The organism is Actinoplanes utahensis, from assembly GCF_016862455.1.
Lineage (GTDB): Bacteria > Actinomycetota > Actinomycetes > Mycobacteriales > Micromonosporaceae > Actinoplanes > Actinoplanes utahensis.
The window spans coordinates 1-98,727 of record NZ_BOMZ01000072.1 but is presented as its reverse complement, the minus strand read 5'-3'; the positions used below and the strand labels follow the sequence as shown (position 1 = coordinate 98,727).

The following is a 98,727-nucleotide window of genomic DNA, read 5'->3' as shown; positions in this document are numbered from 1 at the left end:
CGGGGGTCAGGGCGGCACGCCGGGGGTCAGGGCGGCACGCCGGGGGTCAGGGCGGCACGCCGGGGGTCAGGGCGGCACGCCGGGGGTCAGGGCGGTGGGCCGGCCAGGGGCAGGCGGACGCGGACGATCGTGCCGGACGGCTTGTTGTCGGCCAGCGTGATCGTGCCGCCGTGCAGCAGCACGATCGCCCGGGCCAGGCTCAGGCCCAGCCCGCTGCCGGGGGTGCCCTGGTGACGGACGTTGCTGCCGCGGAAGAACCGGTCGAAGACGCGGGGCCGTTCGTCCGGAGGGGTGCCGATGCCGCCGTCGGCGATGCACAGGTCGGCCATGGACTCGTCGGCGCGCAGCGTGATGTGCACGGGCGAGCCCGGCGGGCTGTAGCGGACCGCGTTGGACAGCAGGTCGTCGACGACCTGCCGCAGCCGGGCGATGTCGCCGGGCAGGTGCAGCCGGGCCGGCAGCTCGGTGACGAGGGTGAGCCGGCCGCCGCCGTGCCGCAGGCGGGTCACCGCGTCGGCGACCAGCGCGGCCAGGTCGACGTCGGCGACGTCCAGGGCGAGGTGCCCGGCGTCCAGGCCGGCCAGGTCGAGCAGGGTGTCGGCGATCTGCTGCAGCGCGCCGGCGTTGCGGGCGATCACCTGGGCCATCTGCGCGCAGTCCGCGTCGTGGCCGGCGCATTCGTCGGCGAGCAGGGTGGCGTTCGCGGTGATCGCGGTCAGCGGGGTCCGCAACTCGTGCCCGACCAGGTCCACGAAGTCGCCCTGGGCGCGGGCGAGCTGGCGGGACAGCTCCTCGGCGCGGCGTTGCGCCACGAAGATCCCGACCTGCGCGGCCACCCCGTTGAGCAGGACGGTGAGCAGGTCGGGCTCGTACTCCTGGGTGCCGGCGTAGCAGGTCAGCACGCCGAGGAGGGTGCCGCCGTCGCGGACCGGGACGGCCAGCGCGGTGCGCACCCCGCGGCGCAGGCAGATCTCCACCCGCTCCCGCTCGTGGGCGGTCCGCAGGTCGGCGCTGCGTCCCAGGTCGGGCACCCAGATGGGCCGCCCGCTCTCCCACACCCGCCCGGTGATCCCCTGCCCGCGCACCGGGGTGTGACCGAAGAACTCGTCCGGCTCGAGCCCTGAGGAGTCCCAGTGCCCGGCCGGCAGCAGCAGCCCGGAGGCGTGGTCGATCAGGTACAGCTCCGCGGACGGCCAGCCGAGCGTGGCGGTCACCGCGCGCAGCACCTCCGGGGTGGCCTCGGCGATGGAGCCGGACTTCTTCAGCACGTGCTCGACGGCGATGTGGCAGTTGCGGAACCGCTCGACCCGGCGCATCGCGGTGACCTCGTGAGCGACGGAGACCGCGCCGGCCACCGCGCCGCCGGGATCGCGGATCGGCTGGGCCCGGGTGTCGAAGACCCGCAGCCGGTGGCCGGGGCGGCGCAGCAGCACGTCCTCGGAGTCCACGTGCTCGCCGTGCAGGGCGCGCAGCAGCGGGCTCTCGGCGCGGGTCATCGGCCGCAGGTCGGGGGTGGTCAGGTGCCGGAACGCCGCCCGCTCGAAGTCCGCCGGCAGCGGGCCGTCCGGCTCGACCCCGGCGAGCTCGCGCATCGCCCGGTTGGCGAACACCACCCGGCCGTCACCGTCACAGGCGATGACGGCGGCATCCATGCTCTCCAGCAGCGCGCCGAGGAAGGCGCCGTTGTCCAGAGCGGCCGCCGCCTCTCCCAGCACCACCATGACCCGCCCGATTCTCCCGACCGAGGCCCGTGGTCACGGGCTTCCTGGTCGCATACCCAATTTCGTATTATTCATACTGAAACCGGCATGTCGGCGGGGCATCGATTATCCGCCGGATCGTGGTCGTGCGGGCCGATCGTCACCAGTTCGTCCATGGTCGCGAGCAGCTGATCGTTGGGGCACGGCTTGAGCAGGATGGCGCAGACCCGCGCGGATCCGGCCCGGGGATCACCCGGGCGCAGGTGGCCGCTGAGGATCGCCACGGGCAGCCTCCGGATGTCGTCGTCGGGATGGTTCCGGATCGCGTCGATCAGCTCCCAGCCGTCCATGATCGGCATACCCAAGTCGGTGAGGACGACATCCGGCCGGTGCTCGACGACCGCCTCGAACGCCGCCCGGCCGTCCGGGGCGCGCAGCACGGTGATCCCGGCACGCTTGAACACCCGGGCCAGCACCAGCGCGATGTCCTCGTCGTCCTCTGCAATCAGCAAAACGGCCATATCAGCTCCGTCGGAAGGTCCGTCTTCCCAGCATGCGCCAGCGCGGCACGAGCCGGGGCGAATACCGGAACAACCACCCTCGCCGATATGCCGCCGCGGGTGACCCGCATCAGCCGCATCCCGGACGGTTGGCCGCGAGCCGCCCATGACTCTTGCCCAGGAGGAAAATATCGACTACGTTTTCCTCCTGGGCAAGAGTTGCCAAGAAGGAAGGAATGGGCATGGACGCCACCGAGGCCTCGAACGCTCTCACCGAGATCCAGCAGCGCACCCGACAGACCCTGCGCCAGGGCAGCCCTCGCCTTCCCTGGTGGTACACCTTCGGATCCGCGGCCGCCGTGGCGGCCCTGGGCGCCGGCCAGGACCTCACCGGCCGGTTCGGGACCGCGGTGTTCATCGGCGCCGGCCTGGCCCTGGTCGGCCTGGCCTTCGCCCTGGAGCGCTTCACCGGCGTCCGGCTGCGGATGCGGGTGATGCGCTGGAGTCCGCTCATCCTGTTCGGCGCCGCCGTCATGGGCACGGCGATCGCCGTCGGCACTCCGCTGCGGCTCTACGACGTGCCCGCCGACGCGACGATCGCCGGCATCGCGTCCGCCGTGGTCTGGGCCGCCACCATCAACCGCTGCCAGGCCGCCGCCATCCGGGAACGGGCATGACCGACGCCCAGCCGCCCGGCTTCAACGAGCTGCTGCACTCCCCGGTCCGGTTGTCGCTGGCCGCCCTGCTCGCTCCCGCCGTGTTCGTGGAGTTCAGCTTCCTGCGCGAGGCCACCGGGCTCAGCGACTCCGCCCTGAGCAAACAGCTCACCGCCTTGCAGGACGCCGGCTACGTCGAGATCCGCCGCACCGGCCGCCGCGCCAACGCCCGGCTGACCGACACCGGCCGCCACGCGCTCAACCAGCACGCCCAGGCCCTCCGCGCCCTGCTCGGTGACGCCCTCGATCCCGTCCCGGCAGACCGGCCCGAATGACGGATCCGCCCTCGCCGTTCACTCTCGGCTGGCTGTCACGGCTGTCTCAGCGGCGCTGAGACAGCCGTGACAACCAGTTGGGGCTGGACCGGAACCGCGGTGACCGCCGCGTGAAGGCGCTGGTCAGAGGCGGTTCTGGGCCTCGGTGAGGACCGAGCGCAGGATCTGCTCGATCTCGGCGAACTGGGCCTCGGTGGCGGTCAGCGGCGGGGCCAGCTGGATGACCGGGTCGCCGCGGTCGTCGGCACGGCAGTAGAGGCCGGCGTCGAAGAGAGCGTTGGAGAGGAAGCCGCGGAGCAGGCGCTCGGACTCGTCGGCGTCGAAGGTGGCCTTGGTGGCCTTGTCCTTGACCATCTCGATGCCGAAGAAGTAGCCGTCGCCGCGGACGTCGCCGACGATCGGCAGATCGAGCAGCTTCTCCAGGTAGGACCGGAAGAGCGGGCTGTTGTCGCGGACGTGCTGGTTGAGGCCCTCGCGTTCCATGATGTCCAGGTTGGCGAGGGCGACCGCGGAGCCGACGGGATGGCCGCCGTAGGTGATGCCGTGGGCGAACCAGTTGGCGCCGGTGAGGAACGGCTCGGCCAGCCGGTCGGAGGCGATCATCGCGCCGAGCGGGACGTACCCGGAGGTGAGGCCCTTGGCGACGGTGATGATGTCGGGCTGGTATCCGTAGCGGTCGGCGCCGAACCACTCGCCGAGACGGCCGAAGGCGCAGATCACCTCGTCGGAGACGAGCAGCACGTCGTAGCGGTCGCAGATCTCCCGGACCCGCTGGAAGTAGCCGGGCGGCGGCGGGAAGCAGCCACCGGCGTTCTGCACCGGCTCCAGGTAGACGGCGGCGACCGTGTCCGGGCCCTCGAACTCGATCATCTCGGCGATCCGGTCGGCGGCCCAGATCCCGAACCGCTCCGGCGTCATGCTCTCGTCGGGACGACGGTAGTAGTTGGTGTTCGGCACTCGCATCGCCGACGGGACGAGAGGCTCGAAGTCCTGCTTGAACGGCGGGATGCCGGTGATCGACAGAGCGCCCATCGAACTGCCGTGGTACGCGACGGCCCGGGAGACGACCTTGGTCTTGAGCGGTTTGCCGGTGCGCTTGAAGTAGGAGCGGGCCAGCTTCCACGCGCTCTCGACGGCCTCGGAGCCACCGGTGGTGAAGAAGACCCGGTTGAGGTCGCCGGGGGCCATGCTCGCCAGGCGGCCGGCCAGCTCGATCGCCTTCGGGTGGGCGTAGGACCAGATCGGGAAGTACGCCAGCTCGCCCGCCTGCTTGGCGGCGGCCTCGGCCAGCTCCTGACGGCCGTGGCCGGTCTGCACCACGAAAAGCGCGGAGAGGCCGTCGAGGTAGCGGCGGCCGGTGGAGTCCCAGACGTAACAGCCGTCGCCACGGGTGATCACCGGGACGGGGGCGCCCTGATAGGCGGAGAGCCGGGTGAAGTGCATCCAGAGGTGGTCACGGGCGGTGGCGGACAACTCTTCCACGTCGGCCGGGGTTCGGTCGCTCACGGGTATCTCTCCCACTTTCCAGAGGTGGAAATGATCCTGCCCACGGAATCCGTTGCACACAAGACCCTGGGCAACCCTTTCCGCATGAAAAAGGCCCGGCAGCCGATGCCGGGCCTTCCTCGTCGAAAGCGGGTGGGTCACCCCTTCTTCGACCGGGACCGCAGGTTGGCGATCACCGCGAACAGCACGCCCGCCGCGAAGATCATCGTGCCCATCACGTTGACCTGTGGCGGCAGGCCGACCCGGGTGGCGCCCCAGATCCACAGCGGGAACGTCTGCGTGGTGCCCGCGGTGAAGTTGGTGATCACGAAGTCGTCGATGGAGAGCGCGAACGCGAGCATCACCCCGGACATGACGGCCGGCAGGATGATCGGGAAGATCACCTTCCAGAAGGTGGTCCAGCCGCTCGCGCCGAGGTCGGCCGCCGCCTCCTCCAGGGACCGGTCCAGGGTCATCACCCGGGCCCGGACCACGATCGCGACGAACGACACCGAGAACATCACATGGGCGATCGTGATGGTGGTGACGCCGGGGCTGATCCCCACCGACACGAACATGCTCAGCAGCGACGAGCCCATCACCAGCTCGGGCGAGGAGATCGCGGCGAACATCAGCAGGTTGAGGCCGCCGGACCCGCGGAACCGGAAACGGCCCAGGGCGTACCCGATACCGGTGCCCAGCGCCCCGGCGATCAGCGCGGTGAGCACCGCGATCAGCAGCGACACCACCAGGGCGTCGGTGAGTGCGTCCAGGGCGAAGACGTCCCGGTACCACTTGAGCGTGAAGCCCTGCCAGGTCTGGTTGTACCGCCCGCTCGGGTCGTTGAAGCCGAACAGGATCATCACCCCGATCGGGAGGATGAGCCAGGCGATCAGCAGCCAGGTGTAGGCGTGCAGGACGCGCGCCCCGTTGATCCGCAGCGCGCTCATCGGGCGGCCACCTTCATGACGTCCTCCGTGCCCAGCGCGCGGGCATAGGTGAAGACGCCGATCAGCAGCACCGCCATCAGGGTGAAGGACAGCGCCGACGCCGACGGGTAGTCGGAGTTCTGGAGGAACTTCGCCTGGATGACCTGGCCGATCATGGTCGTCTCAGAGCTGCCGAGCAGTTCCGAGTTGACGTAGTCGGAGCTGGCCGGCACGAAGGTCATCAGCACGCCCGCGAACACGCCTGGCAGCGCCAGCGGGAAGACGACCTTGCGGAACGACGTCATCGGGGAGGCGTACAGATCCCGGGCCGCCTCGACGACCCGCGGGTCGATGCGTTCCAGGGCCACGTAGATCGGCAGCACCATGAACGGCAGGAAGCTGTACACCAACCCGGCGACGACCGCGGTCGAGGTGCCGAGCACCTGGAAGTCGTCCGGGAGCAGCCCGGCCTCCTTCAGCGGATGGAACAGCACGCCGTCGTCGGTGAGCAGCATCCGCCAGGAGATGGTGCGCAGGACGAACGACACGAAGAACGGCAGCATGATCAGGAAGAGGTAGGTCGCCTTCCGCTTGCCCCCGTAGAAGGCGATCCAGTAAGCGACCGGAAACGACAGCGCGATCAGGACGATCGACGTGACGGCGCCGTACACCAGCGAGCGGATCAACTGGGTCTGATAGTCGGCGAGCGACTCGGTGTAGTTCTGCCAGTGGCCCGTGAAGACGAACCCGTTGACGATGTCGCCCTCCTGCAGCGACAGCGACAACATGGTGGCCATCGGCACCGCGAAGAACAGCAGCAGCCACAGCCCGCCGGGGAGCACCAGCAGGTAGGGCGCGAGTGTACGTTTCACCCGGTCCATACGTTCTACCCCAGCACGATCGGTTGGAACACCCGCTCGAAGTCGTTCTTCTCCTCGGCGGTGTCGAAGTTGACGTAGTAGTGCAGCCGCTTGTACTCGGCCTCCCCCGGGAAGACCAGCGGGCTGTCCGCCACCGCGTTCAGGAACGCCTGGTCCTCGCCGGTCGCCGTGGCCGCGTGCTTCTTCATCTGGGCCTGCGCGGCGGGCACCGGGCACACGTAGTTGATGTACTCGGCGAGCGTGGTGGCGTTCTCCAGTTCGTACAGGAAGTCCATCATCATGATCGCGTCGACCGGGTTCTCCGCGGTGACCGGGATCGCCATGTTGTCGGTCCAGATCGTGCCGCCGTCCTCCGGGATCACGAACTTGTAGTTCGTGCCGTCGGAGACGTTCTTCTGGAAGACGTCACCGGACCACGCCATGGTGATCCAGACCTCGCCCTTGCCGAGCGCGTCGATGTAGTTCTGCTCGTAGTAGTTGCGGACGATGCCGGCGTCCTTCTGCTCCTTGAGCTTGGCCGCCGCCTGCTTCCACCCCGTCTCGTCCGACTTGGCGGGGTCCAGGCCCGCCGCGAGCAGGCCGAAGTTGCCCAGCTCCTGCAGGTCGCGCATCATGCCGACCCGGCCCTTGTACTTCGGGTTCCACAGGTCGGCGATCTTGGTGATCGGCTCTTTGATCTTGGTCGGGTCGTACGCGATGCCGGTGATGCCGGAGGTGTACGGGATGCTGAACACGTTGCCCGGGTCGTACGCGCTGGTGGCGTACGACTTGGCCGCGTTGGCGGCGTAGTTGGGCAGCTTGGAGTGGTCCAGCGGTGCCAGGAAGCCGGAGTCGCGGAACTGGCCGAACTGGATCGAGTTGGTGACGACCATCAGGTCGTACCCGATCGACTGCCCGGCGGACAGCTGCGGCTGCACCTTCGCGAACCAGGGGCCCATCTCGGCGATGACCTCCTGGTAGTTCACCTGGATGCCGGTCTTCTTGGTGAACGCCTTCAGCTCGGGATGCTTCGGGTCCATGTAGAGCGGCCAGTTGGCGAAGTTCAGCTTGCCGTTCTGCGTCTTGCCGCCCCAGAACTTGGCGACCGCGTCGGGCGCCACGCTGGCCTGCGGCTTGCCCTTGCCCTCGACGCCGCACGCGGCGAGGAACGCGCCCATCGCCGACAACCCGCCGAGGCGCAGCGCCTCGCGGCGCCCGAGCCGCGACTGCGTCATGCCCCGCAGGAGGGAGGGGTTCGGCTTGTTGGTCGGGAACATCAGACTCCGATCGGGTACGAATGCTGTGGGGCCCAAGTGAGGTAGACGCGCTCACCGCGAGTCGCGACGTCCTCTGCATCGTGCGCATTCTGATCGAACACCACGAAATCTGTTCCAGCGGATGTCGCCACTGTGTAATTCGTCGACGTCCCGTGGTAAACGACCTCGGTGACGATTCCGGAGAGCAGGCTGCCGGTGACGTTCGCGGGCATCGCCCGGTGCAGGTCGATCTTCTCCGGACGGACCGAGATCTCCAGGTCACGCCCCACTTCCACACCGGCCGGGACGGGCACCACGACTCGCTCGCCGGGACCCTTCTCGAGCACCGCGTACCCCTGCTCGGACCAGCTGACGTGTCCGTCGACGAGGTTCGAGGTGCCGATGAAGCCGGCCACGAACCGGGTCGCCGGGCGCTCGTAGATGTCCCGCGGCGAGCCGAGCTGCTCGATACGGCCGTTGTTCATCACCGCGATCCGGTCACTCATGGTGAGCGCCTCGCCCTGGTCGTGGGTGACGTAGACGAAGGTGATGCCGACCTCGCGCTGGATCCGCTTGAGCTCGATCTGCATCTGCTGGCGCAGCTTCAGGTCGAGGGCGCCGAGCGGCTCGTCCAGCAGCAGCGCCCGCGGGTGGTTGACCAGGGCCCGGGCCAGCGCGACCCGCTGCTGCTGGCCGCCGGACATCTCCTTGGGCTGCCGCTTCTCCATGCCGGTCAGCGAGACGATCTCGAGCATCTCGCCGACCCGCTTGGTGATCTCGGCCTTGGCGACCTTGCGGCGCTCCAGGCCGAAGGCCACGTTCTGCGCGACGGTCAGGTGCGGGAAGAGGGCGTACGACTGGAAGACCATGTTGACGTCGCGCTTGTTCGGCACGACGCCGGTGACGTCCCGGCCGTCGAGGAACACCTTGCCCTCGGTCGGATCCTCGAAGCCGGCGATCATCCGCATGGTGGTGGTCTTGCCGCAGCCGGACGGTCCGAGCAGCGAGAAGAACTCCCCCTGTCCGATCGCCAGATCCAGACTCCGCACGGCGGGAACCGCCTCACCGTGCGACACGTAGTCCTTGCGCACGCTGACGAACTCGATCGCCGCCTGAGTCGGCGGCGTAGGGGGAGAAGTGGTCATCTATCACCTCGAACGGGGCGTCGCAGCATGTGGGGTGGCGCAAGATCAGCCAGTGAAGCTCATCACGTGCTTGATCCGGGTGTACTCCTCGAATCCGTACATGGAAAGGTCCTTGCCGTAGCCGGAGTGACCGTAACCGCCGTGCGGCATCTCGGAGACGAAGGGTAGGTGCGTGTTGATCCAGACCGCGCCGAAATCGAGACGGCGGGAGACCCGCATCGCCCGGCCGTGGTTCTCGGTCCAGACGCTGGCGCTCAACCCGAACCGGACGTCGTTGGCCCAGCGCACGGCCTGAGCCTCGTCGACGAAGCTCTGCACCGTGACGACCGGCCCGAACACCTCGTCCTGGATCATCTCGTCCTGCTGGCGAAGGCCGGTGACGACGGTCGGCTCGAAGAAGTAACCATGATCACCGACGCGGCGCCCGCCGGCCACCACCTCGGCGTGCGCCGGGGTCCGGTCCAGGAAACCGGTGATCCGGTCCAGCTGGCCGACGTTGTTCACCGGGCCGAGGAACGCCGCGGTGTCCGACGGCGGCCCGACCCGGGTGGCCTTCGCCGCCGCGGCGAGCGCGGCGGTGAAGTCCGCGGCGATCCCCTCGTGCACCAGCACCCGGGTGGCGGCGGTGCAGTCCTGGCCGGCGTTGAAGAACCCGGCGCCGGCGATCGCGGCCGCGGTGGCGGCGATGTCGACGTCGTCGAAGACCACCACCGGGGCCTTGCCGCCGAGCTCCAGGTGGACGCGCTTGAGGTCGGGGGCGGCCGCCTTGGCGACCTCCATGCCGGCCCGGGTCGAACCGGTGATCGAGACGAACTGCGGGACCGGGTGCGCGACCAGGGCGCGGCCGGTGTCCCGGTCGCCGCAGACCACGTTGAGCACGCCGGGCGGCAGGAACTCGGCGGCGATCTCGGCGAGCAGCAGGGTGCTCACCGGAGTGGTGTCCGACGGCTTGAGGACGACCGCGTTGCCGGCCGCGATCGCCGGGGCGAACTTCCACACACCCATCACCATCGGATAGTTCCACGGGGTGATCTGCGCGCAGACGCCGATCGGCTCACGGCGTACGAAGGAGGTGTGGTCGCGCAGGTACTCCCCCGCGGACTTGCCCTCCAGCACCCGGGCCGCCCCGGCGAAGAACCGCAGCTCGTCCAGAATCGGGCCCATCTCCTCGGCCCGGGTGGCCGCGACCGGCTTGCCGGTGTTGCGGACCTCGGCGGCGACGATCTCGTCGGCCCGGGCCTCGATCGCGTCGGCGATGCGCAGCAGTGCCCGCTGCCGCTCGGCCGGGGTGCTGTCCCGCCAGATCTCGAAGCCCCGCTCGGCGGCCTCGACCGCCGACTCGACGTCACGCCCCGAGGAGACCGGCGCGTGCGCGTAGGTCTCTCCGGTGCTGGGGTCGATCACCGGGGACGTGAGGCCGTCCTCGGTGTCGCGGTAGGACCCGGCGACGAAATTGCGCAGCACGGGAAGGGTTGTGCTCACAGGGAATCTGGCCTTCCGGTCAGGGGCTTCTCACCCGGACTGGAGGGACCTTGTCACACCATCGAGTGAGTCAGCAAGGGAATCCGAAGTAATTTCCAAAGCCGAAACGGAATCAGAAGATCCAATCCCGTTTCAGCGACGTAATCCGGGGTTTTAGGCGGTGTAGAAGCCGTCGGCGACGGTGAGGGCCTCGTCCAGGATCGCGAGGCCCTCGCGAAGCTCGGCCTCGGTGATCGTGCACGGGGGCACCACGTGCAGCCGGTTGAAGTGGACGAACGGCCAGAGACCGCGCTCCTTGCAGGCGGCGGCGACCGCGTTCATCGGCGCGGCCGCGGGGCCGGCGGCGTTGAACGGTACCAAAGGTGTCCTCGCCTCCCGATCGGTGACCAGCTCGATCGCCCAGAACACGCCCAGTCCGCGGACCTCGCCGACACTCGGGTGCTTCTCCGCCAGAATGGCCAGCTCCGGGCCGATGACGTCCTCGCCGAGCGCGCGGGCGTGCTCGACGATTCCCTCCTCCTTGAAGATCTGCATGCTGGCCACCGCCGACGCGCACGCCAGCGGATGACCGGAGTAGGTGAGGCCGCCCGGGAACGGGCGCTCCCGGAACGTCTCGGCGATCTCGTCGGCGATGACCACGCCGCCCAGCGGCAGATAGCCCGAGTTCACTCCCTTGGCGAAGGTGATCAGGTCGGGGGTCACACCCCAGTGGTCGATCGCGAACCACTCGCCGCAGCGGCCGAACCCGGCCATCACCTCGTCGGCGATGAACACGATGCCGAACTCGTCGCAGATCTCCCGCACGCCCGCCAGGTAACCGGGCGGCGGGACCAGGATGCCGTTGGTACCGACCACAGTCTCGATCAGGATCGCGGCGATGGTGGCCGGGCCCTCGAAGACGACGGTGTCGCGCAGATGCGCCAGCGCCCGCCGCGTCTCCTGCTCCGGCGAATCGGAGTGGAACGGGGACCGGTACGGGTACGGCCCCCAGAAGTGCACGACGCCGATCGCGACCGGCTCGTTCGGCCAGCGCCGCGGGTCGCCGGTCGCGGTGATCGCGGTGGCGGTCGAGCCGTGATAGCTGCGGTAGGTGGAGAGCACCTTGTGCCGGCCGGTGTGCAGCCGGGCCATCCGGATCGCGTTCTCGTTGGCCTCGGCGCCGCCGTTGGTGAAGAACACCTTGTTCAGGCCGTCCGGGGCGATCTCGGCGATCATCCGGGCCGCCTCGCCGCGCTTGTCGTTGGCGAACGCCGGCTGGATGGTGCAGAGCTTCGCGGCCTGCTCCTGGATGGCGGCGACCAGGCGCGGGTGCTGATGGCCGATGTTGATGTTGACGAGCTGCGAGGAGAAGTCCAGGTACCTGCGCCCCTGGTAGTCCCAGAAGTGGCTGCCCAGCGCCCGCTCGATCGGCAACGGGTCGATCAGCCCCTGCGCCGACCAGGAGTGGAAGACGTGCGCGCGGTCGTCCGCGCGCACCTGCGATTCACTACTCACGATGGTGCTCCTCACCGGGTCTGCGGGAAGCCGAGGTCGATCGACGACGTGCCCGGGTCCGGCCAGCGGGACGTGACGACCTTGCTGCGGGTGAAGAAGTGGATGCCGTCCGGGCCGTACATGTGGGTGTCGCCGAACAGCGACGCCTTCCAGCCACCGAACGAGTAGTAGGCGACCGGGACCGGGATCGGCACGTTCACGCCGACCATGCCGGCGTTCACGTCGAACTGGAACTGCCGGGCCGCGCCGCCGTCCCGGGTGAAGATCGCGGTGCCGTTGCCGTACTCGTTGTCGTTGACCAGCCGCACGGCCTCGGCGTAGGTGCCGACGCGGACGACGCTGAGCACCGGGCCGAAGATCTCGTCGGTGTAGACGGTCATCTCCGGCGTGACGTTGTCGAGCAGCGTCGCGCCGAGGAAGAACCCGGGCTTCTCCGCGATGTCGCGGCCGTCCGTGATCACCGTCGCGCCCGCCTCGGCGCCGGCCTCGATGTAGCCGGCCACCTTGTCCCGGTGCTGGGCGGAGATCAGCGGGCCCATCTCGGACTCCGGATCCGTACCGTCGCCGACCTTGATCTTCGGGATGCGGGCCGCGATCGCCTCGACCAGCGGGTCGGCGATCTCACCGACCGCGACCACCACGGAGATCGCCATGCAGCGCTCGCCGGCCGCGCCGTACCCCGCGCTGATCGCCGCGTCGGCGGCCGCGTCCAGCTCGGCGTCCGGCAGCACGATCATGTGGTTCTTCGCGCCGCCGAGAGCCTGCACCCGCTTGCCGTGCGCGGTGCCGGTCTCGTAGATGTACTTCGCGATCGGGGTCGAGCCGACGAAGCTGACCGCCGCGACGTCCGGGTGCACCAGGAGCGCGTCGACCGCCTCCTTGTCGCCGTTGACCACGGTGAACACGCCGTCCGGCAAGCCCGCCTCACGCCACAGCCGGGCCAGCCAGAGCGCGGCCGACGGGTCCTTCTCGCTGGGCTTGAGCACGAACGCGTTGCCCGCGGCGATCGCGGTGGCGCACATCCACAGCGGCACCATCGCCGGGAAGTTGAACGGGGTGACGCCGGCGACCACGCCGAGCGGCTGGCGGATCGAGTAGACGTCCACACCGGTGGCGGCCTGCTCGGAGAACGAGCCCTTCATCAGGTGCGGGATGCCGGTGGCGAACTCCACGTTCTCGAGGCCGCGGGCGATCTCGCCGGCCGCGTCGGCGAGCACCTTGCCGTGCTCGCGGGTGACGATCGCGGCCAGCTCGCCGCTGCGCGCCGCGAGCAGCTCACGGAACGTGAACAGGACCGCGGAACGCTTGGACAGGCTCGCCGCACGCCACGACCTCGCCGCCTCCCTCGCGGCGGCGACGGCGGTGGCGACCTCGGCGGCCGAGGCCAGATCGACCTCGGCGATCCGCTCGCCGGTGGCGGGGTTGAAGACCGGGGCGGTCCGGCCGGACGTGCCGGCGGTCTCGGCGCCGCCGATCCAGTGCGCGATGTGACTCATACGGCGAGGTTATGTGACAGCACTAGACCGAACAATGCTCCGATTGTACTGTCACATAATGTTCTACCCGGCCGTCATGGACCGCCTCACCGAACCCAGCGCCCGCGGACTCGCCGAGGCGGTGAGCCGTGCGGTCGGCGACGGCGCCCTGCCCGGCGGCACCCGGCTCCCGCCGGTCCGCGCCGTCGCGGCCGAGCTGCACCTCTCCCCCACCACGGTCAACGCGGCGTGGCAGCTGCTGCGCCGGGCCGGCACCATCCGCACGGACGGCCGGCGCGGCACGGTCGTCGCCACCCCCGGCACCGGCGGGCCGGGGCGCTACCGGGCCGCCCTGCGGCAGACCTCCGGGTTCGGGCTGGACCTGTCCACCGGAGTGCCGGACCCGCGGCTCCTCCCGCCGGTCCCGGCACTGCACGGCCTGTCACCGGCGCCCAGCAGCTACCTCGACGAGCCGGTGCTGCCCGCGCTCGGAGCGCTGCTGCGGGAGCGGTGGCCGTACCCCGCGGAGCGCCTCGCGGTCTTCGACGGCGCGATGGACGCGATCGACCACGTGGCGACCGCGCTGCTGCGGCTCGGCGACCTCGCGCTGGTGGAGAACCCGTGCTTCCCGCCGCTGCTCGACCTGCTCGACACGCTCGGCGTACCGGTCATGGGTGTCGGCACCGACGCCGACGGCATGCTGCCGGACCAGCTCTCCGCCGCGCTGTCGCGGCGCCCCGCCGCGGTCTTCCTCCAGCCCCGCGCGCTCAACCCCACCGGCGCGTCGTGGTCACCGCAGCGGGCCGCCGCCCTGTCCGCCGTGCTCGCGCGGCACCCCTCGGTGTACGTGGTGGAGGACGACTCCGCCGGCGACCTCGCCTCCGGGCCACTGCTGTCGATCGGCACCCACCTCCCGCGACAGACCGTGCACGTCCGCAGTTTCTCCAAGTCGCACGGCCCCGACCTGCGGCTGGCCGCGGTGAGCGGCCCCGCGACGGTCCTCGACCCGATCCTCGAGCGGCGGCTGCTCGGCCAGGGCTGGACCAGCCGGCTGCTCCAGCGCCTGCTGCTCACCCTGCTCACCGAGCCGTCGTCGATCGCCGCGGTCGCCGCCGCCCGGGACGAGTACGCCCGCCGCCGCCACCTGATCGTCGCCGGCCTCGCCGCCGCCGGGATCGCGCTGCCGCCCGGCGAAGGGCTCAACCTGTGGCTGCCGGTCGCCGACGAGCAGGCGGCCCTGCTGAGCCTGGCCAGCGCCGGGATCGGGGCGGCGGCCGGGACGGCGTTCGCGGTCGGCCCGGGGATGCCGCCCCACCTGCGGGTGACCGTCGGCCTGGTCGCCGACGACCACACGGCGGTGGCGGAACGGCTGGCCACGGCGGCTCGGGCGGCGGCGCAGGGCATTCCACGTTGACCCTTATCAGGTTGACCAGTGACAGGTGTGCATGAGACAGTGTCCACATGAGTGCTTGTGACACTCGGCCCCTGGCCGAGGTCTCGCTGGACAGTCATCCGGGCCCCTGGAGCGAGGCCGACCTCCTCGCCCTCAGCGGCCCCCTGCATCACATCGAGCTGATCGACGGGAGTCTGTGGGTGACCCCTCGGCCCAACCGGCGCCGCAACGACATCGCGGCCGCCCTCCTCACCGCACTGCGGCCCGGCGCACAGAGCACGGGCGTGCGGGTCCGGCTCGCGGCCGGTCTGCGGCTCAGCCGCGGGCGGATCGTCTGCCCCGACCTGGTGATCGAGCGGGATTCCGGCGATCTCGACTTCGGCGACCCGGCCGGGGTCCTGCTGGCCGGCGAGGTCACCGGGCCGGGCGTCACGGCGTTCGACCGCGGGTTCAAGACGCAGCTGTACGCGGAGGCCGGGATCCCGTGGTTCCTGCTCGCCGAGCCCGACCTGGCCGATTACCGGGCGGTCACGCTGCACCTGTTCCAGCTGCGCGGAAAGCAGTATTCGCCGGTCGCCGCCGCCGCGCCCGGCGAGATCCTGACCTTCGACAGTCCCGTGCCGATGTCGCTCGACACCGGTTTCCTGATCGACTTCTGAGAGGCCACGGCAATGATTGATTCCGTTCTCGACCATTCCCAGCCATGGACGGCGGAGGAATACCTGGCCCTCGGCGAGACCTTGAGCCGGGTCGATCTGATCGACGGGGCGATCTGGTCCGGGCCGCGGGGCGAGCCGGCCCACCAGGCGGTGGTGGGTGCGCTGGTCAGCGCGATCCATCCGGCGGCCAAGGCGGCACATCTGCACGCCCTCCACTACATCAACGTCTCTCTCGGGCCGGAGACCATCCTCGGGCCGGACCTCGTCGTCGCCTCCTACCCGTCCACCTCCTCGGCCGCTTCCGTCTCGCCGGCGCCCTCCGCTTCGCCGGCCGCCGCCTCCACCACCTCCGGCTCTCCGGACGCCTCCAGCACTCTCCGAGCCTCCGGCACGTCCGGCACTCTCCGCACGTCCGGCGTGTCCGGATCCTTCGCCGACTTCGGCTTCGAGGCGGCTGAGGTCGCTCTCGTCGGGGAGGTGGTCTCCGCCAATACGGTGGCCGTCGATCGGGTGCTGCGGATGCATCTCTACGCCGCGGCCGGCATCCCGTGGTACCTGCTGGTCGAGCCGAAACTGCCCGGCTTCGGATCGGTCCGGTTGCGGCTGCTGCGCCGGAAAGGCAGCCGATATGTCGAGGCGGCGGTGGCGGTGCACGGGCAGACACTCACCGCCCGCCAACCCTTCCCGTTCGCGCTCGACACCACCAGCCTGCTTCCGGGAGCACAGCCGTAATGTCGCCGGAGTGAACGTCTACGACCTCGCTGAGCGGCTGCCCTCCATCGACGAACTGCGCAACCGGTGCCGGGCCCTCGCGACCCTGGAATTCATCCAGGGCTCCGACTACCCGTACTACACGTGGTACGACGAGGTGGCCGCGATGGACAACGGCGGCGGCGACGAATACTCGATCGTCTTCAGCGACGCCGGGGCGTTCATCCGGGTCTTCGATCACGAGTCGGCGATGTCGCCCTATGCCGCCGACGATCACGAATTGTGGCCGGGACTGCTCGACGGCCTGCCGCCCGAGTTCCTCCCGTTCACCACCGACCCCGCATTCTGTGATCACGGTGTCCTGTCCGCCACCGCCGTGCTGTGGCGGCGCACCACCGACGACCGCTGGCACGCCGGCACCGGCATCAGCTTCCCGCCGCCCCGCAGCGTCCACGACTTCAGCCCCGACGGCGCGAGCCTCCTCGCCATCCTCTGCGACGACGACCTCGCCGGCAGCTACACGGACTTCGCCGGCGACTACCACGAGGTCACCATCGACCGGGCAGCGGTCGCGCACGTCGTGGCGATGCACCCACTCACCGCCGCCGTGGCGCACGCCCTCAATCCCGACGCCGACCTCGCGGAACTCCGGGCCGCCGGTCACCTGACGGATTGAAAGCGCGACCCCGGACCCTCGCGAGCCTCAGCCCACCCGATCACCTGCCGGGCTGAAAACCGTCCCGCGCCACCTCACTTCCGGCTGACTCTCACTGCCGACCCTGCCGACCCTGCCGACCTTGCCGACCCTGCCGGCCGATTGCTTGCCCGCCGGTTGTCGATCTTGTGAGGTTGTGGTGAATCGGTTCGCCCGAAACTCACTAGATCTCGTGCGTAAGGGCTGAGAACCACCTCGCGACTCCAGGCCGCCCCACTCACCTGACCAGGCCGAGAACCGGGCCCGCGCCACCCACGCGGGGCTCCGGGCCGCCGGCTACTTGGCGGGCTGGAAGCTGTCGAAGATGTATTGGAGGTCGTCCCGGTACTCGCCCCACTCGGCGTCCGGCGTCTCCCAGTAGAAGCCGTACGCCTTGTTGTCGGAGACCACCACGCCACGATTGTTGACGTGCTTGCGGACGCCGTTGCGGTTCCGCAGGAACTCCCAGTCGGCGGCAGTCCGGAAGTAGTCCACCCGCGCGATCTTGACCTCGTCGTAACCGGGGAAGTCACCGCTCGCCTGCCGCGACCGGGACTGCTCCCGCCAGTCCGCCACCGGATCCGGTTTCGGGTCGTCGGTCTGATCGATCCCGAGAATCTTCCCCGCCCTCCGGAAGTAGACGATCGTGCCCTCCTTGGAGCGGGTCCAGCCCTCCGGCACGTACACCGAGAAGCCGGAGGCGTCCCGATAATCCACCCATCCGGGCCGCAGCGCCGGACGGCCACCGGTCGCCGGACTCGTGCTCGGGCTCGCACTAGGCGTCGCGCTCGGGCTGCTGCTGCTCGGGGACGCCGGAGGTGGCGCCACCGCGTCGGCACCCCCCGGGAACACCGGCGACGGCGCAGCGGTCGCCGTCGTGGCCACGGCCGTCGGGCGCGCCACGGGCGTCTCCCCGTCCGGCCGGCTCAGCGCCCACACCGCACCAGCGGCGACGACCACGGCGAGCGATGCGGCCCCGACGAGCGGCAGACGCCGCTTGCGGTCACTCGCGGTCACCGTCGACTGCGGATCCCTCTCCGGTACGCCCGAACGACGCTGCCGCGGAACCGCCCCACGCCCGACCGCAAACGCCCCGGCCATCGGTTCCGTCACCGGATCGTCGACCCGCGTCACGTCCGGGCCCGACCCGTTGCCGGCCTCACCGTTCCCCGCCGGCTCTCGCCCCACCGCGGCCGCCCCGCCAGCAGCTGGCTCAAGCCCAACCGCAGCCGTCCCGGCGGCCCCGCTCGCCGTCGAATCGCGCCTCACCCCGGCGGCATCGCCGGCCGCTGACTCAAGCCCGGCCCCGGCGGCATCGCCAGCCGCCGAGTCACGCCCCACCCCGGCGGCAGTGCCAGACGCCGAGTCACGCCCCACCCCGGATGCACCGCTCGCCGGCTCAAGCCCTACCGCGGGCGCGCCGTCGACCGTCGGTTGCGGCTTGGGGTCGCCCGCCGACGGTTGCTGCTCGATTCCGGCGCCCACCTCGGCGGCCGGGCCGCCGGTCGCGACGGCGTCCGACTCCGTGGCGCGCGCAGAGTCAGTGTCGACACGGTCGCCGTTCTCCCCTGCTCCGGCGGAGGGACCACCGGACGGGCCACCGTCACGCGCCCCTTCGGCACCGTCGGGAACAGCCGGGCCACCGTCACGCGCGTCCTCGTCGCCGTCCGGACCGGACGGCGAACCCGCGACACCGCGGACGCCATCCGATTGCCGAACGGCGGCGCCTGCGGCACCGGCGGCTCCACCGGAAGCACGGCCCGAACCCGCCGTCCCGGCCTGCTCGGGGCCACCGGCTGCCGTATCGGGCGAACCCGCGGCGCCGGGGAACCCATCCGGCTCCCCATCGGTTTCACCCGCGGCCTCGGCTGCCCGGTCCGAGGCACGGCCCGGCTTCGCCGCTCCATCCCGCTCGAGGCCGTCCGCGGAGCCCGGCGAACCCGCGTCGGCAGGCGTCAGCGGGTCCGCGCCGTCCCGTCCGGCCCCGGTGGAACTCTTCGCCGACCCGGCGACGTTGTCCCCCGCCGTGACGCTACTTCCAGCAGCCCTCTTCGCCGGGGCGGCAGAGTGTTCAGCAGCGCCCTTCACCGAGGCGGCAGAACCTTCAGCAGCGTCCCTCTCCGAGGCGGCAGGATCGGCGACGGCACCGCCCTTCGCCGCAGCAGCCGAGACGCTGGCGGCCCCCTTCGCCGAGGCGGCAGGGCCCCCGGCGACACCCTTGGCCGCAGGGGCGGAACCGCTGGCGACACCCTTGGCCGCAGGGGCGGAACCGCTGGCGACACCCTTCGCCGGAGGGGTGGAACCGCCGGGAGCGGGTGTGCCGGTTCCTGGGTGGCTGTCGGTGCGCGGCGGCCGGGCCGGCGATTCCTTGGGGGTGCGGGGACGCGGGATCCGGAGCGCCGCGGCCAGACCGGCCAGACCGGTCGGCGGGGCTTCGGGCGTCGACAGTCCGGTGATGATGGTGCGGGCGAGAGCCTCGGCGTCCTCCAGGTTCATCCGGGCCGTCGGGTCCTTGCGGAGCAGGCCGTCCAGCAACGGCCGCAGCGCGCCGGCATGGGTGGGCGGGTCCGGTTCCTCGGTGGCCAGGGCGGCGAGCGTCGCCATCGTGGAGTTGCGCTCGTACGGCGATCGGCCCTCGACCGCCGAGTACAGCGTGGCGCCGAGCGACCACAGATCCGCCGCGGGGCCGCTGACCCCGTGCTGCGCCCGTTCCGGAGCCATGAACTGCGGCGACCCGACCAGGATGTCCGACCGGCTGATCACCCCGTCGTCGTCGACCGCGGCGATGCCGAAGTCGGTGAGCAGCACCCGCCCGTCGTCGGCGAGCAGCACGTTCGCCGGTTTCACATCGCGGTGTTCCACCCCGAAACGGTGCGCGGCACGCAGGGCGCCGAGAAGATCGAGACCGATCCGGACGACACGGTACGGGTCCAGGCGCCCCTGTTCGGTGATCTCCTCACGGAGCGACCGGCACGGCACGTACTCCATGACGATCCAGGTGCGGTCGGCGAGCTGCAGAACGTCGTACACCTGAACGACGTTGGGGTGATTGATCCGCGCCGCCGCACGCGCCTCACGCAGCGTGCGCCGCGCCGACGCCGCGTCATCGCTGCCGAACGGCCGGTCCAGCTCCTTGATCGCGACGTCTCGTTCCAGGGTCTCGTCGCGGGCCAGTAGAACCTGGCCCATCCCACCACGGCCCAGGCTCTCGCCGAGCCGGTACCGTCCGGCGAGCAACACGGGCGCATCAGGCATGGGCACCGTTATACCCGCCCGTCGCACCTGTAACGCCAGCCCCCGCTTACATCAAGCCGCATAACGGGCATCCACCCGTCCGTCGTCGATCCCGCGTCCTCCCTCTCGTGGTCACCGAGCCGGCCCGGGACCCCCGCTGTCCGGCCGCCGGCCTGCTTATCGACGGGCGGGCGAGCCCGGCGGCGGTTCCTCCGGCCGGCTCTCAGGGCTGCCTCCCACCCGTTGAAGCAGCCCTGACGACCAGCCGGAAAACCCCGGCCGGCTCTCACGGCTGTCTTCCGCGCGTCGAGACAGCCGTGAGAGCCGGCCGGGCAAGATACGCCGCGGCGCGGGCAGTCCCCTCGGGCTTGGGATACCGGCCGGATCCGGCCGGATCCGCCCGCTCAGCGGTTTCGCGCCCCGCCTGGAGTGGCGCCTCCGTGGTGGAGAGGGCCCCGCTGGTTGGGGGTGACCGGGAGGGGAATGCACGAGTTTCACCGGGGGACGGTCGTGAGGGATTGCCTGCCGCAGCCGCGGGGAGTCACGGCGGCTGGGGTGGCCCGTACCACCGAATGGTGTGAGAGAAGAGCCGCAGACCGAAAGTGATCCGGAGGGTCGCGGATCGCCGTGGCGGCCCAGTCCGGGATTCGGGGGTGGTGAGGGCGGGCGATTAGTCAGGATTGGTGGGGGTACGTCTGCTGGAACAACCGTGCAGGACGGAGGGACGATGACCCGCACAGACGCACGAACCGAGGAATCGACCGCGGAACTGGTCACCCGGCTCAGTGAACAGGTGACCACGCTGGTCCGGGACGAGTTGGCGCTCGCCCGCATCGAGATGACCGAAAAGGGGAAGAAGGCCGGCAAGGGCGCGGGACTGCTCGGCGGGGCCGGAGTGATCGCCCTGTACGGGCTCGGCGGCCTCTTCATCACCGCCGGCGCCGCGCTGTCACTGGTCATGCCGATGTGGGCGGCCGCCCTGATCGTCACCGTGATCCTGTTCGCCGCCGCCGGAATCACGGCGATCGCGGGCAAACGTGAGGTGCAACAGGCGGTTCCGCCGACCCCGGAGGCCGCCATCGCCAGCGGCCGCCGTGACGTGGACGAATTCATCAACGCCGCCCGGCGCGGAGGGAAGTCATGAGCGCGCCCAACCGCAGCCGCGCCGAAGCCCGACGCCCGTCACCCAACCGCAACCGCCCGAAACCCGGCCCGCCCGCGTCGAGCCGCGCCCCGGCCGAGGGCCAGCCGCCGCCCACCCCGCCGGGCGACTCCGCCGCTGCCGATACGCCCACGGCCACGCCGCCCGGCACCGCGAAGCCCGGCGCACATCCGGCACCGCCCGGCGCCACGCCGGCCGGCACCGGGAGATCCGGACCGTCGCATGCCGCCCCCGCCGGCACCACGAAACCCGCGCCGTCACATGCCGCCCCCGCCGGCGTCACGAAACCGGCGCCGTCACATGCCGCCCCCGCCGGCGTCACACCGGGCAGCGCGACAAAACCGGTGCCATCGCATGCCGCCGGCACCGCCAAACCCGGTTCGCATCCCACGCCGTCCGCCATCGGGCCGGTCAGTGGCGCGAAGCCCGGCCCCGCGGCCGGTGGCACGAAGCCCGCTGCTCCAGCAGCGGCGAGCACGCCGAACGCTTCGCCGGGCTCCTCGGCCGGTGCCGCGCACACGACCGTGAAACCCGGCGCGTCGCCTACGACGACGGCGGGCCCGGGAAAGGCCGGCACACCACACCGTGCGGCCACGCTGTTCGACGCGCCTCCGCCGGGTTCGGCTCGCCTCGGCGGTGGGCAGGACCACACGGGGCGCAGTGACACCCAGCAGGATCATGAGAACCGCAGTGACAGCAAGCAGGAGCATGAGAGCCGCAGTGACAGCGGGCAGGGTCACGCGGGGCTGACCGGCAGGACGGAACACAGCACGGTGACTCCGGGCCTGGGTTCACGGAGCACGGTGACGACCCGGCCGGCGACGCCGTCGGCGCCCGCGTCCGCGGCGGTTTCACCGTCAGCGGGCTCCCCCAGCTTCTCCGGCCCGGCGGCCGGATCCTCGGCGGGTGCGCACGCGGCCAAGCCCGGCGGCACTTCCGCGAGGACCACTCCGCACGACAGCACCACGTCTGCGGGCGGCATCGGCAATCCGGGGACGCCGAAGCCGACGCCGACGCCGGCGCCCGGCAGGATTCCGGCGAGCCACGCGGAAGCTCCGCACAATCCGGGGACGCCGCAGCCGACGCCGGCGCCGGGCAGGATTCCGGCGAGCCACGCGGAGGCGCCGCACAATCCGGGAACGCCGACGCCGACACCGGCACCCGCCGCCACGCACGGCAGCAGGCCGGCCGCGACAGCGAAGCCCGCGCCACCGGCTGACCCCACATCGGGGAATCTTCCGCGTACGGCTCCCGGTACCGGCAAGCCGACCAGCCCCGGAACCGGGACCCCGCAACACGCGACCGGCGGCAGCGCCCCGGCGAAGAGCACATCACCGGCTGACATCACACCGGGGAATCTTCCGCGTACGGCTCCTGATATCGGCAAGTCGACGAGCCCCGGAGTCGGGAGCCCACAGCACGCGACCGGCGGCACGGGGATGGCGAAGAACGCACCGGCATCGGGCAGCGTTCCGCATGCCGGAGCGTCGAAGAGCAACCTGACGTCCGGAGGTACTTCACCGGCGGCAGGCGGCACCGGAACGGCAAAGAACATGCCGCCCGCGGCAGGCGGCACCGGAACGGCAAAGAACATGCCGCCCGCGGCGGCCGGCACTGCCGCGCACATGGCGGCGACCCCGAAGTCGCCGTCAGGGGTCTCCTCGGGAGGCGATGCGGGAGTCGCGAAGAGCAGTTCGGAGGTCACGGTGACGCCTGGACGGGCTACCGGACGGGCAACCGTGCCCCAACCCGGCGGTCCGCAGCAGCCCACGCCGACGAGCGTCTCCGCTGCGGCGACCGTTCCCTCCAACCTCACCGGAACCCCGGGCCACAGCGATACTCCTGAGGCACGCCATCCGGCGACCGCTACCCGGCACCCCCACGACGAGGCGCAACGTCCGACGCCCGGCATCGGAACCGCTGCCTCTGGTCGCGAAGGTGCCCCGGGCCGGAACGCCTCGGACCGAAACGCGCCGGGCCAGAAGGACGCGGGCCGGAACGACGCGGGCCGGAACGACGCGCCGGATCGCCGCGACGAGAGGGAGCGGCCGCAAGCGGTCCGGGCGGAGACCGGCGGCCCGAAGACGGATCGCAGCGACGAGGTTCACGCTGCGGCCGCGCGGGCTCGCGGGGACCAGCCGGCGGATCCGTCGGACAAGGCGGAGGCGCTCCGGGCCGAGATCGAGCAGACCCGGGCCGAGATGGGCGAGACGGCGGCCGCGCTCGTCGCGAAGCTGGACGTGTCCAGCCGCGTGAAGGACGCGGCCGCCGAGAAGAAGGAGCAACTCGCCGAGGCGGCCACGGAGAAGAAGAACCATCTGGCCGAAGCCGTGGCCGAGAAGAAGGACCAGCTGGCCGAAGTCGTGGCCGAGAAGAAGGACCAGCTGGCCGGAGTGGTGGCCGAACAGAAGGACCGGCTGACCGGGAAGGCGGATCACCGGGCCGGGGGCGACTCGGAGAAGACGGGCCGGCTCACCGAGGTGGCCGCGGAGAAGAAGGGGCAGCTGGCCGAAGCCGCGAGCGTGATCGCCGCCAAGGTCGAGGATGCGGCCGGTTCCCTCGCCGACAAGGCCAGGTCGGTACGGGGTGCGGGATCCGCGGCGGAGACCGGCACCGCGGCCCTGCCGGGGAACGCCGAAGACCGAACCGGACGTTCGGCAGGCGAGGGCGAGGCCGTGCGGGGCGGTACGCGGGAGACGCCGGGCGGCCGGGACGAGCCGGAGTGGCGGCAGACTTCCGCGGAGACTCGCGCGCACTTCGCCGAGGCGGCCGCTGAGGCTGCGGAGCGGGCCACCACCGCGCTCGGAACGCTGCCGGAACGGGCTTCCGGGGCGATGGGCACGATCCGGGAGCGGGCGTCGGCGGCAGCCGGCGGGCTGCCGGACCGGGTCGCCGGGCAGCGGCAACGGTATGCCCTGATCGGCGCCGTCCTGGCGGCGGCCGCAGCCACCGTCGTCGTGATCAGGAAGCGGCGCTGACCGTCAGACACCGAACATGACAGAGCCGCCGCTTCGGGCCCGCCCCGGAGCGGCGGCTCTGTCATGTTCCGGGGGGGGGAACGACCGCGGCTGAAGATCGCGGAGGCAAGCCCCGGCCGCCGAACCGTCCGGCGAAGGAGCCGCAGAGAACCAGGCGAGGCGACTGACCCCACGCGGCGGGCAGAACGCCCGGGCAAGGCGACGGAACCCACGCGACCGGCAAAACGACCGAGCGAGGCGCCAAAACCCACGCGACCGGCAAAACGACCGGGAGGTCCCGGACCCCGCCGGTCACGGTGCAAGTCGGGCGAAAGGTGGGGAAGGTCGGACCGCGTAGCCGAGGCACCTTGAAACGTCTCATATGGTGACGCCTGCCAGCGCACGCAGGCTCTCCAGGATTCGGGCCCAGGTTGAGAATCAACTCTTGACCCTGCCCTAACGGCCTCGTAACGTGAGTCACACCCCAGCTAGAACGTTTCAAGAACTCCTCTCGGGAGGCGTCATGCGTCCTCGGTTCGCTGCCGCCGTCGCCCTCACCACGACGGCCGCCATAGCTCTCACCGGTTGCACCAAGAAGAACGAGACCGACTCCGGCGTCACCGGGGATGCGGGCAGCAAGACCTACAAGGTGGCGTTCGTCCCGAAACTGCAGGGCGTGCCCTACTTCGAGGCGATGAACGCGGGCGGCAAGGAGGCCGCGAAGGCGCTCGGCAACGTCGAGTGGCTCTATCAGGGCCCGACCCAGGCGGACGCGGCGGCGCAGGCGGACATCGTGCGCTCCTACATCCAGCAGAAGGTCGACGCCCTGATCGTCGCCCCGAACGACCCGGACAGCATGGCCCCGCTGCTGCAGCAGGCCAAGGACGCCGGCATCCACGTGGCGACCGCTGACACCGACGCGCCGAACAGTGTGCGGGAGGTGTTCGTCAACCAGGCCACCGCGCAGGGTATCGGCGAGGGCCTGACCGACGCGCTGTTGAAGGAGATGGGCGGCAAGGGCAAGTACGCGATCGTCTCGTGCGGCCAGACGGCGGAGAACCTGAACGCCTGGATCAAGGTGCAGCAGGAGTACACGAAGTCGAAGTACCCGGACGCCCAGATCGTGGACGTGGTCTACGCGGGTGAGGACCAGGCGAAGGCCACCCAGATGGCGACCGACCTGATGAACGCGCACCCGGACCTGACCGGTCTGGTCGGCGAGTGCACCTCGTCCGCGCCCGGTGTGGCGCAGGCGGTCAAGGACGCCGGCAAGATCGGCAAGGTCTTCACCGTCGGCCTGGGCACCCCGCAGTCGATGAAGCCGTACCTGCGGGACAAGTCGTCGTCCGCGGCGATCCTCTGGGATGTGGAGAACCTGGGTTACCTGACCGCGTGGGCCGGCGCCCAGATCGCGCAGGGCAAGACGATCGAGGCGACCAACAACGTCTCCGGTGAGCTGCCCGCGGTCACCTACGACGCGTCGAGCAAGATGCTGCTGCTCGGCCCGGCGCTGGCTATCACCGACCAGAACGTCGACCAGTTCGACTACTGATGACCGACGCGAACGAGGTTCCCCGCCTGCGCCTGACCGCCATCAGCAAGCGGTTCGGCGCGGTCCGGGCCATCCAGCACGCCGATTTCACGGTACGGGCCGCCAAGGTGCACGCCCTGGTCGGTGAGAACGGCGCGGGCAAGTCCACGATGATCAAGATCGTCGCGGGGGCGGAGACCGCCGACACCGGCGAGATCGAGTTCGACGGTGTGCCGGTCGGCATGAAGGACACCGCCGCCGCGATCGCACTGGGGATCGCCACCGTCTATCAGGAGCCGCAGCTCTTCCCGGAGCTCACGGTCGCGGAGAACATCTTCCTGGGCCGCGAGATCACGAAGACCGGACGGGTCGACTGGGCGGCGCAGAACGCGAGGGTCGTCGAGCTGCTGGACCTGCTGGGGCTGCCGGAGCGGTACGCCACCGCCGAGGTCGGCACCCTGTCGGTGGCCGAGCAGCAGCAGGTGTCGATCGCCAAGGCTCTGGCCTCGGACGCGAAGGTGCTGATCCTGGACGAGCCGTCGGCGATCCTGACCGACGCCGAGATCGAGGTCCTGTTCGGCGTGGTCCGGCGGCTGACCGCCGCGGGCGTGGCGGTCGTCTACATCTCGCACCGTCTCGACGAGCTGTTCCGGATCGCCGACGAGGTCACCGTCATGCGGGACGGGCGCACGATCGGGACGTACCCCATCAAGGATCTGACCGTGCGGCAGATCGCCCACCTGATGGTCGGCGAGGAGCTGTCCGACGCCCGGCCGCATCGCGTGGTCCCGGAGGGACCGGCGGTCCTGGAGCTGAGTGGCCTGACCCGGGCCGGGAAGTTCCGTGACGTCGACGTGCGGGTACGGGCCGGCGAGATCGTCGCGCTGTACGGCCTGGTCGGCTCCGGTGTCTCGGAGATCGCCGCGTGTGTCTACGGCATCGATCACGCCACGAGCGGCGACCTCCGGCTGGGCGGCGCATCCGTGCGGATCCGGAATCCGGAACACGCCCAGAGACTGGGTGTCGCCCTGCTGCCGGCGAATCGCAAGGTCGAGGGCATGTTCGGCTTCCAGTCGATCGCGTTCAACATCTCCGCGGGTCATCTCCGGCTGCTGTCGAGGTTCGGCGTCTGGGTGGACCGGGCCCGGGAGCGGAGTGAGGCGCTGCGGCTGATCGAGCGGCTGGCGGTGAGGACGCCGCACGAGCGGCAGCCGATCAGCGCGATGTCCGGCGGCAACGCGCAGAAGGTGGTTCTCGCGCGGCAGCTCGTGGAGCGGCCGAAGGTGCTGGTGCTGGCCGAGCCGACGCAGGGTGTCGACGTCGGCGCCAAGGAGGAGATCCATCGGCTGATCACCGAGCTGGCCGAGGAGGGCACGGCGGTGCTGGTGGTGACCTCGGACCTGCCGGAGGCGCTGCGCATCGCCGATCGTATCCAGGTGGTGCGCGGCGGTACGACCACCGACGAGTTCGGCCCGGACGCCAGCCAGGTGGACCTGCTGGCCGCGGCCGCGGGAGGCGACAGATGACCGCGGTGGCGCAGGCGAGGATCAGGAAGCGGGTGCTGCCGAGCCCGGTCACCGGCCAGGAGGTCGTGCTGGCCGGGGTGATCGCGGCGCTGTGGGCGGCCCTGGCCGTCGGCACCCCGGCGTTCCTGACCGCCGGTTCGGTCCAGCCACTGCTGGTGGCGACCGCCCCGGTGGCGCTGGTCGGCGTCGGGATGACCATCGTGATCATCACCGGCGGCATCGACGTGAGCGTCGGCGGCGCGATCATGGTGTGTTCGGTGCTGACGGCGAAGGCGCTCGTCGGCGCCGATGTCGGCCTCGGCGCCGCGGTGCTGCTGTCGGTCGCCGCCGGCGGGGTGCTGGGCCTGGTCAACGGCGTGCTGATCGCCTACGGCCGGGTGCACGCGATCATCATCACGTTCGGTACGGCCAACCTGTTCATGTTCCTCGGCCTGCGGATCTTCGGTTCCGGCACGGTGAACGGCATCCCGGGCACGCTCGCCTTCTTCGGCCGTGGCCCGGACGGCCGGACCCTCGGCATCCCGCACGCCTTCCTGATCACCCTGCTGATCACCGCGGCGGCCTGGTGGTGGCTGCGGCACACCGCGGGCGGCCGGCACTTCTTCGCGATCGGCGGGGACGCCCAGGCGGCCCGGCTCGCGGGTGTCCGGGTGCAGCGCCGGGTGCTGCTGGCCTATGTGCTGACCGGTCTGCTGGTCGGCTTGGCGTCCTGTTTCGTGATCGCCCAGGGCACGTCGACGCTGGACCAGTCGGTCGGCTCCGGCAAGGAGCTGGCGGTGATCGCGGCGGTCGTGATCGGCGGCACGAGCATCATGGGCGGGCGCGGTTCGGTGCTGGGCACCCTGCTGGGCGCGCTGCTGGTGCAGACGGTCGTGTCCGGTGTGACCCAGCTGGGCTGGCGTTCACAACTGTCCGACCTGTTCGTCGGCATCTTCATCATCGTGGCGGTCGGCGCCGACCTGCTGCGTGCCCGGGCGAGGAGGAACCGGTGAGCAGAGCGGTCCGGTTACTTCTCACCCAGCGCATCGCCCTGCTCGCGGTGCTGCTCGTCGTCGTGGTCGTCACGTTCTTCATCAACGACATGGGCGGCTACCTGACCGCCCCGTACGACTTCGACTACATGTCCGCGAGCCTGATCAGCGCCGTCCCGCTGGCCATGCTCGGCCTCGCCGAGATGCTGGTGATCCTGTCCGGCCGGGGCGGCATCGACCTGAGTGTCGGCGCGATCGTGTCGCTGGCCGGCATGGGCTTCGGTTTCGCGTACGGCGAATGGGGCTGGCCCCTCTGGCCGGCGATCCTGGCGACCGCGGGTCTCGGCGCCCTCCTCGGAGCGGTCAACGGCTTCCTCGTCTCCTACATCGGCTTCCCGGCGCTGATCGCCACGCTGGCGACGTTCTACGCGTACAAATCCCTCGCGATCGTCGTCAACGACCAGCAGCCGATCAGCACCGCGCCGGTCCAGGAGCTGTTCACCCTCAGCAAGTCGGTCGAGCTGCCGCTGTTCGGCCGGTACGTCCCGGACGTGCCCCTCGGGATCTTCACCTTCCTGCTGCCCACCGTGGTGGCGGTCTGGCTGCTGCTGGCCCGCACCGGCTACGGGCGGCGTCTCTACGCGATCGGCACCAACGACGTCGCCGCTCGCTGGGCCGGCATCCCGGTCCGCGACACGCGCTTCAAGGCGTACGTCTACGCGGGCCTGATCTCCGGCCTGGTGGCCGTGGTCACCGTGGGCCAGTTCGCCTCGGCCCGCCCGGACGCGGGCGTCTCCGGCAACGGCATGGCCCTGCCCGCGATCACCATCGCCGTCCTCGGCGGTGTGGCGATCACCGGCGGCATCGGCAGGGTCGCCGGGGTCGTGCTCGCCACTCTGCTCATCGTCTGGCTCAACGCCGGCATCCTGCTCGCCTTCGTCGGCAACGAGGGTTCGCAGTACCAGCTCCTCGCCCTGGGCGCGGTGCTGATCTTCGCCGCGCTGTTGAACGGGCTCACCAACCGCAAGTACGGAGGAACTCAATGACTGACCTGGATGGCCTGGACGGCTTCACCATCGAGGTGCCGAGCTGGGCGTACGGGAACTCGGGCACCCGGTTCAAGGTGTTCACCCGTCCCGGTGGGCCGCGCAACCCGTACGAGAAGCTGTCCGACGCCGCGCAGGTCAACCGCCTCACCGGGCTCGCCGACCGGGTGTCCCTGCACATCCCGTGGGACCTCGTCGACGACTGGAGCGACCTGAAGGCGCACGCCGACAAGCTCGGTGTGCGGATCGGCGCGATCAACTCGAACGTCTTCCAGGACGACGACTACCGGCTGGGCTCGCTGTGCAACCCGGACCCGGCGATCCGCCGCAAGGCGATCGACCACCACAAGCAGTGCCTGGACGTGATGCGGCAGACCGGCTCGACGGATCTGAAGATCTGGCTGCCGGACGGCCTCAACTACGCCGGTCAGGACTCGCTGCGCGGCCGGCAGGAGCGGCTGGCGGAGTCGCTGCGGGAGATCTACGACGCCTCCGACGACGATCACCGGATCCTGCTGGAGTACAAGTTCTTCGAGCCGTACTTCTACGCGACCGACATCCCGGACTGGGGCACCTCGCTGCTGCACTGCCTGGCGCTGGGCGAGCGGGCCACCGTGGTGCTGGACACCGGCCACCACGCGCCCGGCACCAACATCGAGTTCATCGTGATGCAGTTGCTGCGGCAGGGCCGGCTGGGCGCGTTCGACTTCAACTCGCGCTACTACGCCGACGACGACCTGATCGTCGGTTCGGCCGACCCGTTCCAGCTGTTCCGGATCATGTCGGAGATCGTGGCGGTGGGCGCGCACCGGCCCGAGTCGGGCGTCAACTTCATGCTCGACCAGTGTCACAACATCGAGGAGAAGATCCCGGGCCAGATCCGCTCGGTGCTCAACGTCGAGGCGGCGCTGGCCAAGGCGCTGCTGGTGGACCAGGAGGCGATCGCCGCCGCGCAGCGCGCGGGCGACGTGCTGGGCGCCCATCAGGTGCTGATGGACGCCTTCGAGACCGATGTGCGGTCCGCTCTCGCGGACCGGCGGGAGGCGCGGGGGCTGCCGAGGGATCCGGTCAAGGCCTTCCAGGCTTCGGGGTACGCCGAGACGGCGGCCGCCCAGCGGGTCGGCGGGACCCAGGCGAGCTGGGGGGCGTAATAGGCGAAAAACCCGCTGGCGGCGACCGTCCGGGCGCACCATGGGCGGATGGGAACCGGGACGCAGCCGGTGGGTGGGACCGCCGCGGTGGCCGGCGTCCGGGCCCGCCTCGCCGATCTCGTCGAGGCGGAGCCGTCGCCGGCCGAGCGCGCCCTGGTGCTGCGGCTGCTGAACTCGTTCGCGGCGAAGGCCCCCACCGCGGCGGACCAGCTCATCGGCCTGCTGCACGACGGTGACCCGGGGCCGGTGCGCGACCTGGCGCACAGCCTGAAGGGATCGTCGGCGAACATCGGCGCGACGGCGCTGGCCGCGCTCTGCGCGACAGTGGAGGACCAGGCGCGCGCCGGGGCCGTCGCCGACGCGCGCGCCACCGCCGGGCGGTTGCGCGAGTTGCTCGCCGAGTCGCTGCACGCGGTACGGACGGTCGCCGTCGAATACGAGCGGCTCGTCCCGTGATCAGCGGGTCAGGCGGCCGTCAGCACCGGCTCGACCAGACCCAGCGCGCGGTTGAAGTTGGCCAGCCGGTCCAGCATCGCCTCGGTCATCACCGTGCCGCTGCTGATCAGCACCAGGCCGTTGGTCGCCGTCACGTCCTGGGCCAGGCGCATGCCCACCTGCAGCTCGGCGATCGTGTAGGCCTGCGTGGACCCGGCCTCCGGACTCTGCACGCCCTTGATCTGGCGCAGCGCGGCGAGCACGTGCGGGGCGCACCTGTCGGCCCGGGCCAGGGCGGCGACGGCGGTCGTCGCGGAGTTGCTGCGGGCGAACGCGGTGTCGTACTCGATGGCCGTGCGGACCACGCTGATCGCGCCCTCGACGACCGGCGACCAGCCGCCCGCCGGCGGCCGTTCTCCGGCCAGCCCGCGGATCGTGTCGATCACGTCGTCGATCATCGGGATGTCCTTGATCAGCGGCAGCACCGACGCCGGCATCGCGTTGACGACGGCCTGCTCGTCGGGGGTCAGGCCGGCGCCCTCGGCCAGTTTCCGCATCACCTCGGGCGGCACGGTCACCGCACCGACCTGCGAGGCCATCGCCGCCACCTCGATCTCCCACAGCCCGTCCAGCTCCAGGGCGTGGGTGAGCTCGCCGACCAGGGCGCGGATCCGGCCGGCCCGGGCGAACCCGACCGGGCTGGACAGCTCGAGGATCCCGAACAGCGCCTGCATGCTGGTCTTCAGCGTGGTGTCGACCATCCTGCGCTCGGCCATCGCGTGGTCGTGCTTGCTGACGGCCTTCTTGACCGCGTCCAGGATGTCGGCACGGCCGGCCGGTTTCGGCAGGTACCGGTAGACACCGCCGGAGTTGATCGCGGCGATGACGGTGTTCATGTCGCCGTGGCCGGAGTGCAGGATCCGCATCACGTCGGGATAGTCGGTCTGGACCTTCCCGAGCAGCTGGACCCCGTCCATGCCGGGCATCCGCACGTCGCTGACCACCGCGGCCACGTCGTCGTTGGCGGCGAGCAGCTCGAGCGCCTTCTCGGCGTCGCCGGCGAACAGCAGCCTGTGGTCGCGGCCCAGCTGGATCGACAGCGTCTCCAGCACCACCTCGTCGTCGTCGACGAGCAGCAGGACCGGCTTCTTCCGGGTGTCGGCATCGCCCGACCGGTAGAGCTCGGTTCGCATCGTGATCTCCTTCGTCTTACCGGCCGTGGTGGTACGTGGAGCCCTATCGCCGGGCCGGGCGATCCTCTGAGCGGTTAGGCCGGGCGCATTTTCCGCACCGCCGAACTCCTCAGGCGACCCTGTCCCGACGCCGAATGGCGGTCCACGGGTCGCGGCGGAGCACCCGACCGCGGTACTGGAGAAACGGACACAGATGTGAGCGCAGTAGGGGAAGACGCCCGTCTCGCGGCGGTGCACAGCTATCACCTGCTCGACGCCCCACGGCCGGTGGTGCTGGACGAGCTGACCCGCCTGGCCGGCGCGGTCTTCGACGCGCCGATGTCCACGGTCACGCTCGTCGACGGCGACCGGGAGTGGTTCGCCGGCAAGACCGGTGTGCCGGGCGACGGTGGGCCGCTGGCCACCTCGTTCTCCGGGCGGGTGGTGAGCTCCCGGCGGCCGCTCGTGGTCGGGGACGCCCTCGACGAGCCGGACTACCGCTCGTGGGCGACCGTGCGGGGCGCCCCGCACATCCGCTTCTACGCCGGCGTGCCGCTGGTCGACGAGGACGGGCACACCCTGGGCAGCGTCAGCGTGTTCGACGACAAGCCGCGGACCGCCGGGGCCCGGCAGCTCGACCTGCTGGAGACGATGGCCGGGCAGGCGGCCGGGCACCTGGCCGCGCTGCGCAACCGGCAGCTGCTGGCCGAGATCGGCGACGAGCTGTCCCGGGCGATCAGCCGGGAGGAGGACTTCGTCGCGACCGTGTCGCACGAGCTGCGCACCCCGGTCACCACCATCCAGGGATATCTGGAGCTGCTCGTCGACAACGAGGAGCTGGCCCCGTACCGCCGGTTGATCGACCCGATCCAGCGCAACGGTGAGCGGCTGGTCCGCATGGTGGACCACCTGCTGGCCGGCACGCGGCCGTCGGCCGCGCCGCTGCCGCTGCTGCGCGCCGGCACCGACCTGGTGGCCGTCGCCGAGGCGGCGGCGGCCGCCTGCCGGGCGCAGGCGGCGCAGCGCGACGTGCCGATCGTGATCGAGGCGCCGGCCGGGCCGGCGTCGGTGCCCGGCGATCTCACCCGGCTCTGCCAGGCCGCCGAGCACCTGGTGCGCAACGCGGTGGTGTTCAGCGCGACCGGGCAGACGGTGACGATCCGGATCGGCGCCGGCCGGCTCGAGGTGATCGACGACGGCGCGGGCATCCCGGCCGACGAGCTGCCGCACGTGGTGGAGCGCTTCTACCGCGGCCGGTTCGCCCGGGACCAGGCGGTGCCGGGGGTCGGGCTGGGTCTCAGCATCGCCGACCGGATCATGCGGGCCCATGAGGGTTCGCTGACGATCGAGTCGGACGGGCCCGGGCGAGGCACGACGGCCCGGATGTCCATCACCGGGTGATTGTGCCCTCAGTGCGCGGCCGGGCCTGCCGATGGGTAGGTCGGGGCCGGTGGCTGAGCGGGGGAAACCGATGGCGATTCTGCGGCGGATGCGACTGGCCGGGCGGCTCGGAGCCGCCTTCGCCATCGTGCTGATCCTGCTCGGCGTGGCCGTCGGCATCGGCGCCTGGGGGCTGACCAGCCAGGCCGACTCGGCCGACGAGCTGAAGCGGTTGCAGCACCTGATGCACCAGGTGGACGAGCAGAAATATTACAACGGGGACATCTCGGGCTGGCAGGTCGCCTATGTCTGGGACGTCCGCCGGATCGGCGTCGCCAAAGCCCTGGCCGGCGACAACCGCAAGGGCTTCCTCGCCGACTTCGAGCTGCTCGAGAAGCTGCTCGACGAGATCGACACGTCGGTCATGACCGACGCCGAGCGGACCGAGTTCGACAAGCTCGGTGGACTCTGGGCGGGCTTCAAGAAGACCGACGACGAGATGGTCGCGCTGTACCAGGCGGGCCGGATCGCCGACGGCGACGCCCTCCTGCTGGGCGAGGGCTACGCCGTCTACTTCGAGATCATCGAGGCGACCGGGAAGCTGGTCACCTCCGTCGTCGCCCGGGCCGACCAGGCCGTCGAGGACGCCAAGGATCGGGCCGCGCTGGCCCGTACGGTCATGGTCGTGGTCTTCGTCCTGGCCGTGGTCGTCGCCCTGCTCCTCACGGTGCTCGTGACACGCAGTGTGACCGGACCGGTCAGCCGGCTGGTCGAGGTGCTGCGCGCGATGGCCCGCGGCGACCTGACGATGCGCGCGGACACCACCGGCCACGACGAGATCGCCGCGATGGGCCGGGCCGTGGACGAGGCCGTCGCCGGGGTACGGGCCACCGTCGCCGAGATCGCCGACGACGGCGGCCGGCTCACCGGGGCGTCCGACACCATGCGCCGGGTCAGCCGGCAGATCGACAGCTCGATCGCCGAAGCCGACCAGCAGGCCGGGCTGGCCGCGGCCGCCGCCGGCGGGGTGTCCGGCAACGTGCACACGGTCGCCGCCGGCACCGAGCAGATGGGCTCGGCCATCACCGAGATCTCCCGCAACGCCGCCGACGCCGCCCAGGTCGCCACCGACGCGGTCGCCGCGGCCCGGGCCACCAGCGAGACCATCAACCGGCTCGGCGAGTCGTCGGCGCAGATCGGCGACGTGATCGAGACGATCACCGCGATCGCCTCGCAGACCAACCTGCTCGCCCTGAACGCCACCATCGAGGCGGCCCGCGCCGGCGAGTCCGGCAAGGGCTTCGCCGTGGTCGCCAGCGAGGTCAAGGACCTGGCCCAGGAGACCGCCCGGGCGACCGAGAAGATCTCCCAGCAGATCGCGGCGATCCAGAGCGACACCGGTCAGGCGGTCACCGCGATCGACGAGATCAGCCGGATCATCGAACAGATCAGCGACTTCCAGACCACCATCGCGTCGGCGGTCGAGGAGCAGAGCGCCACCACCGCCGAGATGAGCCGCGGGGTGAGCGAGGCCGCCGCCGGGGTGAGCGACATCGCGGGCAACATCGCCAGCGTGGCGCACGGCACCGCCGCCAGCCGGGAGGCGGTCGGCGAGGTGGCCCGCACCGCCGAGGACGTGCAGTCGCTGGCCGACCGGTTACGCGCGGCCGTCGGCCGGTTCTCGATCTGAGCCGCTCAGCAGGTCGTGCACGCCGGTGACGGTCAGCGACCGGAGCACGATGCCGGTCGCCCTGGTCACCCGGAAGCCGACCCGGGCCTTCGCCGCCGTCTCCCACGCGGCGAGCAGCACGTCGATGCCGGACGAGTCGCAGAAGGTGACCGCGCCCAGGTCGACGATGAGCTCGCCGGGGCGGTCGCCGAGGACCCGGGCGACCTGCTCCTCGAACTCGTCGCCGGTGTCCAGGTCGAGCTCACCGGCCAACTGCAACCGGGTCACCGGGCCGTCGTCGAGCCGGACGATCCTCATGCGGCACTCTCCTGAACACCGGGACACGGGACGAGTTCGACCCGCACCCGCTTGCCCCCGTGATAGTTCTGCACGGTCCAGCCGGCGGACATCGCCTCGATCAACGCGATCCCCCGGCCGCCCAGGCTGTCGGGGTCGCGGCGCCGGGGCACCACCGAGGACTCGTCGGCCACCGACACGATGACACGTTCGCCGTGTGCCTCCAGTTGCACCTCCACGCAGCCGCCGCCGTGCCGGACCGCGTTGGTGACCAGCTCGCTCACCACCACGGAGGCCGCGTCGAGCCAGTCGTCGTCATGGAACCCCCAGCCGGTCAGCACCGCCGTCACGGCGTGACGGGCGGCGGCGGGTGCTCCTCGGTCGAGTGGGACGTCCAAATGGGCGGTCAGCTCGCTCATGCAAAACCCCGAGAATCGCCTGTATGCGGGCGCACGATACCCCGGTTCCGCCGGTGCCGAAACCTGACCGCGCCTGTTGTCTGATTTATCATGATTTATTATCGCAGTCATGGCAACCGTACTCGTGGTCGAGGACAACCCGGAACATCAGGCGGTCATCGCCGAGGTGGTCCGGCGGCTCGGGCACACGGTGCGCCTCGCCGACGACGGCCGCGCCGGGCTCGCCGCCGCCGTCGCGAACCCGCCCGACCTGGTGGTCGCCGACGTCGACATGCCCCACCTGGACGGCATCCGGATGTGCCGGGCGCTGCGGGAGGACCCGGCCACCGCCGCCGTGCCGGTCGTGCTGATCACCGCGTACCTGCCACCCGGCGACACCACCCTGGCCGAGTCCGGGGCGCTCGCGGTGGTGCCGAAACCGTTCAGCGTCAAGGAGCTGTCCGCGACGCTGCGCCGCTGCCTCGGCACGGCGGGAGCCCGGCACGACCCGGCCTTCACCGAGGCGCTGCTGCGCAGCCTGGACGCCGGGGTGGTGGCCTGCGACCTGGCGGGCCGGCTCGTGGTGACCAACCAGGCGGTCCGGGACTTCTTCGGCGAGGACAGCATCGGCGTGCCGGTCCGGGAGTGGGCGCGCCGGTACGGGCTGCGCCGGGCCGACGGCAGCGACCTGCCCGGCGACGAGGTGCCGCTCGCCCGGGCCCTGGCCGGCGAGGAGGTCCGGCACGACGAGATCCTCGCCCACGACCGGCACCACCGGCGGCGCTGGTTCGCGATCAACGCGCGGCCGGTCCGGGACAGCGGCGGGCGCATCCTCGGCGCGGTGGCGGCGGTGCACGACGTCACCGCCGAACATCAGCAGCGGCAGTACGAGCACTGCCGTACCGAGGTGCTCAAAGCGCTGGTGCACGCCCCGGACACGGACCGGGCCGGCGCCGGGGTGCTGCGCGCCATCGCGGCCGAGCTGGGCTGGCCGTACCTGCGGTTGTGGCTGGTCGATCCGGTGACCGGGCGGCTGCGCCCGGCCGCGACGCACCTGGACCCGGCCGCGCCGCAGGTCCGGATGCCGTCGTCGCCGGCCCGCGGCGAGGGGGTGCCGGGCGTCTGCTGGGACACCGCCGAGCCGGTGTGGGAGGGCGCCGAGGGCGCGGTGCCGGTGTGCAGCGGCGAGCAGGTGATCGGCGTGCTCGGTTTCCGCACTCCGGAGCCGCCCGCCCAGCAGCGACCGGATCCGGCGCTGGCCGTGCTGCTCAACGGCATCGCCGCGCACATCGGCGCGTTCCTGGAGCGGCGCCGGGCCGAGGATCTGGCCAGTCAGCTCGCGGCCAGCGTCGGCGAGTACATCGCGCTCGTCGGGCACGAGCTGCGCACCCCGCTGACCTCGATCGGCACCTACACCGATCTGATCAACGAGTCGGACGACGGCACCACCGTCGGCGAGGTGCGCGAACTGCTCGCGGTGATCGAGCGCAACAACGCCCGGCTGCGCTCGCTCGTCGAACGGCTGCTCGACCTGGCCGCCCTGGAGGCCGGGCACGTTCAGCTCACGGTCGGGGAGGTGGACCTGGCCGCGCTGGTCACGATGGCCGCGGCCGAGCAGGGGGCGCACGCCGAGGCGCCGGAACGGCTGGTCGTCGCCGGGGACCGGGCCCGGCTGCGGCAGGTGGTGGAGAACCTGATCGGCAACGCGGTCAAGTACAGCCCGGAGGGCGCCGAGGTACGGGTGACGCTGACCGCCGACGACGACGCGGCGGTGCTGACCGTCAGCGACACCGGCATCGGGATCCCAGCCGGGGAGCGTCCCCGCCTGTTCGCCCGCCTCTACCGGGCCACCAACGCCCGGCACAGCGGCATCCCCGGCGCCGGCCTCGGCCTGGCGCTCAGCCGGGCCATCGTGGAGCTGCACCGCGGCACGATCACGCTGGCCGGCAACGACGCCGCCGGCACGGTGGCCACGGTCCGGCTGCCCCGCCGTCCCGGGACTTCCGGCCCTGACCGCCCGGGGCACCGGGACGGGACCCTGGGAGGGAGCCTTTAGGAGGGGTCATGCAGCAGAACACGCACGCGTGGCGTGGTTTCACCGGCACCGGATGGCGCACCCGGATCGACGTGGCCGGCTTCATCCACGACAACGTCCTGCCGTACGACGGTGACGCCGCCTTCCTTACCGGCGCGACCGCGCGGACCACCGCCCTCTGGGACAGGCTGTCCGCGATGTTCGCCGTGGAACGCGCCAACGGCATCTACGACGTGGACGCCACCACCCCGTCGACGATCACCGCCCACTCCCCCGGCTGGATCGACCGGGACACCGAGCTGATCGTCGGCCTGCAGACCGACGCGCCGCTGCGCCGGGCGATCATGCCGTTCGGCGGGCTGCGGATGGTCGAGGGCGGGCTCCAGGCGTACGGCCGCGAACTCGGCCCCGATCTCAAGAAGGTCTTCACGTCCTACCGCAAGACCCACAACGCCGGCGTGTTCGACGCGTACCCGGCCGACGTCCTGGCCGCCCGCCGCTCGCACATCATCACCGGCCTGCCCGACGCGTACGGCCGTGGCCGCATCATCGGCGACTACCGCCGGGTCGCCCTCTACGGCGTGGACCACCTGATCGCCGAGCGCACGGCGATCAAGACGGCCCTGAACGACCGGCTGTCGGTCGCCGACGTGATCCGCGACCGGGAGGAGATCGCCGAGCAGATCCGCGCGCTGGGCGAGCTCAAGGAGATGGCCGCCGCCTACGGTTTCGACATCTCCGGCCCGGCCACCGGAGCGCGGGAGGCCGTCCAGTGGCTGTACTTCGCGTACCTGGCCGCCACCAAGGAGCAGAACGGCGCGGCCATGTCGCTCGGCCGCACGTCGTCCTTCCTGGACATCTACCTGCAGCGGGACCTGGCCGAGGGCCGGATCACCGAGGAGTTCGCCCAGGAACTGATCGACGACTTCGTGATCAAACTGCGGATCGTGCGGTTCCTGCGCACACCGGAGTACGACGAACTGTTCTCCGGCGACCCCACCTGGGTCACCGAGTCGATCGGCGGCATCGGCGCCGACGACCGGCCGCTGGTGACCCGCACCAGCTTCCGGTACCTGCAGACGCTCTACAACCTGGGCCCGGCGCCGGAGCCGAACATGACGGTGCTCTGGTCGCCGCGGCTGCCGGAGGGCTTCAAGCGGTTCTGCGCGCGGGTCAGCATCGACACCAGCAGCATCCAGTACGAGAACGACGACCTGCTGCGGCCGTACCTGAGCGACGACGCGGCGATCGCCTGCTGCGTGTCGGGCATGCGGGTCGGCAAGGACATGCAGTTGTTCGGGGCCCGGGCGAATCTGGCGAAGGCGCTGCTGTACGCCATCAACGGTGGCCGGGACGAGATCAGCGGGGCTCAGGTGGCGCCGGCCACGGACCCGCTGACCGAGGACGTCCTCGACTACGACGAGGTCTTCGACAGGTTCGACAGGACCCTCGACTGGCTGGCCGAGACGTACGTGGACGCGCTCAACGTCATCCACTACATGCACGACAAGTACGCGTACGAGCGCCTCGAGATGGCCCTGCACGACTACCCGGTGCACCGGTTCCTGGCGACCGGCATCGCCGGCCTCTCGGTCGCCGCCGACAGCCTGTCCGCGATCAAGCACGCGCAGGTGAAGGCGATCCGGGACGACAGCGGTCTGGTCGTGGACTACGCGGTGGACGGCGACTTCCCCATGTTCGGCAACAACGACGACCGGGTCGACGCGATCGCGGTGGACCTGGTCGAGCGGTTCATGGCCAAGATCCGCCGCCAGCCGATGTACCGGGGCGCCGAGCCGAGCCTGTCGGTCCTGACGATCACCTCGAACGTGGTCTACGGCAAGCACACCGGCAACACCCCGGACGGCCGGCGGCTCGGCGAGCCGTTCGCGCCGGGCGCCAACCCGATGAACGGGCGCGACAAGCACGGCCTGGTGGCGGCGGCCCTGTCGGTGGCGAAACTGCCGTACCGCAGCGCCCGCGACGGCATCTCGCTGACCATCACGTCGACCCCGGACGGCCTCGGCCGCACCACCGAGGAACAGACCGGCAACCTGGTCGGCGTCCTCGACGGCTACACCGACGGCGGCGGGTTCCACATGAACGTCAACGTCCTCGACCGGGCCACCCTCGAGGACGCGATGGCGCACCCCGAGAAGTACCCGCAGCTGACCATCCGGGTCTCCGGCTACGCCGTCAACTTCGTGCGGCTGACCAGGGAACAGCAGCGGGACGTCATCTCGCGGACCTTCCACGGCTCGCTGTGACCGCCGAGACCATCACCGGGAGTGTGCACTCGTTCGACGTCTCCACCGGCGTCGACGGGCCGGGGACGCGATTCGTCGCGTTCCTGGCCGGGTGCCCGCTGCGCTGCCAGTACTGCCACAGCCCGGACACCTGGTACCGGCGCAGCGGCCGACCGACGACCGCCGACGACCTGATGGCGGAGATCGCGCGATACGAGCGGTTCATCAAGGTCGCCCGGGGCGGGGTGACGCTCAGCGGTGGCGAGGCCCTGCAACAGCCCGAGTTCGTCCGGGCGGTCTTCACCCGCTGCCACGAGAGAGGCATCCACACCGCCCTGGACACCAGCGGCTACCTCGGCGCCAAGGCGCCGGACGAACTGCTCGACGTGACCGATCTGGTGCTGCTGGACGTCAAGGCCGGCGACGAGGAGACGTACCACCGGGTCACCCGGACCGGAACCCTGGAACCGACCGTGACGTTCGCGCATCGGCTGGCCGATCGCGGCATCCCGATCTGGATCCGTTTCGTCCTGGTGCCCGGCCTCACCGACGGCGACGGCAACGTCGAGGCGGTCGCCGACATCGCCGCCTCGATCACCAGCGTGGAACGGGTCGAGGTCCTGCCCTTCCACCGTCTGGGCGCCGCCAAGTACGCCGCCCTCGACCTGCCCTTCCCGCTGGCCCGCACCCCCGCCCCGGACGCGGGACTGCTCGATCGGGTCCGCGGCCGGTTCCGCGCCCGCGGCCTGACCGTCTACTGATCCGCTGTTCAGTCCGTGTCCCATCAGGTGAACGGTCCATCGATCGGCGAGTGCGGCACGGGCCCGGTCCCCCGGTGGTGGACTCGCATCATGAACAAGCTGACCCTCCTGGCAGCCGGTCTCGGGATCGCCGCGGGCGCGGTGGTCACGGCGGGACCGGCCGCCGCCGGATGCCCGACCCGCACGATCTGCGAGACCCCCGGCCCGTCGGTGATCGGCCCCCCGCAGCCGGCCCCGAAGATCGTCCACCCCGACTCCTCCGTCATCCCGGCGCCCCGGCCGATCGCCCGGCCCAACGGCGCCCAGACGGTCCACCCGCAGATCGGATCGCTGGCCTGGCCGTGACTCAGGTGACCCGGTAGGCGGTGTAACGAACCGTGCCCGCCGCCCGGACCGGCGACGCTACGAAGATCGACTGCTCGAGGTGGGCGGCCTCCCGACCGCGAACCGGGGGCGCGCTCACGGGTGGCGCCACAGCGGCAGCTCGACGCCGGACGGGCGGGCCGGGGAATGCGAGATCTCCTGCGTGGCCCGGTGGGTGGCGGCCGCCGTCGCGGCCGGGTCGCCGGAACCCGGGTTACGGGCGTACCGCGGATGAGCGCCCGAACTGACCTGCACGCTGACCCGGTGACCCGCCCCGAACTCGTGGAACACCGGCCACAGCTCCACCGCGACCTCCCGGAACCCGTCCTCGCCGGCCGGCGGATCGGTGCCGGCCGCGGCGACACCGCCGATCCGGCGGATGCCGTCGCCGACCGTCATCACCCGGCCGTCCGGATGCACGTCACAGATCCGCACGAACACGTCGGCGCTCGGCTGCGACGACCGGAACCCGATCCGCGCCACCGGCGTGCCGGCGACCGTGACCGGCCCGGCGAGCGGTTCACCACGGAACACCACCACGTCGGTACGGGCCTCGTGCGCGGCGTTGTCCGACGGCCCCTGCCTCGGTTCCAGACTCGGCCCGCCGACCGCCGGGGTCGGATCGTCCGGGTCGTAGACGTAGGAGGTCACACCCCCGTCCGGCAGGTCCGGATGCAGGCGGCCGGACGCGTGCAGATGCCACGTCCCGCCGATCACCCCGGGCGGCGGCCAGGACGGCAGGTCGTGCCACTGCTGCGCGCCGGTACGGAACGCGCGGACCGGCGCGGACCGGCCACCCGGCCCACCGGCGAAGTGCTCCCGCAGGAACGCGGCCGACTCGGCGATCGCGGTGGCGCCCATCGCCCGGTCCGAATGCCCCCACGGGCCGATGGTCAGCCGCGGCGGACGGCCGGCGGCGGTGAGCTGGGCGTGATTGCGGATCTGCCAGGGCAGGAAGATGTCGTACCAGCCGGTGATCATGTAGACCGGCGCGGTCACGTCCGGCAACGAGGCGGTGTGCGACTGCCGCGTCCAGTACTCGTCGGTGAGCCGCTCGTGCCGCACCCAATCCTGATACCAGTGCACCCGGCGGCCGGTCGCCACCAGATCGCCGTCCGCCAGCGGCAGCGTGCCGAACCCGCGCCGCAGCTTCGGATCCGGGCGCACCATGCCGAGCAGCAGCGGCAGCATGTCCCGGCGGATCATCCGGTCCATCATCTGCGTCCAGCCCAGCGCGTTGCGCAGCGAGAAAGCGGCGTTGTCCCACGTGATCGCCCCGAAATCGGGCATCGTCACGAGCAGGCACAGGGCGTCCGGCGCGTTCTCCGGCTCCTCCCGCGCCAGGTGCCCGGCCACCGCCCACTGGGTGAAACCCATGTAACTCGGCCCGAACGTCGCGACCGTGCCGGTGAACCAGGGCTGCCTGCGCACCCACCGGTGGGTGGCGACGCCGTCGCGCTGCTCGTCGATCTGCGGGGTGAACACACCACCGGAGCCCCAGGTGCCCCGGCAACTCTGGAACAGCACCGGGAAACCCTCCCGGGCCAGCGCACGGGCCTGCCCGGCGACCGCGCCGCTGCGGCCGTACGGTCCCCGGATCACGATCGTCGGCAGCGCCGTCCCCACCCCCTCCGGGATGATCAGATCGGCGAGCAGTTCCACACCGTCGTCCATCGGCACCCGCAGGTTCTTCCGGACGGTGATGTCGTAGGGGCCCGGCGTGAGACCGGGCATGGTCCGCGACTGCACCCACCGGGACAGCCGCTGGCGGAGCTTGCTCATCGTGGTCCTTCGAGGGGAATCGTGCCGGCCGGCGACGGACCGCCCGGCTCATGCGGGCATCGAGCCGGTGGCAGGCCACCGGCTCGACCAAAGAACACGAGGCGACCGATACGGACGAGCAGACCGCGACACCTCTACCGGTCGCCATCGGTCAGCACCGAACCAGGCGGCCGATACGGAAAGGCGGACCGCGGCGCCTATCAAGCTCAGCGATCCGAAATGCCCGGAAAGATGCCATAAAAAGCACAGAAGCCGAGATCCCGCCTGATCTTGTTCGATGGAGCCCGGAGATCGACCCTGATCGAACAAGATCTCCGACAGGCCCCGATCTTGTACGGAGATTTTGAGGAGGATTCGGCCACAGAACAACCCCGAAGCGGGCCGCGGAACTCCGCACGCGGATCTGGCCACCCGGCGCCGCTCCGCCAGATCTTCAGCCGCACCCGGGGGACGACCGTGAGGGACCGCTCTGCCGCGACCGGGGGTGACCGGGACGGGCATGCATGTCCCGCACCCGGGGGACGGCCGTGCGGGAACGCCTGCCGTGGCCGCCGCGAGTCACGGGACGCTGCGTGGCCCGTACCGGGGAAGGGGTTTCTCAGTGCCGGGAGGGATGGTCGCCGAGGAGTTTGGTGGCCAGGACGGCGGCCTGCGTACGCCGTTCCAGGCCGAGCTTGGCGAGCAGGCTGGACACGTAGTTCTTGACCGTCTTCTCGGCGAGGAACATCCGGCCGGCGATCTCCCGGTTGGTGAGGCCCTCGGCGACGAACTCCAGGATGCGCCGCTCCTGATCGGTCAGCGAGGCCAGTTCCCGCGGCTGCTCGACACCGTTGCGGATGCGCTCCAGGACACGCTGGGTGACCGCCGGGTCGAGCAGGGACTGGCCGGCGGCGACCCGGCGGACGGCGTCGACCAGGTCGGTGCCGCGGATCTGCTTGAGCACGTAACCGGAGGCGCCCGCCATGATCGCGGCGAACAGGGCCTCGTCGTCCTCGTAGGAGGTGAGGATGAGGCCCTTGATGGAGGAGTCGACGGCCCGCACGTCGCGGCACACGTCGATGCCGTTGCCGTCGGGCAGGCGGGCGTCGAGGACGGCCACGTCGGGGCGCAGGGCGGGGATGCGCCGGGCCGCCTCCTGGGCGGACCCGGATTCACCGACCACCTCGATGTCCCCGCCGGCCTGGAGCAGGTCGACGAGGCCGCGGCGGACGACTTCGTGGTCGTCGAGGAGGAAGACTCGGATCATGTCTCATTCCTACCTTCTCGACGGCCCGGTCACCTAGGGACCAAAGTCCCTCCCGATAGTCTCGGCACGTGGCCGAAGCATCGACACCCTCGCTGGGGCTCAGTCCGCTCTCCCGGGTCCGGCTCGACGAGTTGCTGCAGGAGATGCAGAACCGGGTCGGCGACATCGTCACCAGCCGGGAGCGGCTGCGGGCGCTGCTCGACGCGGTGGTCGGCATCGGGACCGACCTCGACCTCAGCAGCACTCTGCAGCGGATCGTCGAGGCGGCGTGCACGCTGGCCGGCGCGCGGTACGGCGCTCTCGGCGTGCTGGCCGCGGACCGGCGCAGTCTCTCCGACTTCGTCACGCACGGCATCGATCCGGCGGCGCACGCGCGGATCGGCGATCTGCCGCACGGCCGTGGCGTGCTGGGCCTGTTGATCACCGAGCCGCGACCGGTGCGGCTGCCGGACATCACCAGGCATCCCGACTCGTACGGTTTCCCGCCGCACCATCCGCCGATGCACAGTTTCCTCGGCGTCCCGGTCCGTACCCGTGATCAGATCTTCGGCAATCTCTATCTGGCCGAGAAGCAGGGCGCCGACGAGTTCACCGAGGACGACGAGGAGATCGTGGTGGCGCTGGCCGCCGCGGCCGGGGTGGCGATCGACAACGCCCGTCTGTACGCGCTGGCGCAGCGCCGGGAGCGCTGGCTGTCGGCCGCCGCGGAGATCACCGGGGTGCTGGTCGGCCGGGTGCGCCGGACCGAGGCGCTGCGGCTGATCGCCCGCCGGGCCCGCGAGGTGGCCGACGCCGAGCAGGTTCTGGTGCTGCTGTACGAGCCGGACGGCGACCGCTACCGGGTCGAGGTGGTGGAGGGCGCCGATTCGGCGCTGACCGGCAAGGTGCTGCCGGCGTTCGACGCCCAGGGGTCGTACCGGCTGGTCGAGGATCTGCGGGAGGCCGCCGAGTGGCCCGCCCCGGTGCCGGACGGCCCGGCCCTGGTCGCGCCGTTGCAGAGCACCCCGCAGGGGGTGTTGATCGTGAGCCGCCCGGCCAGCGTCGACGACGCGGCGCTGCTGTCCACGTTCGCCGGGCAGGCGGCGCTGGCGCTGGAGCGGGCCCGGGCGCAGGAGGAGCGGGAGTTGCTGGCCGTGCTGGAGGACCGTGAGCGGATCGCCCGGGACCTGCACGACGTGGTGATCCAGCGGCTGTTCGCGACCGGCATGCAGTTGCAGGGCGCGGTCGCCCCGGCCGGGACGCGGCCGGAGGTGGTGAAGCGGATCAACGCGGCGGTCGACGATCTGGACGCGACGATCCGCGACATCCGCCGGTCGATCTTCGAGTTGCGGGCGCCGGTCGACGCGACGCTGCGCACGGAGCTGCGGGACACCTGTGACGCGGCCTTGGACACGCTCGGTTTCCGGCCGACGCTGGAGACGTCCGGCCCGGTGGAGAGCGCGGTGCCGGACGACATCGTGCCGGAGCTGATCGCGGTGCTGCGGGAGGCGCTGTCGAACGTGGCCCGGCACGCCGGGGCGCGCAGTGTGCGGGTCTCGGTCCGGATCGACGGCGGGCAGGTGATCCTGCAGGTCGAGGACGACGGGGTGGGCATCGACCCGAGCCTGGCCCGCGGTGGTGTCGTCAACATGGGCGAGCGGGCCGGCGACCTGGGCGGCACGTTCGAGATCGGGCCCCGCTCGAACGGCAGCGGCACCCTGGTCACCTGGCGCGTGCCCCTAGGGACCTTCGGCCCTTAACGGAAACCGGCGGGCGCGTCACCGTGGAGACATGAACGCCTACGACCTGTCGGACCTGCGGCGCGCCGCCGCGGCAGCAGTCCGGGCTCCTTCCATGCACAACAGCCAGCCGTGGGCGTTCCGCCTGCGTGACGGCGCGGTCGAGGTGCTCGCCGATCCGGGCCGTCAGCTGTCCGTCGCCGACGGCGGTGGCTGGGCTCTGCGGCTGGCGCTCGGCGCGGCGACCTTCAACGCCCGGCTGGCGCTGGCCTGGGCCGGCACCCCGGCCGAGGTGAGGCTGCTGCCGGACGGCGAGGATCCGGATCTGATCGCCCGTCTCACCCCGGCCCCGCACCGGCCGCCGACCTACACCGAGCGGGATCTGTACGCGGCGATCGAGCGCCGGCACAGCAACCGCCGGCCGTTCTGGCCGGATCCGGTGCCGGCCGACGTGCGCATGCGGTTGATCGAGGCGGCCCGGGTGGAGGGCGCCTGGCTGGACCTGCTGGTCGGGATGACGGCCCTGTCGGGTTTCTCGGAGATCGCGCACAGCGCCGACCGGGTGTTGCGCCGCGACGCCCGCTACCAGGCCGAGCTGATCACCTGGACGGACACCGCGTCGGAGGTGGAGGGGATCCCGGTGGCGGCCGCCGCGGCGGTGGCCGAGGCCCAGGACCTGCTGCCGCAGCGGGACTTCGGCGGGGGGCGGCGCGCGCCGGGCCGTGACTACGAGCCGGAGCCGCTGGTCGGTATCCTCGGCACGTCCGGGGACCGCCGGGTGGACCAGCTGATGGCCGGGCAGGCGCTGCAGCACGTGCTGCTGACCGCGACCGACGCCGGGCTGTCGAGCTCGATGATCTCGCAGCCGATCGAGGTGCCGCCGGCCCGCGACCAGTTGCGCCGTTCGCTGGGACGGACCGGGTTCCCGCAGATCGCGTTCCGGGTGGGGTACGGCCTGCCGGGTCCCGCGGCGCCCCGGCGGGACGTGGCGGACGTCATCGTCGGGTGAAGATCATCACTGGCTTAGTTGCCAACTGTAGGCAACAACCACCTGTACTCATATGCTGACCGCATGGACGTGCAGGCGATGCACATCGCGAACGGGATCATCAACGGTCCCGTCTCGGCGATCTTCATAGCGATAGCGGCAGCGGGCCTCGCGGTCTGCGTGTGGCGGGCCAAGGTCGACCTCGACGACCGGCTCGCCCCGATGGCGGGTCTGGTCGCGGCGTTCATCTTCGCCGTCCAGATGCTCAACATCCAGGTGCTCCCGGGCGTCTCCGGCCACCTGCTCGGCGGCACCCTCGCGGTGATCCTGGTCGGCCCGTGGGTCGGCGCGCTGTGCGTGGCCACCGTGCTGCTGGTGCAGGCGCTGGTGTTCGCCGACGGCGGCCTGACCGCGATCGGTCTCAACATCACCAACATGGCGCTGCTCGGCACCGCGGCGGCGTACCTGCTGGTCGCTCTGCTCCTGCGGATCCTGCCGCGGACCACCGGCGGGCTCGGCGCGACGGCCCTGATCGCCTCGGTCGTCGGTGTCGTGGTCGCCGCGATGGGCTTCGTGGTGGAGTACGCGCTGGGCGGCACCACCGAGCTGTCGCTGGGCGCGATCGCCGCGACGATGGCCGGCACGCACACGCTGATCGGTGTCGTCGAGGGCCTGATCGCCGCCAGCACCGTGGTCACCGTGGCGAAGGTCCGCCCCGATCTGGTCTACGCCCTGCGCGCCTTCCGCGCCCAGCCGATCAAGGTGCCCGCATGAAGAAGAAGACCTTCCTGATCACCGGCCTCCTGGTCACCCTGCTGCTGGCCGGCGTGGTCAGCAACTTCGCGTCCGGCAGCCCGGACGGCCTGGACCACGCCGCCCGGGAGGGCTGCACGTTCAACGCCGACGACGAGATCACCGGCGGCACCTGCATGGCCCAGCAGGAGCAGGACCACCAGCTCGCCGGCAGCCCGCTCGCCGACTACGGCGTCAAGGGCATCGACAACGAGTTCCTCTCCACCGGCCTGTCCGGGGTCGCCGGGGTGCTGCTCACGTTCGCGATCGGCGGCGGCCTGTTCTGGCTGCTGCGGCGCCGCGAACCCAGCCGGAAGGCGTAGGTGGAGCGCCTCTTCCTCGACCGGGACAGCCGGGTGCACCGGCTCTCCCCCGAGGTCAAGATCGCGGCGGTGCTGCTGTTCACCGTGGTCGTGGTGATCACGCCGCGCGAGGAGTTCACCGCCTTCGCCGGTTACGCCGTCCTGATCGCCCTGGTCACCGCGCCGGCCCGGGTGCCGGCCGGCTGGCTGCTCCGACGATCGACCATCGAGCTGCCGTTCGTGCTGCTCGCCGTGCTGCTGCCGATCTTCGGCCACGGCGAGCGGGTGGACTGGCTCGGCCTGTCGCTGTCGGTCGACGGCCTGTACGGAGCGTGGAACATCGTCGCCAAGGGCACCCTCGGCGTGCTGGCGTCGCTGCTGCTGGCCGCCACCACCACGATGCGGGACCTGATCAGCGGCCTGGACCGGCTACGCTGCCCGGCCGTGATCACTCAGATCATGACGTTCATGCTGCGCTACGTCGACGTGCTGATCGACGACGCCCGCCGGATGCGGATCGCCCGGCTCGCCCGCGCCTACGACCCCCGGTTCCTCTGGCAGGCCAAGGCGTTCGCGGTCGGTGTCGGCTCGCTGTTCCTGCGCTCCTACGAGCGTGGTGAGCGGGTCTATCTGGCCATGCTGTCCCGCGGTTACACCGGGACGATGCCGTCGGTCGCGGGCCGCGCGCCGGCCCGCGAGTGGGCGATCTCGTCGGCGCTGCCGGTGGCCGCCGCCGGGATGGCCGTCGCGGCCGCCGCCCTACCATGACCACATGACCGCGGCGCTCCGGATCACCGGCCTCACCTTCGCCTACCCCGACGGGCGGGAGGCGCTGCGCGGCGTCGACCTGACCCTCACGCCCGGCGAGCGGGTGGCGCTGCTCGGGCCGAACGGCGCCGGCAAGACCACCCTGGTGCTGCACCTCAACGGCATCCTGCACGGCGGCGCCGGCCGGGTGGAGATCTCCGGGCTGCCGGTGACGCCCGGCGATCGCAAGGCGATCACCGAGATCCGCCGCCGGGTCGGCGTCGTCTTCCAGGATCCCGACGACCAGCTGTTCATGCCGACGGTCGCGGAGGACGTCGCCTTCGGTCCCGCCAATCTGGGGGTACGGGGTGACGAGCTGGACGCTCGTGTCACCGAGGCGCTGACCGCCGTGGGGATGCTGGAGCACCGTGACCAGATCCCGCATCACCTGTCGTTCGGCCAGCGGCGCCGGGTGGCCGTGGCCACCGTGCTGGCGATGCGCCCGGAGATCCTGGTGCTGGACGAGCCGTCGTCGAACCTCGACCCGGCCAGCCGCCGTGAGCTGGCGGAGATCATCGAGTCGTTGCCGGTGACCGTGCTGATGGTGACCCACGACCTGCCGTACGCGCTGGAGCTGTGCCCCCGTTCGGTGATCCTGGACGCCGGCCGGATCGTCGCCGACGCGCCCACCGGCGAACTGCTGGCCGACCGTGACCTGATGGCCGCGCACCGTCTGGAGCTCCCGTTCGGTTTCGACCCGGCCGCCGTCCGCCGCTGACCACGCCGCGTTACCGACCTGCCGCGCCGTTCGGGATGTCTTCGCCCGCATGAGCGCTTTGAACTGCGAAGACACGCGCTTGAGGGCGATCACCGAGGGTATGTCTCTCCGTAACCGACTGAGAGGAGCGTGCCATGATCACGCAGGAGCAGATCCCCACCCTTTACGAGCGTGACGTCTTCGACCGCGACGGTGACCGGGTCGGCAGCGTCGGAGCGATGTGGAGCGACTCGGCCGGCCGGCCGACCTGGGCCTCCGTGCGTACCGGCCTGTTCGGCAGGAACGAGTCCCTGGTGCCGCTCGACCATGCCGAGCTGACCGGCGACCGGCTCGTGGTGCCGTTCGACAAGGCGCAGATCAAGGACGCGCCGAACATCGACGCCGCCGCCGACGAGCCGCTGGCCGACGCCGAGGTGGAGATGCTGTACCGGCACTACGACATGAGCTGGGACGAGAGCTTCCGTACGGCCGGTGGGAGCGCCCAGGCGACCGGCGAGTACGGCAGCATCATGGACGAGGACATGCCGGCCACGACCGCGCGGGCCGCCACCGGCCGGCGGGCGGCGGGCGACGACGCGATGACCCGCTCGGAGGAGCGCCTCAACGTTCACACCGAGAAGGAGCAGGTCGGCCGGGCCCGGCTGCGCAAGTACGTGGTGACCGAGCAGCAGCAGATCACCGTGCCGGTCATGCACGAGGAGGTGCGGCTGGAACGGGAGCCGATCACCGCCGCCAACCGCGACGCCGCCTACAGCGGACCGGCCATCACCGAGTCCGAACACGAGGTCACCCTGCACGCCGAGCGTCCCGTGGTGACCACCGAGACGGTTCCGGTCGAGCGGGTGCGCCTGGGCAAGGAGACCGTCGCCGAGGAGCGGACCGTCGGCGGCGCGGTGCGTAAGGAGCACATCGAGGCGGAACTGCCGGACGAGCCCCGCCGCACCATCGGCTGACGCCGACGACGATCGGTGGCCGGCCGCGTACGCCGGGAGGGTTTCCGCCGTGACGCGGCGGTGAGACGACGATGCCCCGCTCCCGTGTGGGATGCGGGGCATCGGTCAGCGCCCGATCAGGCGGCCTTGGAGAGTGGGGCCGCCTCACGCAGGCCGCTGACCAGGGCCTGCCACGTACGCGGGCCGACCACCCCGTCCACTTCGACCGGCACTCCCCCGTCCCGGATCGACGCCTGCAGGTCACGGATCGCCGCCTCGGTCTTCGGCCCGTAGATGCCGTCGGCGCCGTCGAGGGCGAACTCCTCCTGAAGACCGCGCACCGCGCTGCCCCGCATGCCCGGCCGGACCGGAATGAGCAGCGCCTTCCACGTCTCGGCGTCGACGATGCCGTCGTCGGGAAGGTTCTTGGCCCGCTGGACGGCGCGTACCGCGTCGCCGGTCTCGGACCCGAAGACGCCGTCGATGGCGACCGTGTGACCGTGGGCGAGCAGCAGGTACTGCAGGGTCTGCACCTGGTGGTCGGTGGAGCCCTGCCGGGTCGTCGGCCAGGGGTTCAGGGTGGCGGTCATAGAGGGGATCCCCTTCCTCTTCGTCGAGCGACGGGTGTTGTGCTCCCCTCACCTTCGCGTTACCGGCCGATGAATAAAAGGGTGAGACAGGTCTCGGCCAAGGATTCGCAAGAAATGATTGGATCTTGCTGACCGATTCGCGAACTCCGATACGCAAACCGCGCGCGAATCTGAAGACTCGCGCGCGGTAACGCTCACCATCGAGCACCGTGCAGTGGGATTTCCCACCGTGAAGATCACGAGCGCCGAGCCGGGGCGGGTCGGTGCCCCGGCTCGGCGCACGGTCAGTGCTGGGCCCAGTCCCCGAGCGACCAGTCCCGCACCTCCGGCATGTCCTCCAGGTGCTCGACCACGTACTTCTCGTGCCTCTCCAGCTGCGACTCGCACCAGGACTTCAGCTCGCTGGCGCCGGCCGGCAGCCGCTTCGCGTTGTTGATCGCGTCGATCACCAGGTGGTACCGCGACGCCCGGTTGCGGACCGTCATGTCGAACGGCGTGGTGGTGGTGCCCTCCTCGATGAAGCCGCGGACCCGGAACCGGTCGGCGTCCGGCCGGCCGTGCACCAGCTGGTGGATGGCGCCCGGGTAGCCGTGGAAGGCGAACACCACGTCCACGTGGTCGGTGAACAGCTCGCGGAACATCGTCTCCGTCATGCCGTGCGGGTGGTCCTTCGGCCGCGGCAGGGCCATCAGGTCGACCACGTTGACGACCCGGACCTTGAGCTGCGGCAGCTTCTCCTTCAGCAGCTGCGCGGCCGCCACCGTCTCCATGGTCACCACGTCACCCGCGCAGGCCAGGACGACGTCCGGGTCCCGGTCGCCGTCGTCGTTGCCCGCCCAGTCCCAGATGCCGGCGCCCTTGGCGCAGTGCTCGATCGCCTGGTCCATGGTCAGCCACTGCAGCTGCGGCTGCTTGTCGATGACGATCAGATTGACGTACGACCGCGAGCGGAAGCAGTGATCGGCGACCGAGAGCAGGGTGTTCGCGTCCGGCGGCAGGTAGACGCGGGCGACCGTGCCCCGCTGGTTGAGCACCACCTGGATCAGGCCGGGCCCCTGGTGCGAGAAGCCGTTGTGGTCGTTGCGCCAGGCCGTCGAGGTGAGCAGGATGTTCAGGCTCGGCACCTTGGCCCGCCAGGGCAGGTGCGACGCCTCCTGGAGCCACTTGCCGTGCTGGACCGTCTGCGACGCGCTGACCATGGCGAACGCCTCGTAGGTGGCGAACATGCCGTGCCGCCCGGTGAGGTTGTACCCCTCCAGCCAGCCGTGGCAGTTGTGCTCGGACAGCACCTCCATGACCCGGCCCTTGTTGCTGATCTTCACGTCGTCGCCGGTGACGGACTCCATGAAGCCGCGGTCGGAGACCTCGAACACGGCGCCGAGCCGGTTGCTGTTGGTCTCGTCCGGGCAGAACAGCCGGAACCGGTCGGGGTTGCGGGTGTAGATGTCGCGCATCAGCTCACCCAGCTTGCGGGTGGACTCGGCGCGGCCCTCGGCGGGGCGCTTCACGTCGACGGCGTAGTCCCGGAAGTCCGGGATGTCGAGGTCCTTGGTGAGCAGGCCGCCGTTGGCGTGCGGGGTCGCGCTCATCCGCAGGTCGCCGGGCGGGGCCATGTCCCGGATCTGCTGCACCGGGGCGCCGGTCGCGTCGAACAGCTCCTCCGGCCGGTACGACTTGAGCCACTTCTCCAGCTCGCGCAGGTGGTCCTCGTGGCCCTTGACACCGGACAGCGGCACCTGGTGGGAGCGCCACGTGCCGGTCACCTGGATCCCGTCGATCTTCTCGGGTCCGGTCCAGCCCTTGGGCGTACGCATGACGATCAGTGGCCACCGCGGCCGGGTGCCGTCCCACGTACCGCCGCGGGCCTCGCTCTGAATGCTCTTGATCTTGCCCCACGCCTCGGCGAGCACCGCCGCGAACCGGTGGTGCATGCCCGGCAGGTCGGCGCCCTCGACCTCGATCACGTCGTACCCGTGGCCCTCGAGGAGTTTGCGCACCTCGGCCGGGTCCTTGCGGGCCAGCACCGTCGGGCCGGCGATCTTCGCGCCGTTGAGGTGCAGGATCGGCAGGACCGCGCCGTCGTGCTCGGGGTTGATGAAGGAGACGCCCTTCCAGGAGCCCTCCAGGGGGCCGGTCTCCGCCTCGCCGTCACCGACCACCGCGATGGCGAGCAGGTCGGGATTGTCCATCACCGCGCCGAACGCGTGGACCAGCACGTAGCCGAGCTCGCCGCCCTCGTGGATGGAGCCGGGCGTGGTCACGCTGACGTGGCTGGGGATGCCACCGGGCGAGGAGAACTGGCGGAACAGCCGGAGCAGGCCGCCCTCGGACAGATCCACCTTCGGGTACACCTCGGAGTAGGTGCCCTCCAGATAGCCGGCGGCGACCAGCGCCGGGCCGCCGTGCCCGGGACCGGCCAGGTAGATGGCCTGCTGCCCGGTCTGCTTGATCAGCCGGGAGACGTGGGCGTAGACGAACGACAGGCCCGGGCTGGTGCCCCAGTGCCCGAGCAGGCGCGGTTTGATGTGCTCACTCTTCAGCGGCTCGCGCAGCAGCGGGTTGCCCTGCAGGTAGATCTGACCGATGGTCAGGTAATTGTTCGCCCGCCACCAGGCATCGAGGGCGGCCACCTCGGTGTCGTCCGGAGCGGCGAGCCTCCGCACGAGGTCCTGGTCGAATGTGGCGGCCCGATTGTCCGAAACGGCGGTCACGGTCATTCCTCTCGACATGGTCTTTCGAGTTCCTGACTGGTCACGATCAACTTATCGACGGTATGGACGTGCGACACGGGTCCTTCGGCCCCTCCGGACGGGACGTTACCCGCGCCGCTGCCCGGCACACACGATGGAACATGAAGGTCACGTGAAGTGGTCCGCGGTGTGCTGGGAAGTCCGGTCAGCGGTCCCGTCCGCGTACCCGAAGGATCCCGATGACGCTCCTCTCCCGCGGGTCCTGGCCCGAGGCCCGCCGCGTCGCCGACATCCTGCGCACCGAGACCGTTGGTGGGCTGCTCCTGCTCGGCGCCACGATCCTCGCGCTGGCCTGGGCGAACTCCCCATGGGTAAACAACTACCAGGATCTGGCCGCCGGCACCGTCGGCCCGGCGGAATGGCACCTCGACCTGTCCCTGTCAGCGTGGGCCGCCGACGGCCTTCCGGCGATCCTCTTCTTCGTCGCCGGGCTGGAACTCAAACGGGAGTTCGTCGCCGGTGACCTTCGCGATCCGCGCCGGGCGGCGCTTCCGGCGGCGGCCGCGGTAGGAGGCATGGCCGTACCGGCGCTGATCTACGCCGCCGGGCAGCACTCCCGGCTCGCCGACCAGGTCGCGGCGCTCGGGCCGATGCCCGGGTCCCCGGTGAGCGGCGGCGACGCCGCGAAGGCCGCCGCCCACCACCGGGACCTGGCCCGCCGGTTCAGCAGTCCACCGGGACCGACCGCCGGTTCTTGATCTGGACGATGATCTGGGCGGTCGGGACGCGCAGGCTGTCCCGGGTCTTCACGTCGTAGAAGACGGTCGTCACCGGGTTCTGCCCGAGATAGAGCAGACAGCGGCGATCCATCAGATTGAGCAGGCGATCCGGGTGCTCGGCGCTCCACGCCGCCGACGCCGGGACCGCCTGCACCGCCAGCACCGGGATCCGCGGCAGGTAGGCCAGGTACACGTTGCGGACCAGGTAACCCTTGCGGGCCTCGGTGCCGGCCAGCCACGCCGCGACCGGCAGCAGCGTCAACACCAGCGCGACCGCCGCCAGGGCACACTGCGCGGCCAGCCGGGCGGCCGCCTCCCGCCACGGCCGCCGGAGCGGCCGGAACAGGCCGTATCCGCCGCGGACCGCCACCGCCGGCCCGAACAGCAGCACGGCGACCACCAGGACCAGCTCGACGGTGCCGATCAGCTGGCTGGACAGGATCTCGACGTAGCCGTAGCCGACCTCCTGCGGGGTCGCCCGCAACTGCATGTAGAAGGTGACGTAGGCCAGGCGCAGCACCCCGTACAGCAGCACCCCGGCGACGGTGAGCAGCGGGGACGCGTACTTCACCGCCCAGTCCAGGAAGGTCTCGCCCTCCCGGGCCGGACGGCGCTGCCGCACGCCCATTCAGCCCCTCACCCCGAAGTACCAGGTCAGGCCGTTGTTCAGCCGTTCCGGCTCGACCGGCTCCGGCTCCACCCAGATCCCGTAACTCCGTGGCTGCCGGGGCAGCGTCCACCGGATCTCCCCCTCGCCCCGCCCGTCCACCACCAGATCGGGCAGGTCGGTGAGCACCTCGAAGCCCGGCGACACGCCGCGGTCGCGGTAGACCGTGACCAGCACCCGGCTGCCGGGCCGGTAACCGGCCGCACGGATCGCGACGGCCGCTCCCGGCGGGAACACGCCGGCCGCGCCGCCCGGACGGAACGCGCCGGGAGCGCCGATCGCCGCACCGACCGAGAACGCGGTCCGGGGCTCACGGGACGGCACCACGATGATCTCACCGCGGGTCTCCACGATCGCGGCGCCCGGCGCCTCCTCGGTGCCGGTGTCCACCTCGCCCACGACCTCGAAGCGGTGGATGCCCGACTCGGTCAGCGGGGAACCGGGCGCGCCGGGCCGTACCGGCCACTCCCAGCCGGACATGGACCCGCCGTAGAAGCCGGGCAGCCGGGTCTCCACGCCGCTCGGCGACCGGAGGCGGAACACCGGTTCGCGGCGCTTGGCGTAATTCAGGCACACCTGCGCGGCCTGGAGCCGCTGCACGACGTAGATCTCGTCCGATCCGCCGGGCTTCCCGCCGCCGCATCCCCAGCCGGGCGTCGAGATCAGCAGGTCCTGGAGCCAGCCCGGCCGGCGGCGCGGCTCCACCGACGGCGACGGTGACGTCGTCGGCACCGGCGCCGTCACCGTGGGCGCCGGCCGTACCGGCTTGCCGGTACGCGGCCCCGGACCGGCCGTTCTCCCGCCGCCGGGCCCGCTCGGCTTCTCGATGCGGCTTCTCGGCCCGGACGGCAGCCGATCGGGTCCCGGTCCGACCGGCACCCGATCGAGTCCCGGCCCCGCCGGCAGCCGATCGGCGGGCGGCGGCCTCAACGGCAGCGCCGGCAACGCCGCGGCCGATGCCGTCACCGGTGCGGACACCGCGCCCGGGCCCGCCTCGCCGCCGGCCGGGCCCGCCTCGCCACCGGCCCGGCTCGACGCGTCGAGTGGATGCGGGGTGACCGAGACCGACGACAGCGGCCCCTCCGGCGGATCGAACTCGTCCGAACCGGAACAGCCCCCGAGCACGACCATCAGAACGGCGGCCACCACTCCCCCGAGCCGCCGCACGCGGCGACGGTGATCGACCCTGCGCATTCCCGCCCACCTCCCACCCGAGACTGGAACCGGACGCCACTATGCGGCTCCTCCGGACCACACCGGCGGCGGCGCGACCGGATGCCCATCCCCCGGGTGACCTCCCGGTACGCCCAGCCCACCTGCCTCGTTGCACCGTCGGTGCCCGTATCGGTGCCCGTATCGGTGCCCGTATCGGTGCCCGTTCGCCGATCCCGCCGCGGACGCCCATGATGGAGCGATGGCACGGTCGCTGAGCTACGCCGACGCCGCTCGCCTTCTCGGCGGCCAGAACAGCAAGATCATCACCGCCCTGGAGAAGATCGCCGGCGTCCTCATGCTCGGCACCGCGCCGGTGGCGGACGCGGTGCTGAGCTGGTTCGACGCCAAGGCCGACTTCGTCCGCCTGAGCAACGAACTCGTCCGCAACCTCGCCGAACACCGCAGCGGCCTGTCCCGCTACGGCCGCACCGAACGCCTCGAAGCCGCCCACACCGTCATCGTCGTGACCGCCTTCTTCGAGGCTCTCACCGAGATGCAGTTGCCCGTGGAACTCGCCGAGATGGAACTGACCAAGGCGGAACAGTTGGCCGTCGCCCGCCGCGCCGCCTCCCGGCACGACCCGGTCGTCCTCGGGCCGGGCCCGGGCACCTTCCTCGCCACGGTCATGTCCAACAGTCTTCCCATGCCGACCCCACAGGAGCCGCCGGAAGCGTTCCTGACCCGGCTGCGCCGCTACTATGTGGATCTTGCGAAATCCTTCGGCGGATTCGTCACCGGCCTCGCGCTCGGGGACCAGCTTCCACGAGCCTCCCGCGAACTTTTCGACGTGGCGCTACGCCTGGTTCCGGACCACGCCTGCGCGAGGTACCAGGATTCGTTCCGCACCTTGGCGGCCGAGTTCCCCGAGGTGGCCCGCTGGGCGAGCCAGCACGAGCAGCGCGCCACCCGTGCCGCTCTCGCCGCCGTCGAGGAGACGCTGCTGCGAATCTCCACCGGCCAGGCGCCAGGCGTCCGCCGGGCCGCCCTGACCGACGCCTACCGCGCCGCTCTGAACGAGCCGATCGTCGAGACCGGCAACGCACCCGGCGGAATCCACATGCCGTCGCTCGGTCAGGCATACCGGCCGTCCCGGTTCAGGGTGTCCGACGTGCTGCCGGGCGTCCGGGTGAGCGACGAGCAGTGGTGGAGCGGCCTGCCCGTCCGCGACGACATCGAAGACTTCCTGATCGGACACCTCACCTCACCGCAAGCGAGCCGGGCTCCGCTGCTGGTGCTCGGTCAACCCGGATCGGGGAAGTCGGTGCTCACCAAGGTGCTCGCGGCGCGACTGCCGGCCGCCGACTTCCTTCCGGTCCGGGTCGAGCTGCGCTCCGCGCCCGCTGCGGCCGATCTGCAGGACCAACTCGAACACGCCATCCGCGCCGCCACCGGTGACCGGGTGGAATGGCCCGGCCTGGTCGGCTCGTCCGGTGACGCGATGCCGGTGATCCTGCTGGACGGCTTCGACGAACTGCTCCAGGCTCTCGGGGTCAGCCAGAGCGACTACCTGACGCGCGTGGCTGATTTCCAGCGTCGCGAGGCCACCCAGGGACGACCGGTCGCTGTGCTGGTGACCACGCGGACGGCGGTCGCCGACCGGGCACAGGCGCCGGAACATGCCGTGGCGATCCGTCTGGAGCCGTTCGATCGGAAACAGGTGACCGACTGGCTGGAGGTCTGGAACGCCACGAACGCGTCCGTCCTGGCCGCGCGCGGTCTGGCGCCCCTGACCCCGGCCGCCGCGCTGACCCACCCCGAACTCGCCGAACAGCCGCTGCTGCTGTTGATGCTCGCTCTCTACGACGCGGACGCCAACGCTCTGCAACGAGGCGACAGCGATCTTCGCGCCGACCAGCTCTATGAGCGGCTACTGCGCAGTTTCGCCGTCCGCGAGGTTCGTAAGAGCCGGAGCGATCTCAGCGAGCGCGAGCTGGCGGCAGCCGTCGAGAACGAACTGCTGCAACTGTCCGTCGTCGCGTTCGCGATGTTCAACCGAGCCGCCCTGTGGATCTCCGAAGACGACCTCGACCGCGACCTGACCGGGTTTCTCGGAATGGCCCGCGCGAAGACCGGGGCGGATCTACGGACCCCGTTGCGGGCCGCCGATCTGGCGATCGGCAGGTTCTTCTTCATCCACCGGGCTCGCAGCGAGCACGGCGAGCAGCACCGGGGAACCTACGAATTCCTGCACGCCACCTTCGGTGAGTTCTTCGTGGCCCGCCTCACCTGGCAGATCCTGCGGGCCATGGCGGCCCGGGAGACAGTGACGGCCGGGCCGTTCGCCGCTGAGACCGCCGACGACGGCCGCCTGCGGGCGCTGCTCTCCTACGAACCCCTCAGCCTCCGGCAGGCGGTGATCCGCTTCCTCCGGGCGATGATGGCGGAGTCGGGCCCCGCAGAGCTCGCGGCGCTTCGCGGGCTGCTGCTGCGGTTGTTCCGGTCGGTCCCGTACTCACCTCCGGACAACCGCTACACCGGATATCGGCCGTGCCGTCACAGCGAGCCGGGGAAGTATGCCGTCTACAGCGCGAATCTCCTGCTGCTGATCGCCTGCGCCGGCGACGAGGTGAGCACCGACGATCTCTTTCCCGGCATCGATCCGGTGCGGGCGTGGAGCAGCCAGGCGCTCCTGTGGCAGTCCCAGTTCAGTGACGACACCTGGCACGGGTTCGTCCGCACGCTGACGATCGAGCGCCTGTGGGACGGCGACCGCCGGGTCATGCGGCTCGGCATGGACGACGGATCGTGGGTAACACCGGCCCTCGACATGTACTGGACGTTCGGCTTCCCGCCGGAGAACCACAATCGTCGTGGCTTCACCTGGAACTACGTCGACCTGCACGGCGAGGCTCTACGCCGCAGCGCCCATTTCGTCGGCGGGAGAACGAACGATGCCCTGCACAACGCGCTGGAGCCGATGACGACCGGTCTGGGCATCGGTCTCAACACCTTCGTCGGCTGGTCCGCCGACGCGTGCCCGTCGGCAGCGCACACGCTCCTCCGACTGTTGATGACGCCCCTCGACGGCAGCCGGACGGAACATCGGGAGACCACCTACCACCAGGCAGCCAAGATCATCTCCTCGGACTTCCCGCAATGGTCCGACGACGACTACCTCCGGTACGGCAGCGCGTTGCTGGCGCTGCTCGCCGCTGATCCCTCCGCCACGCCCCGGCTCACCGCCCATGTGCTCCGGATCATCGGGGGAAGCACCCGGACCGAGGTCGTGAACGCCTTGGCGTCCGGAATCATCCGGTGCGCGCTGCGGTTCCTCGGCTCCCACCACCGCAGCGACTTGAGCCTGGCCATGCTCATCGCCGACGTGATCGACCGGACCCACGCACCCATCGGCTGGACGGGCCGGCTGCTCGATCATCTGACCGCGGCCGAGGTCGTGGCCAGACTGAAGGATCTCGGTCTGGCGATCCCCCGCGTACTGATCGACCGCTTCGCCACCGCGGAGGCGTTCGACGAGGTGGCGCGACAACGACCCGACCTGGCCAGGAGTCTGCGGGAGATCCGTCGTGCCGAGAGGCGACCGTGACCGGCCGGCGCCGCAGCGCCGCCGGCCGGGGTGTCAGACGAGGAGGTCGATGCAGTCGAAGGCGACGCCGGGGCTCAGGTAGGTGTCGCCGGAGGAACCGCTGACCACCGACAATCTCAGGATGTTCCACTGGCTGGTGTCGGTCTGGAACGCCGACGCCAGGATCGCGTACGTCAGCGTCGACATGTACGAGCGGACGCGCCCACCGTCAGGCTGCGGGTTCCGGAGTCGGCCGGGATCGACGACGTCCAGCCGTTGACCGACACCCGATGGCGGCCGCCCGCATACCTGGCGGACAGGCCGATACGCAGCGTGCGGCGACGGCGAATGCGACGGTGTACGTGTACGCGGTGTCACGGCCGTTGATGCCGGCGACCCGGCCGCGGCTCGAGGCGGGCACATAGCCCTTGATGCCGAGCGAGTCCGCCCACGAGGTGGTGATGTTCCTGGCGTAGAGGCTGCTCGACGGGGCGCCGCCGTCGGTGGACCGAGGATGTACGGTCCAACCCGTACCGCTGGGCCTCGGTGTTGGCCATGTCGTACCAGACGATCTCGTACGGATCGGGTGAGGCCGTGCTGCCGCTGCGCAACAACGACCGGAAGAACGGGCCGCCGGACGCTTCTCGTGATTGCTGCGCACCATCCAGACACCGGCCGTACCGGCCGCGTTGTGCACGCTGACGTCCACCCCAACCGGTGTCCATGACGAAGCCGGGCCCCGGGCCGGCGGGTTTGTCGTACCCCCGGTCCAGAATGGATCCGTGGCAAGGTCGCTGAGTTACGCAGACGCCGCCCGGATCCTCGGCGGCCAGGACAGCAAGGTCGTCACCGCCCTGGAGAAGACGGCCGGGTGGCTGATGGCCGGCACGGCTCCGTTCGTGGGCGATGTGCTGGGCTGGTTCGACTACAAGGCCGACCTGGTCCGCCTGAGTCACGACCTGGTCCGGGGCCTGTCCGAGCGCAAGAGCGGCCTGTCCCGCTACGACCGCACCGAGCGTCTGGAGGCGGCGCTGACGGTCATCGCCGTCGCCTCCTTCTTCGAGGCCCTCGACGAGGCCGACCTGCCGTCCCGCTTCACCGACCTGCAACCCACGAAAGCCGAGCAGCTCACCCTGGCCGGCAGCGGCGGCACCGTTCCGGAGTCGGGGCTCGGCTGGATGGTGGAGGCCCTCCGATCCATCGCCGAGTGGCAGCCCAGCCCTCAGCAGTCCCCGGAGGACTACCTCGCGGCGCTCCGGCGGCGATACACCGCGATGATCGACGTCCTGCACCGTTTCCTGAGCGGGCTCGCAGGCTGGGAGAGTCTGGACGAGACCGGGCGCGCACGTTTCCTGACAGCCCTGCGAGCCACGCCGCAGCGGGCCTGCGAGCGCTACGACGAGTCCTTCCGGCAGCTGGTGGCCGAGTTCCCGGAGGTGGCCTGCTGGGCCGGCCAGCGGGAGCACCGGTCCACCCGGGCGGCGCTCGCCGACACCCGGGCGGCGCTCGCCGGCCTGGAGGAGATCCTCCTGTCGATCTCGACCGGCCGCGCGCCCGGTGACCGGCGGCGGAGCCTGGACGCGGCGAACCGGGCGGAGCTGAGCCGCCGGGTGGCCGAGTCGGGCGACGTCCCCGACGGCATCCGGATGCCCACTCTCGGGCAGGCCTACGTGCCGCCCCGCTTCCGGGCCGCCGACGTGGCGGCGGCCTCGATGATCAGCGAAGAGTCCTGGTGGTCCGGGCGCCCGGCACGCGAGGACCTCCAGGACTTCCTGGTGGGCCATCTGACCTCGCCGCAGGCGGTTCGTGCGCCGCTGCTGGTGCTCGGGCAGCCCGGCTCCGGCAAATCGGTGCTGACCCGGGTGCTGGGGGCCCGGCTGCCACCCGCCGACTTCATGCCGGTGCGGGTCGTGTTGCGCGACGCCCCGGTCACCGGTGACCTGCAGGACCAGATCGAGCACGCGTTCCGCCGGTCCACCGGCGAGCGGGCCGATTGGCCGGAGCTGTCCAGGGCGGCCGGCGACGCGCTTCCGGTGATCATGCTGGACGGTTTCGACGAGCTGCTGCAGGCGGTCGGCGTGAGCCAGACCGACTATCTCGTCAAGGTCGCCAGGTTCCAGCAGCGCGAGGCGGAGCAGGGCCGCCCGGTCGCGGTGATCGTCACGACACGGACAGCGGTCGCCGACCGGGCCCGCGCGCCCGAGCAGACCGTCGCCGTGCGCCTCGAACCGTTCGACGACGAGCGGGTGGCCACCTGGCTGGCGATCTGGAACGAGGTCAACACCGGCAACTTCACGGCCCGCGGTCTCGACCCGCTGCCCGCCGCCACGGTGCTGGCCCACCCCGTGCTCGCCGAGCAGCCGTTGCTGCTGCTGATGCTGGCGCTCTACGACGCCGACGGCAACGCCCTGCAACGCTCCGGCGCCGACCTGCGCGCCGACGAGCTCTATGAGCGGTTGCTGCGCAGCTTCGCGATCCGGGAGATCACCAAGCATCATCCCGGCCTGTCCGAGCGAGAGCTGGCGGCGGCCGTGGAGACCGAGCTGCGGCGGCTGTCCGTGGTGGCGTTCGCGATGTTCAACCGGGCCGCGCTCTGGGTCACCGAAGCCGACCTGGGTCTCGACCTCGCCGCCCTGCCGTTCGGCAGTCCCCCGCGCCGGGCGCCGGACCCCGATCTCCGCGCGCCGCTGGAGGCCGCCGAGCTGACGCTCGGCCGGTTCTTCTTCATCCACCGGGCGCGGGCGCTCCGGGACGACAACCGCATCCAGACGTACGAGTTCCTGCACGCCACCTTCGCTGAATACTTCGTCGCGCGCCTGACCTGGCAGGTGATCCGGGACGTGGCGGCCCGGGAGGCGGCGTCGATCCTGTCGTTCGACGCGGCCCCGGCGGACGACGAGCTGCTGCGGGCGCTGCTGTCGTTCCAGCCGCTGTGCCTGCGCGCCCCGGTCGTCGACTTCCTCCAGGCACTGGCGTCGTCCGCCCCGGCCGGTGTGCGCGACGACGTCCGGCAGGTGGCGCTGCGCCTGTTCCGGACGGTCAACCACACGCCACCCGGCACCCGCTACGCCGGCTACCTCCCGATGACGGCGAGCGAGCCGGGGCGCTACGCGACCTACGCCGCCAATCTCCTGCTCCTGGCCCTCTGCACCGGGCCGGTGCGGGCCCGCGAGCTGTACCCGGAGCAGGACGATCCGGTGGATCCGTGGCATGCGCAGGCTCTGTTGTGGCGTTCCCAGCTGTCCGTGGACGGCTGGACGAGCCTGGTCGCCACCATCGACCTGGACCGCCTCTGGGAGAACGACCGGCGCGACCTCGGACTGGAGCTGGCCTCCGCGCCGCCGACCATGCCGGTGGTGGACATCCGCTGGACTTTCGAGATCGAGCCGACCGGACCTGACCAGTATTCACAGCACCCCGATCTCAATCCGCTCGAGGTGCACCGCAAGGCCTATTTCCAGTGCGGGGTGCTCGACGACATGGCGCACCATGCGCTGGAGCCGTTCGCCCACGATCCGATCACGCATTTCAACAATTTCGCCGAGGCGGCCGGCAGCACAGATCAAGCCCTCGTCTCGCCGGCGCACCTCTTCGCCAAACTCTTCGTTCGCCCATCGCCGAGCGACTATTCGACAGCCACGACCATCGCCGCCGCTAACGTCCTCACCCGCGGCGCGGACGCGGACACCGTGGGCTTGGACGCATGCAGCAGGGTGATGAAGCTGACGTTGAATCGTCTCTGCACGGATGAGACAGCTACCGCTCAGGATTGCGCCGATTTCCTGGAAATGTTCATCAACGCCGACCTCGTGCTTCGGCCGTTACGCAATGATGTCCTTCGTTGCCTGCTGCACTTCTACGGCAGGGACTCGGAAGCCGATGAGAAGATCGCCGCTGTACTGGATGAGATCCTCCAGCAATCCGTGCGGGAGCTGGACGCGGTGCTGATCACGGACGCGCTGGTGCGGGTCTTCGAGAAGTCGAAACTGCGGAGCCTTCCCACGGAGCTGGCCGACCCCGCCGAGCGCAACGCTCTCCTGGAGAAGGTCGCGCCGATCCGGCCGGATCTCGTGGGACGGTTCGAGCGCATGGTGGAGGCACTGGACGGCCCCGGTCACTGAAGGTGTGTGGAGTTCGGCCGTTGTATGCGCCCGAACTCCACACACCCGCGAGGGCTGTCAGCCCAGGGTGAGGGTGCAACTGTCCTGGTCGGCGGCGAGTTCGGTGACCGTGTCGCCGAGCTTGACGTTCCAGGGCAGCGGGTGGCCCATGCGGCCGACGACGATCTGGGAGCCTTCGACCGAGACGGTGAAGACGGTGTCGGCGCCGGCGGGGCCGGGGACGACGACTGCCGTCTTACCGGGGGCGGGTTCGAAGAGGTGCAGGGTGACGCCGTCGCGGTAGTCGTAGTCGGGACGGTCCTGGCGGGCTCCGACCGGGAGCACCGTTCCGGGGCGGACCAGCAGGGGGGCGGTGTCGAAGCCGTGAGTCTCCTGGATCCAGGCGGGGCCTTCGACGGTCGTGGCGGTTCCGGTGGCGGGAAGGTAACGGGTCCAGCGGCCGGCCGGGACGTAGTAGGAGACGTCGCCCGCGGCGGCGAAGACCGGGGCGACCAGCAGGTCCGGGCCGAGCATGTACTGGCGGTCCAGGTAGGTCACGGCCGGGTCGGCCGGGAAGGCGACGGCCATCGGGCGCATCACCGGCAGGCCGGTCAGGTGGGCCTCGCGGGCGGCGGCGTAGATGTAGGGCATCAGCCGGTGCTTGAGGTGGGTGAACGAGCGCAGCACGTCCACCGCCTCCTCGTCGAACAGCCACGGCACCCGGTACGAGGAGCTGCCGTGCAGGCGGCTGTGTGAGGACAGCAGGCCGAACGCCACCCAGCGTTTGAACACGGCCGGGTCCGGCATGCCCTCGAAGCCGCCGATGTCGTGGCTCCAGAAACCGAAACCGGACGACATCAGGGACAGGCCGCCGCGCAGGCTCTCCGCCATCGACTCGAAGGTGCTGGAGTTGTCGCCGCCCCAGTGGACCGGGAACTGCTGGCCGCCGACGGTGGCCGAGCGGGCGAACAGGACGGCCTCGCCCTCGCCCTTGACCTCGCGCAGCACGTCGAAGACGACCTCGTTGTAGAGCTGCGTGTAGTAGTTGTGCATCCGCTCCGGGTCGGAGCCGTCGTGCCACACCACGTCGGTGGGCACGCGTTCGCCGAAGTCGGATTTGAACGCGTCGACGCCCATCTCGGCCAGGGCGCGGAGTTTCCCGGCGTACCACTCGCGGGCTTCCGGGTTGGTGAAGTCGACGAGGGCCATGCCGGCCTGCCACAGGTCCCATTGGAAGACGTCACCGTTGGGCCGGCGTACCAGGAAGCCCTTGGATTTGCCCTCGGCGAAGAGCGGGGAGCGCTGGGCGATGTACGGGTTGATCCACAGGCAGGTCTTGAGTCCCCGGTCGGCGAGGCGTTTGAGCATGCCCGGCGGGTCGGGGAAGACTCGGGAGTCCCATTCGAAGTCGCACCAGTTGAACTCGCGCATCCAGAAGCAGTCGAAGTGGAAGACCGACAGCGGCAGGTCGCGGTCGGCCATGCCGCCGACGAACTTGTTGACCGTCTCCTCGTCGTAGTCGGTGGTGAAGCTGGTGGTCAGCCACAGGCCGAAGGACCAGGCCGGCGGCAAGGCGGGCCGGCCGGTCAGCGCGGTGTACTTGCGGATGACGTCGGCCGGGGTGGGGCCGTAGATCACCAGGTAGGAGAGGCGCTGCCCGGCGACGCTGAACTGGGTGCGGGTGACCATCTCGGAGGCGACCTCGAAGGACACCTTGCCGGGGTGGTCGACGAGGACGCCGTACCCGCCGTTGGTGAAGTAGAACGGGACGTTCTTGTAGGACTGTTCGCTGCTGGTGCCGCCGTCCTCCTGCCAGACGTCGACGGTCTGCCCGTTCTTGACCAGCGGCCCGAACCGCTCCCCCAGGCCGTAGACGGCGTGCCCGACGCCGAGGTCGAGCTGCTCGTGGATGTAGTCGCCGTCCGGCCCGGTGACGACGCCCATGCCCTTCCACCCGCTGCCGGTGAGCCGTCTACCGTCGGCCAGGAAGTCGAGCGCCCAGTTGTCGCCGTCGGAGAAGCGGGCGGTCAGCGCCCCCGACGTGATCGAGGTGGCGTCGACCGTCACGTCGCCCGGCGACTCCGAAATGTGGAAATTCGGGGTTAGGGAACGCTCTCCCTGGAAGTGCTCGATGGTCACCCGGATGACGTCGGGCGCCGGGGCGGTGCAGGTGACGGTGATCAGAGGCGCGTTCAGGGTGTCGCCGCGGTGGTGGATCCGCCGGACCGCGGCCCAGGCGGTCAGCGAGTCCGCCCCGGGCTGGGTGTCCTGCAGGTGTGCGGGGTGCAGCACGGTGAGGCCGTCACGTTTGCGCCAGTAGCCGTCGGTGAACTTCATGAATTTCCTTTACGAAAGCGAGAGGATCACTTGATGGCGCCGGCGGCGATGCCGCGCGTGAGGGTCCGCTGGAAGATCAGGAAGAAGATGATCGCGGGGACGATGCCGATCAGGGCGGAGGCGCTGGTCGTGGTGGCGTCCATCATCTTGTCGCCCTGGAGGACGCCGAGGGCGACCGGAACGGTCTGGTTGTCGTTGGAGACCAGGAAGACCAGCGGGAGGAAGAACTCGTTCCACGTCCAGATGAAGAAGAACGTGAAGAGCACCGCGAGGGTGGGCCCGCTGACCGGCACCACGACCCGCCACAGGGTCCGCCACTTCCCGGCGCCGTCGACGGCGGCGGCGTCCAGCAACTCCCGCGGGAACTCGGCGTACACCGAGGTCAGCAGGTAGGTGCCGAAGGCGCTCTGGATGACGGTGAAGATGACGACGATCGCGATGAGGCTGTCGTAGAGGCCGGCCTCCTTCGACATGTAGTAGAGCGGGTAGACCAGCGCCTCCTGCGGCAGCAGGTTCGCGACCAGGAAGAACACCAGGAACCAGACGCGGCCGCGGACCCGGCCGATGCCGAGGGCGTACGCGTTGAGGATGGACAGCACGACGCCGAGGACGGCCACGGTCAGGCTGGTGACGAAGCTGTTCCAGAGCTTCCGGCCGAAGTCGACCCGGTTCCAGAAGTCGACGATGCCGTCCCAGTAGAGCCCGGCGGGGATCGACAGCGGCCCGTTGGCGGCGTAGTCGGCGGGGCTCTTGAACGCGTTGACGGCGACGGCGGCGAGCGGGCCGACCATCAGCAGCAGCAGCGCGAGCAGGACGGCGAGGACTACCCAGCGGACCGGGTTGCGGTGCTTGACGGCCTCCGGGGCCGCTTGTTCGACCGGGCGTTTCACCACGGGGGCGGTAACAGTCATCGCAGGGAGTCCGACCTGTGCTGGAGTCGCAGGAAGAGGAAGGCGAGGATCACGATCAGCACGGTGAGCACGGTGGAGATCGCGGATCCGTACCCGACCTGGGCTCTCTCGAAGAAGTTCTCGTAGGCGAAGTACGACGGCACCAGGGTGGAGTTGGCCGGCCCGCCCTTGGTGAGCACGAAGACCTGGCCGAAGATCTTGAGCGCGGCGATCGTGGTGGTGACCAGCACGACGTAGAACTCCGGCTTGATCATGTGCACTGTGATCTTGCGGAACCGCTGCCACCAGGTAGCGCCGTCCAGGTCGGCGGCCTCGTAGAGCGACGGGTCGATCCGCGACAGCCCGGACATGAACATGACGATCGGGTAGCCGAGCTGGAACCAGATCATCACGGCCATCACGCTGTACAGCGCGTAGTCCTCGTCGCCGAGCCAGTTGCGGGCCAGCGAGCCGAGCCCGACGGTGTCCAGGATCTTGTTGAGCGAGCCGTAGCTCGGGTGCAGGATCCAGCTCCACACGATGCCCGTCACCGCGACGGGCAGCACCTGTGGCAGGTAGTAGCCGGAGCGGAACAGCCCGGCCCACCTGTCACCGAACTTCTTCGCCACGTAGTCGAACAGCACCGCGGCCAGCACCAGCCCGAGCAGTGTCGGGATCACCGCCATCGCGATGACCAGCAGCCCGATGTTGGTGAACGAACCCCAGAACAGGCTGTCACCGAACAGCCGGGTGTAGTTGTCGAAACCGATCCAGCGCTGCTCGCCGACGCCGTTCCACTTGGTGAAGCTGGTGTACACGGTCATCGCCAGCGGCACCACGATCACCGCGAGCGAGGCCAGCACACCGGGGATCAGATAGACCGCGTACCCGCGATCGGTTTTCACACGACCGGCCATGCCGGACCCCTTCCTTCGCGGCGCGGGCGGTGGTCACCGCCCGCGCCGCGCCTGCCTCATTTGCCGAGATCGGCCAGGTTCTCGTTGTACGGCTTCGCGATCTCGTCCAGGAAGGCGTCCGGAGTCCTCTTTCCGCTGATCAGGCCCTGGGTGGCGGCGACCATGACGTCGTAGTAGCCGGGCGCCGGCCAGTCCGGGTAGAACGCCAGGCCGTCACTCTGCGAGATCTTGTTGAAGGTCTCGACGAGTTCCCTGTTCTTCGGGTCGGTGATCTGCGCCGGGTCGGCCGCCACGGGCACGCCGCCGCTGTTGCCGAGCAGCGCCTGCACCTCCGGCGACATGGTGATGTCGATGAAGTCGTACGCCAGGGCCTTGGCCTTGCTCTTCTCCGGCACCACCCAGAGGTTGCCGCTGGAGCCGGGGTGCAGGGTGTTGCCCGGGAAGAGGAAGGTGCCCCACTCGAAGTCCTTGATGTCGGACGCGAAGCGGCCGTACCACCAGGACCCGGAGATCAGGATCGGGAACTTGCCCTGGGTGAAGGAGACGCCCATGTCCTCGGCCTTGAGCCCGGCCGAGTCCTTGGCGATGTAGCCCTTGCCCACCCAGTCGGCGATGGTCTGCGCGCCGTAGCTGAGCTGCGGGCCCTTGAAGTCGACCTTGTTCTTGTAGAGCTGGTAGTCGTCGATGAACTTCCGGTCCGACTTGGACAGCGCCAGCTCGTAGAAGATCTGCTGGGCGGGGTACTCCGCGCCGCCGACCGCGATCGGGGTCTGCTTCTTCGCCACGAAGGTGTCGAGGACCTTGGTGAACTCCTCGTACGTCGTCGGGACGGCGAGCTTGTTCTCCTCGAACAGCTTCTTGTTGTAGTAGACGGTGACGAACTCGCCGTAGTTGGGCACGCCGTAGACCTTGCCGCTGCCCATGATGCCGTCGTCGTCGTACTTCGTGGTGGTCTGCAGGCTGGGGCTCAGCTTCTTGTCCCAGCCTCGCTTGCCGAACTCGTCGGTCAGGTCGGTGAGCAGGCCCTGCTTGGACAGCAGGCCGGCGGTCGCGTTGCCCTTGTTGTATTCCAGGATGTCCGGGGCGCTGTCGGAGTTGAGGATCATCTGGGCGTTCTGCTGGATCTGCTCGAAGCCCTTCTCCTCGAACTTCACCTCGACGCCGGGGTGGCTGGCCTTGAACAGCTCGATCGCCTTGTTCCAGGCGATGCCCATGGCGCTGTCCGGGGTCTCGTAGTGCCAGAGGGTGAGGACCTTCGCGTCGGCGCCCTCGGTGGGTTCGTCCTCGCTGCCGCCGCACGCGGTGAGGCCGAGGGTCGCTGCAAGAAGAAGAGCGCCGGCGGCGAGGCCGGGACGTGATCGGAACATTGCCGTTCCTCCCCAGGGGGAATGAGTACGGGAAGTTCGTCGAAGCGCTTCGACGATGGGCTGCAATCGAGACGCTATTGATTGGGCGTAGCTCATGTCAACGGTGTGACGGGGGGATTTCGCGGCAGCTGTCCCGCTCGACCAGGCTCGGCTCCAGAAGCCGGGTGTACTCGACCCGGCGGCCGTCCAGCAGGCGCATCGCGGTCTCCACGGCGATCGTGCCGACGTCGTGCGCCGGGATGTCGATCGACGTGAGATTGACCGGCATCGACATCGCCACGTCCCGCGGGCAGATCGCGACGATCGCGACGTCCTCCGGCACCCGCCGGCCGGTGGCCTGCAACAGGTCCAGCAGCGGGCGCAGCGCCTCCTCGTTGTGCACCACCAGGGCGGTGATGCCGTCGAGCGCGGCGTCCAGGTCGGCCAGGGCGGAGCGGACGCCCTCGGCGCCCGGCTCGCACGGGTGCGTGACGGTGCGCAGGTCCAGCTCGGCCGATGCCTCGAGGAAACCGCTGAGGAACCGGTCGGCGTACGTCGTCTGCCGCCGGTAGACCGCCGGTGACGGACCGACCAGGCCGATCCGCCGGTGCCCGTGGCCGGCCAGGTGGGTCAGGGCGGTCCGGGCGGCGGCCGCGAAGTCCAGGTCGACGCAGGCGATGCCGGTGTGGTCGGCGGGCAGGCCGATCAGCACCGACGGCTGCTTCAGCTTGCGCAAGGCCGGGATCCGCAGGTCGTCGCGTTCCAGGTCCATCAGTATCAACGCGTCGACCATGGTGCTGTGCGCGACGCGTTCCAGCCCGGCGGTGCCCTCGTCCTTGGTCAGCAGCAGGACGTCATGGTTGAACGACCGGGCGGCCGTCACCACCGCGGTGGCGAACTGCATGATGACCGGCACGTTCACGTCCACACGCAGCGGCGCGACCAGGGCGATCACGTTGGTCTTGCTGCTGGCCAGGGCACGGGCGCCGGCGTGCGGGTGGAAACCGAGCTCGGCGATCGCGGCCTGCACGCGGGCGCGGGTCTCGGCGGAGATCGGGCGGCGGCCGCTCAACACGTACGACACCGTGCTGGGTGAGACCCCCGCTGCTTTGGCGACGTCGTTGATAGTCGGCACTGCGCCTCCCCAAGTCGCCACGGCCTCTCCTCCCGGCGATCCTACTGATCACCCCCACCGCTCCCGTGGTCACCTACGGCTCGCTGCGCGCCGCACGTCACCACACACCGACCGCGCCCGCGCCGTGGTGACCTGCGGTCCGCTCCGCGCCGCAGGTCACCACGCACCGACCGCCCGGATCGTCAGCGGATGCTGAACGTGGCCAGGCGCAGTCCCGGGCTCGGCAGCAGGTAGACCGTCTGCCGGCCGGAGAAACGGGCCAGCGGCGCGGTCACGGTCGCGTACCGGTAGACGTCCCCGGTGTCGGCGAGGGTCGCGGTGCCGAGCAGCCGGCCGGTCGGCGACCCGAGCCGCACCTGAATGGTTCCGGCGCCCGACGCGCGCGCCGTGAAGATGGTCCCACCACGCAGCGCGGCGTCGGAGAAGGCGATCCAGTCCCCCGCGGTCTGCGCGCCGGTCACGGTTCCCCTCGCCTTGCTCTCGTCCAGGAGCCGGATTCCCTCGTACGCGTCGAAGGTCCCCGCTCTCGTCTCCTTCGACAGGTCGCGGGGCGGGATCGTCTCCCCCTTCACGGCGAGGGTCGCCCGCTGCCGGATGTCGGCCGACGACGAGCCGAGCAGCACGTCGTGCACCGACGTCTCGACCACCCAGCGCTGCCGGGTCTGATCCCAGCGGGCCAGGTCGGACGCCGTCAGGCCGAACGTGACGGTCGTGGACTGCCCCGGGCGCAGCGTGACCTTCCGGAAGCCGCGGAGCTGCTTGTTCGGCGTCTCGTCGCGGGAGGTCCGCTGGTGGGTGTAGAGCTGCACGACCTCGTCGCCGGCCCGCTTGCCGGCGTTGGTGACGGTGACGGTGACCTTGCCGTCGCGGACCACCGGCACGCCGTACCGGAAGCTCGTGTACGACAACCCGTGCCCGAACGCGTAGAGCGGCTTCTCCTCGCTGTACAGGTAGGTCTGGTCGGTGGCCTGGATGTCGTACCGCAACAGGTCGTCCGGCAGCTGATCGGTGGACCGGTACCAGGTCTGGGTGAGCCTGCCGGACGGGTTGACGTCGCCGTACAGCACGTCGGCGACCGCGTGCCCGGTCTCGGCGCCCGCGTGGGTGGTCCACAGGATCCCCGGCACGTGCTGCTGCGCCCAGTTGATCGTCTGCGGGTAGCTGCTCTGCACCACCACGACGGTCCGCGGGTTGGCCGCCCGGACCGCCTTGATCAGCGCCTCCTGACGTGCCCCGAGACCCAGGCCGGCCCGGTCGTGGACCTCCCGGCCCGCCACGAACGGGTCGGTGCCGACCACCACCACGGCGGTACGGGCCTTCTTCGCCTGCGCGGCGGCCTGCGCCACGCCGTCGACCAGCAGCTCCCGGGTGAACCGGGTGGCGGCCTCGCGCGCGCCGAGGGTCAGGTTGCCGTCGGCGCCCACGGTCACGTAGTCGGTGTCCGGGAACCAGGTCTCCTGCGTCTCGTATCCGGCGTAGCGCAGCAGGACCGTCCCGTCGGCCTGCGGCTCCAGCCGGAACTGCTCCTGCACGAACCAGCCGGTCGGATCCTCGTTCCGGGTGACGAACGGGCCCCAGTCGTAGCCGACGAGCTTGCCGGTGGCGACACTGCGCAGGGTGGACACCCCGTCGCCCCAGTCGATCGTGTCGAACTGGGCGGCGGCGGTGGCGGAATCGGTCGCGGTGAGGGCGACCGGGCCGGGTCCGGCGGTGACGTAGCGGCCGGTGGCGGCGTCCTTCAGGGCGATCCGGTCGGCGCCGGTGCCGGTGGACACCGACGAGGCCCGCTCGGTGATGCCGTCGAGGATGCTGACCTCGTACGGGAGCTGTCCCCCGTACCAGTCGCTGTAGAGCTCGTCGGCGGTCGGGCCGACCACCGCGACCGAACCGCCGGCCGGCAGCGGAAGGATCCCGTTGTTCTTGAGCAGCACCGCCGCCTCGGCCGCGGTCTGCCGGGCCAGCGCGCGGTGCGCCGGGCTGTCGATCACCGACGGGGAGATCCCGGCGTACGGGCCGCCGTCCGGGTCGAACTCGCCGAGCCGGAACCGGATGCTCAGCGCGTTGCCCACCGCGGAGTCGATGTCGGCCTCGGTGAGCAGGCCGCGGGTCACGGCCTCCTTGATCGCGGTGGTGGTCGGCCCGCCGTCGGCGTCGTCGACGGTGAAGCTGTCCAGGCCGGCCTTGATGGTGGCCGCGTTCGCCTCGGCCTGGGTGGCGAAGTAGCCCTGCGAGCCGGTCAGGTTGGTCGGCGCCCAGGCGTCGCTGACGTTGAACAGCCGCCGGTCGCTCCAGTCGCGCAGCAGCGTGCCGAGGTCCGGATCGACCGTCGCGGGCCGCCCGTTGATCAGGTTGTAGGAGGCCATCACGCCGGTCGCGGCGTTGTTGCGCAAGGCGATCTCGAACGGTTTCCGCTCGTATTCGTTGAGCACCCGCTGCGGCACGTTCGACGAGGTGACGTCCCGTTTCGTCTCATTGTTGTAAGCGGCGTAGTGCTTCAGCGTGGGCGCGACCTTGAGATGATCCGGGTCGTCGCCCTGCAGGCCGGCGCCGTACGCGGTGGCGATCGCGCCGGTCAGCAGCGGATCCTCGGAGTACCCCTCCTCGTTGCGGCCCCATCGCGGATCGCGCAGCGGGTTCACCACCGGCGCCCAGGCGTTCAGGCCCCAGATCTCCGGGTTCTGCGCGTGGAAGCCGCGCAGCTCGTCGCCGACCGCGCTGCCCACCCGCTCGATCAACTCCGGATCCCAGGTGCTCGCCAGGCCCACCGCCTGCGGAAACACGGTCGCCGTCGCGTCGATCTTGGCGGAGTTGTTCCGATGGTCGCTGGACCAGGCGACGCCGTGCAGCGCCTCGGTGCCGGTCTTGAACAGGCCGATGCCCAGGCGCGGGATGGCCGGCTGGTACTGATGCAGCAGAGAGATCTTCTCGTCCAGGGTGAGCCGGCCGACCAGGTCGCCGACCCGGGCCTCCAGCGGCAGGGACGGGTCACGGAACGGGTACCCCGGGGCGGCCGAGGCCGCTCCCGGGACCAGCGGGACGACCAGGACGGCGGCCGCAAGCGCGGTGAGCCCGCGTCTGAGACGCATGGCAGTCTCCTCTTATATGAAGGGTTTCTCCACCATTACCTAAATCGGTCGAAGCGCTTCGACGGACGGGTCGGAAACGCTCCGGTGGAATGTGGGAATCGGTGAGGTCACCATAGAACCGGGCCGATGCGACAGGCAACCATCGCGGGAAGCTTTCCGGAAATCTTCCGGCAACGAGTGCACAATGGGGCGGTGCGACTTCTCGTGATCGGCGGCGACGCGGCCGGAATGTCCGCCGCGTCCCAGGCCCGCCGCCGCCTCGGCCCCGATGAGCTGGAGATCCACGCGTTCGAGCGGGGCGACTACGCGTCCTACTCGGCGTGCGGGATCCCGTACTGGGTGGGCGGCCTCGTCGACGGGCCGGAGGCGCTGATCGCCCGCGACCCCGCCGAGCACCGCAAGAACGGCATCGCCGTGCACACCCGCAGCGAGGTCACCGGCATCGACCTCGCGGCCCGCACGGTCACCGTCGGCGACCGCACCGAACCCTTCGACCACCTGGTGTACGCGGCCGGCGCCGTACCGGTCCGCCCCGCCTGGGCCGACACCACCGCCGACGGGATCTTCGGGGTGCAGACCCTCGGCGACGGCGCCGCTCTCGACGCCTGGGTCACCACGGCCCGGCCGGCGGACGCCGTGGTGATCGGCGGCGGGTACATCGGCGTCGAGATGGCCGAGGCCCTGATCCGCCGCGGCCTGCGGGTCACCCTGGTGGAACGGGCCGGGCAGCCGATGTCCACCATCGACCCGGACATGGGCGCGCTGGTCGCCGACGCGATCCGCGGCCTCGGCATCGAACTGCGCGCCGGCGTCACCGTCGAGGCCCTGGAGACCGGCGGCGGCCGGGTCCGCGCGGTCGTCACCGACGCCGGCACGTTCCCGGCCGACGTGGTGGTGCTCGGGCTCGGCGTCCGGCCGAACACCGCCCTCGCGGACGCCGCCGGGTTACCGCTCGGCGCGACCGGCGCGCTCGCCACCGACCTGCGGCAGCGGGTCACCGGACCGGACGGCGTCGTCGAGGGCGTGTGGGCGGCCGGCGACTGCACCGAGGTCAACCACCTGGTCAGTGGGCAGAAGGCGCACATCCCGCTGGGCACCCACGCCAACAAGCAGGGCCGGGTCGCCGGGATCAACATCGGCGGCGGGTACGCCACCTTCCCCGGCGTGATCGGCACCGGCATCACCAAGATCTGCGACCTGGAGGTGGCCCGGACCGGCCTGTCCACCCGGGAGGCCGAGGCCGCCGGATTCCGTTACGTGACGGCGACCGTCGAGTCCACCAACCGGGCCGGCTACTTCCCCGGCGCCGTCCCGATGACCGTCAAGATCCTCGCCGAGAAGGACACCGGGCTGCTGCTCGGCGCCCAGATCGTCGGCCGCAGCGAGGCCGCCAAACGGATCGACGCCTTCGCCGTCGCCGTCTGGAACCGGATGACCGTCACCGAGATGACCGCGCTCGATCTGGGGTACGCCCCGCCCTACGCCCCCGTCTGGGACCCGGTGCTGATCGCCGCCCGCAAGGCCTCCGACGCCCTGTCCGGATAACCGTCGATCCTGTGAGGTTGCGGCGAACCGGTTCGCCGCAACCTCACAGGATCGGCGGGCGGGTGCCGCAACCACCGCATTCCGCCCGGCGGCCGCGCTGGGGTCCGGTCCACCGCGGACCTCGCGCGGTGGACCGGGGACGGGGCATCCCGGCGGGGAACGGCCGGATACCCCGTACCACTGCGATGTTCTTTACAGGCCCATGTCCTTGGCGATGATCATCTTCATGACCTCGGACGTGCCGCCGTAGATCCGGTTGACCCGGTTGTCGGCGTAGAGGCGGGCGATCGGGTACTCGTTGATGAAGCCGTAACCGCCGTGCAGCTGCAGGCAACGGTCGATGACCCGGTGCGCGACCTCGGTGCAGAACAGCTTCGCCGACGCGGCCTCGGCAGCGGTCAGCTCACCCGCGTCGAGGGCCTCCAGGGCGCGGTCGGCGACGGCCTGCGCGGCGTCCACCTCGGCCTGGCAGGCGGCCAGCTCGAACTTGGTGTTCTGGAAGCTGGCGACCGGCTGACCGAAGACCTTGCGGTCCTGCACGTACTGCTTGGCGAACCGGACCGCGGCGGCGGCCTGCGCGTACGCGCCGTAGGCGATGCTCAGGCGCTCCTTGGGCAGGTTCTTGCCGAGGTAGTAGAAGCCCTTGTCCTCCTCGCCGAGCCGGTCCGCCACCGGCACCTTCACGTCGACGAACGCCAGCTCGCCGGTGTCGGAGGTGCGCAGGCCCAGCTTGTCGAGTTTGCGGCCGACCGAGTAGCCGGGCAGCGAGGTGTCGACGTTCAGCAGGGTGATGCCGTAGCGGCGGTCGTCCGGCTTCGGCGGGGAGGTGCGGGCGCAGACGATCACCCGGTCGGCGAGGACACCGCCGGTGATGAAGGTCTTCGCGCCGTTGAGCACGTAGTGCGTGCCGTCCTCGCTCAGCTTGGCGGTCGTGCTCATGCCGGCCAGGTCGCTGCCGGTGCCCGGCTCGGTCATCGCGAGCGCGTACATCGTGTCGCCGGAGACGAAGTCGGGCAGCCAGCGCCGCTTCTGCTCGTCGGTGCCGAGTTCCAGGAGGTACGGCAGGCCGAGCGCGACGTGCGCCCCGGCCGCGCCGAACGAGACCCCGGCGCGCATGGTCTCCTCGGTCTGGACCGCGGCGAACTTGAAGCTGTCGATGCCGGCGCCGCCGTACTCCTCCGGCACCTCGATGCCGAACAGCCCCAGCTCGGCGAGCTGCTTGTAGAAATCCCGCGGCACCTGACCGTCCTGGAACCACTGGTCGTAGCGGGGAACCACCTCGGTCTCGATGAAGTCCCGCAAGGTCTGCCGGAACGCCTCGTGGTCGGAGTTGAAAACAGTGCGGCGCATGTCCTCGCCCTTTCCCTTCTAGAGACGACACCTAGAGACGGCGTCCGCCGTCGACGTAGATCGTCTGGCCGGTGATGAAGGACGCCGCGTCGCTGGCCAGGAAGCCGACGACCCGGGCGATGTCCTCCGGCCGGCCGACCCGCCGCAGCGGGGTGATCTCGGCAGCCCTGGCCCGCATGTCGGCAGCCGAGAGCCCGACCCGAGCGGCGGTGGCGTCGGTCATCTCGGTGACGATGAAGCCGGGCGCCACCGCGTTGACGTTGATGTTGAACGGACCCAACTCCATCGCGAGGGTCCGGGTCAAGCCCTGGATGCCCGCCTTCGCCGCGGAGTAGTTGGCCTGACCCTTGTTACCCAGCGCGGACACGCTCGACGTGTTCACGATCTTTCCGGAACGCTTCGGGACCATGTGCCGCTGGGCGGCCCGGCTGCACAGGAACGCGCCCCGCAGGTGCACGTTCATCACGATGTCCCAGTCCGACGTGGACATCTTGTGCAACAGGTTGTCACGGAGCACACCGGCATTGTTGACCAGCACGTCAACCCCGCCGAGCTCGCCCGCCACCTTGTTGATCACGGCGTCGACCTGGGCCTCGTCGGCGACGTCGCAGCCGAAGGCGATCGCCGTGCCGCCGGACGACCGGATCCGGTCGACGGTCTCGGAACACGCGGCCTCGTCGAGGTCGAGCACGGCCACGGCCGCGCCCTCACGTGCGAACTGGAGTGCGGTGGCCGCACCGATGCCTCTCGCGGCCCCGGTGACGATCGCGACGCGACTCATATCCAACCTCCGTGTCAGAACGCGCTGATCCCGGTCAGCGCACGGCCGATGAGCAGTTTCTGGATCTGGCTGGTGCCTTCGTAGAGCGTGGTGACACGGGCGTCCCGCATGGCCTTGCCGACCGGGAACTCGTCGACGTAGCCGTAACCACCGAAGATCTGGATGGCCTGGTTGGCGGCCTTGACCGCGGACTCGGTGGCGAACAGCTTCGCGATCGAGGCCTCGGTCCGGAACGGCAGACGACGGTCGACCAGGTCGGCGGCGCGCCACACGAGCAGGCGGGCGGCGTCGGTCTCGACCGCGATGTCGGCGATCATCTCCTGGACGAGCTGGAAGGCCGCGATGGGCTTGCCGAACTGGGTGCGGTCCTTGGCGTACGCGATGGACGCCTCCAGGCAGCCGCGCGCCAGCCCGACCGAACCCGCGGCCACCGCGATGCGGCCCTTGTCCAGCGCGCCCATCGCGATCTTGAACCCGGCGCCCTCGTCGCCGAGCCGGTCGGCGTCGCTGACCCGGACCTCGTCGAGGCTGATCGAGGCGGTCGCCTGGCCCCGGAGCCCCAGCTTGCCCTTGATCTCGTTGCGAACGAATCCGTCCGCGTCGGTGGGCACGAGGAACGCCGTGACACCCTTCGGGCCGGGACCACCCGTGCGCGCGAAGATCAGCGCCACGCCGGCCCAGGTGCCGTTGGTGATGAAGATCTTCTCGCCGGAGATGACCCAGTCGTCGCCGTCCCGGACCGCCTTGGTGATCAGGCTGCCGGCGTCCGAGCCGGTGCCGGGCTCGGTCAGGCCGAAGCATCCCAGGGTCTCCCCCGCGCACAGTGCCGGAAGCCAGCGCACCTTCTGCTCCTCGGTGCCATACGCCTGGATGCTCTTGGCGACCAGCCCCAGCGACACCGAGACGATGCCGCGCACCGACGTGTCGCCGCGGCCCAGCTCCTCCATCATCAGGCAGTAGGTGAGGAAGTCGCCGCCCGAGCCGCCCAGCTCCTCGTCGATGCCGAGGCCGAGGAAGCCCAGCTCGGCGAGCTTGCCGACGATCTTCGTGTCGACCTGCTCGGCGCGGTCCCACTCGGTGGCGTGCGGCACGACCTCACGGTCCACCCACTCGCGGGCGAGCGCCCGGAACTGTTCCTGCTCCTGGGTCAGACCGAGGTCCATCAGCTGCTCCCGATAATTGAACGCTGTCAGGTTTCTCGACGCATGCTAACTTAACACCGTTAGATTCTCCAAGCCTTGAGAGGACCGCCGATGGCCCGGCCCACGACGCCCCTGCTCAGTCAGGCCGGCATCCGCGCCTCCGCGCTCGAGATCATCGACCGGGACGGTCTCGACGGCCTCAGCATGCGCAAACTGGCCGCCGCCCTCGGGGTGTCCGCGCCCGCGCTGTACTTTCACTACCCCACCAAGGAGCAGCTGCTCGACGACGTGGCCAGCGAGATCATGGAGAAGGTGGACGTGTCCGCCTTCTCGCACGGCTGGCGCGAGGGCCTGCTCGCGTGGGCCCGCTCCTACCGGGCGGCCCTGGCCGAGCACCCCAACATCGTCCCGTTCCTGGCCCGCGGCCCCGGCCAGCGCGACGCCTCGCTGCGCCGCGCCGACGCCATCCACGGCGGCCTGGTCGCCGCAGGCTGGCCGCCCCGCGAGGCCACGATGATCGGCGCCTCCACGAAGTACCTGGTGCTGGGCGCGGCGATGGGTTCGTTCTCCCGCGGTTTCGTCGACGACGTGCAGGTCTACCTGGACCGCTACCCGTCCCTGGGCGACGCCCACCGCCTCCGCGAACACGCCGACACCGTCGACCGCGACAGCTTCGAGTTCGCCCTGACCATGTTCGTCGACGGCCTGGCCGCCCGCCTGAACCCCTCCTGAGTCATCCTCCGGTACGGGCTACGCACGTTCCGGTTCCGGTCACTGACGCGGGCGGGGCGGTGGGCGTACGGGGAGGCCGCCCTCCAGCAGCGAGCGGCGCATCTCGGCCAGACCGGCCGTGAAGTCGCTGCTGTCCTGGGTGTGGTACCGGTGGAAGAACCAGGCTGGCACCCGTGCCGCCCGGCGCCGGGTCAGGAAGAGCTGATCCTGCACCTGCCGCGCCATCAGCCACAGGTCCTGCTGGACCAGCGGGTCCTGGCCGAGCGCCGCCGACTGCAGGCACCGGGCCCGCGACCACCGGGCCACCCGTCGCCGTTCGGTGAAGATGCCGCGCTGGTCGCGGAAGGTGTCCCAGCCCAGCATCAGCATGCCGAGGGACGGCACGCACCACTGCACCACGAAGTCGGTCACCGTGGACCCGCGGATCATCGCGGTGAGCAGGCCGCACGCGGCCCAGGCGAGGATCGCGGCGAGGACGGCCTTGGCGTACCGGCGGCGGACCCGGCCGCCCCACGCCAGGTTCTGCTGCTGGCGGGCGAGCACGTCGAACGGTGCGGGCAGGTTCGGCATCGCGTACGAGGTCCGCAGGGATTCCTCCGTTCCGCGGAACCGGCTGCTGAGCTTGTGCACGTCCTCGGCCGGCAGTTCGTCGCCGGCCAGCACGTGGTTCCAGCGCAGCTGGAAGAACCGCACCTCGAACATCTCCTGGAGCAGCGCGGCCCGGTGCAGTTCGCGGTGCGCCCAGGTGCCGACCCCGATGGCGTACGTCAGCGCCCACACCGCCCCGGCGACGGTGATCGTCAGGCTCAGCGACCTGATGAACGGCGTGGAGTTGATCGACCCGGCGAAGACCGCGCCGAGCCCGGCGACGGCGAGCGTCACGGAGATGGCGATCCGGACCGCCGCCAGTCGCCGGACCCGGACGTGGGAGACCGCCATGGCGCGCAGAAGGTGACAGAGCGTCGGCTCGAGCTGGCGCTGACGGACGACAGGTTTACGGTCGGACATTTCAGCCCACCGCCTGTTGGAAGAAACTTACCGGATACGGACGATTATCTCCGATAAGCAGCGATGTTCTTGCATATCTCCAGATGGCGGCAATGGTGCGGACGGTATCCGAAGCACTGCGCAGGGTTACCGAGCCGTCTGCGGGCGCCATCCGAGGGCCGGACCTAGGCTGCCCGCCATATCCGTAAGAATCTGAACATAGTCGTCATGTTCGAAGGTGAACGGGAGGGCGAACGCGACCTCGTCGACCTCACGGAACGCAACGTGCGCGGACAGTCGCTCGGCGATCTCCGCGGAGGTGCCGACGATGTCCGGGGCGAACATCATCCGCGCCGGGCCCTGCGGAGTCAGCGTGCGCGGGGTGCGCTCCTCGGCGTACGCTCGGTACTTCGCGATCTGCGCGGGCGTCGCGCTGTCCGTCGGGATCACCACGAGCCCCTGCGACACACGGGCCGCGTCACCGTCGGGGTGGGCGGCACGGAACGCCCGGATGTGCGACAGCTGGATCTCCGCGAACCCGGCCGGCTCGGCGGCGCCGGTCTCGGCCTTGACGACGCTGCTGGTCAGCAGATTCATCCCGTTCGCACCGGCCCAGGCGGCGGAACGCAGGCTGCCGCCGCCGTACCAGAGGCGGGCCGCCAGGCCGGGCGCGTGCGGCTGCACCCGGTCGGAGAACCGCTCGAACCCCTCGGTGCCGGCGAACTCGGTGACCGGCTCCCCGCGGACCGCGGCCAGAAGCCGGGACACTCGGGCGAAGCTGAAATTTGGCTCCGCGTCCGGGTAGAGCGCCTGCTTGACGCGGTCGTAGTGCATCGGCGGGCCCACGCTGACGCCGGGGTTGAGCCGCCCGCCGGACAGGATGTCCACGGTGGCCAGGTCCTCGGCGAGGCGCAGCGGGTTCTCCCAGCCGAGCGGGATGACGGCGGTGCCCAGCTCGATGCGGCTGGTCCGCTGGGAGGCGGCGGCGAGCACCGAGACCGGCGAGGAGATGCCGAACTGGAGGTGGCGGTGCCGCAGCCAGGCGCTGTCGAACCCGAGCCGCTCGCCCAGCTCGATGATCTCGAGGGTCGACTCGTGGCCCCGGCGCGGATCCGTCTCGTCGAACAGGCCGATGGTGAGGAATCCCAGCTTGCGCAGCATGATCGCGACACTATCCGGGACGGGTGAACGGGCGAAACACCGGATGGATCCCCCGAACGAGACACCGCTACCCTGGGCGGATGCCTCGCCCGTACCTGCTGCTGTCGACGGTGGCCGCCGTGACCGTCGCCTCCGGCGTGGCCATCGTCGGCCTGGCCCGCGGCAACGAGCCCGCGACGATCGTCGAGGCGCCCCACCCGTCGGCGTCCGCGTCCCGGTCCGCGCCCTCCAGCGCGCCGGCCGTCCCGCCGGCCGCGGAACCGCCCGCCGGCCTGCCGGTGATCGCCTACGCGAAGGGCCCGGCGGGTCTCCCGGCCGACCCCGCCCCGGCTTCGACGGCCGCGATCACCGAGGCGCTGCGGCCGGAGACGACGGTGGCGCTGTACGACGCGCCCGGCGGCACCCCGCGCGCCGTCCTGCCGGCCCGGATCAGCGGCCTGCGGGTGCTCGCCCCGATCGTGGCCCGGCAGAACGGCTGGGTCGCCGTGCTCGCCCCCGCGGCGAACCGCCGGATCGGCTGGGTTCCCGCGGAGAACGCGGGCTGGACCGCCGAGCCGCTGCGCGACCAGCTCGTCGTCGACCTGAGCGAACGCCGGCTCAGCTGGCTTCGCGAGGGCGCCGAGAAGGGCCGCTGGACCGTCGCGATCGGCACGAGACAGACCCCCACCCCGCTGGGCCGCACGTTCGTGATGGGCCGCACCGGCACGTCCGGACCGGTCTACGCCGGGCTGGACGCGCTGGTGCTCGGCTCGGTGCCGGAGGAGCCGGAGAAGCTGGCGGCGAGCCTGCGCAAGGCGCACACCGGCATCCACGCCTGGACGAACACGTCCGTCTTCGGCGACGACGTGTCCAACGGCTGCGTCCGCACCCCCGCCGCCGTTCAGAAGAAGCTTCTCGCTCAGATCGATCCGGGAACCCCGGTGATCGTCACCGCCTGAGCGTCACCGGCCGGACCGCACGGGCACAGGTCATCCAGCGGCCCACCGAACAGCGCGGCCCGGAGTCGCGCCGCACCGCGACGTGGGTGAGCATCTTCGTGACCGGCACGGTCTGCCGCAGCATCTCCTTGCGCACCTCGTCGAGCAGCTCCGGCATGGGCAGCCCGAGCGCCCGGCAGATCGCCGCGAGCACCTCCGACGAGGCCTCCTTGGTGCCGCGCTCCACCTCGGAGAGGTACGGCAACGACACCCCCGCCACGTCCGCGACCTCCCGCAACGTCCGGCCCTGGGACTGCCGGATCCGCCGCAGCACCGCCCCGATCACCCGCCGCAACAGTGGCATGCCGGCTCCTCCCCCTCGTGGTGTCAGGCAATCATCATCGCCCTGCCGAGGTGGCGGCAACCCGTCGCCCTCAGCGGTTGCCGGGGTGGCCGGAACCACCGTCTCCGGCCCGGCGGGCGCGTTTCGGCCCGGACCCCCGCGGACCTCGCGCGGACGGCCACGGGAGGTGTGATCCGGCGCGGGGCGGCCCACGGCGTACCGCGGCGGGGGTTTCTAGAGACCGCGATCCCGGGCGATCCGCTCGACCTCGGCCTTCGCGTCGGCGAGGGAGGCGCCGGTCTGCTCGCGGTACGCCTTGACCGCGTGGATCTTGCGGCCGTCGGTGAGGTGGCGCACCACGTCCGGGTGGTCCTCGGCCGGGAGGTGGATCTCCAGGTGGTCCAGGAGCACGGCTTCCACCTCCCCATGGTGCGCCCGGACGGTAAGTCGTGCGCGCCGTGGGAGCGCTTCTCGGACCGGCCCCGATAGGCTGCTCGGATGGTGGACGAGGCGGTGGTGCGCGAGTTGATCGCCGCCATGCCCGTCGGCTTCACCTGGCTGGTGCCGGTGTACGGGCCGGACGGCGCCATCGACGACTTCCGGATCGGCGCGACGAGCGACCGGATGCGCGACATCTTCGGCCGGGGCACGCAGCGCGTCGGCAACCTGCTCCGGGAGCTGTACCCGAACCTGCCGGACGGTCCGCTGTGGAGTCTGTACGTGGAGGTGATGACCACCGGCGTGCCGGGCCGGATGGACGAGTTCCGACACGCCGAGACCCGTACCGGCGCCGTCGCCGACTCCCGGTTCGCGATCAGCGCCGACCGGGTGCTCGGCGGGCTGCTGGTGTGGTGGCAGCGCGTCGACGAGCATCAGCGCCGCCTGGAGCGCACCGAGGTGCTCGGCAGTCTCGGCTGGTCGGAGTACGACCTGGTGACCGGCGTCTCGGACTGGTCTCCGGGGATGTACCGGCTGTTCGACCGGGATCCGGGGTGCGGGCCGCTGTCGCGCACCGACCAGGCGCGGGCGATGCTGCCGGAGGACCGGGGTCTCGCCGAGGCGGCGTGGCAGACGCTGGACAGCGGGGCCACCTCGGACGTGACGGTCCGGTTCCGGATCGGCGGCGGCGTCAAGCACCTGCGGATCCTGTCCGACACCGCGCGGGACGTCACCGGCGCGCCGATGAAGATCTACGCCGTGGTGCAGGACGTCACGGCCCGGGTGGACTTCCGCACCGAGATCGACACGCTCAGCGACCGGCTGCGCAACAAGGAGATGACCGCGCTGGCCGAGCACCGGCTCGCCGGCCAGCTGCAGAACATGATCCAGCCGGTGCCGGTCGCGCCGTTCGACCTGGCCGGCATGGAGGCGATGGTCAGCTACCTGCCGGCCGAACGCGCCGTTCAGGTGGGCGGCGACTGGTACCACGCACAGACCCTGCCGGACGGTCTGGTCGCGCTGGCCATCGGCGACGTCGCCGGGCACGGCCTGGAGGCGGCCAGCGGCATGGCCCATCTGCGGTTCGCGCTGGTGGCGTGGCTGTCGATAGGCATCCGCGAACCGGGCGAGCTGCTGCGGCACATGAACCGGCTGTGCGTCCAGCTCGGCATCACCGGCACCGCGCTGGTGGCGATCTACGACCCGCGGACCCGGTCGCTGCCGTGGGCGCGGGCCGGTCACCCGGTGCCGCTGCTGGGCCGCGAGGGCCGCACCGCCGAACTGGATCCGCCGCCCGGCCTGCTGCTCGGCGCCGAACCGGAGGTCCACTTCACCACCGTGCGGGCCCGTCTGCAGCCCGGCGACCTGGTGCTGCTCTTCACCGACGGCCTGGTGGAACGCCGCGACCCCCGCGGCGGCCGCTCCGACGAGATCCGCGACCACCTGTCGGCGGTGTCGGCCGACCCCGGCACGGAGCCGCTGCCCCGCATCCACCGCATGCTGTACGCCCCGAGCCCGGACGACGACACCTGCACCCTCGCCGTCCGCGTCCTGGCTTAGATCAGTGCACCCGGCCCTCGAGGATCCCGTGCCGGCCCATGATCGCCGCGCGCCGGGCGCCGTTGACCGCGCGGACCCGGCGGCCGATCAGGAACAGGTCGGCGAGCGTCCACAGTCCGAGCCCGCCCAGCGTGAACAGCATCGCGATCGAACGCCCGGTGTCACCGAGGTAGAACCGGTGCCCGCCGATGATCCCGGTCAGGCCCCACAGCAGGTACGCGGTGCGCGCGTCCTTGCGCACCGCGTCGTACTCGAATTCGGCCCGCCGCGCGCGGTACCGGATCTCGTCCACGATCAGTCCCTTCGCCTGCGGATTCACATCCCACATCACGTGGCCGGGCCGTGGATGGTTCGGCGCCGTCGCCGGCGCCCCATCGGCGCTATAGATCGAGGCAGATGCGCACGAGGGTGCCGCCGGGCACCGCGGTGGTGTAGACGGAGTCGCAGACCAGCTCGACGATCGCCAGCCCGCGGCCCCGGACCGCGTCGGCGGACGGCATCGCGCGGCCGAACGGGCGGTCCGCACCCTCGTCGACAACGTCGCAGACGAGCCGGCCGTCCTCGGTCCAGATCCGGATGTGGCCGCCGCCGGAGGTGTGCTGCAGCGTGTTGGTGGTGAGCTCGCTGACCGCGAGCGTGAGCGCGTCGACGCGGGCCCTGGGCAGGCCGAGCGCGAGCGCCCGCTCGGTGACGAAGGCCCGCACCCGGCGCAGGTCGTCGGGGACCGCGTAGGACATCCCGTCGGTGACCTCAGGCATGGCGGCGCTCTTCGGCCGGGGCGCCCAGCAGCACGTCGAGGCCGGTCAGCTGGAGCACCGCGGCGACCGGGCCGGCCGCGTCGGTCACGTAGACACGGCTGCCGGTGTGCTTGGCCGCGTGGTGTGCGGTGATCAGGCTGTGCACCCCGCTGGAGTCCAGGAAGGTGAGACCGGCCAGGTCGACGAAGACGGCCCGGGCGCGGTGCACGGCGTCGAGCAGGACGGCGGTCAGATGCTCCCGGGCGCTGAGGTCGCACTCACCGGCGAGAGACACCGTGATCCGGCCGTCGCCGGCGGATGTCCGCGCCTCGAAGTTCGCCATCGACTGCCGTGCCCTTTCCCCGCGCGTGCCCCTGCCCCGGGCCATCATGTCATCCCGGCGGCCGGAACGGCGCTTTCGCCGGTCACCCCGTCAGGGGATGCTGTCGACCAGGGCCGCCAGCGCCCCGGCGACGGTGGTCAGGCCGGTGGTGGGCGGTCCGCCGGGCTCGGTCATGTACTGATCGCGGCGGATCTCGATCATCAGGGCGGCCACCTCGGGATTCCGCCGAAGATGGCGCAGCGGCACGTAACAGCCGGCGAACGGGCTGTCCAGGGCGGTGTCCGGGAAGACGGCCCGGGCCGCCGCGACCAGCTCCGGCGGGGTGTGGAACGAGTCGGTGCCGAGGCAGACCGGCGGGCGGGGGCCGTCGCCGTGCAGCTCGTACGGCAGGCGCTCGGTGGGGTACGAGTGGACGTCGAGCACGATCGCCCGGCCGGTCGCCGCGAGGCGCTCGTCGACGAGGGTGGCCATGGCTTCGGCGTACGGCTCGAGATAGGTCTTCAGAAGCCCCGCATCGCGTGCCGGGTCGTCGGGCCGCAACCGGTCGCCCGCATGCCCGTGCGTGTAGACCGGGCCCATTCCGGCCTGGACCATCTCGTCGTCGACGAAGCGTTCCGGGTCGACGACCAGGCGCGACAACCGGTTCACGAAGATCCACGGCCGGGTCCGGGCGGCGTCGGCCGCGGCCCCGGCGATCAGGTCGGTGTGCGCGTCGGTGAGGTGATCGAGCTCCCGGCCGATCGTGGCCGGGAACAGGCCGCTCGCCACGATCTCGCGTGCGGCGTGCGGCACGTGCAGGATCACCGGCGAGGCCGGGTCACCGGGCAGAACGTCGAAGGACACCGCGCGAACGGTACGCGCGGTGACCTTCGACATCGCCGATCAGGCCTGGCCGGCCGCGTCGCCGCAGATCGTGTCGATCAGGAGGCGGGTGACCACGTACGGGTCCACGTTGGCGTTCGGGCGGCGGTCCTCGATGTAGCCCTTGCCGTCCTTCTCGACCTGCCACGGGATGCGCACCGACGCGCCACGGTCGGAGACGCCGTAGCTGTACTCGGTCCACGGGGCGGTCTCGTGCAGGCCGGTGAGGCGCTGGTCGATGCCGGCGCCGTAACCGTCGACGTGCTCCTGGCGCTTCTTGCCCAGCGCCTCGGCGCCCGCGATGATCGCGTCGTAGCCCTCACGCATGGCCTTGGTGGAGAAGTTGGTGTGCGCGCCGGCGCCGTTCCAGTCGCCCTTGACCGGCTTCGGGTCGAGGGTGGCGGAGACGCCGTGGTCCTCGGCGATGCGGTAGAGCAGCCAGCGGGCGACCCAGAGCTCGTCGGCGACCAGCGGGGCGGCGACGGGGCCGATCTGGAACTCCCACTGACCGGGCATGACCTCGGCGTTGATGCCGGACAGGTGCAGGCCGGCGGCCAGGACGGCGTCCATGTGCTCTTCGACGATCTCGCGGCCGAAGACCTCGTCCGCGCCGACGCCGCAGTAGTAGCCACCCTGCGGGGCGGGGTAGCCGCCGCCGACCGGGAAGCCGAGCGGGCGGCCGTCCTTGAAGAAGGTGTACTCCTGCTCGATGCCGAAGATCGGCTCCTGGTCGGCGTACTTGGCGGCGACCTCGACCAGCGGGGCGCGGGTGTTGGTCGGGTGCGGGGTGCCGTCGATCAGCTCGACCTCGCACAGCACGATGATGTTGTCGCCGCCGCGCAGCGGGTCGGGACAGGTGAAGACCGGCCGCAGCACACAGTCGGACTTGTCGCCGGGCGCCTGGTTGGTGCTGGAACCGTCGAAGCCCCAGATTCCCGGCTGCTCGCCGTCGGCCAGGATCTTCGTCTTCGAGCGCAGCTTCGCGGTGGGCTGCGTTCCGTCGACCCACAGGTATTCGGCCTTGACCGCCATCGTCCTAATTCTCCTCTAACAGGGGTACTCGGGGCGTACTCCGCCTAGCCTGGATAGACCCGATGAATACCCGCTAAACCCAGGCGCGGCGCCAGAAGGCTAACCCCCGCAGATCAATTCCATGTTTCCGTTCCCGCACCTCGGACGCGTGATCCACGTAACCTTCACCAGTTTTTCGCCACTGATAACAGTTCATTTCGGACGCGTGTGACGTGCACCTCGTCCCAGGTGGATGCGCGGGCCGCCAGATAGAGCGTGTTGATCGGCGGGTCCTCGGTCGGCATCGGGTCGAGGAGCGGCGCGGCGACCAGCACGAACTCCTCGTCGCACAGGGCATGGCGCGCAGCCCGGCCCAGCGTGGCCGGATCGCGCTGACCACCAGGTCCAGCCGCCCGCCGGCGGGCACGGCGCGATGTGGGACTTCCCGTCCGACGCGGGCCTGACGGCCTTCGCCCGGGAGCTGTACGAACGCGGCGGTGTCGTGGCCGCCGTCTGCCACGGCCCGGCCGCCCTGGTCGGCCTCACCCTCTCCGACGGGACCCCGCTGGTGGCCGGCAGGCGGGTCGCCGCGTTCACCGACGCCGAGGAGAACGCCGTCGGCCTCACCGAGGTGGTCCCGTTCCTGCTGCAGAGCCGTCTGGAGGAGCTGGGCGCCCGGCACTCCGGCGCCGCCGACTGGCAGCCGCACGTGGTCACCGACGGCCGGCTGGTGACCGGGCAGAACCCCGCCTCGTCGGCAGGCGTCGCCGAAGCCGTCGTCGACGTATTGAAGAACTGAGCTCCAGAGACCACGATCAGGGGAGGGACACGGGTAAGGAGGTGGCTCCGTGGCCACTCGCAGGATCGTGGTGGGGTACGACGGCTCGCCCGACGCGCGCAAGGCCGCCCGGTGGGCCCTCGACGAGGCGTACCGGTCGGATGCCACGGTGGAGCTGCTGTACGCGTACGAGTGGCCCAGCTACGTCCCGGCCGCCGCGATGATGCCGGCCGCCGCCGTCTACCCCGACACCGACACCGACGACGCCGTCGGCGAGATGCTGACCATGGCCGTCGAGGCGGCCGCCGGCAGCCACCCGGGGGTCCGGCTGCACACCCGGGTGGAGCACGGCACCGCCGCGGTGGCGCTGGCCCAGCGCAGCGCCGAGGCCGCGCTGGTGGTGGTCGGCGGGCCGCGGCAGTCGGCGGTGCGGGCCCTGCTCGGCTCGACCTGCGCCTCGGTCGGCGCGCACGCCCGCTGCCCGGTCGTGGTGGTCCGCGGCGAGCCGCGGGACGCGGCGCCGGTGGTGGCGGGGGTGGACGACTCCCCCGCCGCCGGTCCGGTCCTGGGTTTCGCCTTCGAGCAGGCGGCGGTACGCGGTGTGCCGCTCCACGCCGTGCACGGTTGGACCCCGCCGCCCGGCCGGGATCTGCTCTGCGACGCCAACCTGGAAGCGGTCGACGCCGAGCGGCAGCGGCTGCGGTCGGTGGTGGACGGCTGGCGCCACCGGTTCCCGCAGGTGCCGGTGACCAGCGAGATCCTGGTCGGCGCGCCGGGCGAGGTGCTGGCCGGGGCGGCGGCCGGAGCGCAGCTGGTGGTGGCCGGGGCGCGGGCGCGGCGGATGGCGCTGCGGCCCTCCGTCGGCAGGCACCTGCTGCACCGGGCCCGGTGCAGCATCGCCCTGGTCCATCGAGGCCGTTAGCACCCGCCCGTACCAAGAACTTGAGCAATCTGCCGAAATCACCCGGAATGACTCCTAGAGTTTGAGTCATGCAGCTGGAGAGTCCGCCCGTGCGGCGCACCGCGCTGGAGCGGGTCCTGGGCGACCGGAGCCTGCTCGTCAAGAGCACCGTCGCCGCCGCCTGTGTGGCGCTTGTCGCGCTGGTCGTCACCGCCGTGGCCCTGACCCGGATGGCGACGCTGCGCGACAGCCTGCAGGACATGAAGGATCAGCACGTCGACAGCATGGAGCAGATCGCCGACATGCGCGGCGGGCTCACCGAATTCTTCCGCAGCGGGCTGCTGCACAGCGCCGGCCAGAGCGGCAGGAACCAGCAGATGATGCAGATGGCGCTGGAGGCCAAGGCGGCCGCCGAACAGCGGATCGACGAGTCCGTCGCCGCCTACCGGGAGATCGCCACCACGTCCGGCGCGAACGACCGCCTGGAGAAGCTGACCGCCTTCGAGGAGGGGATGCTGCGCCACCGCGGGCTCAGCACCGTGATCATCTTCGGTCAGACGCCGCCGGCCGGTTTCGAGATGCCCGCCCAGAACGAGATCCTCGGCGCGTTCAACGAGAGCGAGGCGGGGATGACCACCGCCATGAACGATCTCCAGGTGGCGGAGGAGGCCGACGCCGACGCGATGGCCGCGGAGGGCAACGACGAGTACCACCGGGCGCTGTGGATGACTCTCGGCGGCCTCGCGATCGGGTTCCTGCTCGCCGCGTTCGTCGGGGTCGGCGTGATGCGGCTGATCAAACGCCAGCTCGCCACCGTCTCCACGGCCCTGCAGGCGGTCGCCGACGGCGATCTCACCGTGCCCGCCGAGGTCCGGTCCCGTGACGAGCTCGGCCAGATGGCGCTGGCCACCAACCGCGCCCGGGAGGGCCTGCTGACCAGCGTCCGGCAGCTCAACCACGGCGCCGAGGTGCTCGGCGACGTGACGCGGCGGCTCGGCGCCATCACCTCGCGGCTGGACGCCGAGTCCCGGGCCGCCGCCGAGCAGGCCAACCTGGTGGCCGGCACGGCCGGCGAGGTCTCGGCGAGCGTCCAGTCGGTCGCCGCCGGCTCCGACGAGATGGGCGCGTCGATCCGGGAGATCTCGCAGAACGCCAACAGCGCCGCCCAGGTGGCGTCCAGCGCGGTCACCGTCGCCCAGACCACCAACGACACGGTCGCCAAGCTCGGCACGTCGTCCGAGGAGATCGGCAACGTGGTCAAGGTGATCACCGCGATCGCCGAGCAGACCAACCTGCTCGCCCTGAACGCGACGATCGAGGCCGCCCGGGCCGGTGAGCTGGGCAAGGGCTTCGCCGTGGTGGCCACCGAGGTCAAGGACCTGGCCCAGGAGACCGCGAAGGCCACCGAGGACATCGCCCGGCGGGTCGAGGCGATCCAGGCCGACACGTCCAGCGCCGTGATCGCGATCCAGGAGATCTCCCGGATCATCTCGGAGATCAACGACTACCAGGTGACCATCGCCTCCGCCGTGGAGGAGCAGACCGCCACCACCAACGAGATGAGCCGCAGCATCGGCGAGGCCGCCAACGGCAGTTCCACCATCGCCGGCAACATCAACGCGGTGGCCAGCGCGGCCCACACCACCACGGCCGCCCTGGGCGAGGCCGAGGCGTCGGTCGGCGAGCTCACCCAGGTGGCCGGTGAACTGCGCCAGGTGGTCCAGCGCTTCCGGGTCTGAGCCCGGCCCGGCCGCGGGTGGATTCCGGCCGCCGTCCGCGCCCGGAATCCACCCGCGGGTCAGCCTTCCAGCGGGACCAGGCGCTCGACGCGGCGCAGCAGCTCAGCCGGGGAGAACGGCTTGACCAGGTAGTCCTCGGCGCCGGACATGTGGCCGAGCAGCACGTCGGCCGCCGCGCCCCGGCCACTGATGATGATCACCGGGATGCCCGCGGTCTGCGGCGACGAGTGCAGCTCGTAGCAGAACCCCAGCCCGTCCAGGCCGGGCATGCCGACGTCGAGCAGGACCAGCTGCGGGCGCTCGTTGACGGCCAGCGCCAGAGCGGTACGCCCGTCGTCCGCCTCGAGCGTGCGGTAGCCCGCCGCCCGCAACTTGAACGCGAGCAGCTCCCGGACGCCCTCGTCGTCGTCGGCGATCAGCACGGTCGGCGGCTGCAGGGCCGCGGCCCAGTCCTCCTCGGCCCACGGCAGCGCGCCGGCGTCACTGAACATCAGGGCCGTGGTGGCAACGGACGGCGTCTGCGGCATGTCGTCTCCTCGCTGGTGGGACCGTACTGATCGGCGCGAGGACGGCGTGCCGCTGGAAGTCGCCGGTTGCGGTCCGGGTGCGACCTCTCCCGGCGGTTAGGTTAGGGTTACCTAAACGACTCGTGGGAGGCGACCGTGACCCAGACTGCCCTGCCGACCGAGGTGTCACCGTTCCGGTTCTTCCCGGTCCAGGTCGCCCGGGTCGCCCGGCTCAGCCCGAACTTCCTGCGCGTGACGTTCACCGGCGACAGCGTGGCCCACTTCGCCGACAACGGCTGGGACCAGCGGATCAAGCTGATCCCGCCGCTGCCCACCGGCGGCCACGAGCACCTGCCCACCGGCGCGGACTGGTACGCCCGGTGGCGCGACCTGCCCGAGGAGCAGCGCAACCCGATCCGGACCTACACCGTCCGCCAGGTCCGCGCCGCCGAGCGCGAGGTCGACGTCGACATGGTGCTGCACGGGGTGAACGGGCCGGCCTCCCGCTGGGCGGTCGCCGCCGCCCCCGGGTCCACGATGGTCATCCTCGGGCCGAACGCCGACTTCACCGGCGGCGCCGGCGGCATCGACTTCCACCCGCCGGCCGGCACCCGCCGGCTCCTGCTGGTCGGTGACGAGACCGCGGTCCCGGCGATCGCCTCGATCCTGTCCCGGCTGCCCGCCGACACCGTCGGCGAGGCGCTGCTGGAGGTCCCCGAGTCCGCCGACCGGCTCGACCTCGTCGCCCCGGCCGGTGTCACGGTCACCTGGCTGGGCCGCGACGGCGAGGCGCACGGCACGAAGCTGATCCCCGCGGTCCGGGCCGTGGCGCCGCGGCTTCTCGGCGACTGCCGGCCGCCGGCCGTGCCCACCGACCTGGAGGACGTCGACATCGACGAGGGCCTGCTCTGGGAGGTGCCGGAGGAGACGTCCGGCACCCCCGAGGGCTTCTACGCGTGGCTGGCCGGCGAGGCCGCGGTGATCAAGACGCTGCGGCGCCACCTGGTCGCCGAGTGCGGCGTCGACCGGCGGGCCGTCGCGTTCATGGGTTACTGGCGGCTGGGCCGGGCGGAGTGCTGATCAACTCCCCGGCGTGATCCGCAGCAGGCCGGTGACGGTGCCCTGGTAATAGGTCCGGTCGATCACCGTTCCGGCGGTCTGCAGCGGGTCGACCAGGCCGTACCCGAGGAACGTCCGGTCGCTGACCGCCCCGGTGCCGGAGTCGACCGCGGTGAGCGAGAACCCGTTCAGCAGGCCGTCCTGGATCACGGTGTAGAGCTTGCCGTCGGTCACCGACAGACGCGGCAGGGCGGCGCTCCGGGTGCCGGTCCGCCAGGTCACCGCACAGCCGGTGCCCGCGGCGTTCACGTCGATCCGGGTCAGGCCGCCGGTGAAGTCGGCGTCGGCGGGCACGCTCGTACCGGCGCCGTCGGGCAGTTTCGGGTAGTCGTACCCATAGGTGTTGGTGATGAAGACGCTGCGGCCGACCGCGACCGGCGCGTTCTCGGTGCCGGAGGCGGCGAGGTCGGTGAAGAGCGGCTGCACGCAGACCGGGTTCGCCGGCCCGTCGGTGGGCAGCACGATCAGGTTGAGGTGCGGGTCGGCGTTGTCGGTGATCGCCACGTACTCGTAGCCGGTCACCGGGCCGAAGAACACCGGTGTCGCGCCGCTGCCCCAGCTGAGCTGGCCCGGCTTGCGGGCGGCGCCACGGTCGTACGTGTACCGCCAGCGCGGCGCCGGAACGGCGGCCGTGGTGTCGAAGACGTAGAGCGCGTGGTCGCTGGTGACCGCGAACCGGCCCGGCGCCGTGGAGATGCTGTTGGCGACCGTCTCCCCCGCCGGCAGCCGGTGGGTGGCGATCGCGCCGGTGGCGGTGTCGGCCGCGCCGACCGTGCCGGCCGCGGTGACGAACCAGACCCGCCCGTCGTAGGCGGGGATCACCCCGACCACGGCGTCGTCGCTCGCGATCGCGCCGGCCAGGGACAGCCGCGAGGTGACGGTCAGCGAGTCCGAGGTGTGCGCGATGCGGAGCAGGTCGCGGTTCCCGTCGACGATCACCACCTGGTTCCGGTCGTCCAGGTAGGCGTAGACCCCGCCGAGCAGAGAACCCTTGGCGATCGGCAGGGAGGCGAGCGTGCCGCTGCCGCCCTTGTCGATCAGCTTCAGCACCGGGGCCTGGCCCAGGTATTCGGTGCAGAGCGCGAGCAGCGCCTTGTCGCTGCCGTGCAGCAGGGTGGGGCAGGCGGCGAGCAGGTTGTAGCGGGTGACCCGGGACGTGCTGCCGGCCGGGCCACGGCCGGTGAAGGTCTTGGCGGAGGCGCTGTCACCGTGGGTGCTGGCGCCACCGGCCGGGGCGGTGAACGGGTTCTGCGGCGCGGACCGGCCGGTCGCCACGGCGGCGGCCTGCGCGGGGACGGCGGTGGCCAGCACGGCCGCCAGCCCGGACACGGCGGCCGCGACTATCTTCGGGAGCACGCTCTCTCCTTTTCGGGGCCTCTGTCGCCCCACCGCTGAGCACTATGACCCGCGATACCTCCCATCGCCTATAGGTTTGATCGAATATCCCACAGTCCAGGACCCGACAGCGCGGTGACCTCGATCCGACAGCCCATCTGTCGGCGGGGTGCCACCGTCGAGAGCGTGACCCCACATGTACGAGCTGAGCTCCGTCGATCCGGAGGCTTCTCGGACCGGTCGCTGCGCGTCGTCCTGGACTCCGCGACACTCCCGCGGGACCAGGCCGCCCAGCTCACCCACCTGGTCGAACAGATCGATCTGACCCGGGTGGCAGCCGAGATCAACGCCATCTCCGACGCCGACCTGACCCGCTACCACCTGGCCGTCGAATACGGCGGGCGACATTGGCGCGGCACCGTCGCCGAACCCTGCGTACCCCACGAACTGCGCCCCCTGCTGCGGTTCCTGACCAGCGCCGCCCACTGACGGCCGGTGGCGGGCGCTGCCGCGACGTCGTGGTGACAGCACCCACCACCGGCCGGAGAAGATCTCAGCTTGCCCGGCGGCCGGCCGACAGTCCGGTCCCCGACCGCCGAGGCAGGCACCGATGTCCCGATACGCCGTCCGCACCGCCGTGTTCGCCGCGACCCACCTGGCCCTCTTCCTGGCCGCCGCGCACGTCCCGTACCTTCCGCTCGCCCCGCTGGTGGTCGCCGCCTTCTGGCTGACCGCGCAGACCCGCTACGACCGCCGCCGGCTCGACGTGATCGCGCTCGCCACCACGGTGATGGTCGGCGCCACCCTGGACGGTGCCGGCCTGCTGATGTGCGCCACCGTGGCGATCGCCGAGGTGGTGCCCGCCCTGCTCTTCGCCGTGCTGCTGCAACGCTGGCGGCCCGTCTCGGCCGGCCGGCTGGCCGCCTCCGCGATGCTGGCCGCCACCGCGGCCGCCGTCCTGCGCGGCGTCATCGACCCCGGCGCCGGGACGGCCGCGGACGCTTTCGGCTTCGCCCGCGACGCTGTGCTACTGCTCCTTCTGACCTTCGTGGTACGGCCGCGGCGGCGGCCCACTCCTGCGCCGCAGACGCCCGAGGCGCCCACCAAGCGGGAACCGACCCGGCGCGGCCACCTCACCGTAGTGCGCTGACCAGGGAGACCTTCGCCATACCGCCCGTCCGGACGTTCATGATCCCCGTAGCCAGGGGTCCCATCCGGTGGAAGAATCTCCGGCTCTGGATCAGCTTGACGGGGAGGAACCACCGAGATGACGACCTACGGACGATCCGCGCGAACACTGCGCCGATACGGTCCATGGACGCTGGTGGTGACGACGGCGACCATCGCCGCGGCGTACGCGTTCAACCAGTCCGCCCCGTCCGGCTACGAGTCCGAGGCGACGGTCCTCGTCGAGTCCCGGCTCGCCGTCACCCGGCCGGACGGCCCCGTCGCCCCGGCCGTCACCACCCCGCTCCCCTCCCCCGTCGTCCCGGACCTCGGCACCGAACGCGAGATCGCCCTCTCCGACAGCGTCGTGGTGCCGGCCGCCAGCCGGATCGGCATCAGCGCCGCAGCGTTCCGGGACGATCTGAGCGTCACGGTGGTGCCGGGCACCCATGTGCTCCGGGTGATGTACGCGTCCGGCAACCCGCACAGCGCCCAGATCCGGGCCCGGGCGCTGGTCGAGGCGTACGCGGACTACCGCGCCGACGGCCCGTTCACCGTCACCCCGATCAGCGAGCCGACCCTGCCCGGCGAACCGCCGACCCGCCCGGCCGCCCCCGACCTGGCCGCCGGTCTCGCGGCCGGCCTGCTGCTCGGCGCCGGGACCGCGCTGCTGCGCGCCGGCACCCGCGGCCGGGTCCGCGGCCGCGACGACTTCGCGAAGCTGACCGGCGCGCCGGTGCTGGCGACCGTCCCGCGTCACCGGGCCGCCGGCCGGCCGGTGACAGTGCACCAGCCGGACTCCCCGGCCGCCGAGTCCTACCGCTATCTGCGCTCCCGCCTGCAGCCGTCGCTGCGCCCGACCAGCGCCACCACCATCCTGGTCACCAGCCCCGGCGACCGGCAGGGCCGCACCACGACCGCCGCGAACCTGGCCGTCACCCTCGCCCGGACCGGCCGCTCGGTCATCCTGGTCGACGCCGACCTGCGCCGGCCGCGGCTGCACCAGATCTTCGGCGTATCCGGCGAGTACGGTCTGACCGCCGTCCTGGACGGCGACGCCGGTGTCCCCGACGTCCTCGAGGACACCCGTGTCCCCGGCCTGCGCCTGATCCCGGCCGGCGACACCGACGGCGCGCACACCGACCTGATCGGCGGCGCCCCGCTCGCCCGCACCCTGCGCGCCGTGCAGAAACAGGCCGATGTGGTCGTCATCGACTCCAGCGCGGTGCTCACCGCCTCCGGCGCGATCAGCCTGGCCGCCCTCGCCGACCAGGTGCTGCTGGTCGGCGACTTCCGCCGCACCAGCCGCGAGTCGGTCCGCCGCGCCCTCGCCGAACTCGCCGAGGTCCTCCACGGCAACGTCAGCCCCGTGCTGGTCAACGTGCCGAAGAGCGCCGGCGCCCTGGTCCCCCGCCCTCGCACCCACCACACCGCGCCCAGCAACGAGCCGTTCACCCGCGACCGCCTGGTCTCCGACGCCGACGACGTAGCCCCACCCGGCGTCACCTCGCACACCTACGTCGACGCCCAGCCCGCCACTCCCCACAACGACGCCCTCGCCGACTACTACGCCCGGACCGCCACCGTGGCCGTCCCCGTGATCTACGGCTCCACCAGGACCGCCACCGTCTACGCCTCCTCCACGGTCACCATCACCGAAGCCGACCTCGACGCAGACACCGATGCGGAACCCCGCGCCACCCCTCCCGCCGACACCGTCCTCGACATCGACGCCACCCCGCATCCCGACCACAGCGCGCACGCCGACGCCAGACCGCACGCCGACGCTGAACCGCACAGCGAGGCGGCCTCACACAGCGACGTCGACCCGTACACCGACATCGACCCGCACGGCAATGGCGACCCGCACGGCAATGGCGGAGCGCACACCGACGTTGACCCGCACGCCGATGGCGGCCCGCACGGCAAGGCGACCTCTCACCCCGACGGCGATCCGCCCAGTGCGGCGACCTCTCACCCCGACGGTGAGCCGCACAGTGCCGCGACCTCGCACACCGACGGCGATCCGCACGGCGACGCGGCTCGGCACTCCAACGCCGACACCGGGAAGCCGGCCGCCGGCGATCCGGCCGACGATGACGAGAAACCGGGGAAGTAGCCGGATTGACCCTCGATCGTGTCAGTTCATGGACAACACCGGGCCCACTGTCCGATTAGCGTCGCTCCTGGAGCGTGAATGAACCGCAACGCCCGATTGGTCCCACGGTGAACAGGGCATGTGCCGCACAGGCCCCGCCCGGCGAATCTCCCCAGAGAGGTGAGCGATGACCACGAACCAGACCACGATCGCCGAAGACACGACCACCAACGGCAGCGGCACCACCGAACGCGCCCGTCAAGCCGTCACGACGGCAGGCAACCGGGCCGCCGGCGCCGTCCGCCGAAACCCCAAGAAGTCCGCAACCGCGACCACCCTGGTCCTGGCCGCCGCCGCAGCCGGCGCCGTCCTCCTGACCCGCCGCCGCTCGGCTGCCAAGGCGTCCCGTACCCGCAACCGCATCGCCGCCCTCCTCCACCGCTGACCGAGAACCCCCGATGCCACCGTCCTGCCAGGACGGTGGCATCGGCATCTCCACCACCGTTCAGCCTTCCCTCCCCGGACACCGCCATCGCCCGCGCAGCACCGGACCCCGTCCGGCTGGTTCTCACGGCTGTCTCGAAAGTGGGCCATCACCGCAGCAAATGCCTTGATCGAAGACGTTATGTCAACCGCGCCCAGCGGCCGGCTTTCATCGGCAGCCGCGGGAGTATCGGTCCAAGGACGAGCGGGCCCGGTTGCGGTGTTGTTCGGCTGGTCGTCGCGGCTGTCTAAGGCCCGTCGAGACAGCCGCGACGACCAGCTGGATAAGACCCACTGATCCGGGACAGAACCACGGCCGTCCATAGCCTTCGGACACCGCTTGGCTCTGTCCTCCTGCCCTCCCCGGGAGTCAGTGGTGGGGGCCGCCGGCGCCCATGAGGGCCCGCGGAGGGTGGGGTGTCTCAGAGGCTCCCGCTTGACAGGAAGCTCTGGGTTCGGCATAGAGGTGGTACGCGGGCCGACCAGAGCAGGACTGTGCGAGGGAGGAACTATGCGGATCAGTGACATTCTCCGGGTCAAGGGCGAGCAGGTGGTGACCGTGACCCCGGAGTCGACCGTCGAACGATTGGTGGCGGTTCTCGGAGAACATCGAATCGGGGCGGCCGTCGTGTCGTCCGACGGCTCGGTGGTGGAGGGAATCGTCAGTGAGCGAGATGTCGTACGCGCCCTGGCCGCACGAGGAGCCGCAGTCCTCGTCGAGCCGGTCAGCGCCATCGCGACAGCCCAGGTCAGAACAGTGGAACCGGAAGCCCGACTCGAGGACGTGGAACGCCTCATGACGCAGGGCCGGTTCCGCCACGTCCCCGTAGTCATCGACGGAACACTCCGCGGCGTCATCAGCATCGGTGACGTCGTCAAGAACCGCATCGACGAGCTGGAAACCGAACGCAGCACCCTCACCGAATACATCACCGGCGAACGAGTCTGACCACAGGACCCACAAGAAATCCCGAGGACTCACCGGAGAACACCGGCACTCCCGTGGTCCGCACGTCGCGGCAGCC

General features: G+C 71.0%; 85 protein-coding genes and 2 pseudogenes. 43 read left to right on the top strand and 44 right to left on the bottom strand.

What is annotated here, in order from left to right; translation table 11 throughout:
- Nucleotides 1-86: 86 nt before the first annotated feature.
- Nucleotides 87-1,721 carry a sensor histidine kinase gene (locus Aut01nite_RS24990; protein WP_043522387.1) on the bottom strand — a complete coding sequence of 545 codons (1,635 nt, stop codon included), beginning with the start codon at nucleotides 1,719-1,721 and terminating at the stop codon, nucleotides 87-89.
- A 71-nt stretch (nucleotides 1,722-1,792) separates the two neighbouring features.
- Entirely contained in the window at nucleotides 1,793-2,221 is a 429-nt protein-coding gene (locus Aut01nite_RS24985) for a response regulator (protein ID WP_043522386.1), read from the bottom strand.
- A gap of 221 nt (nucleotides 2,222-2,442) precedes the next feature.
- Between Aut01nite_RS24985 and Aut01nite_RS24980 the strand changes: the two genes are divergently transcribed.
- Nucleotides 2,443-2,877, top strand: coding sequence for a hypothetical protein (locus Aut01nite_RS24980; protein WP_152628476.1), 435 nt, complete (start codon nucleotides 2,443-2,445; stop codon nucleotides 2,875-2,877).
- On the top strand, nucleotides 2,874-3,191 hold the full coding sequence (locus Aut01nite_RS24975) for a transcriptional regulator (RefSeq protein ID WP_043522383.1): 318 nt from the start codon (nucleotides 2,874-2,876) through the stop codon (nucleotides 3,189-3,191). Before Aut01nite_RS24980 ends, Aut01nite_RS24975 begins: the two co-directional genes overlap by 4 nt.
- Before the next feature lie 123 nt (nucleotides 3,192-3,314).
- Here the strand turns inward: Aut01nite_RS24975 and Aut01nite_RS24970 are convergent, their stop codons facing one another.
- The 8 genes from Aut01nite_RS24970 to Aut01nite_RS24935 all read right to left on the bottom strand — a co-directional run bounded on the left by Aut01nite_RS24970 (nucleotide 3,315) and on the right by Aut01nite_RS24935 (nucleotide 13,338).
- A complete protein-coding gene (locus tag Aut01nite_RS24970) occupies nucleotides 3,315-4,697 on the bottom strand; it encodes an aspartate aminotransferase family protein (protein WP_043522382.1) in 1,383 nt (460 codons plus the stop codon).
- Between the two features lie 137 nt (nucleotides 4,698-4,834).
- A complete protein-coding gene (locus tag Aut01nite_RS24965; protein WP_043522381.1) occupies nucleotides 4,835-5,626 on the bottom strand; it encodes an ABC transporter permease in 792 nt (263 codons plus the stop codon).
- Nucleotides 5,623-6,486, bottom strand: a complete 864-nt coding sequence (locus tag Aut01nite_RS24960; protein ID WP_043522380.1) for an ABC transporter permease — start codon at nucleotides 6,484-6,486, stop codon at nucleotides 5,623-5,625. The genes Aut01nite_RS24965 and Aut01nite_RS24960 overlap by 4 nt, the downstream gene beginning before the upstream one ends.
- Nucleotides 6,487-6,491: 5 nt before the next feature.
- Nucleotides 6,492-7,700: a polyamine ABC transporter substrate-binding protein gene (locus Aut01nite_RS24955; protein ID WP_236642503.1), complete on the bottom strand. Its 1,209-nt coding sequence runs from the start codon at nucleotides 7,698-7,700 to the stop codon at nucleotides 6,492-6,494.
- A 41-nt stretch (nucleotides 7,701-7,741) separates the two neighbouring features.
- Nucleotides 7,742-8,866, bottom strand: coding sequence for an ABC transporter ATP-binding protein (locus Aut01nite_RS24950; RefSeq protein ID WP_043522377.1), 1,125 nt, complete (start codon nucleotides 8,864-8,866; stop codon nucleotides 7,742-7,744).
- Between the two features lie 45 nt (nucleotides 8,867-8,911).
- A complete protein-coding gene (locus Aut01nite_RS24945; RefSeq protein ID WP_083998489.1) occupies nucleotides 8,912-10,327 on the bottom strand; it encodes a gamma-aminobutyraldehyde dehydrogenase in 1,416 nt (471 codons plus the stop codon).
- Between the two features lie 174 nt (nucleotides 10,328-10,501).
- Complete coding sequence (locus tag Aut01nite_RS24940; RefSeq protein WP_083998488.1) at nucleotides 10,502-11,842, bottom strand: aspartate aminotransferase family protein; 1,341 nt, start codon at nucleotides 11,840-11,842, stop codon at nucleotides 10,502-10,504.
- An 11-nt stretch (nucleotides 11,843-11,853) separates the two neighbouring features.
- Nucleotides 11,854-13,338, bottom strand: a complete 1,485-nt coding sequence (locus tag Aut01nite_RS24935; protein ID WP_043522373.1) for a CoA-acylating methylmalonate-semialdehyde dehydrogenase — start codon at nucleotides 13,336-13,338, stop codon at nucleotides 11,854-11,856.
- Nucleotides 13,339-13,396: 58 nt separating this feature from the next.
- Here Aut01nite_RS24935 and Aut01nite_RS24930 point away from each other — a divergent pair, with 58 nt between their 5' ends.
- From Aut01nite_RS24930 to Aut01nite_RS24915, 4 genes are read left to right on the top strand one after another with little or no spacing between them, the layout of a single operon-like run.
- Complete coding sequence (locus Aut01nite_RS24930) at nucleotides 13,397-14,731, top strand: aminotransferase class I/II-fold pyridoxal phosphate-dependent enzyme (RefSeq protein ID WP_043522371.1); 1,335 nt, start codon at nucleotides 13,397-13,399, stop codon at nucleotides 14,729-14,731.
- 47 nt (nucleotides 14,732-14,778) lie between these two features.
- Nucleotides 14,779-15,369 carry a Uma2 family endonuclease gene (locus Aut01nite_RS24925; protein WP_043522369.1) on the top strand — a complete coding sequence of 197 codons (591 nt, stop codon included), beginning with the start codon at nucleotides 14,779-14,781 and terminating at the stop codon, nucleotides 15,367-15,369.
- Between the two features lie 12 nt (nucleotides 15,370-15,381).
- Nucleotides 15,382-16,101, top strand: coding sequence for a Uma2 family endonuclease (locus Aut01nite_RS24920; RefSeq protein ID WP_043522367.1), 720 nt, complete (start codon nucleotides 15,382-15,384; stop codon nucleotides 16,099-16,101).
- A gap of 10 nt (nucleotides 16,102-16,111) precedes the next feature.
- Nucleotides 16,112-16,756 (top strand): hypothetical protein, encoded by a 645-nt coding sequence (locus Aut01nite_RS24915; RefSeq protein ID WP_043522366.1) that lies wholly within the window; start codon nucleotides 16,112-16,114, stop codon nucleotides 16,754-16,756.
- A gap of 315 nt (nucleotides 16,757-17,071) precedes the next feature.
- On the opposite strand, the gene Aut01nite_RS24910 is transcribed toward Aut01nite_RS24915, so the two are convergent.
- The gene (locus Aut01nite_RS24910) at nucleotides 17,072-20,029 is read right to left on the bottom strand and encodes a serine/threonine-protein kinase (RefSeq protein WP_083998479.1); all 2,958 of its coding nucleotides are present in this window, start codon (nucleotides 20,027-20,029) and stop codon (nucleotides 17,072-17,074) included.
- Between the two features lie 706 nt (nucleotides 20,030-20,735).
- Between Aut01nite_RS24910 and Aut01nite_RS24905 the strand changes: the two genes are divergently transcribed.
- Nucleotides 20,736-21,152: a phage holin family protein gene (locus tag Aut01nite_RS24905; protein ID WP_043522362.1), complete on the top strand. Its 417-nt coding sequence runs from the start codon at nucleotides 20,736-20,738 to the stop codon at nucleotides 21,150-21,152.
- Here Aut01nite_RS24905 and Aut01nite_RS24900 read toward each other — a convergent pair.
- Together Aut01nite_RS24900 and Aut01nite_RS24895 are read right to left on the bottom strand one after the other, a co-directional pair.
- Nucleotides 21,121-21,747 carry a hypothetical protein gene (locus Aut01nite_RS24900; protein WP_152628475.1) on the bottom strand — a complete coding sequence of 209 codons (627 nt, stop codon included), beginning with the start codon at nucleotides 21,745-21,747 and terminating at the stop codon, nucleotides 21,121-21,123. The genes Aut01nite_RS24905 and Aut01nite_RS24900 overlap by 32 nt on opposite strands.
- A gap of 159 nt (nucleotides 21,748-21,906) precedes the next feature.
- The gene (locus tag Aut01nite_RS24895; RefSeq protein WP_173476634.1) at nucleotides 21,907-22,980 is read right to left on the bottom strand and encodes a hypothetical protein; all 1,074 of its coding nucleotides are present in this window, start codon (nucleotides 22,978-22,980) and stop codon (nucleotides 21,907-21,909) included.
- Here Aut01nite_RS24895 and Aut01nite_RS44410 point away from each other — a divergent pair.
- The 7 genes from Aut01nite_RS44410 (at nucleotide 22,877) to Aut01nite_RS24860 (ending at nucleotide 30,808) form a co-directional block, all read left to right on the top strand.
- Nucleotides 22,877-24,148, top strand: a complete 1,272-nt coding sequence (locus Aut01nite_RS44410; RefSeq protein ID WP_268871678.1) for a DUF3618 domain-containing protein — start codon at nucleotides 22,877-22,879, stop codon at nucleotides 24,146-24,148. The two genes, Aut01nite_RS24895 and Aut01nite_RS44410, sit on opposite strands and share 104 nt — an antisense overlap.
- Nucleotides 24,149-24,650: 502 nt before the next feature.
- Complete coding sequence (locus Aut01nite_RS24885) at nucleotides 24,651-25,679, top strand: autoinducer 2 ABC transporter substrate-binding protein (protein WP_043522360.1); 1,029 nt, start codon at nucleotides 24,651-24,653, stop codon at nucleotides 25,677-25,679.
- Nucleotides 25,679-27,184 carry a sugar ABC transporter ATP-binding protein gene (locus Aut01nite_RS24880; RefSeq protein ID WP_043522359.1) on the top strand — a complete coding sequence of 502 codons (1,506 nt, stop codon included), beginning with the start codon at nucleotides 25,679-25,681 and terminating at the stop codon, nucleotides 27,182-27,184. The genes Aut01nite_RS24885 and Aut01nite_RS24880 overlap by 1 nt, the downstream gene beginning before the upstream one ends.
- Nucleotides 27,181-28,176: an ABC transporter permease gene (locus tag Aut01nite_RS24875; protein ID WP_043522358.1), complete on the top strand. Its 996-nt coding sequence runs from the start codon at nucleotides 27,181-27,183 to the stop codon at nucleotides 28,174-28,176. Before Aut01nite_RS24880 ends, Aut01nite_RS24875 begins: the two co-directional genes overlap by 4 nt.
- Nucleotides 28,173-29,201, top strand: coding sequence for an ABC transporter permease (locus tag Aut01nite_RS24870; RefSeq protein ID WP_043522357.1), 1,029 nt, complete (start codon nucleotides 28,173-28,175; stop codon nucleotides 29,199-29,201). The genes Aut01nite_RS24875 and Aut01nite_RS24870 overlap by 4 nt, the downstream gene beginning before the upstream one ends.
- Nucleotides 29,198-30,352: an L-rhamnose isomerase gene (gene rhaI / locus Aut01nite_RS24865; RefSeq protein ID WP_043522356.1), complete on the top strand. Its 1,155-nt coding sequence runs from the start codon at nucleotides 29,198-29,200 to the stop codon at nucleotides 30,350-30,352. The genes Aut01nite_RS24870 and rhaI overlap by 4 nt, the downstream gene beginning before the upstream one ends.
- Nucleotides 30,353-30,400: 48 nt before the next feature.
- Nucleotides 30,401-30,808 carry an Hpt domain-containing protein gene (locus Aut01nite_RS24860; RefSeq protein ID WP_052163173.1) on the top strand — a complete coding sequence of 136 codons (408 nt, stop codon included), beginning with the start codon at nucleotides 30,401-30,403 and terminating at the stop codon, nucleotides 30,806-30,808.
- Nucleotides 30,809-30,816: 8 nt separating this feature from the next.
- Here Aut01nite_RS24860 and Aut01nite_RS24855 read toward each other — a convergent pair whose 3' ends face one another.
- Nucleotides 30,817-31,980, bottom strand: coding sequence for a response regulator (locus Aut01nite_RS24855; protein ID WP_052163172.1), 1,164 nt, complete (start codon nucleotides 31,978-31,980; stop codon nucleotides 30,817-30,819).
- 195 nt (nucleotides 31,981-32,175) lie between these two features.
- On the opposite strand from Aut01nite_RS24855, the gene Aut01nite_RS24850 reads away from it, so the two are divergent.
- Together Aut01nite_RS24850 and Aut01nite_RS24845 are read left to right on the top strand one after the other, a co-directional pair.
- Nucleotides 32,176-33,360, top strand: a complete 1,185-nt coding sequence (locus Aut01nite_RS24850) for a GAF domain-containing sensor histidine kinase (RefSeq protein WP_043522354.1) — start codon at nucleotides 32,176-32,178, stop codon at nucleotides 33,358-33,360.
- 70 nt (nucleotides 33,361-33,430) lie between these two features.
- Entirely contained in the window at nucleotides 33,431-35,029 is a 1,599-nt protein-coding gene (locus Aut01nite_RS24845) for a methyl-accepting chemotaxis protein (RefSeq protein WP_043522352.1), read from the top strand.
- Here Aut01nite_RS24845 and Aut01nite_RS24840 read toward each other — a convergent pair.
- Nucleotides 34,997-35,326, bottom strand: coding sequence for an STAS domain-containing protein (locus Aut01nite_RS24840; protein WP_043522351.1), 330 nt, complete (start codon nucleotides 35,324-35,326; stop codon nucleotides 34,997-34,999). The genes Aut01nite_RS24845 and Aut01nite_RS24840 overlap by 33 nt on opposite strands.
- Entirely contained in the window at nucleotides 35,323-35,724 is a 402-nt protein-coding gene (locus Aut01nite_RS24835) for an ATP-binding protein (protein ID WP_043522349.1), read from the bottom strand. The genes Aut01nite_RS24840 and Aut01nite_RS24835 overlap by 4 nt, the downstream gene beginning before the upstream one ends.
- Nucleotides 35,725-35,833: 109 nt before the next feature.
- Here Aut01nite_RS24835 and Aut01nite_RS24830 point away from each other — a divergent pair, with 109 nt between their 5' ends.
- The 4 genes from Aut01nite_RS24830 to Aut01nite_RS24815 all read left to right on the top strand — a co-directional run bounded on the left by Aut01nite_RS24830 (nucleotide 35,834) and on the right by Aut01nite_RS24815 (nucleotide 41,090).
- Nucleotides 35,834-37,759, top strand: a complete 1,926-nt coding sequence (locus Aut01nite_RS24830; protein ID WP_083998477.1) for a hybrid sensor histidine kinase/response regulator — start codon at nucleotides 35,834-35,836, stop codon at nucleotides 37,757-37,759.
- Nucleotides 37,760-37,767: 8 nt separating this feature from the next.
- Nucleotides 37,768-40,005 (top strand): formate C-acetyltransferase, encoded by a 2,238-nt coding sequence (gene pflB / locus Aut01nite_RS24825; protein WP_043522347.1) that lies wholly within the window; start codon nucleotides 37,768-37,770, stop codon nucleotides 40,003-40,005.
- Nucleotides 40,002-40,745 (top strand): pyruvate formate-lyase-activating protein, encoded by a 744-nt coding sequence (gene pflA / locus Aut01nite_RS24820; RefSeq protein ID WP_204037675.1) that lies wholly within the window; start codon nucleotides 40,002-40,004, stop codon nucleotides 40,743-40,745. Before pflB ends, pflA begins: the two co-directional genes overlap by 4 nt.
- Nucleotides 40,746-40,835: 90 nt before the next feature.
- The gene (locus Aut01nite_RS24815; RefSeq protein WP_152628473.1) at nucleotides 40,836-41,090 is read left to right on the top strand and encodes a hypothetical protein; all 255 of its coding nucleotides are present in this window, start codon (nucleotides 40,836-40,838) and stop codon (nucleotides 41,088-41,090) included.
- 114 nt (nucleotides 41,091-41,204) lie between these two features.
- Here the strand turns inward: Aut01nite_RS24815 and Aut01nite_RS24810 are convergent, their stop codons facing one another.
- Both Aut01nite_RS24810 and Aut01nite_RS24805 read right to left on the bottom strand, forming a co-directional pair.
- Complete coding sequence (locus Aut01nite_RS24810) at nucleotides 41,205-42,890, bottom strand: CocE/NonD family hydrolase (RefSeq protein WP_204037673.1); 1,686 nt, start codon at nucleotides 42,888-42,890, stop codon at nucleotides 41,205-41,207.
- 598 nt (nucleotides 42,891-43,488) lie between these two features.
- Complete coding sequence (locus Aut01nite_RS24805) at nucleotides 43,489-44,136, bottom strand: response regulator (RefSeq protein WP_043522343.1); 648 nt, start codon at nucleotides 44,134-44,136, stop codon at nucleotides 43,489-43,491.
- A gap of 143 nt (nucleotides 44,137-44,279) precedes the next feature.
- Here Aut01nite_RS24805 and Aut01nite_RS24800 point away from each other — a divergent pair, with 143 nt between their 5' ends.
- The 7 genes from Aut01nite_RS24800 (at nucleotide 44,280) to Aut01nite_RS24770 (ending at nucleotide 50,414) form a co-directional block, all read left to right on the top strand.
- A complete protein-coding gene (locus Aut01nite_RS24800) occupies nucleotides 44,280-45,875 on the top strand; it encodes a GAF domain-containing sensor histidine kinase (RefSeq protein ID WP_236642516.1) in 1,596 nt (531 codons plus the stop codon).
- Between the two features lie 31 nt (nucleotides 45,876-45,906).
- Nucleotides 45,907-46,863: an Acg family FMN-binding oxidoreductase gene (locus Aut01nite_RS24795; RefSeq protein WP_043522340.1), complete on the top strand. Its 957-nt coding sequence runs from the start codon at nucleotides 45,907-45,909 to the stop codon at nucleotides 46,861-46,863.
- A 63-nt stretch (nucleotides 46,864-46,926) separates the two neighbouring features.
- Nucleotides 46,927-47,616 carry an energy-coupling factor ABC transporter permease gene (locus Aut01nite_RS24790; RefSeq protein WP_043522338.1) on the top strand — a complete coding sequence of 230 codons (690 nt, stop codon included), beginning with the start codon at nucleotides 46,927-46,929 and terminating at the stop codon, nucleotides 47,614-47,616.
- Entirely contained in the window at nucleotides 47,613-47,957 is a 345-nt protein-coding gene (locus tag Aut01nite_RS24785; RefSeq protein ID WP_043522336.1) for a PDGLE domain-containing protein, read from the top strand. The genes Aut01nite_RS24790 and Aut01nite_RS24785 overlap by 4 nt, the downstream gene beginning before the upstream one ends.
- Nucleotides 47,958-48,704, top strand: a complete 747-nt coding sequence (cbiQ, locus tag Aut01nite_RS24780; RefSeq protein ID WP_043522335.1) for a cobalt ECF transporter T component CbiQ — start codon at nucleotides 47,958-47,960, stop codon at nucleotides 48,702-48,704.
- Between the two features lie 4 nt (nucleotides 48,705-48,708).
- Nucleotides 48,709-49,461 carry an energy-coupling factor ABC transporter ATP-binding protein gene (locus Aut01nite_RS24775; RefSeq protein WP_043522333.1) on the top strand — a complete coding sequence of 251 codons (753 nt, stop codon included), beginning with the start codon at nucleotides 48,709-48,711 and terminating at the stop codon, nucleotides 49,459-49,461.
- Nucleotides 49,462-49,595: 134 nt separating this feature from the next.
- On the top strand, nucleotides 49,596-50,414 hold the full coding sequence (locus Aut01nite_RS24770) for a DUF2382 domain-containing protein (protein ID WP_043522332.1): 819 nt from the start codon (nucleotides 49,596-49,598) through the stop codon (nucleotides 50,412-50,414).
- 116 nt (nucleotides 50,415-50,530) lie between these two features.
- Here Aut01nite_RS24770 and Aut01nite_RS24765 read toward each other — a convergent pair whose 3' ends face one another.
- Together Aut01nite_RS24765 and Aut01nite_RS24760 are read right to left on the bottom strand one after the other, a co-directional pair.
- Nucleotides 50,531-50,983, bottom strand: coding sequence for a peptidoglycan-binding domain-containing protein (locus Aut01nite_RS24765; RefSeq protein WP_043522330.1), 453 nt, complete (start codon nucleotides 50,981-50,983; stop codon nucleotides 50,531-50,533).
- A 284-nt stretch (nucleotides 50,984-51,267) separates the two neighbouring features.
- A complete protein-coding gene (locus tag Aut01nite_RS24760; RefSeq protein ID WP_052163168.1) occupies nucleotides 51,268-53,700 on the bottom strand; it encodes a phosphoketolase family protein in 2,433 nt (810 codons plus the stop codon).
- Nucleotides 53,701-53,912: 212 nt separating this feature from the next.
- Here Aut01nite_RS24760 and Aut01nite_RS24755 point away from each other — a divergent pair.
- A pseudogene (locus Aut01nite_RS24755) lies at nucleotides 53,913-54,278 on the top strand (Na+/H+ antiporter NhaA); the annotation flags it as partial.
- A 118-nt stretch (nucleotides 54,279-54,396) separates the two neighbouring features.
- Here Aut01nite_RS24755 and Aut01nite_RS24750 read toward each other — a convergent pair.
- On the bottom strand, nucleotides 54,397-55,080 hold the full coding sequence (locus tag Aut01nite_RS24750) for a hypothetical protein (protein WP_043522327.1): 684 nt from the start codon (nucleotides 55,078-55,080) through the stop codon (nucleotides 54,397-54,399).
- Nucleotides 55,081-56,313 carry a hypothetical protein gene (locus Aut01nite_RS24745; RefSeq protein ID WP_152628472.1) on the bottom strand — a complete coding sequence of 411 codons (1,233 nt, stop codon included), beginning with the start codon at nucleotides 56,311-56,313 and terminating at the stop codon, nucleotides 55,081-55,083.
- Between the two features lie 220 nt (nucleotides 56,314-56,533).
- On the opposite strand from Aut01nite_RS24745, the gene Aut01nite_RS24740 reads away from it, so the two are divergent.
- Entirely contained in the window at nucleotides 56,534-59,878 is a 3,345-nt protein-coding gene (locus Aut01nite_RS24740) for an NACHT domain-containing protein (RefSeq protein ID WP_052163167.1), read from the top strand.
- 33 nt (nucleotides 59,879-59,911) lie between these two features.
- On the opposite strand, the gene Aut01nite_RS24735 is transcribed toward Aut01nite_RS24740, so the two are convergent.
- Complete coding sequence (locus Aut01nite_RS24735) at nucleotides 59,912-60,064, bottom strand: hypothetical protein (protein WP_161790578.1); 153 nt, start codon at nucleotides 60,062-60,064, stop codon at nucleotides 59,912-59,914.
- 575 nt (nucleotides 60,065-60,639) lie between these two features.
- Here Aut01nite_RS24735 and Aut01nite_RS24730 point away from each other — a divergent pair.
- Nucleotides 60,640-63,978 (top strand): NACHT domain-containing protein, encoded by a 3,339-nt coding sequence (locus Aut01nite_RS24730; protein ID WP_052163166.1) that lies wholly within the window; start codon nucleotides 60,640-60,642, stop codon nucleotides 63,976-63,978.
- Nucleotides 63,979-64,035: 57 nt separating this feature from the next.
- Here Aut01nite_RS24730 and yicI read toward each other — a convergent pair whose 3' ends face one another.
- From yicI to Aut01nite_RS24700, 6 genes are all read right to left on the bottom strand, one after another.
- The gene (gene yicI / locus Aut01nite_RS24725) at nucleotides 64,036-66,294 is read right to left on the bottom strand and encodes an alpha-xylosidase (protein ID WP_043522324.1); all 2,259 of its coding nucleotides are present in this window, start codon (nucleotides 66,292-66,294) and stop codon (nucleotides 64,036-64,038) included.
- Between the two features lie 26 nt (nucleotides 66,295-66,320).
- The gene (locus Aut01nite_RS24720) at nucleotides 66,321-67,205 is read right to left on the bottom strand and encodes a carbohydrate ABC transporter permease (protein WP_043522322.1); all 885 of its coding nucleotides are present in this window, start codon (nucleotides 67,203-67,205) and stop codon (nucleotides 66,321-66,323) included.
- A complete protein-coding gene (locus Aut01nite_RS24715; RefSeq protein WP_043522321.1) occupies nucleotides 67,202-68,101 on the bottom strand; it encodes a carbohydrate ABC transporter permease in 900 nt (299 codons plus the stop codon). The genes Aut01nite_RS24720 and Aut01nite_RS24715 overlap by 4 nt, the downstream gene beginning before the upstream one ends.
- Nucleotides 68,102-68,157: 56 nt before the next feature.
- The gene (locus Aut01nite_RS24710) at nucleotides 68,158-69,468 is read right to left on the bottom strand and encodes an extracellular solute-binding protein (protein ID WP_043522319.1); all 1,311 of its coding nucleotides are present in this window, start codon (nucleotides 69,466-69,468) and stop codon (nucleotides 68,158-68,160) included.
- Nucleotides 69,469-69,565: 97 nt separating this feature from the next.
- Nucleotides 69,566-70,582, bottom strand: a complete 1,017-nt coding sequence (locus Aut01nite_RS24705) for a LacI family DNA-binding transcriptional regulator (RefSeq protein ID WP_043522317.1) — start codon at nucleotides 70,580-70,582, stop codon at nucleotides 69,566-69,568.
- Between the two features lie 182 nt (nucleotides 70,583-70,764).
- On the bottom strand, nucleotides 70,765-73,668 hold the full coding sequence (locus tag Aut01nite_RS24700) for a glycoside hydrolase family 3 protein (RefSeq protein WP_043522316.1): 2,904 nt from the start codon (nucleotides 73,666-73,668) through the stop codon (nucleotides 70,765-70,767).
- Nucleotides 73,669-73,860: 192 nt separating this feature from the next.
- On the opposite strand from Aut01nite_RS24700, the gene Aut01nite_RS24695 reads away from it, so the two are divergent.
- Nucleotides 73,861-75,213 carry an FAD-dependent oxidoreductase gene (locus tag Aut01nite_RS24695; protein WP_268871677.1) on the top strand — a complete coding sequence of 451 codons (1,353 nt, stop codon included), beginning with the start codon at nucleotides 73,861-73,863 and terminating at the stop codon, nucleotides 75,211-75,213.
- Nucleotides 75,214-75,405: 192 nt separating this feature from the next.
- Here Aut01nite_RS24695 and Aut01nite_RS24690 read toward each other — a convergent pair whose 3' ends face one another.
- Genes Aut01nite_RS24690 through Aut01nite_RS24680 form a run of 3 tightly spaced genes read right to left on the bottom strand, consistent with a single transcriptional unit; the run spans nucleotide 75,406 to nucleotide 78,507 of the window.
- Nucleotides 75,406-76,563 (bottom strand): acyl-CoA dehydrogenase family protein, encoded by a 1,158-nt coding sequence (locus tag Aut01nite_RS24690; RefSeq protein ID WP_043522313.1) that lies wholly within the window; start codon nucleotides 76,561-76,563, stop codon nucleotides 75,406-75,408.
- 31 nt (nucleotides 76,564-76,594) lie between these two features.
- Nucleotides 76,595-77,344, bottom strand: coding sequence for a 3-oxoacyl-ACP reductase FabG (fabG, locus tag Aut01nite_RS24685; protein ID WP_043522311.1), 750 nt, complete (start codon nucleotides 77,342-77,344; stop codon nucleotides 76,595-76,597).
- Nucleotides 77,345-77,358: 14 nt separating this feature from the next.
- Nucleotides 77,359-78,507, bottom strand: a complete 1,149-nt coding sequence (locus Aut01nite_RS24680) for an acyl-CoA dehydrogenase family protein (RefSeq protein WP_043522310.1) — start codon at nucleotides 78,505-78,507, stop codon at nucleotides 77,359-77,361.
- A gap of 90 nt (nucleotides 78,508-78,597) precedes the next feature.
- Here Aut01nite_RS24680 and Aut01nite_RS24675 point away from each other — a divergent pair, with 90 nt between their 5' ends.
- Nucleotides 78,598-79,218: a TetR/AcrR family transcriptional regulator gene (locus Aut01nite_RS24675; protein WP_043522308.1), complete on the top strand. Its 621-nt coding sequence runs from the start codon at nucleotides 78,598-78,600 to the stop codon at nucleotides 79,216-79,218.
- Between the two features lie 39 nt (nucleotides 79,219-79,257).
- On the opposite strand, the gene Aut01nite_RS24670 is transcribed toward Aut01nite_RS24675, so the two are convergent.
- Together Aut01nite_RS24670 and Aut01nite_RS24665 are read right to left on the bottom strand one after the other, a co-directional pair.
- Nucleotides 79,258-80,226 carry an S-4TM family putative pore-forming effector gene (locus tag Aut01nite_RS24670; RefSeq protein ID WP_152628471.1) on the bottom strand — a complete coding sequence of 323 codons (969 nt, stop codon included), beginning with the start codon at nucleotides 80,224-80,226 and terminating at the stop codon, nucleotides 79,258-79,260.
- 126 nt (nucleotides 80,227-80,352) lie between these two features.
- Nucleotides 80,353-81,366: an LLM class flavin-dependent oxidoreductase gene (locus Aut01nite_RS24665; protein WP_043522305.1), complete on the bottom strand. Its 1,014-nt coding sequence runs from the start codon at nucleotides 81,364-81,366 to the stop codon at nucleotides 80,353-80,355.
- Nucleotides 81,367-81,446: 80 nt separating this feature from the next.
- Between Aut01nite_RS24665 and Aut01nite_RS24660 the strand changes: the two genes are divergently transcribed.
- Nucleotides 81,447-82,304 carry a L,D-transpeptidase gene (locus Aut01nite_RS24660; RefSeq protein ID WP_043522304.1) on the top strand — a complete coding sequence of 286 codons (858 nt, stop codon included), beginning with the start codon at nucleotides 81,447-81,449 and terminating at the stop codon, nucleotides 82,302-82,304.
- Between the two features lie 120 nt (nucleotides 82,305-82,424).
- Here the strand turns inward: Aut01nite_RS24660 and Aut01nite_RS43710 are convergent.
- Nucleotides 82,425-82,647, bottom strand: a pseudogene (locus tag Aut01nite_RS43710) (helix-turn-helix domain-containing protein); the annotation flags it as partial.
- 213 nt (nucleotides 82,648-82,860) lie between these two features.
- On the bottom strand, nucleotides 82,861-83,046 hold the full coding sequence (locus Aut01nite_RS24650; RefSeq protein ID WP_043522302.1) for a hypothetical protein: 186 nt from the start codon (nucleotides 83,044-83,046) through the stop codon (nucleotides 82,861-82,863).
- A 78-nt stretch (nucleotides 83,047-83,124) separates the two neighbouring features.
- On the opposite strand from Aut01nite_RS24650, the gene Aut01nite_RS24645 reads away from it, so the two are divergent.
- A complete protein-coding gene (locus tag Aut01nite_RS24645; RefSeq protein ID WP_043522301.1) occupies nucleotides 83,125-84,624 on the top strand; it encodes a PP2C family protein-serine/threonine phosphatase in 1,500 nt (499 codons plus the stop codon).
- A 1-nt stretch (nucleotide 84,625) separates the two neighbouring features.
- Here the strand turns inward: Aut01nite_RS24645 and Aut01nite_RS24640 are convergent, their stop codons facing one another.
- The 6 genes from Aut01nite_RS24640 to Aut01nite_RS24615 all read right to left on the bottom strand — a co-directional run bounded on the left by Aut01nite_RS24640 (nucleotide 84,626) and on the right by Aut01nite_RS24615 (nucleotide 87,911).
- The gene (locus tag Aut01nite_RS24640) at nucleotides 84,626-84,916 is read right to left on the bottom strand and encodes a TM2 domain-containing protein (protein ID WP_052163202.1); all 291 of its coding nucleotides are present in this window, start codon (nucleotides 84,914-84,916) and stop codon (nucleotides 84,626-84,628) included.
- A gap of 88 nt (nucleotides 84,917-85,004) precedes the next feature.
- Nucleotides 85,005-85,382, bottom strand: a complete 378-nt coding sequence (locus Aut01nite_RS24635) for an ATP-binding protein (RefSeq protein ID WP_043522299.1) — start codon at nucleotides 85,380-85,382, stop codon at nucleotides 85,005-85,007.
- Complete coding sequence (locus tag Aut01nite_RS24630; protein WP_043522298.1) at nucleotides 85,375-85,704, bottom strand: STAS domain-containing protein; 330 nt, start codon at nucleotides 85,702-85,704, stop codon at nucleotides 85,375-85,377. Before Aut01nite_RS24630 ends, Aut01nite_RS24635 begins: the two co-directional genes overlap by 8 nt.
- A gap of 90 nt (nucleotides 85,705-85,794) precedes the next feature.
- Nucleotides 85,795-86,547 (bottom strand): N-formylglutamate amidohydrolase, encoded by a 753-nt coding sequence (locus Aut01nite_RS24625; RefSeq protein ID WP_043522530.1) that lies wholly within the window; start codon nucleotides 86,545-86,547, stop codon nucleotides 85,795-85,797.
- Nucleotides 86,548-86,586: 39 nt separating this feature from the next.
- Nucleotides 86,587-87,597, bottom strand: coding sequence for a glutamine synthetase (glnII, locus tag Aut01nite_RS24620; RefSeq protein ID WP_043522296.1), 1,011 nt, complete (start codon nucleotides 87,595-87,597; stop codon nucleotides 86,587-86,589).
- A gap of 164 nt (nucleotides 87,598-87,761) precedes the next feature.
- Nucleotides 87,762-87,911: a hypothetical protein gene (locus tag Aut01nite_RS24615; protein ID WP_161790577.1), complete on the bottom strand. Its 150-nt coding sequence runs from the start codon at nucleotides 87,909-87,911 to the stop codon at nucleotides 87,762-87,764.
- A 98-nt stretch (nucleotides 87,912-88,009) separates the two neighbouring features.
- Between Aut01nite_RS24615 and Aut01nite_RS24610 the strand changes: the two genes are divergently transcribed.
- The 3 genes from Aut01nite_RS24610 to Aut01nite_RS24600 all read left to right on the top strand — a co-directional run bounded on the left by Aut01nite_RS24610 (nucleotide 88,010) and on the right by Aut01nite_RS24600 (nucleotide 90,994).
- The gene (locus Aut01nite_RS24610) at nucleotides 88,010-88,375 is read left to right on the top strand and encodes a type 1 glutamine amidotransferase domain-containing protein (protein WP_052163164.1); all 366 of its coding nucleotides are present in this window, start codon (nucleotides 88,010-88,012) and stop codon (nucleotides 88,373-88,375) included.
- A gap of 49 nt (nucleotides 88,376-88,424) precedes the next feature.
- Nucleotides 88,425-89,276, top strand: coding sequence for a universal stress protein (locus Aut01nite_RS24605; protein WP_043522295.1), 852 nt, complete (start codon nucleotides 88,425-88,427; stop codon nucleotides 89,274-89,276).
- A gap of 68 nt (nucleotides 89,277-89,344) precedes the next feature.
- On the top strand, nucleotides 89,345-90,994 hold the full coding sequence (locus Aut01nite_RS24600; RefSeq protein ID WP_043522293.1) for a methyl-accepting chemotaxis protein: 1,650 nt from the start codon (nucleotides 89,345-89,347) through the stop codon (nucleotides 90,992-90,994).
- Between the two features lie 59 nt (nucleotides 90,995-91,053).
- On the opposite strand, the gene Aut01nite_RS24595 is transcribed toward Aut01nite_RS24600, so the two are convergent.
- Complete coding sequence (locus Aut01nite_RS24595) at nucleotides 91,054-91,521, bottom strand: response regulator transcription factor (RefSeq protein ID WP_052163163.1); 468 nt, start codon at nucleotides 91,519-91,521, stop codon at nucleotides 91,054-91,056.
- A 135-nt stretch (nucleotides 91,522-91,656) separates the two neighbouring features.
- On the opposite strand from Aut01nite_RS24595, the gene Aut01nite_RS24590 reads away from it, so the two are divergent.
- A complete protein-coding gene (locus Aut01nite_RS24590; RefSeq protein ID WP_043522292.1) occupies nucleotides 91,657-92,580 on the top strand; it encodes a siderophore-interacting protein in 924 nt (307 codons plus the stop codon).
- Here the strand turns inward: Aut01nite_RS24590 and Aut01nite_RS24585 are convergent, their stop codons facing one another.
- Nucleotides 92,581-93,975 carry a hypothetical protein gene (locus Aut01nite_RS24585; RefSeq protein ID WP_063958708.1) on the bottom strand — a complete coding sequence of 465 codons (1,395 nt, stop codon included), beginning with the start codon at nucleotides 93,973-93,975 and terminating at the stop codon, nucleotides 92,581-92,583.
- A 165-nt stretch (nucleotides 93,976-94,140) separates the two neighbouring features.
- Between Aut01nite_RS24585 and Aut01nite_RS24580 the strand changes: the two genes are divergently transcribed.
- The 5 genes from Aut01nite_RS24580 to Aut01nite_RS24560 all read left to right on the top strand — a co-directional run bounded on the left by Aut01nite_RS24580 (nucleotide 94,141) and on the right by Aut01nite_RS24560 (nucleotide 98,651).
- On the top strand, nucleotides 94,141-94,443 hold the full coding sequence (locus Aut01nite_RS24580; protein ID WP_043522526.1) for a protealysin inhibitor emfourin: 303 nt from the start codon (nucleotides 94,141-94,143) through the stop codon (nucleotides 94,441-94,443).
- 121 nt (nucleotides 94,444-94,564) lie between these two features.
- Nucleotides 94,565-95,104: a hypothetical protein gene (locus tag Aut01nite_RS24575; protein ID WP_043522289.1), complete on the top strand. Its 540-nt coding sequence runs from the start codon at nucleotides 94,565-94,567 to the stop codon at nucleotides 95,102-95,104.
- A gap of 177 nt (nucleotides 95,105-95,281) precedes the next feature.
- Complete coding sequence (locus Aut01nite_RS44405) at nucleotides 95,282-97,240, top strand: polysaccharide biosynthesis tyrosine autokinase (protein ID WP_152628470.1); 1,959 nt, start codon at nucleotides 95,282-95,284, stop codon at nucleotides 97,238-97,240.
- Nucleotides 97,241-97,406: 166 nt separating this feature from the next.
- The gene (locus Aut01nite_RS24565) at nucleotides 97,407-97,664 is read left to right on the top strand and encodes a hypothetical protein (protein ID WP_043522286.1); all 258 of its coding nucleotides are present in this window, start codon (nucleotides 97,407-97,409) and stop codon (nucleotides 97,662-97,664) included.
- A gap of 549 nt (nucleotides 97,665-98,213) precedes the next feature.
- Nucleotides 98,214-98,651, top strand: a complete 438-nt coding sequence (locus Aut01nite_RS24560) for a CBS domain-containing protein (RefSeq protein ID WP_043522285.1) — start codon at nucleotides 98,214-98,216, stop codon at nucleotides 98,649-98,651.
- The last annotated feature ends 76 nt before the right edge of the window (nucleotides 98,652-98,727 follow it).

Excerpts from the sequence above, each read along its gene's own strand:
- Aut01nite_RS24990 (WP_043522387.1), bottom strand. The coding sequence starts at position 1,721 with ATGGTGGTGCTGGGAGAGGCGGCGGCCGCTCTGGACAACGGCGCCTTC.
- Aut01nite_RS24985 (WP_043522386.1), bottom strand. The coding sequence starts at position 2,221 with ATGGCCGTTTTGCTGATTGCAGAGGACGACGAGGACATCGCGCTGGTG.
- Aut01nite_RS24980 (WP_152628476.1), top strand. The coding sequence starts at position 2,443 with ATGGACGCCACCGAGGCCTCGAACGCTCTCACCGAGATCCAGCAGCGC.
- Aut01nite_RS24975 (WP_043522383.1), top strand. The coding sequence starts at position 2,874 with ATGACCGACGCCCAGCCGCCCGGCTTCAACGAGCTGCTGCACTCCCCG.
- Aut01nite_RS24965 (WP_043522381.1), bottom strand. The coding sequence starts at position 5,626 with ATGAGCGCGCTGCGGATCAACGGGGCGCGCGTCCTGCACGCCTACACC.
- Aut01nite_RS24960 (WP_043522380.1), bottom strand. The coding sequence starts at position 6,486 with ATGGACCGGGTGAAACGTACACTCGCGCCCTACCTGCTGGTGCTCCCC.
- Aut01nite_RS24955 (WP_236642503.1), bottom strand. The coding sequence starts at position 7,700 with ATGACGCAGTCGCGGCTCGGGCGCCGCGAGGCGCTGCGCCTCGGCGGG.
- Aut01nite_RS24950 (WP_043522377.1), bottom strand. The coding sequence starts at position 8,866 with ATGACCACTTCTCCCCCTACGCCGCCGACTCAGGCGGCGATCGAGTTC.
- Aut01nite_RS24935 (WP_043522373.1), bottom strand. The coding sequence starts at position 13,338 with ATGAGTCACATCGCGCACTGGATCGGCGGCGCCGAGACCGCCGGCACG.
- Aut01nite_RS24930 (WP_043522371.1), top strand. The coding sequence starts at position 13,397 with ATGTTCTACCCGGCCGTCATGGACCGCCTCACCGAACCCAGCGCCCGC.
- Aut01nite_RS24925 (WP_043522369.1), top strand. The coding sequence starts at position 14,779 with ATGAGTGCTTGTGACACTCGGCCCCTGGCCGAGGTCTCGCTGGACAGT.
- Aut01nite_RS24920 (WP_043522367.1), top strand. The coding sequence starts at position 15,382 with ATGATTGATTCCGTTCTCGACCATTCCCAGCCATGGACGGCGGAGGAA.
- Aut01nite_RS24910 (WP_083998479.1), bottom strand. The coding sequence starts at position 20,029 with ATGCCTGATGCGCCCGTGTTGCTCGCCGGACGGTACCGGCTCGGCGAG.
- Aut01nite_RS24905 (WP_043522362.1), top strand. The coding sequence starts at position 20,736 with ATGACCCGCACAGACGCACGAACCGAGGAATCGACCGCGGAACTGGTC.
- Aut01nite_RS24885 (WP_043522360.1), top strand. The coding sequence starts at position 24,651 with ATGCGTCCTCGGTTCGCTGCCGCCGTCGCCCTCACCACGACGGCCGCC.
- Aut01nite_RS24880 (WP_043522359.1), top strand. The coding sequence starts at position 25,679 with ATGACCGACGCGAACGAGGTTCCCCGCCTGCGCCTGACCGCCATCAGC.
- Aut01nite_RS24875 (WP_043522358.1), top strand. The coding sequence starts at position 27,181 with ATGACCGCGGTGGCGCAGGCGAGGATCAGGAAGCGGGTGCTGCCGAGC.
- rhaI (WP_043522356.1), top strand. The coding sequence starts at position 29,198 with ATGACTGACCTGGATGGCCTGGACGGCTTCACCATCGAGGTGCCGAGC.
- Aut01nite_RS24860 (WP_052163173.1), top strand. The coding sequence starts at position 30,401 with ATGGGAACCGGGACGCAGCCGGTGGGTGGGACCGCCGCGGTGGCCGGC.
- Aut01nite_RS24855 (WP_052163172.1), bottom strand. The coding sequence starts at position 31,980 with ATGCGAACCGAGCTCTACCGGTCGGGCGATGCCGACACCCGGAAGAAG.
- Aut01nite_RS24845 (WP_043522352.1), top strand. The coding sequence starts at position 33,431 with ATGGCGATTCTGCGGCGGATGCGACTGGCCGGGCGGCTCGGAGCCGCC.
- Aut01nite_RS24840 (WP_043522351.1), bottom strand. The coding sequence starts at position 35,326 with ATGAGGATCGTCCGGCTCGACGACGGCCCGGTGACCCGGTTGCAGTTG.
- Aut01nite_RS24835 (WP_043522349.1), bottom strand. The coding sequence starts at position 35,724 with ATGAGCGAGCTGACCGCCCATTTGGACGTCCCACTCGACCGAGGAGCA.
- Aut01nite_RS24830 (WP_083998477.1), top strand. The coding sequence starts at position 35,834 with ATGGCAACCGTACTCGTGGTCGAGGACAACCCGGAACATCAGGCGGTC.
- pflB (WP_043522347.1), top strand. The coding sequence starts at position 37,768 with ATGCAGCAGAACACGCACGCGTGGCGTGGTTTCACCGGCACCGGATGG.
- Aut01nite_RS24815 (WP_152628473.1), top strand. The coding sequence starts at position 40,836 with ATGAACAAGCTGACCCTCCTGGCAGCCGGTCTCGGGATCGCCGCGGGC.
- Aut01nite_RS24810 (WP_204037673.1), bottom strand. The coding sequence starts at position 42,890 with ATGAGCAAGCTCCGCCAGCGGCTGTCCCGGTGGGTGCAGTCGCGGACC.
- Aut01nite_RS24805 (WP_043522343.1), bottom strand. The coding sequence starts at position 44,136 with ATGATCCGAGTCTTCCTCCTCGACGACCACGAAGTCGTCCGCCGCGGC.
- Aut01nite_RS24800 (WP_236642516.1), top strand. The coding sequence starts at position 44,280 with ATGCAGAACCGGGTCGGCGACATCGTCACCAGCCGGGAGCGGCTGCGG.
- Aut01nite_RS24795 (WP_043522340.1), top strand. The coding sequence starts at position 45,907 with ATGAACGCCTACGACCTGTCGGACCTGCGGCGCGCCGCCGCGGCAGCA.
- Aut01nite_RS24790 (WP_043522338.1), top strand. The coding sequence starts at position 46,927 with ATGGACGTGCAGGCGATGCACATCGCGAACGGGATCATCAACGGTCCC.
- Aut01nite_RS24785 (WP_043522336.1), top strand. The coding sequence starts at position 47,613 with ATGAAGAAGAAGACCTTCCTGATCACCGGCCTCCTGGTCACCCTGCTG.
- Aut01nite_RS24775 (WP_043522333.1), top strand. The coding sequence starts at position 48,709 with ATGACCGCGGCGCTCCGGATCACCGGCCTCACCTTCGCCTACCCCGAC.
- Aut01nite_RS24770 (WP_043522332.1), top strand. The coding sequence starts at position 49,596 with ATGATCACGCAGGAGCAGATCCCCACCCTTTACGAGCGTGACGTCTTC.
- Aut01nite_RS24765 (WP_043522330.1), bottom strand. The coding sequence starts at position 50,983 with ATGACCGCCACCCTGAACCCCTGGCCGACGACCCGGCAGGGCTCCACC.
- Aut01nite_RS24760 (WP_052163168.1), bottom strand. The coding sequence starts at position 53,700 with ATGACCGTGACCGCCGTTTCGGACAATCGGGCCGCCACATTCGACCAG.
- Aut01nite_RS24750 (WP_043522327.1), bottom strand. The coding sequence starts at position 55,080 with ATGGGCGTGCGGCAGCGCCGTCCGGCCCGGGAGGGCGAGACCTTCCTG.
- Aut01nite_RS24745 (WP_152628472.1), bottom strand. The coding sequence starts at position 56,313 with ATGCGCAGGGTCGATCACCGTCGCCGCGTGCGGCGGCTCGGGGGAGTG.
- Aut01nite_RS24740 (WP_052163167.1), top strand. The coding sequence starts at position 56,534 with ATGGCACGGTCGCTGAGCTACGCCGACGCCGCTCGCCTTCTCGGCGGC.
- Aut01nite_RS24735 (WP_161790578.1), bottom strand. The coding sequence starts at position 60,064 with ATGTCGACGCTGACGTACGCGATCCTGGCGTCGGCGTTCCAGACCGAC.
- yicI (WP_043522324.1), bottom strand. The coding sequence starts at position 66,294 with ATGAAGTTCACCGACGGCTACTGGCGCAAACGTGACGGCCTCACCGTG.
- Aut01nite_RS24720 (WP_043522322.1), bottom strand. The coding sequence starts at position 67,205 with ATGACTGTTACCGCCCCCGTGGTGAAACGCCCGGTCGAACAAGCGGCC.
- Aut01nite_RS24715 (WP_043522321.1), bottom strand. The coding sequence starts at position 68,101 with ATGGCCGGTCGTGTGAAAACCGATCGCGGGTACGCGGTCTATCTGATC.
- Aut01nite_RS24710 (WP_043522319.1), bottom strand. The coding sequence starts at position 69,468 with ATGTTCCGATCACGTCCCGGCCTCGCCGCCGGCGCTCTTCTTCTTGCA.
- Aut01nite_RS24700 (WP_043522316.1), bottom strand. The coding sequence starts at position 73,668 with ATGCGTCTCAGACGCGGGCTCACCGCGCTTGCGGCCGCCGTCCTGGTC.
- Aut01nite_RS24690 (WP_043522313.1), bottom strand. The coding sequence starts at position 76,563 with ATGCGCCGCACTGTTTTCAACTCCGACCACGAGGCGTTCCGGCAGACC.
- fabG (WP_043522311.1), bottom strand. The coding sequence starts at position 77,344 with ATGAGTCGCGTCGCGATCGTCACCGGGGCCGCGAGAGGCATCGGTGCG.
- Aut01nite_RS24680 (WP_043522310.1), bottom strand. The coding sequence starts at position 78,507 with ATGGACCTCGGTCTGACCCAGGAGCAGGAACAGTTCCGGGCGCTCGCC.
- Aut01nite_RS24675 (WP_043522308.1), top strand. The coding sequence starts at position 78,598 with ATGGCCCGGCCCACGACGCCCCTGCTCAGTCAGGCCGGCATCCGCGCC.
- Aut01nite_RS24670 (WP_152628471.1), bottom strand. The coding sequence starts at position 80,226 with ATGTCCGACCGTAAACCTGTCGTCCGTCAGCGCCAGCTCGAGCCGACG.
- Aut01nite_RS24665 (WP_043522305.1), bottom strand. The coding sequence starts at position 81,366 with ATGCTGCGCAAGCTGGGATTCCTCACCATCGGCCTGTTCGACGAGACG.
- Aut01nite_RS24660 (WP_043522304.1), top strand. The coding sequence starts at position 81,447 with ATGCCTCGCCCGTACCTGCTGCTGTCGACGGTGGCCGCCGTGACCGTC.
- Aut01nite_RS24645 (WP_043522301.1), top strand. The coding sequence starts at position 83,125 with ATGGTGGACGAGGCGGTGGTGCGCGAGTTGATCGCCGCCATGCCCGTC.
- Aut01nite_RS24635 (WP_043522299.1), bottom strand. The coding sequence starts at position 85,382 with ATGCCTGAGGTCACCGACGGGATGTCCTACGCGGTCCCCGACGACCTG.
- Aut01nite_RS24630 (WP_043522298.1), bottom strand. The coding sequence starts at position 85,704 with ATGGCGAACTTCGAGGCGCGGACATCCGCCGGCGACGGCCGGATCACG.
- glnII (WP_043522296.1), bottom strand. The coding sequence starts at position 87,597 with ATGGCGGTCAAGGCCGAATACCTGTGGGTCGACGGAACGCAGCCCACC.
- Aut01nite_RS24610 (WP_052163164.1), top strand. The coding sequence starts at position 88,010 with ATGTGGGACTTCCCGTCCGACGCGGGCCTGACGGCCTTCGCCCGGGAG.
- Aut01nite_RS24600 (WP_043522293.1), top strand. The coding sequence starts at position 89,345 with ATGCAGCTGGAGAGTCCGCCCGTGCGGCGCACCGCGCTGGAGCGGGTC.
- Aut01nite_RS24595 (WP_052163163.1), bottom strand. The coding sequence starts at position 91,521 with ATGCCGCAGACGCCGTCCGTTGCCACCACGGCCCTGATGTTCAGTGAC.
- Aut01nite_RS24575 (WP_043522289.1), top strand. The coding sequence starts at position 94,565 with ATGTCCCGATACGCCGTCCGCACCGCCGTGTTCGCCGCGACCCACCTG.
- Aut01nite_RS24565 (WP_043522286.1), top strand. The coding sequence starts at position 97,407 with ATGACCACGAACCAGACCACGATCGCCGAAGACACGACCACCAACGGC.
- Aut01nite_RS24560 (WP_043522285.1), top strand. The coding sequence starts at position 98,214 with ATGCGGATCAGTGACATTCTCCGGGTCAAGGGCGAGCAGGTGGTGACC.